General features: G+C 64.1%; 82 protein-coding genes and 1 tRNA gene (1 of these 83 only partly in view). 29 read left to right on the top strand and 54 right to left on the bottom strand.

Going from position 1 to position 84,645, the window contains the following annotated elements; all coding sequences use genetic code 11:
- The 4 genes from AAC645_RS04445 to AAC645_RS04430 all read left to right on the top strand — a co-directional run.
- Window positions 1-326, top strand: a 326-nt coding sequence (locus AAC645_RS04445; protein WP_340314145.1) for a hypothetical protein, incomplete at its 5' end; no start/stop codon positions are given.
- Between the two features lie 72 nt (window positions 327-398).
- On the top strand, window positions 399-1,673 hold the full coding sequence (locus AAC645_RS04440) for an efflux RND transporter periplasmic adaptor subunit (RefSeq protein WP_340314144.1): 1,275 nt from the start codon (window positions 399-401) through the stop codon (window positions 1,671-1,673).
- 90 nt (window positions 1,674-1,763) lie between these two features.
- Entirely contained in the window at window positions 1,764-4,952 is a 3,189-nt protein-coding gene (locus tag AAC645_RS04435) for an efflux RND transporter permease subunit (protein WP_340314142.1), read from the top strand.
- Window positions 4,953-4,963: 11 nt separating this feature from the next.
- Window positions 4,964-6,397 (top strand): efflux transporter outer membrane subunit, encoded by a 1,434-nt coding sequence (locus AAC645_RS04430; RefSeq protein ID WP_340314141.1) that lies wholly within the window; start codon window positions 4,964-4,966, stop codon window positions 6,395-6,397.
- Window positions 6,398-6,410: 13 nt separating this feature from the next.
- Here the strand turns inward: AAC645_RS04430 and AAC645_RS04425 are convergent, their stop codons facing one another.
- A complete protein-coding gene (locus AAC645_RS04425; protein ID WP_340314138.1) occupies window positions 6,411-7,445 on the bottom strand; it encodes an acyltransferase family protein in 1,035 nt (344 codons plus the stop codon).
- A 214-nt stretch (window positions 7,446-7,659) separates the two neighbouring features.
- Between AAC645_RS04425 and AAC645_RS04420 the strand changes: the two genes are divergently transcribed.
- The 4 genes from AAC645_RS04420 (at window position 7,660) to AAC645_RS04405 (ending at window position 12,507) form a co-directional block, all read left to right on the top strand.
- A complete protein-coding gene (locus AAC645_RS04420) occupies window positions 7,660-8,739 on the top strand; it encodes an acyltransferase family protein (RefSeq protein WP_340314137.1) in 1,080 nt (359 codons plus the stop codon).
- Complete coding sequence (locus AAC645_RS04415; RefSeq protein ID WP_340314135.1) at window positions 8,736-10,052, top strand: hypothetical protein; 1,317 nt, start codon at window positions 8,736-8,738, stop codon at window positions 10,050-10,052. The genes AAC645_RS04420 and AAC645_RS04415 overlap by 4 nt, the downstream gene beginning before the upstream one ends.
- Before the next feature lie 39 nt (window positions 10,053-10,091).
- Complete coding sequence (locus tag AAC645_RS04410; RefSeq protein ID WP_340314134.1) at window positions 10,092-10,958, top strand: glycosyltransferase family 2 protein; 867 nt, start codon at window positions 10,092-10,094, stop codon at window positions 10,956-10,958.
- Between the two features lie 130 nt (window positions 10,959-11,088).
- Window positions 11,089-12,507, top strand: a complete 1,419-nt coding sequence (locus AAC645_RS04405; protein WP_340314133.1) for an oligosaccharide flippase family protein — start codon at window positions 11,089-11,091, stop codon at window positions 12,505-12,507.
- 17 nt (window positions 12,508-12,524) lie between these two features.
- On the opposite strand, the gene AAC645_RS04400 is transcribed toward AAC645_RS04405, so the two are convergent.
- From AAC645_RS04400 to AAC645_RS04365, 8 genes are all read right to left on the bottom strand, one after another.
- Window positions 12,525-13,544, bottom strand: a complete 1,020-nt coding sequence (locus AAC645_RS04400) for a glycosyltransferase family 2 protein (protein ID WP_340314132.1) — start codon at window positions 13,542-13,544, stop codon at window positions 12,525-12,527.
- Window positions 13,511-14,443 (bottom strand): NAD-dependent epimerase/dehydratase family protein, encoded by a 933-nt coding sequence (locus AAC645_RS04395; protein ID WP_340314163.1) that lies wholly within the window; start codon window positions 14,441-14,443, stop codon window positions 13,511-13,513. Before AAC645_RS04395 ends, AAC645_RS04400 begins: the two co-directional genes overlap by 34 nt.
- 16 nt (window positions 14,444-14,459) lie before the next feature.
- Complete coding sequence (locus AAC645_RS04390) at window positions 14,460-15,677, bottom strand: DegT/DnrJ/EryC1/StrS family aminotransferase (RefSeq protein ID WP_340314131.1); 1,218 nt, start codon at window positions 15,675-15,677, stop codon at window positions 14,460-14,462.
- Complete coding sequence (rfbG, locus tag AAC645_RS04385) at window positions 15,668-16,801, bottom strand: CDP-glucose 4,6-dehydratase (RefSeq protein ID WP_340314130.1); 1,134 nt, start codon at window positions 16,799-16,801, stop codon at window positions 15,668-15,670. The genes AAC645_RS04390 and rfbG overlap by 10 nt, the downstream gene beginning before the upstream one ends.
- Window positions 16,794-17,603, bottom strand: a complete 810-nt coding sequence (gene rfbF / locus AAC645_RS04380) for a glucose-1-phosphate cytidylyltransferase (protein ID WP_340314128.1) — start codon at window positions 17,601-17,603, stop codon at window positions 16,794-16,796. The genes rfbG and rfbF overlap by 8 nt, the downstream gene beginning before the upstream one ends.
- A gap of 271 nt (window positions 17,604-17,874) precedes the next feature.
- Window positions 17,875-19,473: a hypothetical protein gene (locus AAC645_RS04375; protein WP_340314126.1), complete on the bottom strand. Its 1,599-nt coding sequence runs from the start codon at window positions 19,471-19,473 to the stop codon at window positions 17,875-17,877.
- Window positions 19,470-20,678: a glycosyltransferase family 4 protein gene (locus AAC645_RS04370; RefSeq protein WP_340314124.1), complete on the bottom strand. Its 1,209-nt coding sequence runs from the start codon at window positions 20,676-20,678 to the stop codon at window positions 19,470-19,472. The genes AAC645_RS04375 and AAC645_RS04370 overlap by 4 nt, the downstream gene beginning before the upstream one ends.
- Window positions 20,675-21,550 carry a hypothetical protein gene (locus tag AAC645_RS04365; RefSeq protein WP_340314123.1) on the bottom strand — a complete coding sequence of 292 codons (876 nt, stop codon included), beginning with the start codon at window positions 21,548-21,550 and terminating at the stop codon, window positions 20,675-20,677. Before AAC645_RS04365 ends, AAC645_RS04370 begins: the two co-directional genes overlap by 4 nt.
- A gap of 133 nt (window positions 21,551-21,683) precedes the next feature.
- On the opposite strand from AAC645_RS04365, the gene AAC645_RS04360 reads away from it, so the two are divergent.
- The gene (locus tag AAC645_RS04360) at window positions 21,684-23,084 is read left to right on the top strand and encodes a lipopolysaccharide biosynthesis protein (RefSeq protein WP_340314121.1); all 1,401 of its coding nucleotides are present in this window, start codon (window positions 21,684-21,686) and stop codon (window positions 23,082-23,084) included.
- Here AAC645_RS04360 and AAC645_RS04355 read toward each other — a convergent pair.
- The 6 genes from AAC645_RS04355 to AAC645_RS04330 form a co-directional block, all read right to left on the bottom strand.
- On the bottom strand, window positions 23,032-23,748 hold the full coding sequence (locus AAC645_RS04355) for a Crp/Fnr family transcriptional regulator (protein ID WP_340314119.1): 717 nt from the start codon (window positions 23,746-23,748) through the stop codon (window positions 23,032-23,034). The two genes, AAC645_RS04360 and AAC645_RS04355, sit on opposite strands and share 53 nt — an antisense overlap.
- Window positions 23,738-24,139, bottom strand: coding sequence for a DUF6894 family protein (locus tag AAC645_RS04350; protein WP_340314117.1), 402 nt, complete (start codon window positions 24,137-24,139; stop codon window positions 23,738-23,740). The genes AAC645_RS04355 and AAC645_RS04350 overlap by 11 nt, the downstream gene beginning before the upstream one ends.
- The gene (locus AAC645_RS04345) at window positions 24,136-25,590 is read right to left on the bottom strand and encodes a M48 family metalloprotease (RefSeq protein ID WP_340314115.1); all 1,455 of its coding nucleotides are present in this window, start codon (window positions 25,588-25,590) and stop codon (window positions 24,136-24,138) included. The genes AAC645_RS04350 and AAC645_RS04345 overlap by 4 nt, the downstream gene beginning before the upstream one ends.
- 168 nt (window positions 25,591-25,758) lie before the next feature.
- Window positions 25,759-26,526, bottom strand: coding sequence for a hypothetical protein (locus AAC645_RS04340; RefSeq protein WP_340314113.1), 768 nt, complete (start codon window positions 26,524-26,526; stop codon window positions 25,759-25,761).
- Window positions 26,510-26,920, bottom strand: a complete 411-nt coding sequence (locus AAC645_RS04335; RefSeq protein ID WP_340314112.1) for a GFA family protein — start codon at window positions 26,918-26,920, stop codon at window positions 26,510-26,512. The genes AAC645_RS04340 and AAC645_RS04335 overlap by 17 nt, the downstream gene beginning before the upstream one ends.
- Window positions 26,887-27,294 carry a DUF2177 family protein gene (locus AAC645_RS04330; RefSeq protein ID WP_340314111.1) on the bottom strand — a complete coding sequence of 136 codons (408 nt, stop codon included), beginning with the start codon at window positions 27,292-27,294 and terminating at the stop codon, window positions 26,887-26,889. Before AAC645_RS04330 ends, AAC645_RS04335 begins: the two co-directional genes overlap by 34 nt.
- 133 nt (window positions 27,295-27,427) lie before the next feature.
- Here AAC645_RS04330 and AAC645_RS04325 point away from each other — a divergent pair, with 133 nt between their 5' ends.
- Window positions 27,428-28,684, top strand: coding sequence for a TCR/Tet family MFS transporter (locus AAC645_RS04325; RefSeq protein WP_340314110.1), 1,257 nt, complete (start codon window positions 27,428-27,430; stop codon window positions 28,682-28,684).
- 45 nt (window positions 28,685-28,729) lie between these two features.
- On the opposite strand, the gene AAC645_RS04320 is transcribed toward AAC645_RS04325, so the two are convergent.
- Window positions 28,730-29,512 carry a competence/damage-inducible protein A gene (locus AAC645_RS04320; RefSeq protein ID WP_340314108.1) on the bottom strand — a complete coding sequence of 261 codons (783 nt, stop codon included), beginning with the start codon at window positions 29,510-29,512 and terminating at the stop codon, window positions 28,730-28,732.
- A 127-nt stretch (window positions 29,513-29,639) separates the two neighbouring features.
- On the opposite strand from AAC645_RS04320, the gene map reads away from it, so the two are divergent.
- From map to AAC645_RS04300, 4 genes are all read left to right on the top strand, one after another.
- The gene (gene map, locus AAC645_RS04315; protein ID WP_340314107.1) at window positions 29,640-30,470 is read left to right on the top strand and encodes a type I methionyl aminopeptidase; all 831 of its coding nucleotides are present in this window, start codon (window positions 29,640-29,642) and stop codon (window positions 30,468-30,470) included.
- A 205-nt stretch (window positions 30,471-30,675) separates the two neighbouring features.
- On the top strand, window positions 30,676-31,014 hold the full coding sequence (locus tag AAC645_RS04310) for a P-II family nitrogen regulator (RefSeq protein ID WP_012051005.1): 339 nt from the start codon (window positions 30,676-30,678) through the stop codon (window positions 31,012-31,014).
- Window positions 31,015-31,106: 92 nt separating this feature from the next.
- The gene (gene glnA / locus AAC645_RS04305; protein ID WP_340314103.1) at window positions 31,107-32,519 is read left to right on the top strand and encodes a type I glutamate--ammonia ligase; all 1,413 of its coding nucleotides are present in this window, start codon (window positions 31,107-31,109) and stop codon (window positions 32,517-32,519) included.
- A 109-nt stretch (window positions 32,520-32,628) separates the two neighbouring features.
- A complete protein-coding gene (locus tag AAC645_RS04300) occupies window positions 32,629-33,885 on the top strand; it encodes a multidrug effflux MFS transporter (protein ID WP_340314101.1) in 1,257 nt (418 codons plus the stop codon).
- 9 nt (window positions 33,886-33,894) lie between these two features.
- Here the strand turns inward: AAC645_RS04300 and AAC645_RS04295 are convergent, their stop codons facing one another.
- The 3 genes from AAC645_RS04295 to AAC645_RS04285 form a co-directional block, all read right to left on the bottom strand.
- Entirely contained in the window at window positions 33,895-38,073 is a 4,179-nt protein-coding gene (locus AAC645_RS04295) for a translocation/assembly module TamB domain-containing protein (RefSeq protein WP_340314099.1), read from the bottom strand.
- The gene (locus AAC645_RS04290) at window positions 38,073-40,124 is read right to left on the bottom strand and encodes an autotransporter assembly complex protein TamA (protein WP_340314097.1); all 2,052 of its coding nucleotides are present in this window, start codon (window positions 40,122-40,124) and stop codon (window positions 38,073-38,075) included. The genes AAC645_RS04295 and AAC645_RS04290 overlap by 1 nt, the downstream gene beginning before the upstream one ends.
- A 121-nt stretch (window positions 40,125-40,245) precedes the next feature.
- Window positions 40,246-40,458 (bottom strand): hypothetical protein, encoded by a 213-nt coding sequence (locus tag AAC645_RS04285; RefSeq protein WP_340314096.1) that lies wholly within the window; start codon window positions 40,456-40,458, stop codon window positions 40,246-40,248.
- 190 nt (window positions 40,459-40,648) lie between these two features.
- Here AAC645_RS04285 and AAC645_RS04280 point away from each other — a divergent pair, with 190 nt between their 5' ends.
- Window positions 40,649-40,828, top strand: a complete 180-nt coding sequence (locus AAC645_RS04280; RefSeq protein ID WP_340314094.1) for a hypothetical protein — start codon at window positions 40,649-40,651, stop codon at window positions 40,826-40,828.
- Between the two features lie 12 nt (window positions 40,829-40,840).
- On the opposite strand, the gene AAC645_RS04275 is transcribed toward AAC645_RS04280, so the two are convergent.
- The gene (locus AAC645_RS04275; protein ID WP_422785794.1) at window positions 40,841-41,488 is read right to left on the bottom strand and encodes a S24 family peptidase; all 648 of its coding nucleotides are present in this window, start codon (window positions 41,486-41,488) and stop codon (window positions 40,841-40,843) included.
- An 89-nt stretch (window positions 41,489-41,577) separates the two neighbouring features.
- Between AAC645_RS04275 and AAC645_RS04270 the strand changes: the two genes are divergently transcribed.
- Window positions 41,578-41,772 (top strand): hypothetical protein, encoded by a 195-nt coding sequence (locus tag AAC645_RS04270; protein WP_340314090.1) that lies wholly within the window; start codon window positions 41,578-41,580, stop codon window positions 41,770-41,772.
- Entirely contained in the window at window positions 41,769-42,077 is a 309-nt protein-coding gene (locus AAC645_RS04265) for a hypothetical protein (RefSeq protein ID WP_340314089.1), read from the top strand. Before AAC645_RS04270 ends, AAC645_RS04265 begins: the two co-directional genes overlap by 4 nt.
- Before the next feature lie 56 nt (window positions 42,078-42,133).
- Here the strand turns inward: AAC645_RS04265 and AAC645_RS04260 are convergent, their stop codons facing one another.
- Window positions 42,134-43,672 carry a hypothetical protein gene (locus AAC645_RS04260; protein WP_340314087.1) on the bottom strand — a complete coding sequence of 513 codons (1,539 nt, stop codon included), beginning with the start codon at window positions 43,670-43,672 and terminating at the stop codon, window positions 42,134-42,136.
- Between the two features lie 88 nt (window positions 43,673-43,760).
- Window positions 43,761-44,966, bottom strand: coding sequence for a TIGR04063 family PEP-CTERM/XrtA system glycosyltransferase (locus AAC645_RS04255; protein WP_340314160.1), 1,206 nt, complete (start codon window positions 44,964-44,966; stop codon window positions 43,761-43,763).
- Window positions 44,967-45,029: 63 nt separating this feature from the next.
- On the opposite strand from AAC645_RS04255, the gene AAC645_RS04250 reads away from it, so the two are divergent.
- The 3 genes from AAC645_RS04250 to AAC645_RS04240 are packed head-to-tail and all read left to right on the top strand — an operon-like array spanning window position 45,030 to window position 47,870.
- Entirely contained in the window at window positions 45,030-45,227 is a 198-nt protein-coding gene (locus AAC645_RS04250) for a hypothetical protein (protein WP_340314086.1), read from the top strand.
- On the top strand, window positions 45,220-46,680 hold the full coding sequence (locus tag AAC645_RS04245; protein WP_340314085.1) for a putative O-glycosylation ligase, exosortase A system-associated: 1,461 nt from the start codon (window positions 45,220-45,222) through the stop codon (window positions 46,678-46,680). Before AAC645_RS04250 ends, AAC645_RS04245 begins: the two co-directional genes overlap by 8 nt.
- Window positions 46,677-47,870, top strand: a complete 1,194-nt coding sequence (locus AAC645_RS04240; protein ID WP_340314083.1) for a mechanosensitive ion channel family protein — start codon at window positions 46,677-46,679, stop codon at window positions 47,868-47,870. Before AAC645_RS04245 ends, AAC645_RS04240 begins: the two co-directional genes overlap by 4 nt.
- Window positions 47,871-47,889: 19 nt before the next feature.
- Here AAC645_RS04240 and AAC645_RS04235 read toward each other — a convergent pair whose 3' ends face one another.
- From AAC645_RS04235 to AAC645_RS04200, 9 genes are all read right to left on the bottom strand, one after another.
- On the bottom strand, window positions 47,890-49,095 hold the full coding sequence (locus tag AAC645_RS04235) for a hypothetical protein (RefSeq protein ID WP_340314082.1): 1,206 nt from the start codon (window positions 49,093-49,095) through the stop codon (window positions 47,890-47,892).
- Window positions 49,095-50,702 (bottom strand): MBOAT family O-acyltransferase, encoded by a 1,608-nt coding sequence (locus AAC645_RS04230; RefSeq protein WP_340314080.1) that lies wholly within the window; start codon window positions 50,700-50,702, stop codon window positions 49,095-49,097. Before AAC645_RS04230 ends, AAC645_RS04235 begins: the two co-directional genes overlap by 1 nt.
- A gap of 23 nt (window positions 50,703-50,725) precedes the next feature.
- On the bottom strand, window positions 50,726-50,971 hold the full coding sequence (locus AAC645_RS04225) for an acyl carrier protein (RefSeq protein WP_340314078.1): 246 nt from the start codon (window positions 50,969-50,971) through the stop codon (window positions 50,726-50,728).
- A 5-nt stretch (window positions 50,972-50,976) separates the two neighbouring features.
- A complete protein-coding gene (locus AAC645_RS04220; RefSeq protein WP_340314077.1) occupies window positions 50,977-52,887 on the bottom strand; it encodes an HAD-IIIC family phosphatase in 1,911 nt (636 codons plus the stop codon).
- Window positions 52,888-53,285: 398 nt separating this feature from the next.
- On the bottom strand, window positions 53,286-53,561 hold the full coding sequence (locus AAC645_RS20395) for a DUF4880 domain-containing protein (RefSeq protein ID WP_422785793.1): 276 nt from the start codon (window positions 53,559-53,561) through the stop codon (window positions 53,286-53,288).
- The gene (locus tag AAC645_RS04215) at window positions 53,479-54,078 is read right to left on the bottom strand and encodes an RNA polymerase sigma factor (RefSeq protein WP_340314076.1); all 600 of its coding nucleotides are present in this window, start codon (window positions 54,076-54,078) and stop codon (window positions 53,479-53,481) included. The genes AAC645_RS20395 and AAC645_RS04215 overlap by 83 nt, the downstream gene beginning before the upstream one ends.
- 141 nt (window positions 54,079-54,219) lie before the next feature.
- Window positions 54,220-54,933 (bottom strand): extensin-like domain-containing protein, encoded by a 714-nt coding sequence (locus tag AAC645_RS04210; RefSeq protein ID WP_340314075.1) that lies wholly within the window; start codon window positions 54,931-54,933, stop codon window positions 54,220-54,222.
- Between the two features lie 175 nt (window positions 54,934-55,108).
- Window positions 55,109-55,387, bottom strand: coding sequence for a hypothetical protein (locus AAC645_RS04205; RefSeq protein ID WP_340314074.1), 279 nt, complete (start codon window positions 55,385-55,387; stop codon window positions 55,109-55,111).
- 276 nt (window positions 55,388-55,663) lie between these two features.
- Window positions 55,664-55,921, bottom strand: coding sequence for a DUF5818 domain-containing protein (locus AAC645_RS04200; protein ID WP_340314072.1), 258 nt, complete (start codon window positions 55,919-55,921; stop codon window positions 55,664-55,666).
- Between the two features lie 179 nt (window positions 55,922-56,100).
- On the opposite strand from AAC645_RS04200, the gene AAC645_RS04195 reads away from it, so the two are divergent.
- Window positions 56,101-58,566, top strand: a complete 2,466-nt coding sequence (locus tag AAC645_RS04195; protein WP_340314070.1) for a PAS domain-containing protein — start codon at window positions 56,101-56,103, stop codon at window positions 58,564-58,566.
- Window positions 58,567-58,581: 15 nt separating this feature from the next.
- Here the strand turns inward: AAC645_RS04195 and AAC645_RS04190 are convergent, their stop codons facing one another.
- A complete protein-coding gene (locus AAC645_RS04190) occupies window positions 58,582-59,523 on the bottom strand; it encodes a glycosyltransferase family 2 protein (protein WP_340314069.1) in 942 nt (313 codons plus the stop codon).
- A 590-nt stretch (window positions 59,524-60,113) separates the two neighbouring features.
- Between AAC645_RS04190 and AAC645_RS04185 the strand changes: the two genes are divergently transcribed.
- On the top strand, window positions 60,114-61,190 hold the full coding sequence (locus AAC645_RS04185; protein ID WP_340314068.1) for an acyltransferase family protein: 1,077 nt from the start codon (window positions 60,114-60,116) through the stop codon (window positions 61,188-61,190).
- Between the two features lie 48 nt (window positions 61,191-61,238).
- Complete coding sequence (locus AAC645_RS04180) at window positions 61,239-61,400, top strand: hypothetical protein (protein WP_340314067.1); 162 nt, start codon at window positions 61,239-61,241, stop codon at window positions 61,398-61,400.
- 4 nt (window positions 61,401-61,404) lie between these two features.
- Here AAC645_RS04180 and AAC645_RS04175 read toward each other — a convergent pair whose 3' ends face one another.
- On the bottom strand, window positions 61,405-61,740 hold the full coding sequence (locus AAC645_RS04175) for a response regulator (RefSeq protein ID WP_340314065.1): 336 nt from the start codon (window positions 61,738-61,740) through the stop codon (window positions 61,405-61,407).
- 443 nt (window positions 61,741-62,183) lie between these two features.
- Window positions 62,184-62,257 (bottom strand) — tRNA-Gln (locus AAC645_RS04170).
- Window positions 62,258-62,406: 149 nt separating this feature from the next.
- Here AAC645_RS04170 and AAC645_RS04165 point away from each other — a divergent pair.
- Both AAC645_RS04165 and AAC645_RS04160 read left to right on the top strand, forming a co-directional pair.
- A complete protein-coding gene (locus AAC645_RS04165; RefSeq protein ID WP_422785792.1) occupies window positions 62,407-63,459 on the top strand; it encodes a Ppx/GppA phosphatase family protein in 1,053 nt (350 codons plus the stop codon).
- Window positions 63,456-64,124, top strand: coding sequence for an RlmE family RNA methyltransferase (locus AAC645_RS04160; protein ID WP_340314062.1), 669 nt, complete (start codon window positions 63,456-63,458; stop codon window positions 64,122-64,124). Before AAC645_RS04165 ends, AAC645_RS04160 begins: the two co-directional genes overlap by 4 nt.
- Before the next feature lie 30 nt (window positions 64,125-64,154).
- Here the strand turns inward: AAC645_RS04160 and AAC645_RS04155 are convergent, their stop codons facing one another.
- From AAC645_RS04155 to leuC, 11 genes are all read right to left on the bottom strand, one after another.
- Complete coding sequence (locus AAC645_RS04155; protein WP_340314061.1) at window positions 64,155-64,856, bottom strand: ribonuclease T2 family protein; 702 nt, start codon at window positions 64,854-64,856, stop codon at window positions 64,155-64,157.
- A gap of 54 nt (window positions 64,857-64,910) precedes the next feature.
- Entirely contained in the window at window positions 64,911-65,759 is an 849-nt protein-coding gene (gene nadC / locus AAC645_RS04150) for a carboxylating nicotinate-nucleotide diphosphorylase (RefSeq protein WP_340314060.1), read from the bottom strand.
- 115 nt (window positions 65,760-65,874) lie between these two features.
- The gene (gene nadA / locus AAC645_RS04145) at window positions 65,875-66,864 is read right to left on the bottom strand and encodes a quinolinate synthase NadA (RefSeq protein ID WP_340314059.1); all 990 of its coding nucleotides are present in this window, start codon (window positions 66,862-66,864) and stop codon (window positions 65,875-65,877) included.
- Window positions 66,865-66,886: 22 nt separating this feature from the next.
- A complete protein-coding gene (locus tag AAC645_RS04140; RefSeq protein ID WP_340314058.1) occupies window positions 66,887-67,756 on the bottom strand; it encodes an MBL fold metallo-hydrolase in 870 nt (289 codons plus the stop codon).
- Between the two features lie 64 nt (window positions 67,757-67,820).
- A complete protein-coding gene (locus AAC645_RS04135; RefSeq protein WP_422785791.1) occupies window positions 67,821-68,834 on the bottom strand; it encodes a glycerophosphodiester phosphodiesterase in 1,014 nt (337 codons plus the stop codon).
- Between the two features lie 10 nt (window positions 68,835-68,844).
- A complete protein-coding gene (gene grxD / locus AAC645_RS04130; RefSeq protein WP_340314055.1) occupies window positions 68,845-69,174 on the bottom strand; it encodes a Grx4 family monothiol glutaredoxin in 330 nt (109 codons plus the stop codon).
- A gap of 9 nt (window positions 69,175-69,183) precedes the next feature.
- Complete coding sequence (locus tag AAC645_RS04125; RefSeq protein ID WP_340314054.1) at window positions 69,184-69,417, bottom strand: BolA family transcriptional regulator; 234 nt, start codon at window positions 69,415-69,417, stop codon at window positions 69,184-69,186.
- Window positions 69,418-69,420: 3 nt separating this feature from the next.
- Window positions 69,421-69,744, bottom strand: a complete 324-nt coding sequence (locus AAC645_RS04120; protein ID WP_340314053.1) for a DUF1476 domain-containing protein — start codon at window positions 69,742-69,744, stop codon at window positions 69,421-69,423.
- A gap of 87 nt (window positions 69,745-69,831) precedes the next feature.
- Window positions 69,832-70,410 carry a 3-isopropylmalate dehydratase small subunit gene (leuD, locus tag AAC645_RS04115; protein ID WP_340314158.1) on the bottom strand — a complete coding sequence of 193 codons (579 nt, stop codon included), beginning with the start codon at window positions 70,408-70,410 and terminating at the stop codon, window positions 69,832-69,834.
- A complete protein-coding gene (locus tag AAC645_RS04110) occupies window positions 70,410-71,231 on the bottom strand; it encodes an N-acyl homoserine lactonase family protein (protein ID WP_340314052.1) in 822 nt (273 codons plus the stop codon). The genes leuD and AAC645_RS04110 overlap by 1 nt, the downstream gene beginning before the upstream one ends.
- Entirely contained in the window at window positions 71,228-72,667 is a 1,440-nt protein-coding gene (leuC, locus tag AAC645_RS04105; RefSeq protein WP_340314051.1) for a 3-isopropylmalate dehydratase large subunit, read from the bottom strand. Before leuC ends, AAC645_RS04110 begins: the two co-directional genes overlap by 4 nt.
- Window positions 72,668-72,901: 234 nt before the next feature.
- Here leuC and AAC645_RS04100 point away from each other — a divergent pair, with 234 nt between their 5' ends.
- Entirely contained in the window at window positions 72,902-73,405 is a 504-nt protein-coding gene (locus tag AAC645_RS04100) for a hypothetical protein (RefSeq protein ID WP_340314050.1), read from the top strand.
- A 22-nt stretch (window positions 73,406-73,427) separates the two neighbouring features.
- Here AAC645_RS04100 and purU read toward each other — a convergent pair whose 3' ends face one another.
- Both purU and AAC645_RS04090 read right to left on the bottom strand, forming a co-directional pair.
- The gene (purU, locus tag AAC645_RS04095; RefSeq protein WP_340314049.1) at window positions 73,428-74,282 is read right to left on the bottom strand and encodes a formyltetrahydrofolate deformylase; all 855 of its coding nucleotides are present in this window, start codon (window positions 74,280-74,282) and stop codon (window positions 73,428-73,430) included.
- A gap of 73 nt (window positions 74,283-74,355) precedes the next feature.
- Window positions 74,356-75,009, bottom strand: a complete 654-nt coding sequence (locus tag AAC645_RS04090) for a response regulator (RefSeq protein ID WP_340314048.1) — start codon at window positions 75,007-75,009, stop codon at window positions 74,356-74,358.
- A gap of 144 nt (window positions 75,010-75,153) precedes the next feature.
- Between AAC645_RS04090 and AAC645_RS04085 the strand changes: the two genes are divergently transcribed.
- The 3 genes from AAC645_RS04085 to AAC645_RS04075 are packed head-to-tail and all read left to right on the top strand — an operon-like array spanning window position 75,154 to window position 78,640.
- Window positions 75,154-75,780: a response regulator transcription factor gene (locus AAC645_RS04085; protein WP_340314047.1), complete on the top strand. Its 627-nt coding sequence runs from the start codon at window positions 75,154-75,156 to the stop codon at window positions 75,778-75,780.
- A 26-nt stretch (window positions 75,781-75,806) separates the two neighbouring features.
- Entirely contained in the window at window positions 75,807-78,263 is a 2,457-nt protein-coding gene (locus AAC645_RS04080) for a CHASE3 domain-containing protein (RefSeq protein WP_340314046.1), read from the top strand.
- Window positions 78,260-78,640 (top strand): response regulator, encoded by a 381-nt coding sequence (locus tag AAC645_RS04075; RefSeq protein WP_340314045.1) that lies wholly within the window; start codon window positions 78,260-78,262, stop codon window positions 78,638-78,640. The genes AAC645_RS04080 and AAC645_RS04075 overlap by 4 nt, the downstream gene beginning before the upstream one ends.
- A 42-nt stretch (window positions 78,641-78,682) precedes the next feature.
- Here the strand turns inward: AAC645_RS04075 and AAC645_RS04070 are convergent, their stop codons facing one another.
- The 7 genes from AAC645_RS04070 to AAC645_RS04040 all read right to left on the bottom strand — a co-directional run.
- Entirely contained in the window at window positions 78,683-79,495 is an 813-nt protein-coding gene (locus tag AAC645_RS04070) for a SirB1 family protein (protein ID WP_340314043.1), read from the bottom strand.
- Between the two features lie 109 nt (window positions 79,496-79,604).
- Window positions 79,605-80,300 (bottom strand): glycosyltransferase family A protein, encoded by a 696-nt coding sequence (locus AAC645_RS04065; RefSeq protein WP_340314042.1) that lies wholly within the window; start codon window positions 80,298-80,300, stop codon window positions 79,605-79,607.
- 74 nt (window positions 80,301-80,374) lie between these two features.
- A complete protein-coding gene (locus AAC645_RS04060) occupies window positions 80,375-81,313 on the bottom strand; it encodes a glycosyltransferase family 2 protein (RefSeq protein WP_340314041.1) in 939 nt (312 codons plus the stop codon).
- 97 nt (window positions 81,314-81,410) lie between these two features.
- A complete protein-coding gene (locus tag AAC645_RS04055) occupies window positions 81,411-81,617 on the bottom strand; it encodes a dodecin (protein ID WP_340314039.1) in 207 nt (68 codons plus the stop codon).
- 176 nt (window positions 81,618-81,793) lie between these two features.
- Window positions 81,794-82,864: a type III polyketide synthase gene (locus tag AAC645_RS04050; RefSeq protein ID WP_340314038.1), complete on the bottom strand. Its 1,071-nt coding sequence runs from the start codon at window positions 82,862-82,864 to the stop codon at window positions 81,794-81,796.
- Window positions 82,861-84,096 carry a hypothetical protein gene (locus AAC645_RS04045; RefSeq protein WP_340314037.1) on the bottom strand — a complete coding sequence of 412 codons (1,236 nt, stop codon included), beginning with the start codon at window positions 84,094-84,096 and terminating at the stop codon, window positions 82,861-82,863. The genes AAC645_RS04050 and AAC645_RS04045 overlap by 4 nt, the downstream gene beginning before the upstream one ends.
- A gap of 57 nt (window positions 84,097-84,153) precedes the next feature.
- Window positions 84,154-84,645, bottom strand: the 3' portion of a protein-coding gene (locus tag AAC645_RS04040; protein ID WP_340314036.1) for a TorF family putative porin. 279 nt of this gene lie beyond the right edge of the window; the window shows 492 of its 771 coding nt (coding positions 280-771); its start codon lies off the right edge, out of view; its stop codon occupies window positions 84,154-84,156.

Raw genomic sequence — 84,645 nt, 5'->3', positions numbered from 1 at the left:
TCGCCCAGGAGGGCACTGTCGCGGGCCGCTGCGCCCCCGACATCGCGCCTGACTACTCGAACACCACCCGCGCCTTTGTGGCTTTGTTGGCGAATTACGGCTTCGGTTGGGTGGTGGCCGCCCGCGGCGGCCACGCTCCTCTTGTCGTCACCCCGGCGGAGGCCGCGGTCTCCAGAGGTAAAGGCGCGCGTCATTCTCCTGAGCTTCCGGCTTCCTCTCGAATGACGAACTGGCGGGCTCTGAGAAGACTTTCCTGTCAAAACCATAATCTTTTCGACCAGATAGTTATTTTGCATCCGTTCTTTTGTCCTTCGCACTTGCAATAGATGTGACAGATCGGTACCTCCAAATCAGGACGTACCGTTCTGTAACATTTTTGCAATGCAGGGACAGGCAGCATGTATCTATCCGAGCTGAAGGCAGATCCTGCCGCGCGCACCGCGGAGCCCTCGCCCGCACCGAAGCAGCGGCTATCGAAGAAGCGCGCGGCCTATGCCGCTCTGCCCATCGCAGGGCTGGTGCTGTTCGCGGGCTACGGCCTCGTCGGCCACGACCAGGCCCAGGCGGATAGCCAGGCCCTGCCCGTCGTCACGGTCGCCCAGCCGCTTCAGAAATCGATCGTCGAATGGAACGATTATGTCGGCCGCTTCGAAGCGAGCCAGGCGGTCGAGATCCGTCCCCGCGTGTCGGGCGCGCTCGAGTCGATCCACTTTCGCGATGGCGATATCGTCCGTAAGGGCCAGTTGCTGTTCACCATCGATCGCCGCCCCTTCGCTGCATCGCTGGCCGAAGCGCAGGCCAGGCTGGCAAGCGCTGCAACCGCGTTGACGCTGGCGCGCAGCGAACTGGCACGCGCCAATCGGCTCGTCGCCGACCAGGCGGTCAGCGCCGAGGAGGTCGACTCGCTCAGAGCCGCTGTCCAGTCGGCCGAGGCTGCGCTCGCCGCCGCCCGCGCTCAGGTCCAGGCGCGCCGACTGGATGTCGAGTTCACCCAGGTACGGGCACCGATCAGTGGTCGCGTCTCCGATCGCCGGGTCGATATCGGCAACCTGGTGTCAGGGGACTCGGCGGCGAACGCCACCATCCTGACCACCGTAAACGCGCTTGACCCGATCTACTTCGCCTTCGACGGCTCGGAAGCGCTGTACCTCAAGCAGCGCCGCCAGAAAGTCGGCAGCGATCATGTCGAAATCCGACTTCAGGACGAGGCCGACTACAAGTGGCGCGGCAAGGTCGACTTCACCGATAATGCGCTGAACGACGGCTCGGGCACGATCCGCGGACGGGCTGTGCTGGCCAATCCCGATTACTTCCTGACGCCGGGCATGTTCGGCAACATGCGGCTCTCATCGGGCGCCGCGCGCCCGGCATTGCTGGTGCCCGACGCCGCCGTGGTGACTGACCAGGCCCGCAAAGTGGTTTATGTGGTGACGGGCAAGGACGGCACCGTGACGGCGCAGCCGGTCGACGCCGGCCCCCTGATCAACGGGCTGCGAGTGATACGATCGGGGCTGAAGCCCCAGGACAGCATCGTGATCTCCGGACTGCAGTCCGCCGCGACAGCGCCGAAGGTCCAGGTGATCGCAGGCAGGATCGAGGCGGCGCCACCGATGCCGAAGCTTGCCGTCACCGCACCGGTCGCCTCTCAGGCCACGTTGGCCGCGGCCCGCTAAACCAAAGACTTATCGCCCGCGTGGCGGCGTGACGTCCTTCGGAAGAAGGGCGAACGGCCGGTCTTGCGCTGGCCAACAGGGACTAAGCTGATGCGCCTGAGCCATATCTTCATCCAGCGGCCGATTTTCGCGGGCGTGATCGCGGTGGTCATAACCATCGTCGGCGCGCTCGCCTATTTCGGATTGCCGATCTCGCAATATCCGGACGTGGTGCCTCCGACCGTGACGGTCAGCGCGACCTATCCGGGCGCCTCGGCCGAGACGCTGGCCGACACTGTCGCCTCGCCGCTGGAGCAGGAAATAAACGGCGTGGACGACATGCTTTATCTGTCCAGCCAGTCGACCAGCGATGGAAGACTGTTGATTACCGTGACGTTCAAGCAGGGCATCGACCTCGACAAGGCGCAGGTGCTCGTCCAGAATCGGGTGGCGCTGGCTGAACCGCGCCTGCCCGAGGAGGTGCGCCGGCAAGGCGTGGTGACGCGTAAGACCTCGCCCGATTTCATCCTCGTGGCGAACCTTATCTCGCCCGACAACTCACTCGATCGCGGCTATATCTCCAACTATGCGCTGAGCCAGATCCGCGACCGTCTCGCGCGGCTCGACGGCGTGGGCGAAGTCCGGCTGTTCGGGGCGCGCGACTATGCCATGCGGATCTGGATCGATCCCGGACGCGCCGCTGCGCGCGACATGACCGCGGGGGAGATCGTCGCGGCGCTTCGCGCCCAGAATGTCCAGGTCGCCGCCGGCTCGATCGGCAAGCCGCCCGAAGCTAATGGCGCGGCTTTCGAATTCAACGTCGAGGCGCAGGGCCGGCTGAACACGCCGGAGCAGTTCGCGGACGTGGTAATCAAGGCTGACGACGCGGGCCATCTTACCCGGCTGCGCGACGTCGCCCGAGTCGAGCTTGGCGCCGAGGACTATGGGATCAACATGTATCTCAGCGGCCAGCCATCGCTGGGAATCGGCGTCTTCCAGCGGCCCGGCTCCAACGCACTGGCAACTGCCGATGCGGTACTCGCCGAGCTCAAGGCGGCTTCAGCCCAATTCCCGAAAGGGCTGGAATATCGGGTGATCTACAACCCGACGAGCTTCATCCGCGAGTCGGTCAGCGCCGTGCAGCACACCCTGCTCGAAGCTGTGGTGCTGGTGGTGATCGTGATCCTCGTCTTCCTGCAAAGCTGGCGAGCGGCGATCATCCCGGTGATCGCAATACCGGTGTCGCTGATCGGCACCTTCGCGGTGCTGGCGGCCTTCGGCTATTCGCTCAACAACCTGTCGCTGTTTGGGCTGGTGCTCGCGATCGGCATCGTCGTCGACGATGCGATCGTCGTGGTGGAGAATGTCGAACGTAATCTCGAGCAGGGCCTCAGCCCGATGCAGGCCGCGTTTCGATCGATGGACGAGGTGTCGACCGCGCTCGTCGCAATCGTGTTGGTGCTGTGCGCGGTGTTCGTGCCGACGATGTTCCTGACGGGGCTAACCGGCGAGTTCTATCGGCAGTTCGCTGTCACCATCTCCTCGGCGACGATCATCTCGCTGCTGCTGTCGCTGTCGTTGTCGCCGGCGCTGGCCGCCCGGCTGCTCAAGCCGAAGGCGAAGGACGAACCCGACGGCCGCTGGGCGCGTATGGCCCATCGCGGCAGCAAGCGCTTCAATGCTGGTTTCGATCGCCTGAGTGCCTTTTATGCGAGCAGCACGCGCAAGCTGCTGGAGCGGCCGAAGCGCGTGCTGTTCTCCTATGCCGGCCTCGTTGCCCTTACCGCGCTGGTTTTCGGCGCGACGCCGGTCGGTTTCGTGCCTGCGCAGGACCAAGGCTATGTGCTGACGGCGATCTCCACGCCGCCGGGCACATCGCTCGCATCGACCGACGCGACGATGCAGGCGGTTACGAAGAAGATGCTCACCATACCCGGCGTGAAGGGCGCGGTGATGCTGGCGGGCTTCCACGGACCGACCGGTACCGCCGCTTCGAATGCCGCCGCCGCCTTCCTGGTGTTCGACAGCTTCGAGGAGCGCGCGAAGCACGGCCAGACCGAAGCCGCGATCTTCGCCCAGGCCCAGAAATATGCCCAGGGTTTCAACCAGGGTCGGATCTTCGTGCTCAAGCCGCCGCTGATCCGCGGCATCGGCACAAGCGGCGGCTTCAAGCTGGTGCTGCAGGACCGTTCGGGCATGGGGCTCGAAAAGCTCAACCAGGTGGCCTGGAAGATGATCGGCGAGGCGCACCAGGATCCTAACCTCGCAGGCGTGCACACCAAGTTCGAATATGGCGTGCCCCGCGCCTATGCGGATATCGATCGCGCCAAGGCCGACATGCTCGGCGTACCTCCGAGCCGCGTGTTCGAGGCGCTGCAGGTCTATCTCGGCTCAGCCTATATCAACGACTTCAACCTCATCGGCCGCACCTATCGGGTGACCGCGCAGGCCGACACGCAGTTCCGCGACGACGTGTCCGACATCCAGCAGCTCAAGACCCGCTCCAATAGCGGGGCGATGGTGCCGCTGGGCGCGGTCGCCACCATCGAGAACCGCGCCGGCGCCTATCGGGTGCTGCGCTATAACCTCTATCCATCGATCGATGTCGAGGGCGCAGCCGCGCCCGGCCGCTCGTCGGGCCAGGGGCTGGCGGCGATGGACAAGCTCGTTGCCAAGCTGCCAGCGGGCGTGTCGGCCGAATGGACCGAGATCGCCTATCAGCAGAAGCTGGCTGGCAGCGCCGCGATGATCGTCTTCGCCGCGGCCGTGCTGTTCGTCTTCCTGGTGCTGGCGGCGCAGTTCGAAAGCCTGATGCTGCCACTCGCCATCATCCTGATCGTGCCGATGACGCTGCTGGCAGCGATGACGGGCGTGAACCTGCGCGGCATGGACAACAACATCCTCACCCAGATCGGCCTGGTGGTTCTGATCGGATTAGCCGCGAAGAACGCGATCCTGATCGTCGAGTTCGCCAAGCAGGGCGAAGAGGAAGGCCTGTCGCCAGTCGAGGCTGCGATTCACGCGGCGCAGGCGCGGCTGCGGCCGATCCTGATGACCAGCTTCGCCTTCATCCTGGGCGTGGTGCCGCTGGTGATCGCGACCGGCCCGGGCGCCGAGCTGCGCCAGGCGCTCGGCACAGCGGTCTTCTCCGGCATGCTCGGCGTGACCTTCTTTGGGCTGGTGTTCACACCGACCTTCTACGTTGCCGCGCGCAGCCTTTCCGATCGCTTCGCCCGCCGTTTCGGACACAGGCTCGGCCCCGACGGCAGCGCCGAACCCGCGCTCCTTCCTGCAGAATGATGGAGGACATCATGACCGCCAAGATATTGCCCGCCGGCCTGCTGGGCCTCGCCAGTCTGCTGACCATCGCTGCCGCCGGACCAAATTATGTCCCGCCCGCCGCTCCGCCCAGCGCGACCCTACCGTTTCTCGGCGCACCCGCCGCACCGGTGACGGCCACCGAGCCCGAAGGCGCGTGGTGGAGGCTCTACCAGGATCCGGTGCTAGACCAGCTCGTGGCCGACGCACTTGCCGCCAACACCGACCTGCGGGTGGCGGTCGCGAATCTCGACAAGGCCCGCGCATCGCTGCGCGAAGCCCGGTCGGATCGGCTGCCGCAGACCGGTATCAATGCGGGCGCAACCTATGGCCGCAGCCCCCAGGGCCAGCGCAGCCCGGGCGCAAAGCGCGAGGACTGGTCCTACGACGCCGGCCTGAGCATCGGCTATGAGGTCGACCTGTTCGGCCGCGTCAGCCGCTCGGTCGAGGCGGCGCGCGGCGATACGCAGGCCGCCGAAGCCGCACGCGATGCCGTCAGGGTCGCGATCGTCGCCGAGACCGCCCGCGCCTATGCCGATGCCTCCTCCGCCGCCGAGCGCCTGACGGTCGCGCAACGCACCCTCGAGCTGCTCGATCGGACGGTGACGCTGACCGGCAAGCGCTTCGAGGCGGGCCGGACATCGAAGCTCGACGTGTCGCGCGCCTCGGCGCTGCGCGAGCAGCAGCGTGCCACCCTGCCCCCGTTGCGCGCGCAACGCGACGCCGCGCTGTTTCGGCTGGCAACGCTGACCGGCCGCACGCCGGCGGACCTTCCCGCCAAGGTGGGGCAGCGCCAGACGACCTTGCGGCTCGACCGGCCGATACCGGTTGGTGACGGCCGAGGGCTGCTCGCGCGCCGGCCCGACATTCGCGAAGCCGAGCGCCGCCTCGCCGCCGAGACCGCGCGGATCGGGATCGCCACCGCCGATCTTTACCCGCGCATCACATTGGGTGGCTCGATCGGCTCGACCGGACCATCGCTCGCCGATATGTTCGGCGGCGGACCGCTGCGCTGGCTGCTCGGGCCGCTGCTCAGCTGGAACTTCCCCAACCAGGAGGCTGGCCGTGCCCGCATCGCCCAGGCGCGCGCCTCGACCCAGGCCGCGCTCGCCGGCTTCGACGGCACGGTGTTGCGCGCGCTGCAGGAAACCGAGACGGCGCTGTCCGCCTACGCGCACGAACTCGAGCGCCAGCAGGCACTCCGCGAGGCTGCAAGCCAGGCGCTGACCGCCGCGACGATCAGCCGCGCCCAATTGCGCGAGGGCCGGGTCGATTTCCTGACGGTTCTCGATGCGGAGCGGACCTCGGCGGAAGCCGATGCCGACCTCGCCGAATCCGACGCTCGCGTGGCGGATGCACAGGTGGAGCTGTTCCGGGCACTCGGCGGCGGCTGGCAGGTGGAAGCGCCGAGGGTGGCCGCCCGCTGAGCCTCGGCAGCTTTCATGCCCGCCGTGGGCGCCCTTTCCCAAGGCCCAGCCAGGGCAGCGCGCCTGCCCGCTCGGCCACCACGTAGAACAGATAGGGCCCCGCCACCCCCGCGATCACACCGGCGGGAGCATAGAGCACCACCAGCTGCGGGACATGGAGCTTCATCAGCAGCAGCCGCGTGGCTGCCGTGAAGAACAGGTGGGTCACGTAGATCGCCATCGACGCCGCTCCAAGCCGAGCCATCCATGCGAGCGGGGCGCCGCGCAGGGACATGGAGATCAGCAATACCGTCGCGATCCCCGCTATCGCGGCAGGCAGCAGGAACACCGAATTGAAGTTCATGCCGGTCAGCGGCCCGACGATCCCGTCGGTGACGACGAGCAGGCAGATCGCGGCGCCGCTCCACGCCATCTTGTGCTCGCCCTGCCAAGCCTTAACCCATCCGGACAGATGGACACCGGCAACGAAATATAACGGAAAATGAAGGAGTTGGTGAATGATCGTATCATTCTGGTAGAACTCGCCCAGCGCGAACATCAGGGTCACCGGAATGAATATCACCATTCTGTTGCCCACGATTGCATAGCAGCAGGAAAAGACGAACAGCGCGTAGAGAAACCAGAACGGGCTGGGCGGCGAAAGTGCGAGATGGTGGACGATATCGGCGACGCCGAACGGCTGCCCTGCCCCGTTCACGAAATGCCATATGCAATAGGTCAAGCTGGCCCACAGCAGGTAGGGATAAGCCACTCCCTCGACGCGGCCGCGCAGGAAACTCTGCCGGCCGCGCGCCAGCGGTATGACGGCGTTCACGCCCGCCAGGAAAATGAACAGCGGCATGTGGAAGGAGTAGATGACGAAGTCGAACCACGCCCAATGATCGCCTATTCCCACCGCCGCCAGCCCGCGTTCGACATGCCCGGCGACCACCAGGATGATGCCGACGCCGCGCGCCGCGTCGAGCCATTCGAGCCGCCTGGAGCCATTCGTGGCTTGCGGCCGCGCGGTTGAAGTCGCGCCTGCAGCAGCGTCGATGCTGATCGTCATAAGTGCCGCCCCGGCAATCCAGCGAGAGAATCAAGGCGATACATCATGCCGACCCTCCGCGTGGCCCCTTCGGCCGGCTTCTCACTCATTGGCATCGGCGTGGAGTCTCCAGAAACGCAGGAACGGAACAGGCCGCAATCGGCGCGCAGGCGTCAAGTGGAACCAACGCGCCACCGTAATGTTTAGGGCAGATCCGTAAGCGCGAGGGTCTTGAGTGAAAGTGCGTTATCAGTTCCTCGACGCACTTCGCGGATATGCGGCGATAGGGGTGGTCCTTTTCCATATCGGTACGCGTTTCGGCGGCATCCACACCGCCGTGAACGGATATGTGGCCGTCGATTTCTTCTTCATCCTGAGCGGCTTCGTACTGGCAGGCGCTTATGAGGACCGGCTCGCCTCGAAGCTGGGCCTTGCCAAGTTCTTCATATTGCGTGCAATCCGGTTGATGCCGATGGCTGTCTTTAGCGTCGTGGCAGGCACTGGCTATCTGTTGCTGCGCTATCACTTCGCGCCCGAACTTTCCGATCCCGTCTCGGATATCATGGCGGCGTCACTGCTCAACCTGTTCCTGCTCCCGAAGCTGTGGCTGACGGCGGCGACCCGCGACGAGACCTTCCCGGCCAATGGTCCGCTCTGGTCGTTGAGCATGGAAGTCGCCGCGAACCTCATCTGGGCGCGGTTCCTGGTCGGCACCCGGTTGGCAACCCTTGTTGCGATCTGCGGTGCCGGAGGCGCGCTGATCGTCTTCATGTCGCTCTGGAAGGGCACCGGCGACCTTGGCTGGAACGCCTATACCTATCTCGGCGGCATAGGGCGCATCACCTTCGGCTTCACCCTCGGGGTCGTCCTGTTCCGGACGAAAGACCGGATCAGGCTCCGCTCGCCGATATGGCCCTATGTGGCATTGTTCCTGCTGACCGTATCTATCTTCCTGCCGATCCGGCACGTGGCGTGGTTCCTCGCATGCGTGTTGGTGCTGCTGCCTTTCACCGTGGTCTGCGGCATGAGCGCCGGAGAGCGACGTTTTTCGCCGTTCGACGATGTTCTGGGAAGAATCTCCTACCCGCTATACGCGATCCACTATCCGATCCTGATGATGGGTGCGGGGCTGGAGAAGAAGTTCGGCAACAGCGCCGGTGCGCCCATGCTGAGCCTGGCGATCTTCGCGTTCGTCATTGCGGCATCCTATCTGTTGATGCGCTGTTTCGACGAACCGGTCCGCAGATATCTGACTACGCTGTATCTGAACTGGCGCCCCTCCTTGACCCCAACGATCAGGGGACCTCTCCAATGATCCGACCGCACAGGAAGGTGGTTGCACAGCGAATCCGTCCCGTCACGAGGTTGCTCCGCGGACTGGCGCTTGCCGCCGCGCTGTTGTCCAGCGGCAGCCAGGCGGCGGAGATGAGCGTTGCGGACTTCCGCAACACGCTCGGGATCAACACCCACCTGAACTATACCGACGGCGACTATAACCACGCGAACAAGGTGATCGAGGCGCTTCGCTACCTGGGCATATTTCACATACGCGACGGCGCCCCGTTCAAGGGATCCCAGGGTCAGGGGGCGCTTGCCCGAGCGGCGAAGGCAGGCCTCAAGTTCAACTTCGTGTTTCAGGGCAACCGGCCGCCCGCGGCGACCATCGACGATCTGCTGGCCTTCAACGCAGCCAATCCCGGCTCGATCGCGTCGCTGGAAGCGCCCAACGAGGTGAACAACTGGCCCCTGTCCTATGGGCTTTTAAAGGATGCGCCTGCGACCAACGCCTATCCCGCGACGCGCGCGTTCGTGCGGGATCTGCGCCGGCTGCTCCGCGCCACCCCGCTGCGCAGGACGCCCTTGCTGGCGCCGAGCTGGGTGAGCGTACCGACTATTGATGCTGCCGATGCGGACATCGGCAACGCCCACCCCTACCCGCGCAACGGCGATCAGGCGTCCCGCCAGATGGCCATCGAGGTGGGGAAGCAGAAGGCGGCGATACCGGACAAGCCGGTCTTCATCACCGAAACCGGCTATAACGATGCCACGAACATAAAGGGGGAAGCGGTCGATCGGGACACGGCTGCAAAGCTGATCCTCAACCTCTACGCCGCCTATGCCGCCGCAGGGATAGAACGCACTTTTCCATACCAGCTGCTCGATGCCTATCCCGATCCAGGCGGCAAGGCGTGGGAAAAGCATTGGGGACTGTTCGATACGAGCTGGCAACCCAAGCCGGCGGCGCGCGCCATCCATAACCTGACGACGATCCTGAGCGATGGAACGGGAGCGCGCACGACCAATAGGAAGCTCCAGACCCGCGTCGAAAGCGGACCGCCGGACCTGAAGCTGCTCGAACTTGCGAGAGCGGATGGCGCGACGCTGATCCTGCTGTGGCGTGAAGCGGACCTCTGGGACCAGGCCAATCGCCGGCCACTCGCCGTTGAGCCCGCAACCGTCCGACTGAGCTTCACGCCCGGCTCGAACCTTGCGGTCTATAGCCCGGTGACGGGCACGGAACCGGTCAACCGATCGAGCGGCGCATCGCTGACGCTGCCGATGGGAGATTCGATGATGATCGTCGAGGCAAAGCCGCTCGACGACGCCGGGCGCGGCAGGGAGAGGTGAAACTGTGCGGAGACGCTATCCGCTTCTGGGGACTGACGAATGAAGATTTCGGTTGTCATAGCAACGATCGGGCGGCCGGAGCTGGTTCCGGCGATGCTGGCCGCACTGGGGCGGCAGACGCGCACACCCGATCTGGCGATCATATCGGCGGTGAAGGAAGGCGACGTGGAGCTGGTCGACACGGCCTTCGAGACGGTCGTGCTGTTCGGGCGGAAGGGCCTGACCCGGCAGCGGAATCGCGCGCTGGATGTAGCCGAGAGCCGGAGCGACGTCATCATCTTCTTCGATGACGATTTCGTCCCCGCCGACGACTGGATCGAAGAGCTCGAGGCAATTTTCGAAAGCGAGCCCGACGTCGCCTGTGTTACCGGCAGCCTTCTGGCTGACGGCATCAACGGGCCCGGTTTCTCCCTGGCAGAAGCGGCGAAGCTGCTGGACCGCGCACGCGGGAAGCCGCGCGTCAGGCGCCTGCGCAGCTATGGCGCCCCCTATGGCTGCAACATGGCCTATGCCGTGAAGTTCGGTCGCGGGGTCCGGTTCGACGACCGTCTGCCGCTCTACGGCTGGCAGGAAGACCTGGATTTCGGATCACTGCTCGCCCGGCACGGGCGGCTGGTCAAGGCCAGGCAATTGATCGGCGTCCACATGGGCATCAAGTCGGGGCGCGTGTCCGGCGTTCGGCTCGGGGCTTCCCAGATCATCAACAACATCTATCTCTACAAGAAGGGTACGATGCCGCTCGGCCGCGCCATGAAGTTCGCCGGCAGGAACATCGCCGCCAATTTCATCGGAGCTATAAGGCCTCCTGCCTACATAGACCGTCGCGGCCGGCTAAAGGGCAATTTTCTGGGCATCGCGCAGGTGCTACGCGGACGAATCGATCCTGAATATGTGGAACAGATTTGAGCGCCGCACGCTTCCACGAAGGCCGTCATGGCGGTGACAATCATTCCGACGACCACTTGACCGAACCATCTGGCGCGCATCGTCAGCGGTGCGCATCAAGAACGGGCGTGGACCTGGAAAGCGCCTGCTCATGAACTCGATCCTGTTGTTCGCGGCGCGCGGATGGTCGCAGCTCTCGGCGTTGGTCCTGATGCTGGTCGCCGGCCGCTACCTGGGGCTGAACGATTTCGGCGAGTTCACGCTCGCTGCGGCGGTAGCGCTGATGCTCAACCAGTTCATGGCTGTCGGCACCTTCGAATATGTCATCCGCCATAGCGAGGAGAGAGACGCACCCAACACGGCGTTCTGGGTGAACATGATGCTGGGCGCAGCCTACTGGCTGGGCGGGATGCTGATCGCCTTCGTCGCCGGCAGGGTGTTCCGGTCCGACACAGTAGCCCTGCTCGTATATCTGATGGTGCCGCTGTCGCTGCCGGCCGGCGCCCGCAGCACGGCGGAATCGATCCTGGTGCGCGACGGTCGGCTGGGCAGCATGGCCGTTACCAGCATTGTGGTGGAAACAGCGGCGCTCGCCGTGGGAATCGCCGGATTGCTGACCGGCTGGGGCGTCTATTCGCTCGTCGCCACCCGCTATGTACAGTCGGGCTTTGCGTCGCTGGTCTTCCTGGCGGTGGCACGATGGATGCCGTCCTTCAGCTACTCGCAAGCGCAAGCGTCCGGCATGATGCGGCTGTGGCGCTCGATGATCGTCGATCGTGGGCTGGGCTATTTCCAGAACTACGGCGCGGATCTGCTGCTAGGCTGGTTCATGAGCCCCGCTGCAGTCGCGATCTATCGGATGAGCTCGCGCATCATCGCGCTGGTCACGACCATCGTCTATGAACCGATGCGGACGATCAACTGGCGGATATTGTCGCGGATCCATTCGAACGGCGGCGAGATCGGACGCGCGACGGAGCTGATCATCGGATGCATCTATCTGCTCCTGCTCGGGCCCCTGTTGCTGCTCGGGATAACCGGTGGCGACGTGACCGTTTTCGCGCTGGGACCTCAGTGGCGGGGCACCGAACTGGTCATCATGCTCCTCTCGATCAGCGCGCTGTTCGGCCTGCCCAGCCAGCTCTCCGAACCCGGATTCGGCGTGGCGGGCGCGATCCGCCGGCTTCCGCTCCAGCGGATCATCACCATTTCGATCAGCATCTCCATGCTGTTCGTCTTCGCCCGCTATGGCCCGGTAGGCGCCGCCGCGTCCCAGACGATGGCCGCCGCGCTCGGCTTCCTCGTGACCGCCATCATCCAGAATCGCGTGCTCGGCGTTCGTCCGCGGCATTATCTGGTCAACGGCGGCTATGCCCTCGCCGCCGGACTGATGGCGGTCGGACTGGCGAAACTGTTCGAGGATTTCGCCCCAGGCATGCCGGGCATCGTCCGCCTGTCGGCGATGGTGCTGATCGATGTGGCGATCTATGCCGGACTGGTGGCGCTGTTCCGCCGCAAGCCGCTGCTCGACCTGTTGCGGCTGGCGTCGGGACGCGAAGTTCCCGCATAGCGCATCATTCGTCGGTGCTAATCCGAAATCTCGGTGATCGACGGCTCCCGATGCGGCTCCGGGCGATTCAGCATCGCCTCAACAAGCGGCGATGGAAGCCGTTTGGCCTGCATGAACAGCCGGCCCAGATATTCGCCGATGATGCCGAGGAAGATCGAATTGAGCGTGATCGACAGCAACAGCAGCAAGGTTGTGGTCGCGAAGCCCGCCGGCCAGGCGGAGCCGGTCGTCAATCGCCATAGCAGATAGACGAAGATCAGGACGAAGGTGATGCTGCCCACGAACAGCCCAACGGCCGAGGCAATCCGCAGTGGCAGCAGCGAATGGTTGAGCAGTCCGTCCACTGCCAGCGACACCATCGGCCTGATCGAGAATTTGCTGCGCCCGGCGATCCGGCTGCCGCGATCATATTCGATGCCGACCTGGGAGAATCCCATCGAGCTTATAAGCCCGCGCAGATAGGGCGAGGTATCCTGCACGACGCGCAGCTCACGCAATATGCGGCGGTCGACCAACCGGAACTCGCCGGCGTCGATTGGCAGATCGTCGTCGCTCATTGCGGCGATCAGCCTGTAGAAGCTTCGCCGCGCCCAGCGCGTGACCGGGCCGTCGCGCAGGCTTCGCCGCACGCCGTAAATGACATGATGCCCTTCGCGCCAGCGCTTCAGCATCTCCGGGATCAGCTCGGGCGGATCTTGCAGATCGCAGTCGAGCTGGATCGCGCACTCGCCCTCGGCGTGCTGGTAGCCGACCAGCAGCGAGCGCTGATAGCCATAGTTGCGCGAGAAGCGGATCACGCGGACCCGTCGGTCCTTCGCGGCGATATCGGAGAGGATCGCGAAGGTCCTGTCCGACGAATGATTATCGGTGAAGACGATCTCATACTCATAGGCCGGCAACTTCGCGAAGACGGACAGGATCGTCTCATAGCATCGCTCGACCGTCGCTTCCTCGTCAAAGGCCGGCACGATGATCGAGACCAGCGTGGGTATTGCGTGCATCTTCATGCCGCCGCCACTCTCGCGCCGCGCCGGCATTCGGCGATCAGTCCCTTGATCCCCGAGACGATGTCGATGCGCGGCCGCCAGCCCATCAGCTGCTCCGCGCGTTTGCTGGACAATTGCAGCGTCACGGGATCGCTCTGGGCGCTGCACTGGACCAGCTTCGAATCCGCTCCCGCCAGCGCGGCCACGATGGCGGCAAGCTCCGCGACTCCCACCGCCTCCCCCGAGCCGACATTGACGATCTCTCCGCCGGGCAGGCCGGCGGTGGCCATCCGGTAGAGGGCATCGACAGCGTCCGAGACATGGATGAGGTCGCGCCGGTCGAGCGGTCTGCCAAGCTTGATCGGCTGACCCGAAGTACAGGAGGCGACCAGCGACGGGACGAGGAAATCGGGAGCCTGGCCGGGTCCGTAGACCAGAGCCAGCCTTGCGGTGATCAACGGGAAAGGCAGTTGTGGGGCGAGCGCCTGGGCATAATAGGTCCCGGCGACGATGGCCGCGGCATAGCCGTTATCGGGATGTTCGCGCTGCCCTTCCCGGAATGGAACCCGCGCGACGCCATATTCCGCGATCGACCCCGTCCTCACGAAGCACCGGATACGGCTGGTCGCCCTGCCGGATTCCTGCGCGAGGGTCAGGAAGCCCGTCGCTTCCTCCAGCGCAGCCTGGGCGACGCCCGGCTCATGCCGGCGCTTGGTGGCCCCGACGAGGTAGAATATGTGGGTTGGGCGCGTCTCGGCGAGGCACTGACCGACCGCCGCCGCGTCTAGCAGCGACAGCCGGTGCAGCCCGATCGACGCCAAGACAGGCGTCAGCCGGGAAATGTCGCTGGATGGCCGGGCAACCACGTCGACATGGTGCCCCTCCGCGACGCACCGCCGGACGAGGTGCGACCCGACAAATCCCGCGCCGCCGACCACCAAGACGCGCATCGCCACGTCCCCGCTCCTATTCCGCCGCCGCTACGCGCGAGCTCTGGACCTGCCGGTCGGCGAACGCCGCGAAGGTGCCATGCATATGGTCGATCTGCGCGTCGTCGAGCCCGTGGTGGCAGGCCAGCAAGATCCCGCCCCGCATCACGCTGTCGGCCACCGGATAACCTTGCGGCGATTTCCGATGTACGACGGAGCGCATCGCCGGCTGGCGCAGGATATTACCGGTGAACACTGGCCGCGTCTGAATGTCGTGCGCTTCGAGCCAGATCTGCATCTCGCGCCGGGTGAAGGGCGCATCGTCGCGCAGGCTCAGCGGGAAGGAGAGCCACCCCGTCCGTGCATCGGGCAATTCCTGCGGCAGGATGAACCAGTCCTCGTAATCCGCAAAGAAGGCCCGCTGCCGCGCGAAATTCTCGATCCTGCGACGGATGTTATCCTCGAGCCGGTCGAGCTGGACCAATCCAAACGCGGCGCCGAGCTCGGATGGCTCCAGATTGTAGCCAAGCGCCTCGAACACGAACTTCGCATCATATTCGATACCGTCGACATCGACGTCGAACCGCGATTCCGCCGCCTCGGAGTCGACGAACAGCGACGATGTCCGCCCCCACGAGCGCAGCAACCGGGCGCTTCGAGCAAGTGTGTCGTCGTTGACGCACAGCATACCGCCATTGCCAGCCGCGTTGATGACATGCGAGCCATAGAAGCTGGTGGTGCTGATGTGGGACCGAAGGCCGGTGCTGCGGCCTCGCAGCGTCGCACCCAGCGTATCTGCACTATCTTCCACGACCATCAGCTTATGCCGGGTCGCGATTTCCCAGATCCGGTCCCAGTCGGGCAGATTGCCGATGAGCGACGGGATCATCATGGCCCGCGTATTAGGCCCGATCATGGCCTCGATGGCCTCGGCGTCGATATTGTACGTCCCTTCCTCGACATCGACGAAGGCGGGCACCAGCCCGTGGCGGGCGATCGGCGCCACCGTCGTTGCGAAGGTCAGCGCAGGCGTGATCACCTCGCTGCCGGCGGGCAGCCCCAGCAGCTCGACCGCGAGATAGTTGGCCGAGGATCCGGAGTTGACCATGATGCCGTGCGCCTTGGCGAACAGCGCCGCGACACCCGCTTCCATCGCGCGCACCTTCGCGCCCATCTGCGTGGACGCGCCGAGCACCTCGATCACGGCCGCGATCTCTGCCTCGCCGTGTACGCTCTGTCCGTAATTCACGCGCATATTGAAACACCTTCGGTCCGGAGGGAGGATCCAAGATCCAGATATGAGGCGAGTTGGTCTCGGCTGATGGCGCGCATGTCGGCAGCACCCCGAAGCGACGCGGCATACCATTCAGCGGTAAGCTTTATCGTCTGCTGCATCGACAGCCTGGGCTGCCAGCCGAGTCCTGCAAAAGCCTTGCTGCTATCGAGACGCAGCACTGCGGCTTCATGGAGCGCAGCGACCCCGGACGCGAACTCTACGGGAAGGTCGAGTTCCGGCGCCGCCTGCATGATGGCACGTGCTATCGTTTCCGCGTCAGCACCGCTGGTGTCCGCGGGACCGAAGTTCCACGGGCCCGAGCAAGCCGGTCCATCGTCACCGAGCAGGCGCGCCGCGAGTAGCAGATAGCCCGACAGCGGTTCGAGGACATGCTGCCACGGCCGGATGCTGCGTGGGTTCCGGATGACCATCGGCGAGCGGCTATGCGCGGCTCGGATGATATCCGGTATCAGCCTGTCCTCGGCCCAGTCGCCGCCGCCTATGACATTGCCTGCCCTGACCGTCGCGAGCTGCGGTCCGCCGGGGCTGGCGAACCAGTTGCGCCGGTAGCACTCGGCAACCAGCTCGGTACAGGCCTTCGAGGCGCTATAGGGGTCTGTTCCGCCGAGCCGATCGGTTTCCCGATAGGGCGTCGCCGATCCCCGATCGTCATAGCATTTGTCGCTCGTCACCACGATCGCGGCGCGCATCGACGGCATCGCCCTGGCGATATCCAGGACGTTCGCCGTGCCGGTGACGTTGATGTCGAAGGTTTCCGCGGGGTGGCGATGCGATCGACGTACGATCGGCTGTGCGGCAAGGTGAAACAGGATGTCGGCGTCGACGCCTTCGGCGGCGCGCTGCAGCGCCTTCACGTCACGGATATCGGCGATGCGGCTGTCGACCAGCCCGCCAATTCCCGCCGAATGGTAGAAGGAGGGAACCGTCGGCGGCGGCAGCGAGATACCGACGACTTCGGCGCCAAGGGACTCCAGCCAGAGACACAGCCACCCGCCCTTGAAGCCGCTATGCCCGGTGACCAGGACGCGGCGACCCGCCAGAGCCGTCGCAACCACCTCGTCGTTGGACGGCTGGTCAGGCATAAATCTTCGGCCGCACCGTCGCACCGGGCTCCCGGTCGAACTGCAGCCAGGGCGGCGTGCCGTCGACGCAGAGCTGCTCAAGCTGCTCGCGGTCCCGCACTGTGTCCATGGGGTGCCAGAAGCCTTTGTGCTTATAAGCGAACAGCTGGCCATCCCGTGCGAGCTGCGCTAGCGGCGCCTGTTCGAGCTGTTCCTTGTCGCCGCTCAGATAATCGAAGACACCCGGTTCGAAGACGAAATAGCCGCCGTTGATCCAGGTTTCGTAGCTGGTGACCTTTTCGGTGAACTCCGCCACGCGATCGCCCGACAGATCGAGGCTGCCGAACCGCGCAGGCGGCTGGACTGCGGTGACCGTCGCGAGGCCGCCATGCGACCGGTGGAACGCCAGAAGGGCGTCGATATCGACATTGCCGACACCGTCCGAATAGGTGACCATGAAGGTCTCGTCGCCGAGCCAGTCGCGCAGCCGGCGCAATCGGCCGCCGGTCATCGTGGTTTCTCCGGTGTCGACCACCGAAACGTTCCAGTTGACTTGGCGACACGGTTTGAGGTCCATGCGGCCGGTGCCGATCGTAACCGTGAAGTCGTTGTTCATCAGATGAAGATTGTTGAAAAAAGACTTCATCATCATGCATTTGTATCCGCATGCTATGATGAAATCATGCTGGCCCCAATGGTTGTAGATATCCATCACGTGGAGCATGATCGGCCGTCCGGCCACTTCCACCATCGGCTTCGGAATGCGAACCGTTTCCTCGGAGATGCGGGAACCAAGCCCGCCCGCTAGCAGCACCGTTTGCATATGCGTGCCCCCTTGATGTTCGGCCCTATCGGCCATGTGCTTGATATAGCCGCATCGGAGCGGAGCCGGCGCTGCGCAGGGGGATTAGTGGACGAACCTATCGGGCGGTCCTGCCCGGTTCCATCGGCACAACTCTCATCCTGAGGGGTTAGCCGGCGTACCTCGATCAAGCTTTCGCTTGGTGGCCGGGCGGAGCGCAGCCGGGGCTCGAGTGCCCTGCTCTACTGATGGGCAAACGCGGCGCCGGACCGCCGACGCAAAGCAGACGGAATCAGCGCGCCGGCGGATGCGCGGCGCGCACGAAGAGCTGCGGCTGCGGGCCGATATCGACCGGGACATAACGGCGCGAGCGGGCATAGTCGACGAACGCGCGATCGAGCTCGCCTTCTTGGCCAGTAACGATCGCAGCTGGCGGATTCGCGTCGAGAAACGCCGATAGACCGCGCGGCGAAGTCGTCACGAAGTGGCGACGCTGGGCCGGCGGCAGATAGTCGGCCACTCGATAGACGAAGGGTCCGGCGGCGAACTCGCGATAAATCGGCAGCCCCCCTTCCAGCGCTATGATCGGCGCGAGGGTGGCTACTCGCCCATCCACGCCCGCCTGTTCGAGAACCGTCCGAATCCGCGCGCCCTGAGCGTGAACGACATTGCCGGTCCAGCGGGCGGGCTGGCCCACGGCGGGAACAGCCGGCAGGACTCTCGGCAGGATGATGGCCAGCGCGATCGCGCCTGCCGTGCCGATCAGCGACTGCATCCGGCGCTGTGCCGGCACGTCGAGCTGCCGATAGCATAGTAGCGCAAGGATCAGCATGAACGGTACCGGAGGCTCGTAATATTGCGGAAAGGCGGGACTCGGCACGAAGCTCATGATCGCAGCGAGTGCCGTGATCGCTGCGACGAGCAGGATCGGCCAATCGGTGAGTCGCCGCCACCCGGATTGCGCCAGAGTCCATCCGCAGGTGCCTGCCAGCATCGCCGCGAGCAATCCCGATCCGGCGAACCAGATCCCGTCGGCCACCAGCATCTTCGCCGCTGCGCTCATCGCCTTGGGCGCCGTGGAATGCTGCCAATAGGCAAGGTGGCCGCCCGTGAAGTAGCTGACCGTGTGAGCGTAGAGGGTTTGCGGCCCGCTGATCAACGGCACCAGGCCTGGAAGCGCACCAAGAACGCCTCCCCCGACCAGTGGCCATATCACGCGGCGGAAGCGTTCGGCATTGGTCATGCCTAGCGGCGCCAGCAGCGCCGCAACCGCGATCGGCGGGACCAGGAAGACATAGCTGATCTTCAGGATAACGGCGAAACCTATGGCGAAGCCGGCCGCGAACAGCATCCAGGGCCGTATCGGCCGCTGATCCGGCGCGGCGGCGAACAGGTGGACACCGAGCATCGCGAACGGGATGGGCAGGAAATTATTGGTGACCAATGTTCCCGCGGGGCCGAGCAGCGTCCCCGCCATCAACACCAACACGAAGGCCGCGCCGACGGTTCGATGTCCGCCGGACGCGTGGCTGGCGATCATCCACATCACCGATGCGGCCGCGATCCAGCACAGGAAGATCAGCAGCCGCCCGGTCAGCAAGAGATGGTCGGCGCCGACCGCGGCGTAGAGCCCGCCAAGGAGAAGCGGCAGGCCCGGCAAGTGATTATAGCCCAGCGCACCGTAGAGCGGCTCCCGGAAGATGAGCTGTGCGGCCGCTATGTGGATCTGCTCGTCATGGCCCAGCGGCGTGACCATGATGCGGCCGAACAAACCCGCCAGAAGGATGGCGGCGCAGCACCAGAGCGCAAGGGGGATGCGTCCGGCCTTGTGTCGATCCAGCGCCGGAACCAGGATGGGAGCGACAACAGCCTCTCCCACCGCAACGCTCATCGCTTGCTCCCGACTGCCTGGGCCGAATTGTCGAAGTGCATCCTGGCGTGCGGCTGCCTGCCTCGCGGCACCATGCTCTCATAGACCGCCATGACCGCCTCGGCATGCTTTTCCTCGCCGAAGCGGTAGCGGGCATCGATGCGAGCGGTTGTCGCCAATCTAGCCGACCTCGCCGGATCCGCCAGCAGCGAAAGACATGCCGCGGAAAGGGCTTCCGGCCGCTCGGGTGTTACCAGCAAGCCTGTCGCACCATCGCGAATCGCCTCTATGTTGCCGCCCGACGCAGTGGCCACCACCGGCGTGCCCACGAGCATCGCCTCGATCAGGGTACGGCCGAAAGGCTCGTCGACGGCGGGGATCATCAAGAGATCACAACCTGCCAGCCAGAAGGAGCCCGGTGTGCGATAGCCGAGGACATGGACGATATCCTGCACGCCCAGCCGCACCGCGAGTTCCTTCACGCGCTCGGCCATGCCGTCCAGCGGCTCGCCGAACATGACGCCATGTACCTCGGAGCGCGGCGATGCCTGCCGCATCGCCGCGATTGCCTCGACGAACAGCAGCGGACGCTTGCGGTCGATCAGGGCGCCGGCATAGGCAACGACGCGTGCCCTGGAAGAAGCCGCGGGCAACAGGTCCAGCAGGGCCGATCGGGCGCCGGCCCTGTCGTGCACCATGTTGGTATCGAACGGGCTGTGGATAACATGGGCGCGCGGCGCCGCGGAATACCAGCCCGGCCGTGGCGCGGCGAAATGCGAAACCGCGATGACGCGATCCGCCAGAGCTGGCGCGACGAGGCGGAGACCGGCTGCATTGGGCGACCCCCGATGATGCCAGAGCAGCTTGGCGGTGGCGAGTTTGGCTGGAAGGCCCCACGTCGCCAGCGTCCGCCCGTCGTTGCAATGAACGATCTGTACATTCTGGCTGCGCAAGAACCGCGCGAGCCGCGGCGCCGCGGACAGCAGGCGAAGTGCAGCCCCGGCCGGCACTGGGCGCCCATGCTCGAGTTCAACTGTCTTCGGAGCGATTTCGAACCGGATATTCTCGCTGCGCAGCAGCTCGGCTATCGCACTCCGCTCATATTGCACCACGACGATGGGGTCATATTTCTCGCGGTCGAGATGCCGGATGAGAGCCGCCGACGAGATATGGCTCCCGCCAACCAGGCTCCCGACGAAGGGAAAGCATATTTTGACAGGCATCATGCAGCTCCATCCGAGGTAGGCATCTGCGTGTTGAGCACCAGGGATTCTATTTCCGAGCCGACTCCTACCCTCGCCATGATGATCAACCGGCTTCCATCCGGCGATACCCGGAACAAAGTGCCCGCCGTCTTCGCGCCTTCCGATCGGGCGACGAGCAGCCATGCCCCGGGGCCCGAGAGGTACCGGACGATATTACCAAGCGCTCGACGCAGATCGCCTTCACCGAAATAACCCCGATTCAGGATGTTGGCGGCCCTGATAAAATCGAATCGGCCTATGAATTTTTCGGTCAGCTGGAAGATGTCGTTGCGTTCCACAGTGATGCTGGGTTCGTCGCGCAACGCCCGGCTCAGCAGCCACAGCTTTCGCGTCGAACGCTCCCGATAGCGGAGGTGGCGGCGCACCGGCGCTTTCACCAGCATCCGGAGTAGCGCCAGAAGGATGGCGATGCCGGTCACATAGTCGGCACGACGGATCCATGCCCGAACCGCTCGGCCGAGCAGTTCATATTGCAGGGGTAATCCCTGTTCGTCGACCAGCACCCGGAGTCCGGGAAATATGTCGAGCAGATAGGCGCCCAGCGACAGATCGGTCCCGACGATCCGCGGGGTCTGGCCCGCCAGCGCCAGCCGCTTGCTGAGCGCAAGCGTCGTGGTTCCCGACGAAATGCCGACATCCAGGACGTGCGAAAGCTGAACGTTCGCACTGGTGAACATTTCGGCACATCTATCGTCGAGTCGCTTGAAGCGATCGTTCGCCGTCCGCTTGAACGTGTTGTTGCCGGTCTTCAGGCCCGCAAAGAAACGATCTTCGGCCTCGGGCGTGATTGCAGCGGCGTCATCCGAAAAATATTGCGTAGCGGTAATGGACATGAGGGCCTCCGGGACTCTTCTTAGCGCTTGCAGCGACGCCGCAGGGCGACGATTCCGGATTAAGCCAGCTTATAAGCTGCACTCTTGCACGGGACGGGTCATCGGATTCCCAACGACCTTGTGGGGAGCCGGCATGACCGAACGCGAGAGCAAGAGATGGGCGCGCCTGGTGACGGCAATAGGCGCGTTGAACAATCGACGCGTTCGCGCCGTCGGACATCTGCTGACCGGCACCTCGGCCACCGTCGTCCTGAGCCTGCTGTCGATAACCTTCGCCGCGCGTGCGCTGGGGCCGACGCAATACGGCGTACTCGCGCTGATTCTCACGCTCGGCCAGGCCTGCGAAAGACTCCTCAGCTTTCAGTCGTGGCAGCCGCTGATCCGCTATGGCGCGACGCTCGACCCGGTGCGCGATCGCGACGATCTGCGATCACTGTTCAAGTTCGGCCTGATGCTGGATGCGATTGGCAGCGTCGCGGCATGGGCGGTCGCCAGCCTGCTTGCCATCGCGGGGCATTTTCTCTTCGGCATTCCGTGGGCGACGGTGGGGGTCGCCCTGATTTTCCTGCTTTCGCTGCTTTTCAACATGAATGGCACCGCCACCGCGGCATTCCGCTTGTCCGGGCGGTTTCGCATGGTCGCCTATCTTCAGGTGGCGGTGGCGATTGTCCGGCTCAGCGCGACGCTGTTCGCGTTCGCGACAGGGGCCGGCCTGATCGGTTTCGTGATCGTCTGGGGTTCGACACAGGCGCTCGGCGCCCTGCTCAACATCGCTTGCGCCATGCGCCTGCAGGCGAGCCTCGGCGTGACCAGCGTGCTCACAGCCAGCCTCTCTGGAATGGCCCAGCGTTTCCCCAATGTCTGGGGATTCACCTGGGGGGCCAACATATCGCTCACCATCTGGTCCAGCGCGCAGCAGGTCGATACGCTGATCGTCGGTTGGCTGGCGGATCCTGCCGCGGCGGGCATGTTTCATATCGCCAAGCGCGTCAGCCGGGTAGTCCAGCAGGTCGGCAGCAATGTCGAAGCGGTGGTGTATCCCGACCTGAGCCGCCTCTGGGGGGATGGCAAGAAAACGGCGTTCGTCCGGCTGCTGATCGAAACCGAAGTCATATTGGCACTGTTCGGGGCGACCTGTTTCGTAGTGGCCTTGCTGTTGTCCAGAATAGTGCTCGAGGCGACCGCCGGGCCGAGCTTCGGTGCGGCAGCGCCGCTGCTCAGCATCCAGATCCTGGCGGTCGGACTGACGATCAGCGGCGCAGCCAGTCGCGCCGGCCTGCTCGCGATGGGTCACCAGCCGGCCGTCCTGCGCACGGTCCTCGCGGCGGCGGCGATTTTCTATTGTTCGGTCGTCCCGCTCATCGGGATCTTCGGCGCAATGGGCGCGAACGTCGCGCATGTCCTGTTCGGCACGGTCTGGCTCGGCGGGCTCGGCTGGTCGCTGCGCCAGGGGCTGCGTTCATCGCAACCCGGGGCTGTGGTCAACGAGGCCGCAGATGGAGGTAGGACGGGTCGAACTGCGCGAAGTTCTTGAGTTGCTCGGGATCGTTGAGAGACAGCATACCGTGCCTGAGTTTCACTGCGCCGGTGTCCTCCAGTAATTTCAGCGTGCGATTGGCCTGAACGGTGGTCATGCCCAGCGCAGCCGACAGATCCGCGTGGCTGACCGGAAAGCTGAGGCTGCCGTTCGAAGCCGCACCGGCGGCGCGCGCGCGCCAGAACAGCTCGCAAAACAGATGCGCCATGCGCACCTCGGCTACCATCTGGCTGTTTCGCATAAGCCACGTCCGGAACATGCTCGCCTGCACCAGCGTCTCTCGCCATAAGAGATCGCGGACGTTGGGGCGCCGGTCCAACACCGCAAGAATCTCCGCGTGCTCGACCAGAAGGATCCGGCTCGGTACGGTGGCGCTTATCGCTGTGTCCATGACCGGCATGTGCAGCGTTTCGGCGGAAGGCACGTCGGTCGGCAGATAGAAGGCGTGGATCTGGCGTTCGCCGTCGTCGGTAACGGTGAACCGGTGCAGAAGGCCGGTGACGATCCCCACGACGTGCGACGGACGATCGCCCACGCTGATGAGTTGCGCGCCCCTGCCGACATCGCGGAGCTCTCCCCGTATGGCGCGAAGCGCATGCCGATCGTCATCGTCGAGATGGCCGATAAGCTCCAGCCGGCTTATGAAAGTCTCACCCGGCATCGCCAGGTCCGATCTCGTCGCTTCCAAAAAGCAATCCGTCGATAATCTCGACCGCGTCGCCGAAGGGGAGTACGATCACCGTCGATCCGCTCGCGTCCATCACATCTATCCAGCCGCGCAGGTCCACTCGGCCGCGCTGCAGTTCGTCGCACATGATCGATCGAGCGGCAGCAACTGCATATTGCCTGGCAGCCTCCGGGCCCGGCAGGGTCACGCCCTCATAGTCTTCGATGAAGCCAACCGAATTATACAGGTGGAAGCGATAATGCGGCATCGTTTCCTTCATCCGAACAGGGTGCAGTTGTATCAGCGGCTTGTTACGAGCGTCGCAATATACGTTACTGCCAGGCCGCGGCACAGCGGCTGGTTCGCCGCCGCCGATCGCGATCATGAACCTGCGCTACCCTTTCCCGCAAGCGTCACGATCTTCACACGCGCACCTGGACGAACGGCGCCCGGCCCGTTCAGCGCGGTCAGCAGCGCCAGACCATGCGGATCGGCGACCCGCCTCGCCAGGCTCTGCACTGTCTCGCCTGGCACGACCGTGACCACCCGGACCACTCGCGGCCGAAGCCGTGCGACCTCCTCCGGCGCCAGCAGGTGAAACGAGGCGAACAATCGCTGGATGGCCGCCGCGCTCTCGTCCGATGGAGGCGACACGATGGCGAAGTGGTAGGCATGGCCGCCGCCTGCGTCATAGGCCGCCACTGCGAGTGGGAGCGAGCCCTCGCGAGTCAGGATGCGTACCGGCACGATGATCGTGGGCAACCCGTTGACGATGGTGGCCTGCGCTATGCCGATCTCAGCCTGCACATCGCCCAGCAACTGCGGCAGCATCGCCTCAACATAGGCCGGTAAGCCTCCCGGCGGGATCGGTCCGCCGGCGAACTCACCGCGTACGCCGGCGGGGCCCGATAGCGTGATAGCCTGTGGGCTGTTGGTCAGCGTGAAGCCCTCCGGCGCCTCGAAACCGATCCGCATGATCGGATGCGCAAAACGGCGGCCGAGCACGAAGCCCTGCTCGGGATCGTCACCGTATAGCAGGCCGTCGACGGCGGCGAGATAGGCGGGGGCATTCTCGGAGAGGGCGTCGTCCATGAGGCCCGTCTCCTCGGCAAGATGATGAGCCCGCTCCACCCGCTTTCCGGTCAGCGGATGGCTAAGCGCCCATTCGGGAACCCCTCTGGCCGCATCGCGGCCGCCGCTGTCGGTGAGAAAAGCCTCCTGACGACCGAGAGCGTCGAGCATGTCCGCGGCGGCATAAGGATCATAGCCCGCACGACGAAGAAACCGGATGCCGAGCTCGTCCGCCTCATATTCCTGGCTGCGCGAGTATCGTAGCGTGAACATCTCCGCCGCGGCGCCCGCGAGGCGCGTAAGCCGTTCCGATCCGGTCAGGCTCACCACGATAACCCCTAACATGCTCCACAGGGATCGGCTTTGCTGGCGCTGGCTATGCCGCGCGACGATGTGGCCGACTTCATGGCCCAGCACAGAGGCCAACTCGGCTTCGCTGGATACGATCGCCATCAGCCCGCGCGTAACGTAGATATAGCAGCCCGGCACGGCGAAGGCGTTGACCACGTCGCTGTTGACGAGGGTGAAGGTGCATCGGCCGCCCAGCCCCGCTGCGTCGGAGACGGTGGCACCGAGCCGCTGGACATAGTCCTCCTGCGGCCCCCGATATTCGCCGCCGAACTGGGCGAGAAGCTGCGGATGCTGCTGCGCGCCGAAATCGCGGTCTTCCTGGCTGACGCTCGCCGCATATTCGGGCGCGGGGCGGTCGCACCCAGCAAGGATGAGCGAAAGCGAGAAGCCGAGAGCGGAGATCCGCCGGATCATCGAGCGATGCCCATGGGTATCAGCGTCGCGTCGCGACGGCGGAGAGAAGCCGCGGACCGAGCCATCCCAAACGCGGGGAGAACAGGAAGAGCATCGACATCCTTCGGATTGCAGGCGTGGATACCGCCTAAATGCGCAGCGCTACGTTCCGTGCCCTGGCGCAAACGGCTAGACCGCTGCCGCCTCCAGCGCCTGCAGCATCGCCTCCCCGAAATAGTGGTTGCCATGCGTCGCATCCCTCGCATGGGACGGCCTGAGCAAGCCCGCCTCACCCCGCAGGCGACGAGGCACTTCCAAATAGGAGCAGCCCAGTTGCTCGCACGCCTCGCGGATCATCCGGCTCGCCAGCAGCCAGGTACGGTAGCGGACTCCTGCAGGTGCTACTCCAAGCGAATGGAAGTCCGGCTGGTCGATGAAATAGGATTCGGCATGGGCGATGATCCAGTCCGCCCGGCGCACCGGCGGCGGCGATTCCAGCTGCCAAAACGGGCCGATCAGCGCGTGCAGCAGGCGCAGGCGCTGGACCTCCGGCTGCAATATATCGGCGAGGATGGCGCGCATCTCTTCCTCCGACCTTATCGGTACGCTGTCGTCGATCGGCAGCGTTTCGCCACCCTCGATCCTGAAATCGAACCGCTCGCGCGGGATCAGCACATAGGCGCTGTGAGCGTTGCCCCCCATCACCGACGCAACGATCGGGTGGTGCCGCTCGATCTGGTCGAGAATGACGCGCTTCACGCCGGACGAAAAATCGTTGCCGTCCATCTCGGGTGCGAATGCCGGATCGAGCAGATGGATTGTCCTCGCTCGCGGCCGATCGGGATCCGCCTCCCGCCGGATGATGGCGGCCTGGCGGATCGGGCCGACGTGACTATGACCGATGATCAGCAGGTTGCGGCCGGCGGTCGAGGCTTCTCCGCTAAGTTCCGGGGACATTTTCGCCCTTGCCCCAGTCACGCCCCTCGAAAGCCGTGATCCGTACGTCCAGATCCTGCCAGCCATCGATGCAGCGCAGCGAAATACTGATCCCATCGGGATGCGAGCGCGGACGATAGAAGCTCTTGATGCCGCATTGCGAGCAGAAGATGTGCCGCGCCTTGCCGCTGCCGAAGCGGTACGTGGTGGTGTCGCGCTGTCCCTCGAGCAGGCGGAAGCTGCTATCGGGCACGATCAGGTGGAGAAAGCCCGTCATCGAACAGATGGAGCAGTTGCAATCGAGGATCGCAAGCGGGGGCTCGCCCACCTCCGCCTCGAACCGCACCAGTCCGCAATGACAACCGCCTTCGACCTTCACCTTCAGCCTTTCGCGATATAGCGCGTTATCAGGCATCCGCCTGCCGATCCCACGCCCGATACGAAACTGCCCCATGCCATGTCGAGCACGGTGATGCGGCTGCTCCACACTATCAGCGTGGCCTGGTTGGTCAGGTCGTAGGTTGCATAGGCGAAGAAACCGAACAGCGCGCCCTTGAGCAGCGCACTCTGCCAGCCGGCTCCGGCGTTACCGGGCAACACCGCGAAATAGACCAGTCCCGCGATATAGAGCGCGTAGAACAGGATCGCCGGGGCCATCCGGGGCTCGGGCGCCAGGATGGAGCCGATCAGCGGCTGGTACAGCGACGGTCCCACCTGGGTGAGCCAGACGAAGTCCAGTGCGGCGAAAACAACCAGGGTCGCCACATAGGCGACGATGACGCGGGTCATGTGATCCTCCCCCCTAAATCCTGCCCTTCATGGACGAGTTGGCCATTGCCGTCATCCTTGTCTTTTCGGCGACGAGCGACGATGAAGCGGCACGGCGTCATCCTCCTCGGGGTCGCCGGGATTCGGGGAAAGCATGTCGGTTCCAGATCGCGGCCCGGGTTCCGCGACCATCTTCATCGTTGCGACCATCCTCATCGACGCTATCGGATTCGGCATCGTCATCCCGGTGCTACCGCGGCTCGTGATGGACCTTGGCCGGCTCGACCTCGCACAGGCGACCTGGATGGGCGGATGGCTCGCCGTGACCTATGCACTGACCCAGTTCCTCTGCGGCCCGCTGGCCGGCAATCTCGGCGATCGCTTCGGCCGGCGGCCGGTGCTGCTGCTCGCGCTGGCTGGGCTGTCCATCGACTATATGCTGCTCGGATTCGCGCCCAGCCTCGGCTGGCTGTTTGCAGGGCGCCTGATAGCGGGTATCTTCGGCGCGTCCTTCGGCCCGGCAACCGCTGCCTTGGCCGACATAACAGTGCCCGAAGAGCGGGCGAAGCGTTTTGGGCTGGTCGGGGCGGCGTTCGGCATCGGCTTTATCGTCGGGCCCGCGATCGGCGGCCTGCTGGGCGATTTCAGCCCCCGCGCGCCCTTCTGGGCCGCAGCGGGGCTTGCAGCGGCCAATTTCACCTTCGGCTACTTCAGGTTCCCGGAAACCTTGCCCGTGGATCGACGGCGTCCGTTCGATCTTGCCCGCGCCAATCCGGTCGGCGCACTCATCGCGGCCCGCAAGCTTCGCGGTGTGCTGGGGCTTGCCGGCATATTGCTCCTCTGGAACGTGGCTTCGATGGTCTACCCGGCGACCTGGGCCTATTTCGCGATTGCAGAATATGGCTGGTCCAGCGGCATGATCGGCGCGTCGCTCGCTCTGGCGGGAATATCGATGACGGTCGTGCAGGTCCTCATCCTTGGCCGCGTCGTCAAGCGGCTGCGCGAACGGCGAGCGGCCATGATCGGCACCGGCGTGGCAGCGATATGCTATCTGCTGTATGCGCTCGTTCCCGATGCCCGCTTCGGCCTCGTTCTCGTCGTCGTCTCGTCGTTAGCGGCTCTAGTCCAGCCGTCGGTCACCGCCTTGATGTCGCAGCGCGCTCCCGCCGAGGCCCAAGGCGAGATGCAGGGCTTCATCGGCAGTTTGAATGCCGTCGGCGCGATCGCAGGGCCACTGCTTCTCAACCCGGCCCTCGCCTGGTTCACCGGGCCGACCGCGCCAGTGCATTTTCCCGGCGCGGCATTCGTGATCGCCTCTGCCTTCGGTTTGCTGGCTTTCCTGGCGCTGATGCGCACACGGCGCGTGCGTGACCATGAGGCACTGGCTCAGACCTTGACGACAGCGGGCTAACGCTATCGGTGGGGAGCGCAAAGCGCTTCCACCTCAAGCGCGGCTCTAGATTCCGTCGGCGACCGGAGCGTAGCCGAGCCGCACGAGCCCGGCGCCGATCGCGGTAAGGCAGCTCTCGATGGTCACGGCGTCAATCGAGCGAACGACGAAGTTGGCACCGACCCTGCCCTCGCGGAAAAAGGGATAGCTGCCGATCTGCGATCCCGGATGCGCCTTTTCGGTCTCGCGCAGCAGTTCGGCCACCTCACTTTCGGCCACCCAGCAGCCGATCGTGCGCGACAGCATCGGCCGGCCCCCTCGGAGCTGGTTCGACAGGGCTTCGAGCATCATCCCCGCAATGTGGGGGACGCCGGCCAGGATGAAGATATTGCCGATGCGAATACCCGGCGCGCCTGACATGCAATTCTCGATCAACTCCGCACCATCGGGCACCCGGGCCATCCGAAGCCGTGCGTCGTTCAGCCCGCCGCGGCTTGCATAATATTCCTCGAGGATGGCACGCGCCTTGGGATGGATCACCACCGGCACGTCCAGGGCCGCGGCAATCGCGTCGACAGTGATGTCATCATGCGTCGGACCTATGCCGCCGGTGGTAAACAGATAGTCGTTGCGCGCCTTGAGCTGGACCACCGCCTCGCCGATCAGCGCCATGTCATCGGCTACGATCCGCACCTCGGACAACCGGATGCCCTGGATGTTCAACCATAATGCGACCTGGGATACGTTCTTGTCCTGAGTCCTCCCCGACAGGATTTCGTCGCCAATGACGAGCAGGGCCGCGGTCCAGATTCGCTCTTCTTGGTTCTGCGGGGTCATTGGCAAAGCCATAGTGCCGGATCCACGCTAGTGGAAGCGCGATGCGGCACCCATACTCGTCGCGTCTGCAGAAAGACGGGAGGGCCGGGCAGCGCAACGACGCTCGCAATGAGCCCGCACTTCGCTTATGATCGGTGCCATGACAACATATGTGACCGCGGACGAGAGAGTCGCCGCCAATCCGCGCAGCGGCGCGATCAAGCTCCATGGCTCTGCCGGCTTCGCGGGGATGCGCGCAGCAGGACGGCTGGCGGCAGATATCCTCGACGCGCTGGTGCCCCATGTCGTACCCGGCGTGGAGACCCAGGCACTGGACCGCATCGTCTACGATATGACGATCGCGGGTGGGGCGGTGCCGGCCACCATGAACTATCGAGGCTACACGCATAGCTGCTGCATCAGCATCAATCATGTCGTCTGCCATGGCATCCCCGGCGGCAAGACGCTGAAGGATGGGGACATCGTTAATATCGACGTGACCCCCCTGCTCGATGGCTGGCATGGCGACAGCAGCCGCATGTATCTGGTCGGCGATGTCGGCATCAAGGCACGGCGGCTGGTCGACGTTACTCATGAATGCCTGATGCTCGGAATTGAGCAGGCAAAGCCCGGCAACCGGTTGGGCGACATCAGCAGCGCAATCCAGCGGCATGCCGAAAAGCATCGCTATGGAGTGGTCCGCGATTTCTGCGGTCACGGTCTCGGGCGCATCTTCCATGATTCGCCCGAGGTGGTCCATGTCGGCCGCCCGGGCACCGGCCCCGAACTGCGGCCCGGCATGTTCTTCACGATAGAACCGATGATCAACATAGGCCGACCGGACGTGAAAATGCTCGAAGACGGCTGGACGGCCGTCACTCGCGACCGCTCTCTTTCGGCGCAGTTCGAACACTCGATCGGCATCACCGAAGACGGCTGCGAAATATTCACGCTCAGCCCGACGGGGCGGCACAAGCCTCCCTATCTCTGAGCCCGGTCTCTTGAGCGGACAGTTGCGGCGCGGAGGTTAATAGCAAGGCAAAGACCTGCCCATTTTTCGAGCAGGCTGATGATATATGCCGAGTTTTGCGGCAATGCGGCGGAATATCGATCCGATATCTCCTAGCCTGCTTGCGACTCGCATTATCGCACGCTTATTGGTGGCCTGCAAAGAGCGCTGGCCGGGGAGGGCTCAGATGAAGAAAATCGAAGCGATCATCAAGCCGTTCAAGCTCGATGAAGTCAAGGAAGCCCTCCACGAAGTGGGCGTTTCCGGTATCACGGTAACCGAGGCCAAAGGCTTTGGTCGCCAGAAGGGTCACACCGAGCTGTATCGCGGCGCGGAATATGTTGTCGATTTCCTGCCCAAGGTGAAGCTGGAGGTTGTCGTCGACGACAGCCTGGCCGATCGCGTGGTCGAGGCGATCGCATCGGCAGCCCAGACGGGCCGCATCGGTGACGGCAAGATCTTCATCCTGCCGGTAGAGGGCGCGGTCCGCATCCGGACTGGAGAGAGAGACGCGGACGCGATCTGATCGGGTCCAGCGGCAGCGAAGGCAGGGCGCAACGATCGCCCGAAAACATCCACGAATTTCTCACATGAATTTCTCACGGGGAAGGCAAGCATATGGCGAACAAGCCCGCTGACGTTCTGAAAATGATCAAGGACAAGGAGATCGAGTGGGTCGATCTTCGTTTCACCGACCCCAAGGGCAAGTGGCAGCACCTGACCATGTGCGCGGTCGCGGTCGGCGAGGATGAGCTGTCCGACGGCTTCATGTTCGACGGCTCGTCGATCGATGGCTGGAAGGCCATCAATGAGTCCGACATGATTCTGAAGCCCGATCTCGATGCCGTATGGATCGATCCCTTCTCGGCGACGCCGATGATGATCCTGGTCTGCGACATCGTCGAGCCTTCGACCGGCGAACTGTACGCCCGCGACCCGCGTTCGACCGCGAAGCGGGCCGAAGCGTACGTCAAGTCGATGGGAATCGGCGACACCGTCTATGTCGGCCCCGAGGCCGAGTTCTTCATGTTCGACGACGTGCAGTTCGATACGACCTACAACTCGTCCTATTACAAGCTCGACGACATCGAGCTGCCGACCAATACCGGAAAGGCGCTCGAGGGCGGCAATCTCGGTCACCGGCCGCGCGCCAAGGGCGGCTACTTTCCCGTCGCACCCGTCGACAGCGCGGTCGATATCCGCGCCGAGATGGTATCGACCATGCTGGAAATGGGCCTGCCCTGCGACAAGCATCACCATGAGGTCGCCTCGGCGCAGCATGAGCTGGGCCTGACTTTCGGCACGCTCGTCACCACGGCCGACCGCATGCAGATCTACAAGTACGTCTGCTGGCAGGTGGCCGCCGCCTACGGCAAGACCGTCACCTTCATGCCGAAGCCGATCAAGGAAGATAACGGTTCGGGCATGCACACCCACATTTCGATCTGGGGCGAAGGCAAGCCGCTGTTCGCCGGTAACGGCTATGCGGGCCTGTCGGAAATGTGCCTCTACTTCATCGGTGGCGTGATCAAGCACGCGAAGGCGCTCAACGCTTTCACCAACCCCACCACCAACAGCTACAAGCGGCTGGTGCCGGGCTATGAAGCGCCGGTACTGCTCGCCTATTCGGCGCGCAACCGTTCGGCTTCGTGCCGCATTCCCTACGGCGCCGGCGCCAAGGCGAAGCGGGTCGAGTTCCGCTTCCCCGATGCGATGGCCAATCCCTATCTCTGCTATTCGGCGCTGCTGATGGCGGGGCTCGACGGGATCGAAAACAAGATCCACCCCGGCGAGGCGATGGACAAGAACCTGTACGACCTTCCCCCGGAAGAGCTCGCCGAGGTTCCGACCGTCTGCGCATCGCTGCGCGAAGCGCTCAACAGCCTGTCGGCCGACCATGCCTTCCTCACCAAGGGCGGCGTGTTCACCGAAGACCAGATCGAATCCTACATCGAGCTGAAATGGCCGGAAGTCGCCCGTTGGGAAATGACCCCGAGCCCTGTCGAGTTCGATATGTACTATTCGAACTGATCGCGCGATCTGAGCTTCAGGGGGCTCCGGGGCGACCGCTCCGGGGCCCCTTCTCTTTGTTGTCATTGCGTACAGCCGTGTCTATCTGCCGTCACCCAAGGGACTCTCGATGAACGCGCCGCAGAGCATCACGATCGAAAGGGCTGCACATGGCATGCGGCTCGGCGAATTCGTCGCGCTAATGGCGGCGCTGATGGCCGTCAACGCGCTCGGCATCGATACTATGCTTCCGGCACTCACCATGATCGCGAAGGAACTGGGCGTCACGGTCGAGAACCATGAGCAGCTCGTCGTCCTGGTGTATATCGGTTGTTTTGGCGTGGGGCAGCTCTTCTGGGGGCCTCTCGCGGATCGCTACGGCCGCCGCAACATGCTGGTCGGGGCAATGGTCGTCTATGCCGGGATGAGCTTCATCGCCGCCCATGCTGCCAGCTTCGAACTGCTTCTGGCCGCACGAGCGACCCAAGGACTGGCTGCGGCGTCCAGTCGCGTGCTCGCGCTCTCGATCATCCGCGATTGCTATGAAGGCCGGCGGATGGCCAAGGTGACCTCCATGACCTACATGGCGTTTCTCGCGGTGCCGATCTTCGCGCCCTCGATCGGCCAGCTGATCCTGCTGGTCGCGCCCTGGCAATGGATTTTCTATTTCCTCGGCGCCTTTAGCCTGATGGTCGCGCTATGGGCATCGATCCGCCTCCCCGAGACGCTGGACCCAGCCAATCAGCGGGCGATCAGCTTGGTCGTCGTCGGCGATGCCGTGCGCCAGATCCTCACGAACCGCTACTCGATCGGCTACACCACGGCGATGGCCGCCGTATATGGCGGGCTGGTCGGCTTCATAAACAGTTCCCAGCAGATCTTCCTGCATACCTTCCATGCACCCGAATTGTTCGCCATCTGCTTTGCTTTCATGGGCGGCTTCATGGCTGTTGCAGCGCTCATCAACGCACATTTCGTCGAGCGCTTCGGGATGCGGATGATTTCGCATTGCGCCCTGCTTGCGATGGTCCTGCTGTGCCTGGTGCGGCTTGGGGTCGTCGCTGGCGGTCACGAAACCCTGTTGCTCTTCACCCTGCTCAACGGCCTGACCTTTTTCTTTTACGGCCTGACCGGAGCGAATTTCGGTGCGATGGCCATGGCGCCGATGGCGCACCTCGCGGGTACGGCCTCGTCGGTGCAGGGCTTCATCCAGACCTCCATAGCCACGCTGGCCGGTCTTGTGATCGGCCAGTCCTTCGCGGGAACCACCCTCCCCCTCACGCTGGGTTGGGAGCTGATGGCGCTGGCCGCGCTGGCTATCGTCCTGATCGCCGAACGCGGCCGGCTTTTCAGGCCGCAAAATCCGCAGCCGTCGCCGCTCCGCTGACCTCTCGGCTCAATAGTCCTTGGATATCTTCACGCTGGCGCTCTGCCGGCCGATCGTCGAAATGCTCGACAGCAGCGACAGCCAGCGCGTGATCTGAAACTCGACGCGCGTGGCCGAATAACCCTGCCCGTCGCTGATGACCTCCACATAGGTGCGCCGACCGATATATTTTCCGGCGGCGACCGCAGTGCCGGCGCCGATCGTCGGATCTGCCGGCAGTATGCGCAGCCGATCGAGACCGGCGGCACGCCGCACCGCATTGATCGGGTTGAGCCCCCCACCCCCGCCCCGCAGCGATCCAACTGCCGCAGCAAGTTGCAGCGCCTCGGGCGCAGAGAGATTGGTGATCGACGTCCCGAACAGCAGCCGCGAGAGCAACTCGTCTTCCGGCAGCGCCGGGATGCTCGAAAAATTGATCTCCGGCCGCTGGCCCGTGCCTGATACGGTGATGGTCGCGCTGACGCCGTTGAGGTTCGCCTTGGCGGTTATGTCGAGCAAAGGATCGGGAGGCGTTTCGCCGAGGAAGCGGATCGAGCCGCGATCGAGATCGAAGCGCCGGCCGGCGAACTCATAGCCGCCGCGCACCAGATCGACCCTACCGTTGATCGCCGGATTGTCGATGGTGCCGCCGAGATCGAGCTTGCCACGCCATTCGCTGTCGAGACCAAGCCCGGTCACCGCCAGTTGGTTGCGGGCGTCGAGCTTGATCGCCAGCCGCCAAGGTGCCCGCCGGACGATCATACCATCGTCGTCCGGCTGGTTCAGTTCGATAGTCTCGAACTGCGGGATCGTCGCTACCGCCGCAGCGCGGCCCAGCTGGAATCGGCCGCGCACCAGCCGAACGTCGCCGGCAATCGTGCCGCCATTGCCGTCGGACCTGATCGTCAGCGGGCCGGTGATCGAGGCGCCGATGTCGTCGCGGTTGAGCAGCTGGGCATTTTGCGCATCGATCGCGACATCCATGCCGATACCCTTGCCGCCAGCGAAATCGAATGCCGCCCGGCCGCTGATCGTGCCGCCGCCTTTCGTCTGGCCACCGAGCTTGTCGATCAGCAGCCGTGATCCGTCGAACCGCCCCGAAGCAGTGATATTGCTGATCACGGTTCCCGTAATGGCGCTTTCGAGACGCGCCTGGCTCGACTGCAGCGAACCGCGGATCAGCGGATTTGCACCCGTGCCGCTGATGTCCGCGCCCATGGCGACCGGCCCGGATATGTCGATCGTCTCGATCCCGATCAGCCGCCACAGCGTGTCGGCCGGCCCGCCATAGCGGATCTGCGCAAACAAATTGCCGCTGCGCAGCCGTTCCGGCAGCGTGCCGGTGGCCGGCAAACCCGCGATCCGAGCCTGGCCCCGTCCAATCACCTTGCCGCCGCTCGACACCACCGCCCGGGCCGCGGCCACGCTATCGGTCAGCACCGCGGCTACCGCGACATCGGCAGGGCGCGAGGTCAGCACCAGCCCCGATCGCGACAGGCCGGCGACCTTCAGATTGGCGCGACCGGTCGGATGGCGGGCGCCGCGCTCGATCCGATAATCGATGTCTCCCGTGGCGACGCCGGACAGGCCGAGCTGCGGGAAAAAGATATCGAGCACCGACAAAGGCATGGACTGGACGCCGGCTTTCAATTCGTTGGCGGCGCCACCGAACCGGCCGGCAATCGTCGCCTTCCCGCCGGCAAAGCTCAACATTGCCGGATCGAGCCGCCAACCATCGCCATCGCGCCGAAAGGCCGCAGGCGTTTCGATGCGGATCGGGCGGCGGTCGATGGCGCCCTCAGCTGTCAACAAAAGGCTATCCGGAGTGAAGCGGGCGACGGTGGTGAGCTGGAAACCGCGCCCCCGTGATCCCGCCAGGTTGGCGGTCACGCTGCCGCTGCCGCCGGTCATGCTGATATCGGCCCGGCCCCGCCCCAGCGTAATTCCATTCATCGTCGCGCCGAGCACGCCGGCCGTGCCTTTGGCCTGGATGCCTGCCGGATCGAGCAGCATCGTGCCGTCGAGCCGTCCTCGCCCGACGGTGAACGGCATCGGGCCGGCAAAGCTGGCGCGCTGCGCCCGGAGATGCGCCTCGATCTTCTGCAGGCCGCGTTCTACCGAAAACAGCAGCGGACCGGTGACGCTGCCACCGGCGAGATCGATCCGGCCGGTAAACCCGCCCGGATCCGACCGCAGGCCGCCGCTCCCCCTGGCGCCGCTGACAGCGACTTCGGCCACGGCAATCGTAGCAGCCTGGCCCGACGGCAGCAGGATCGAGCCATTGCTCCCCCACACGCCCAGCCGCGAGCCGCCAGAGGCGGTGTAAGCGAAGCCCTGCGGCGTCGGCATCAGCTTGACCGACACGTCCGCAAGGCCGAGCGCCGATAGCGGTGATGCGAGCAGCAGGTCGATCTTCGGCCGGCTGATATTACCATCCAAGGTCAGTTGAAGTGGACCGTAGCGCGCCTGGCTGCCGCTGCCCTTGAAGTAGAATGTCCCGTCGCGGCGTCGATAGCCATTGCCCGAGATCCGGATTTCGGGACCGGTCAGCACCAGCCGGTCGAAGTGTAGCACACCATCGGGGCCGCGTCGCAGCCGGGTATCGATGCTCGGCAGGCCCCCGGCCATCGATCGCAGGAAACCATTGTCGAACCGACGCACCCATGCACGCCCGCGCCCTGCCACCATCGTTCCGCGGCCGCCAGCGCCGGGCACGACCTTCAGTTCCGAATTGACATCCACAATGCCGATACCGGGGATGAAGTAGCGCAGCAATTTCCCTGCCAGGGCAACATCATACTGCCCAGTCCTCAGATCGAGATTGACCGAGAGATTCCCTCCGAGCTTATCCGAACTCAGCTTCAGTCCGTCGCCGCTGACCTTGGTCGCGGTGACGAGCAACACGCCATCGACTTTGAGGTTGCCGAGGATACCGCCAGCGACATCGCCGATCCCGGTCACGCGCCGCGCAGACAGCTTCACCGGCAGCTTGACCGGAGAAGCCGACAAATGGCCTTTGCCGTCCGCCCGCACCCCATCAAATCCGGTCGTGTCGAACGCGACATGATCCGCGGTGAGCGCATAGCCGAAGGCAGCGGTACCGAAGGGGCCATCAAGAGTGGCGTGGAGCCGCACGTCGCGTCCGGTCATGTTCGGGAACAGAGCTGGCGGCTTGAGCAGACGGGCATCGATCACCACGTCTTCGAAGGCGCTGTTCGCCAGGTCGAGCGTGCCCGAGCTCACAATCTCGAGCGACGGAGTCTTGACGGCCAACGATCCCGCCATGCGGCGGTCCGCGAGCGTCGCCGCGCCATCGATCCGCATCGTGGGGGCGCTCAGCCGCTGGAGTTTTCCCTTGAGGAAGCTGCTCGGCGCCAGGGTGCCGTCGAGCGCGTATTTCCCGCTGTTCGCAGTAAGCCTTAGCTCCACGAGCCTGATATCGCCGACATCCAGCGTGGCCCGCCCCTTCCAGCTCGCCCAACGCCCCGTCCCGGATATCACCCCATCTATGGGCCGTTTCCAGCCCGTCGCGCCCGCCATTACGCCGTCGGCCGGACCGATCAGCTTCGCATCGATGTCGAAACGATCATTATCCGGTTCCGAGTCGAGTTGAAGAGCCAGCCGGTCGCCGGCATTGGACGATGAGTTCAGCTTCAGCAGCGCGCGGCCTTTGGCGATATCCGCGCTGGCATCGATCCGCGCGGTCAACCGGCGGCCCGCAACCGGGGACTCGAGACGCAGGCGCTCGATTCTCAGCCGCCCGACATGGATGTCGAAACCCGGCAACAGCGGGCCTTTCTTGGGCGAAGGCTTGAGCTTCGGCAGCCTATGCAGGATCAGCAGGTCGGATTCGGCGCTGCGTATCCACAATTTGTTCGCAACCCAGGCCGCCGGCCTCCAGTCCAGGTCGATCTCCGGCGCTTCCAGGAACAGGCCGGCGCTGTCGTACAGGCGCAGATCGCGCAGCGTCGCCTTGTTCCAGATCGAGCCATCGATCCGCCCAATCCGGATGCGCAGTCCGGATGACGGCCTTAGCGCACTGATCCGGTCGATGATAAGCCTGTGCCCCGGCCCGCTGTCGAGCATCCACACCGCGGTCGAAATCAGCAGCAGGATAGACAGCAGCCCGATCGCGACCGCCCGCAGGATGGGATGCCGCCCCCGCCAGGCGACCACCCGCTGCTCCATGGTGGTGACATCCTGCGCCATCAGAAGGCTTGGCCAAGCGAGACATAGACCGCGATCCGGGAGTCGCCGCTCCGCCGATTGATCGGCGTACCGACATCGACCCGGATCGGCCCGAAACTGGTATAGTAGCGAACGCCCAGGCCGGTGCCGTAACGCATATTCCGAAAGGTCGGCAGGCGCGCGGCGTACAGGTTGCCGCCGTCGAGGAACGGCACCACGCCGAAATCCCCGAATCGGATCCGCGCCTCGATCGAGAATTCGGCGAGGCTGCGGCCGCCGGCGGGATCGCCGTTGACGTCGATCGGGCCAATCTTCTGATAGCCATAGCCACGCACCGATCCGCCACCGCCGGCATAGAAGCGCCGGGTCGGCGCGATCCGTTCCGCCGACGCCCCGATGATCGAGCCGAACCGCACCCGGCCGGCAATAACGGTGCGACCGCCGATCGGCAGATAGCTGCTGCCATCGATCTGCGCCTTGACATAGCCGAAGGCGCCGCCTTGCAGCGACAGCTCGGGCGACACGCGCGCGGCGAGACGATAGCCGCGGCTCGGGTTGAGCAGATCGTCCGACCCATCATAGGACAGGCTGGTGGGCAGCGCACCGGTCAGGAATTTCCGCCGCCGCGGCGCGCCCGTCGCCTTTACGGTGTCATCCTCCTTCGACGCCGTGATCTCGCCGCCGTAGGACCATGTCCATTTCTTCTGCCAGATGATGTTGGTCTGCCGCTCCAGACCAGCGCCGAGCGTAATGCTGCGCGCCTCGAACGCGTTTTCGTCGAGATGGCTGAACAGTAGCTGGCCGGTGAGCACCCGGTCGCGTGCCTTGTAGTTGTTGCGCCGCAGGATCGCCCCGAACGACTGTTCCTGGGTGCCGAGCACTCCGCGGAATGTGACGGCCCCTTCTGGCCGGATCAGGTTGCGATGCTGCCAGCTCGCTTCGAGCCGGTAGCCCTCGCCGGTGCCATAGCCGATCGCCCCCGATATCGTGCGCGGTGGGGCCGGCTCGAGCTTCACCGACACGTCGACGACATGTGGGTCGGCGGTAGCAATCGGCTTGATCGTGACCGACGAAACAAGGCTCGTCTGGATCAGAGCGCGGCGGAAGTCCTCCATCTTTGTAGTATCGTAGACATCGCCCGGGCGGAAGCGCGCGATCCGGCTGAGGTGCTTCGCGCTGAACAGCCGCTTGCCCTCTATGGCGATGTGGCCGATCCGTTGGGCAAAGCCCGGCTCCACCGGCATTGCGAGCGCCACGCCATGTTCGTCATGATCGACCGTCATCCGGGGATCGCCGACCTTCGCGAATACGAAGCCCTCGCGACCGAGTTCGGCCTTCAGCGCCGCCTGTCCCGCCGAGATCTTGTCCGAATCCGCCGGTTGCCCGATCTTCAGGGCGAAGGCGTCGCGCAGATGTTCGGCCCTGTCACCGGCCTGATCGAGTCCCGGCAGATCGATAGCCGAGAGCGTATAGAGCGCACCCGGCTCAACGAGCAGCGTAACGAGCAGCCGTCCGCCATTCTCCTCCTCGATGCGCGTATTGATGTCCGCATCATAATAGCCGGCCGCGCGCATCAACTGGATCAGCAGCGCCTCGTCCTGCCGCGCACGCCGGTCGATCTGGGCAGTATTGCCGCTGCCTTTGCCTTCCTCGAGCGCAGACAGCGGCTTGAAACGACTGCGGATCGCCGCCTCGCTCTCGACCGCGATGCCCTCCGGTCCCGAGAGTCCGTCGATCGCGACACGATAGCGTCGCTCGGTCGGCGCATCGCTTACCGGCGCCTCGACGGGGCTGGCGCCAGGAACGTTCGCAACGGGCAGCGGCGGCGCCTGATCGGGCTCCGGCCATTCGACCTCTATGTCCGGCATCGGCGCCATCTCCGTCGACGGATCGAGCGCAGGCAGCACCGTTTCGCTGCCGACGGCCGGTGACGGTGCCGGCTCTAGCTGTGGCGGTGGCGGGTTCCCCTGCTCCAACCGCGACTGAGCACACGTCGATGTCGGCGCCGACACGCACAGGATTGCACCTAATATGATCGAAGGAGCACGGAGCGGCGTGCGGGCGGCACTCATCCGCCAACCCTAGCGACAGGGCGCACCGCCCGCCAGAGGCTAGTGACATGCAGCGTCCACGCGAAGCTCAGGCGCGACCAGCAGCGGCCAGCCGACCCTGGCTCCGATCAGGCGCTTCGATTCAGTGAACGGTACCCACCGGCACATCCTGGCTTAGCAGCACCAGGAAGCGCTCGATCTGCCGCCACTCGCAGAACCGAATCGCGTTTCCGAGCTCGCGGTAATGCCGGCTGCGAGCCGCTGCTTCGTCCATGGCCAGCATGCCATATTGCTGGAGTAGGTCCTGCGCCTGGTCGATGCTGTTGCGATTTGCGATATAGAATAATTCTTCCAAGCGATCGGCCTCCGGTGATAGTTGGCCTCACCACTCAAGCTGCGTGCCACAAAATGGGAAATCCCGCAGAAGCTGGGCTTTGATGGTCGACAGAAGCTTTACCAAGTCCCGCCACGGGACGATCGGTACCATCGCGGTACAGGCGGGACGCGCGCTGGCGCAAAGCTGACCGGCATGGCATGGGGCAGCGATGGAACAACATAGCGGCAAGGCTTCGCGCGCAGGCGGGGCAATCATCGCCTTTTCGGTTCTCGCCGGCGCAATCGGCGGCGCGAGCATGGGCCAACCCTCGCTGGGGACCGTGATCGGTACGGTCGTCGGGACGGCGATCGCCGTGGCGCTGTATCTGGCGGATCGCCGCGGTAGCTAGAGGCTGGCTGGTCTAGGCAACGCGCCGCCCGCACCACAGCACACGACCGATTACCCGCACCGTTGCCGGATGATAGTCCTCGATATCGGCATGGGCGGAATTGTCGCTGCGGATGACGAAGGGCAGTTCGCGGCCAGCTTCCTTGACGAGGCGTTTGACCATCAACATATCGTCTAGCCGCAGCACATAGATCGCACCCGATTGGACGGCCGTTGCCGACCGGTCGACCAATATGTCATCCCCATCGCGCAGCGTCGGTTCCATGGAGTCTCCTGCGACACGGATGATCGACAGCATCTCGGGCCGGCGTACGCCGAAGCCTCGGAGCAGTGCTTCGTCGAACCCTATGGGAGCGCCGCTCTCCTCGATCTCGGCAATACCGCCGGGGCCCGCCGACGCGCCGATCTCGATCCGCGGCACCGCCACCAGATTGGCGGCCGGTGTCGCCCGCCCCGGGCGGCCGCCGAGCCTTTCCTCTGGTACACGGAAATAGGCAGCGAGCCTGAGACGGTCCTCTTCGGCCAGTTTGCGCGGCGTGCCGCGCTTGATGAACTGCTGGATATAGGCGGGATTGCGGCCAAGCAGACGCGATATGGCGCTGTAATCCTCACCGCTGTCGCGGATCAGATCGTCAAGCGCGGTGCGGATGTCATCGGCCATAGCCTCCATTATCGATAGGATTTTTCCTAGACAAGTAGGAAATCAATGAGAACATAGAGCGAACGAATGAGTCGCGAGGAATCCTGATTATGCATCTGCTGTCGACGATCGAACGCTATCTACGCGAAAGCGGCGTTCCCGCCTCGCGTTTCGGCCGGGAGGCGATGGGCGATCCCGGTTTCGTTGCGTCGCTCCGCCGCGGCCGCGAGCCGCGTGACGGGACGATCCGACGTGTCGGCGCCTATCTGGCTTCCGCCAGGCAGCGGCTGAACGGTGCGCGATGAGCGATCCCGTCAAGGCCATCACCAGCCGAATCGACCGCCGGTGCGGAGCCCTAGCGACTACCGTGCTGGGACGGAGCGAAAGCGATCCATGGCAAAGCCTCACCTTCGACGGTGGCCGGCATCAGATCGAACTGAGATTTAGCGGGCTTCGCATCGACGATGCGCTTGACGCCTTGCGCGAGGAGATCGGTGGCCCGGACTTCGCGATACCCGGGCATATGATTGCGGAAATCCGGATCTCGGGCATCGAGCGCAGCGACGGAGAGGCCTTGGTCAGGCTCGATGCGATGACCATCGCCAATTAGGTTCGGACCGGTATTTTATGAGTCGCAAATAAAAGGGCCTGGACCCTGGACTAAGATCAGCGCTTCACCATGCTGCGCAGCAGCTCGAGCGTGACGTGCAGGGGTTGGTCGAGCAGTTCGTCTCGGCTCCCCCCAAAGGGTCGAGGCGCGGGCGTCGCTTCTGGCTGCGGTGAAGGCGCGGCGGCATAGGCATGAAGCAGCGGCTGTAGCTGCGAATGAGCGGGCAGCACTCCATGGACCTCCGCGGGAGGCGGCGCTACCGGCCGCGGCGCGGCATAGCCGGCCGGCAGGGCGGCGCGCGGCGTAGCAGCCGGCGCCTGCAAGGCCGGTGCAGCCAATGAACGGCGATTCTGGAGACCACGCTCGAGCCTCGCCAGCAGATCCTCCAGTCTCGCTCGATCGAACCCCGGCTCGGACGATGCGCGAACCGCCGGCAGCTGTACAGGACTGCCCTGCACAGGCGGCGGCTCATCAACCTGCTGCTGCGGAACAGCTCGCCGGGCCGGCTGAGTGAGGAAGGCCTCGGGCGCAACAGAAGAGGCCGAAGGCGCCGGCACCGGCGTGGGTACTGACGCCGACCATTGAATCGGCGGCACCGGCTGCACGGCAGCAACTGGCTCCGGCAAAACGGGTTCTACCTGGGCGGCGTATGGTTCGGGCAGGATCGATGCCGCCGGGGACACGGACTGCTCGGCCGGCGGCTCGGGATCGGGTCGAAGCCCCGGGGCCGGCAGCCAGCTCGGCAGCCCGGCAATCGGCGGGCCCGCCATCGGCAGCCCCTCCGCTGGTTGCGAGGGCGAGACCAAGTCCTGCCGAGCGGCATGTGCGTCGGGTAGATCGAGTTGCGGCCAGGAGCCCGGAAGCCGACCATCGGCGTCCCTGCTCTCCGGTGCCCCCCACAGCCCCACGCCCTGCGCCTGCGGTGTCGGAGGCTTCGGGCTGCCTGCAGGCGGGGTCGGGAACAATGGCGGCGGCACGGTCGACTGCAGCGGCGGTGGTTGCAGCGACGGCGCATGGAACGGCGGCGGCGCAGCGGCGGCTGAGCCCATAGCACCGGGAAGTATGAGGTTGATCGGCGGGATCTGCTGATCGATGCCAGGGCGCGCCACCGGAGTTTCGCCGAACACCATGCCGAGCCGCGGCGGATCGCCGATGTCCGTTCGTGCCGACAGAGGACGTCGCGCATCGCCGAATGCGGGCGGATTCCAGTCACCTGTGGGCAGCGAGACTGGGGTCACGAGGTCGAGCGGATCGGTGGGCCGGAAGGCATCGCCCTCCTCGTCCTCATAATCGTCCTCACGCTCCCGGATCAGCGTCCGCATTCCCGCGCGGCCGAACAGCAGCCAATCCACCAGCACCCAGCCGATACCCGTGGTAAGAATGCCGGCCAGCACCGCGAGCAGCATCCGGTCATTGGGCGATATCGGCGGCTCGGCCTGGACCATGAGCCTGGACAGCCGGGTTGTCGTCGTCACCGCCTCGAGCATGTGGATCGGCACGGCGAACACGAAAAATGCCGCGGCCATTCCCAACAGCAGCGCCAACAGCGCCCCCATGACGAGGCTGGATCGTCGACGCGTCTGCTTCTGAACCATCGGAACGCCCATATGCAAAGTCTTATCGCTTACTATTACGGCGAAATTGGGATTCACTTGCTGCCGAAACAGATGGGCGCATATTATTTCAGCGTGCCTGGCCGGCGGTCAAGCGTTGGTAGACCGGCCGATAGCGCGCGACATTCACGCTCCAGTTACGCTCGCGCTCCACGAAGGCGCGGGCGATATCGCGCCGCTCGTTCCAGCCGCTCCGATTATCGAGCAGCCTCGCAAGCGCCTCGGCAATCGCCACCGGATCGTCCGGCCGGAACAATGTGCCGGTCACCCCATCCTCGATCAGTTCGCGGTGGCCGCCTACGTTCGATGCCGCGACCAGCCGGCGCTGCGCCATCGCTTCCAGCGGCTTGAGCGGCGTGACCAGATCGGTGAGCCGCATCGCCTTGCGCGGATAGGCTAATATGTCGGTAAGGCTGTAATAGCGCTCCACCTCCTGGTGTGGCACCCGCCCGACGAAGCGGATCCGGTCCGCAACCGGCGACGCGGCAGCCTGGGCGCGCAGCGCCACCTCCATCGGCCCGCCGCCGACAAGCAGCAGCACCGCCTGCGGACGTCGCGCGACCAGCATCGGCATCGCCGCGATCAGGTCATCGAGCCCCTCATAGTCGTAGAAGGAACCGATAAAGCCGATCACGTCGGCGCCACCCAGCCCGAGTTGCGCCGCAAGCGCCGCATCCGGCGGCGGGGGATCGCCGAACAGATCAAGGTCGACGCCGTTGGGCGACACCATGATCTTGTCCGCCACAATGCCACGCCGCACCAGATCCGACCGCAAGCCCTCGCAGATGACGGACACCGCATCCGCCCGCCGAACGACATGCGTCTCCAACATGCGGGTCAGGCGGTACATCGCCGAACCTTCGCGGCCTGTACCGTTGCCCACCGCGGCATCTTCCCAGAAGGCCCGGATCTCATACAGGAACGGAATCTTCAGCCGGCGAGCGGCGCGCAGACCGGCCAGGCCGATCATCGCCGGCGAATGAGCGTGGATGATGTCGGGCCGCCACTCGGCAGCCACTTCGACGGCCCGCTTGGCCAACGCGCCGATTTCGCGCAACTCACCGACCGGCGATCGTCCGGGCCGGGCCGGTGGCGTCCGCCGGAAGCTCAGGCCCTCCTCCTCGTCCGGATCGGGCAGCGGCGCATTATAGCGCGGCCCGGTGACGCCGAGCACGTCCCAGCCCATTGCCATCTGCGCCTTGAGGATCGCCCGCGTACGAAAAGTATAGCCGCTGTGGATGGGCAGGCTATGATCTAAGATATGGAGAACCTTCATCTGCGACGGAACGCGCATGAAGAGGCTTTCATTGTCAACCGGAATCGGGTCGGGACACCGTTCATGATCGACACATTGTCGCTATTGCTGGCCCATTTCCTGCTCGGCTTCGTCGCGCTCAAGATGCTCGTCCACCCCCACCTCAACGAGGAGCCGAACGAGACGGGGCGGCATTTCAAGCCGGTCCTCCCCAAGAAGCAGACGCCAAGGCGTGCGGGCGTGGAAACCGGCGAAACCAGGCCCGGCTCGAACCGTGCGTGACCTTTTCCTGATCGGCTTCCTCGTCGGGATCATGATCCTCGGATTTCGGCGGCCGTTCCTGTTTTTATGCACCTATATCTATGTCGATATCGTATCGCCGCAGCGGCTGTCCTATTATCTGCTGAGTTCGGTCCCGATATCGCTTATGGTCTTCGTGGCGTCCTTCGCCGGCTGGGCGATCAACGACGATAAGAGCCTGAGCAAGCCGACCCCGCGCCAGATATTGCTGATCGTCCTGCTGCTGCTGTGCGCCTATACGACGGCTACTGCAGACTATCCGGACGCGGCGTTGCAGAAATGGGACTGGGTGTGGAAGGCGATGGTGTTCGCCATCTTCGTGCCGGTCACACTGTACACGCGAGTTCGCATCGAAGGCATCCTGCTGTTCATGCTGCTGTCGATCTCGTCGATCGCGATCGTCGGCGGCGTGAAGACGCTGGCCGGCGGCGGCGGCTATGGCACCCTCAATCTCATGGTCGCCAACAACAGCGGCATGTACGAAAGCAGCACGATCTCGGCCTTCGCAATCGCGTCGATCCCGCTGATCCTGTACATGGCGAAATATTCGACGATCGTGGTCCCGACGATCTTCTCGAAACTCTATTGGTATGCCTTCGCCTTCGCCTGCCTGCTGATCCCAATCGGCACTCAAACCCGCACCGGGCTGCTGTGCATCGTGCTGATGGCTGTGCTGGAGCTTCGCGCGGCGCGGCGGCGGATGACCTATCTGGGCATCATGGCTGCCATCGTCATCGCCGGCATTCCCTTCCTGCCCAAAAGCTACACCCAGCGGATGGACACGATCCAGGGCTATCACGCCGATGCCTCGGCTTCGACCCGGCTGGCAGTGTGGAAGTGGACGATCGACTATGCGAAGGACCACCCGTTCGGCGGCGGCTTCAATTGCTTTCTCGGCAACAAGCTCGAGATCGACATGAGCTATACGACCGCCGACGGCACGGTGGTCAAGATGATCGGCTACGATGCCGGCCGCGCCTTCCACAACGCCTATTTCGAAATGCTCGGCGAACAGGGCTATCCGGGGCTGGCGATCTTCCTGATTGTGCATCTGATCGGTATCGTCCGGATGGAGGTCGTCCGACGAACCTACCGCAAGCACCAGGGTGAGAATGCCTGGGTTTCCCCGCTGGCGGCAGCACTCCAGAACGGCCACCTGATCTACATGCTGGGCGGCTCGTTCGTGGGAATCGCCTTCCAGCCGTTCATCTATCTCATGATCGCGGTGGAGATTGGCTTTGACCGCTATGTGCAGACCCATATCAAGAAGCGGGCCTGGAACCCGTTCCGCAAGCGCCGGCGCGAGATCGAAACCGAAGAACAGGCACAGGTCGAGCAGGAAGCGGAACCTCATCCCGAAGCTCCCACGCCCCAACCGACGATGGCGGAACGGCGGCGGACGCAGCCTCGTTGGGGAACAATGAGCGAAAAATGACGGGTGTTCGAATGCAAGTGAACGGCAATTTCGCCAGCAGCGCCGTGGGTGGTCCCCTGATACAGTCGACCGCGGATCTGCAGCAGCTGTGGATCCAGATCATAGAGTGGCCCAAAAGCCATTATCTGAGCATCGCCTTGGCGGGGCTGGCGGGCGCGATAATCGTGGCCGGCCTGTTCGGGCTCCGCATGCTCGGTACGAGGATGTGCCGGCGCAGGCATATCGGCCATTGGCCGCGCATCCTCGGCCGGGCCGTCGCGCGCACCAACCTGTTCTTCATCATCATGCTCGCGGCCAGGATCGTCAGCGGCTATGCGATGCCGCCGGCGATGGTCGCGGATACGATCCGCTTCCTGTTCATCGTCGCGACCTCGATCCAGGCGGCGCTGTGGGCGCGCGAGATATTGATCGGCATCGCCGAACATCGGGCGGGCGAGGACGAGAGTAATTCCTCGACGCTCGGATCGGCGATCGGCCTCATCCGGGTGCTGGTGACGGCGGTGTGCTTCATCGTCGCGACCCTGCTGATCCTCGACAATGTCGGGGTCAACATCACCGGTCTGGTCGCCAGCCTCGGCATCGGCGGCATCGCCATCGGCCTCGCCGCCCAGGGGATCTTCTCGGACCTGTTCGCATCGCTGGCGATAATCTTCGACAAGCCATTCCGCCGCGGCGACACGGTCAAGTGGGACCAGACCATCGGCACCGTCGAAGCAATCGGCCTGAAGACCACGCGGGTGCGCGCTGCGACCGGCGAGGAGGTGGTCATCTCCAACACCAACCTGCTCAACAAGGAATTGCACAATCTGGCTCACACCGCGCGTCGACGCGCGACGCTGATGCTCGGCGTGACCTATCAGACCCCGCCGGAAGTGCTGCGCCGGCTCCCCGATCTGGTGAAGGGGATCGTGACGCGGCAGGACAAGAGCGCCTTCCTGCACTGCCAGATGACCGCCTTCGGCGCGTCGAGCCTCGATTTCGAACTGGTCTTCGACGTGATCGACGAGGACGGCGAGGTGTTTAACCATGTCCGTCACGAAATCTGCATTACGATCCTGGAGGCTTTTGCGCGCGAAGGCATCGAGTTCGCCTATCCAACGCAGACGACCTTCACCGCAGCCCCGGATGGCACCATGATCATGCCCTACGCCGTGCCGGAATCGGCGAATGCGCCTCGAAAGGTCGGGTGACGAACGAGCCGGGCAGTGCTTACTGGCTGGCGCGAATCAGCCGGTCCAGGCCCGCCCTGTCTTCTGCCCGATGGCCGCGCCTTGCCTGCCGTTCGGCCAGCAATCGCGCTTCGACGTTGCCGGGCGTCAGCGGCACGCCATAGTCTTGCCCGCCGCGGTAGATGGTGGCGAGGATCTTCTCCCCCAACGGCTGCTTGAAGTGGCTCGGTTCCCAGAACCAGCGGGTCGCGCTCACCCGGTCGATCGGTGCGGGGATCGGCTCGGTGGAGAAGCGGTCATATCCGAGGAAATCCCAGAGTGGCACCCGGCCCTGCCCACTGTCCGCCACCAGCGCCGCCAGGGCGCGCTTAGCCTGCTCATAGCGCGGCCACAGGCCGGCGCGATCCAGCGCGTCGAGATAATCCGAGTGAAAAGGCGCGATGGCGATGTCGAGCTTTATACCGTGGCGCCGACACACCACGATCAGTTCGTCCAAGGCGGAGAGCCGCGCGAGCGGCGCATCGGGGTTGGCCTTCAGCCTTGCCGTCATATCGGCGAAGCTGGCGATCAGCATCCTGTCCTTCTGCAGGAACAACGCATCGGAACCGTCCGACGCAGCGCTCTTGCGGAAGCCACCCTCGCTCATCGTACCAGCCGGCGACAGATCGATGACGTTCGGATCCTGTTGCGACAGCAGCGTGGTCGCGCTCGCCAGCAAGGCATCGGTCGACAATGTGGCCAGCAGTTTGTCACCGGCCGCCTTGCGAAAAGCCTCCAACCGCGCGGGAGTCGGGCTGGCCTGCGGCAACGCAGCTCCGCTGGCTGCCTCCGGCCGCATATATTCCTCGAGCTCGATCAGGATCAGGACGCGGCGCACCTCGTGCTGCGCTATCGTGCGGCGCAGATTGGCGAGGGCGTCATGGATGCCGCTGCCGGGTACACCATAGTTGAAGGCCGGCCGGGCATCCGCCGGCCATGAGGCGCTGGCAGGGTCGAGGCCGACTTCGACCTTGGAGCTGCCGAGCATCAGCCCGCGCGCGGGGATGCGTTGGACAAGATAATCCTTGGCGAGTTGCGTGTGGCTGATCGTCACCGGCTTCGCGGCGTTCAGTCCCGCGATCCGTGGCGCGCCCATCACGAGATAGGGATCGACCAGAGCGTTGATCAGCCCTGCCAATGCGATCAGCAGCAACAGGGTCGCCGACCAGCGTCTGCAATATCCCAGCGCCTGCGAGCCGTTCGCCATCAGAAATGCCAATACAGGAAATCACTGACGCGGTTCAGCGACAGCAGCCCCAGCGCAGTGACTCCTGACAGACCGATGGCCCAGCGCGCAGACGGCGCCCAGGTCATGCGTTCGAGCAATCTGGTCTGGCCCGACGGGCGGGTCTTGAAGCCGAGCGCGGGTGCGTGATCGGCAAGCATTTCATAGCTGTTGGGCAAGGCAAGGACGACGAATAGCGCGATTGCGATCAGTCCCCATAGCTGGACGAACTCGACCCCGCTCTCGAAGGCGGCGGCGACCGGCAGTCCGGGAGCCAACCGTGCGGCGATCGCGGCCGGAAGGGTGAAGCCGTTGCCGCCAGCCATGCCACGAAGGATTTCAATGCCGGCGGCGACCGACGAGGCCCTGAAGAACACCTCGACTGCGATCACGAACATGAAGGTCAGCGCCCATGACCCCGGCGTCGTGATCGTCGCACTCCTGTTTCCGGTCGGCCACCAGAGCGGTCGGCGGAGCCGCCAGCCATGGTTGATCACCAGCGCGATACCGTGCAGCGCACCGAACAGGAGAAACTGGTACCCCGCGCCATGCCACACTCCGGCCAGCACCATCGTCGCCATCGTTGGAAAGGCGAGCAGCACGAGAAACGCCTTCAAGGTGGTGCGGCGGCCCGCCATGCCCGGCAGCCGCTTCGCAGCGCGCTTGCGGGTGAGCGCAAGGCTGATCGGGCTGAAGACATAGGCCGTCAGGAAGCGGGTCAGCGTCACGTGCCAGCGCGACCAGTAATCGATGATGCTGGTGGCCTTGAGCGGTGAATCGAAATTGTAGGGCAGCTTGATGCCGAACAGCCGCGCCGCACCGATCGCCATGTCCGAATAGCCCGAAAAATCGAAATAGAGCTGGAGCATGTAACCGAGCGCCGCGCCCCAGGCCTGCGCCAGCCCAGGGTGACCGCCCGCCGCCACCGACGCCCAGCTTGGCGCGATCAGCGCCGCAATCGGATCGGCGATCATCACCTTCTTGAAAAGGCCGGTGAAGAACAGCGTCAGCCCGACCGCGAAGTCCTCGCTCCGCACCTGTCCGTCGGCGGCCGCGAATTGCGGCATGAGCTCGCGATAATGGACGATCGGCCCTGCGATCAGCTGCGGGAAGAACAGCACGAACAAGGCGTAGTCGCGCAGGTTCACCTTGGCGACCCGCCCTGCCCGCACGTCGACGAGCAGTGCGATCTTCTGGAAGGTGATGAACGATATGCCCAGCGGCAGGATCAGATCATCGAGCGAGAAGGAGCTGCCTGCAACATCGTTGACCGCGGTGAAGAAGAAATTGCGATATTTGAAATAGCCGAGGAAGGCGAGATTGAACGCGATTCCGGCCCAGAACAGCGCCGTCGCCAGCCGCGGCCTGCGATCGTCGAGGCGTAACAGCAGAGTGACGAGAAGATAATTGATCGCGATCGACGGCGCGATCAGCACGACGTTGAACGGGCGCCACCACGCATAGAAGAGCAGCGAGGTGAAGACGAGCCACAGCAGCGCCGCCGAGCGCCGCTGCGGCCCGAATGCGTAATAGATCGCCACGACGATCGGAACGAACGCCAGGATGAACTCGTAGGAATTGAACAGCATGGCCCCCGCCCCGCGCTATCGGTCTATTTCGACCGCTTCTCCAGGATCATGGCGATCATGTCCCCCACGTTGCGCATCTCCTCGATCTCGGCGGTCTTGAACTTGATGCCGAAGCGGCTCTCGACCTCGACGACGAAAGTGATGTTGGTCATCGAATCCCAGTGCGCGACATCTGCCGCGCTCGTCTCAGGCGTCAGCACGAGATCGGGAGCATCGAGCACCTCGCCCAATATCTCCGATAATTGCGCCACTATCTGCGCCTGATCCATGCCGTTCAGCCCCCTACGCTGTTGATGAAAGTCGGTTTCGGCGCGAAGTCGTCGAGCGGAAGAACCCAGCGGGTGACCCCTTCTCCGCTCTCCTCCAGCAGCGCGAATCCGAGCTTCGCATAATGATCCCGCACCATGGCGTTTTTCGCGCTCGGAATATACTCGCCGATCAGCCGCACCGCTCCGAGCCGCCGCGCCTCGGCCGCGACGAGGTTGAGGGTAGCCTCTTCCACCTGGCGGCCGAGCACCCGGCAGCTCATCAGCCAGGTGTCGATGCAGATGTCGCCCGGCTGGCGTTCGCGGCCCGCAACGATCGCGATCACGCCATTGTCGCCGAACTGGTCGGTGAGCCGGATCTGCAGGGTCAGTGCGCGATCGTCGGCGATCAGCGCCGACACCTCCTCGTCGGCGCAGCGGCGCGTGGTGAGGTTGAACTGGTTGGTCTTGTTGATGAGTTGGACGATGCGGGACTTGCCGAGGGTGTCGAAGCGCCCCCAGCGCATCTCCATATCGAGGCTTCGCAGATAGGATTCGAGATCGGTGGTCGAGCCGCGCAGCGTCTCGCGCTGGGCGTTCGCCTGATATTGGCGGGTGCGTTCGAGGTCCTCCTCGGTCGGCTGGCTGTTTTCGAAATAGCCGGCGTCGGCGATGCACTCCGCATATAGAGCAGGGTCTTCCGGTAGTTCGGGCACCGCCACCATTGGCAGATCGCGCCGGACCAGATTGCGCTCGAACGGATTGTCGTCGGCGAACACCAGCGCGTCTAGGCCGATATTCAGGCGTTCGGCGATCTGGCGGATATTGGCGACCTTGTCGGACCAGTTGATCGCGAAGCAGGCGATATCGGATCGCCGCAGCAGCATCTCGGGATGCTTGTCGAACGGCTCGAGCCCGTTCGCCTCGTCGTTCTTCGAACAGAGTGCAAGAATCACCCCGCGCTTCGACAGGTCGAGCACATAGCGCTGGAACGCCGTATAGGCTTCCCCCAGTGCGCTGCCCTGGCCCAGGACGATCCCGTCCAGCCCGTCGTCGCCGATCACCCCACCCCACAGAGTGTTGTCGAGATCGAGCACCAGGCATTTGAACGAACGGCCCTGCTGCGCCGCAAGCAGGCGGGACACCATGTCGCCATATAGCGGCGCGGCCAGCGGATGCACTTCCTGCTTGGCACGGTGCCACAGCATCGGATCGTGCCACGCGCGGATGCCATCCTGCGCAGCCCTGCTGTCCAACGCGACGATGTCCACTCCGTCCTGGTCGGCGCGGGTGCGCAGCCGCTCGTTCAGAGCGCCGATCGCCGCGGCGGGTGAACCGGCCAGCCGATGCTCATTATTGCCCATCAGCATGGGGAAAAGCGGGAGTGCGGTCTGCTGCAGCACGGCACAGCCGAACGATGACCGCGCCGCCCGCCACAAGGAGGCTAGGTCGTCGATCAGCCGTTCGACCCGCCCTTCGGCGGCGGCACCCTCGCCGACGCGGAAGCTCCCGGCGAGATGATGTGCATCGAGGGCGAACAATATGGCCGAGGGCCGGAAAGCATGGAGCGCGGAGCCGGGATCGAGCAGTTCGCGCCGATACTGGCCATAGTCGCAGACATATATGATCAGCCACAGGCCACGGCGCAACGCAGCGATGCGCAGGGCCGGCAACAGGTGATCCACGGTCGAGGAGGCAAGCACCGCAAGGCGCACCGGCTTCGTTGCAAGATCGGGTGGAGGCTCGTCGCCGAACAGGCGCTGTAGCCGGCGATCAAGCCGAACCGTCGCCAAGCCGCCGAGGCGATAACCGGCAAGACTCTTCAGATGCGACCAGCTTTCCTCGGGTGCCAGATCGACAGCAAGGCCGGCGCCCCATGTCGATGGCGGCTCAGGCAACCAGGAAAGCTCGGGGTGGGCCTGCGCCGGCCGGTCACTCACCCGGTGCTCCGATCAGGGCAGTGGCTTCGCTCGTATGTCGAGGCATGGGCAAGGTGCTGGCGGTAGTCATCTGTGCCTTTACGACGATATATCGACATCAAAGGCAATGGTCTTGCCCATCCGTACGAGCGGCACCGGCACGCCGCCTGGGCGCAACCGCGCGGATATGCTCTACAACCTCCTAGCCGCAGGCGGCGTAGAGCGGCACGCCGACAGCGTCGCGGCCATGTCGACGCGCCGGAAGCCCGCGGCCCATGCCGCCTCTTCGCGCAGGCGGAGGATAGCTTTGCCGACGCCACCGCGCACGAAGCGGGAATCGGTGTCCATGGGGCGGATGCGCGCCGCGTCGCACGCCGGATCGCGCCGGCCGCTGGCGTGGGGCCAAAACCGCCCAGCGGCTATTGCTGGCTATGGCCTCGCGCAGGGGTTTCCACCGTGGAGGGCGGATTGGGGTCATGATCGGGCGCCGGCGCGACGGATTGGAGCATAGCGGCTCGATCCCAGGCAGCATCGATCCGCGCGAACGCCACGGCGTTGCGGAGGTCCTCGTTCAGCCAATGGTCGAACTCGGCCTGCAGGGCAGCCGAGCGGTCATCGAGCAGCCTGACGAAAAAGCGCGCTGCGCTCTCCTGCCGCCGCTCCTGGTCGCTCTCCGGCCGATCCGCCCCGTTCAAAGGTACCCTCCTCCATCTCGGCTATGGCGCGGCTGAGCAACTGCACCGCCTTGCCGAGATGCTTCTCGACGGTGGAAACGGACAACTCCATCTCCGCCGCTATCTCCGCGATGGAACGCTCATGCACCCGGCGCAGAATGAATACACGCCTGCATTGGGGCGGCATAGCCTCGATCGCGCGTTGTACCTGGCGCAACTCGTCGCGCGCGGAGATTCCGGTTTCAGTGCGGCTGTCGGCCTGGGTGTCGTCCAGATCAGCGACGCTATCGAAGGACAGGATCGCATTGCGCCGGGCATCGTCGATCAGGACATTGCGGGCGATCCGAAAAAGATACTGTCGGCCATTGGCGATGTTCGCCCAATCTTCGGCGCCATAGGCCCTGACCAGCGCCTCCGAAACCAGGTCGTCGAGATCGGCCTCCGATGCCAATGCCCGGCGCAGACGCGCCCGCAGCGCTCCCTGATGGGGCAGTATGCTCCCCTTAAACCAGTCGATACGCTCGACGAGACCCGTCACGGCAGTTCCTTTGATACTGTCGACCCGATCCGCTCCCGCATGTCACTATCGCGCCACGACACCATCTTTGAGATCGCATGTCCAGTACCGATCTCGCTTCTGCAGCATCATTGTAAGGCAACTCTGTTAACTGATGAGAAATCAGCGACAGAAGCTCCAACCGCCCCGCATTGCCTGGTCCAGATGAAGATGATCGCGGTGCAGGCGGTTGTAGTCCGGCGACAATGCGGTGGAAAACATACTGCACGCCCCCGTCCGCACCTCGCGCAGAAAGGCCGCCTCTCGCTGCCCGCCCGTCCAGTCGGTGGCGATGCCGATCCTCCTGCCGCCGGCAAGCCGGAACCCGGCGATGTCGATCGCATTGGCCCGCGCATGTTCGCTCCAGCGCCGCTCGCCAATGCCACGAACCGGGCGGCAGGCATAGCTGCCGAACGTCTCGATCCGCTTCACTGGCCGCCCAAAATACCGCAGCGCAGCAGGCTGGACCACCTGCCTTTCCCATAGGAACAATCCAATTGCCATCGGACAGGAGACCTCCGCGCGCGGCACATAGGACAAGTCGGGGGACGACTCGAGCCGCACCCGATCGGAATAGCTGCACGCGCCGCGGCCGCGCAGTGGCGGCAGCACGCGATAGTCTTCGCTCGCCTGGTCCAGCAGCCGGCGACAGGCGGGAAAATCGTTCCGCAGCCGCGCGATCTTCAGGTTGGTGAATCGCCCGACCGGATCGGCCAGAGACAGCGGAGTCCAGGGAATGTCCTGCGGATGTCCCTTCACCCAGTTGAGCACGGCAAGCCCCACCACGCTCCCGAGCATGAGCAGAAACAGGGAATAACCGAGCCGGGCCATGCGCATGCAACGCACTACCCGCCTGGGCCGCCCCGGATTTCTCGAGGAGATCCTCCCGCTCGGGTTCAGCGATGCCGCGACCGGCATTGCGAAGAGCTGCAGTTACTCCACGAGTTGCCGACCGGACGGCACTGCGCGCCTGCTGCGGCGAGCAGCAGAACATCAACTTCCGAATCCCTTCCTAGCGGCGGGTGCCTCCCGCAACCGCCGACCAGCCGGCGACGGCGAGCAGGAACACCAGATCGGCGCCGAGAATACCCATTGCTACCGACTCGGTCGCGCGCGCCGCGACATAGCCGGGGATTGCGAGCAGCAGGAGAATGACGAAGGCCGCAGCGATCCACGTCGGCACCTTCGAACGAGCCCGCCGCGTTGACGGCTTTGCCGTGGCGGGACGCACCGTGCTGCGAGATCCGGCAGGTGCGGTCGAGGGCGGCACTTCCAATTGCAGATATGCCATAACAGGTCTCCACGACAGGGCCGGCGCCATGCCCGTCCCACTGTTGCCAGCCATTTTAGCGAGAAAGCGTACCGATGGGTACGCCAGACCCGGCAACACAGCGTTCACATATTTTTACGGTTCGCGCAGTGACGGTGCTCACAGCTGCGCATATTTTCCGCTGCATCGGGAGCGCGTAGCGTGACGCTGGTCCAGCCGTGCCTTGACGCGACGCCAAGCATCACGTCATCTTCGCAGGCTTGAGAGGGGAACGGGGCTTGCCTGAAATTCAGCGCCTTAGGGCATCACCGGCGACGGCAAGGGAGTCATTAGCGCCGGATCGAGCGCGGGGCCGATCCCCTCGACGGCGATCAGGGTCTTGCCGAACATGATGCCGTCGATGTCGACGCGCTGGTCTATTAGATGATGCGGAATGCGATCCATTTCGAGCCAGAACTCGCCACCGTCCTCGCACCGCAGCGCGAAGCAGTTGCTCTTGGCGATGAGCCGCCCGGTCTGGCGGCAGCGTGCATGACCGGCATTCGTGTCTTGCATCGACATGCTCCCTACCCACTGGAAGCATCCTCTCCGCCCGTGAGACTACGTACTTTATCGCACCGCGCAAGAGCGATAATCGCGATGCTGGGACCCACTGCCACCATTGCCGCTGAGCCGCCGCGGCCTAGAAGCGTTCCTGCGGCGCCTGCATCTGTTCGGAGGACATGGTCGTCGCCATGACATCAGATCCTCGCGACGAGGCGGAAATCGCCCGATATTTCGGCGCGTCGACCCGTGCCGCGGCGCTCATGGCCCAGATCGACTGGCGCAGCCATCCGCTGGGACCGCCCGACGGCTGGCCCGATGTGCTCCGGATCACGCTCCGCAACATGCTCGCATCGCCGGAATCGCTCTTCCTGGTCTGGGGAGAAAGCCGGTCCCTGTTATTCAACGATGCTTATATCCCGATCCTGGCCCAACGCACTGATGATGCCGCCATCGGCGCTTGCTTCGACGATGTCTGGTCAAACAGAAGGCCGTCCGTCGCCGATGTATATGGCGATGCACTGGGTGGCAGAGCGGCCCGGCTGGTTGACGAACGGATGGACATCGGACCGGCCGGCGCCACCCAGCCGCGCTGGTGGACATTTTCCTTTGCCCCGATCTTTGACGACGACGGCGCGGTTGCAGGGGTACAGGGGCTGATCAGCGAGACGACCGACATCGTCATGCGCGCGGAGTCCGAACGGCTAACCGCGGTAGCGCTCGCCGCATCCGAGCATCGCCTGCATCGTGCGCAGGAAGCTGGCAAGGTCGGAATATTCACGATCGACCGTGCGACCAAGGAACTGGTCGGCACGGCCGAATTCTTCCGTATCTTCGGCCTCCCGCGGCGCCCCGTGATACCCGTCTCGGAGATCGAGGAGATGGTATTGCCGGAGGACCGGCACAGCATATTACGTCGGGAGGGGCATCGATCCGAAACGATGGATCCGCACGTGGAATATCGCATAAGGCGCCCCGACAATGGCGAGATCCGCTGCATCGAACGGCGCGCGGAGTTCGAGCGCGACGAACATGGCCGAGCTGTTCGCGTGGTGGGCGTGGTCCAGGACGTGACCGAAAGGCACGCAGCGCGTGCTGCACTGGCAGAGAGCAATGCGACACTCGAAGCGAGAGTCAGGGAGCGCACCGCCGAACGCAACCTTCTGGCCACCATTGTCGAGGAGACCGACAGCCTGGTGTTCGTGGCCGACTGCGATTACCGCTGGCTGGCCGTGAACCGCGCAGGCGCAGCCGAGTTCGAGCGCATCTACGGAAAGAGACCCAGGATCGGCGAACGTATTCCCGACACCATGGGCGCCATGCCCGATCATCGCGCTCTGCTGGACGCGAGTTGGGGACGGGCCCTCGCCGGCGAGGAGTTCACGATCGTCCGCGAAGTCGGCTATCCGGATCGCAGTGATTTGCGCATCTACGAAATGAAATTCAACGTGTTGCGCAATGAGGAAGGCGCCCAGATCGGCGCCTTCCAGATGGTGTGGGACATCACCGAGCGAGTTCGTGCCGAAGCGGCCTATCGGCAGATGCAGGAAACGTTGCGCCAGAGTCAGAAAATGGAAGCGATGGGGCAACTCACCGGCGGCGTCGCCCATGATTTCAACAATCTCCTGACCCCGATCATCGGCAGCCTCGATCTTCTCCAGCGCCGCGGCAGCCTTTCCGAGCGCGAAGCGAGGCTGGTCGACGGCGCGCTCCAGTCTGCCGAGCGGGCCAAGACCCTGGTCCAGCGTCTGCTGGCCTTCGCACGGCGCCAGCCGCTTCAGCCCGGTCCCGTCGAGATGATAAAGCTCGTCGAAGGCATGGCGGAACTCGTCGCCAGCACATCCGGGCCGCGCATCAAGATCCATGTCGACGTTCCGGATACGTTGCCGCCGGCCCTGGCCGATCACAACCAGCTCGAGATGGCTGTCCTGAACCTGTGCGTCAACGCGCGCGACGCCATGCCTGATGGCGGCACCATCACCATCGCCGCCCGTCTCGAAAATGCACCTTCCCCGGGGGCTGAGCGCCTCGTGCCCGGCGCCTATGTCCGGCTTGCCGTGATCGATACGGGCACCGGCATGGACAAGGATACGCTGCGGCGGGCTGTGGAGCCCTTCTATTCGACCAAGGGTGTCGGAAAGGGTACCGGCCTCGGCCTGTCGATGGTCGACGGCCTGGCTTCGCAGCTCGGCGGCACGATGACGATTGCGAGCCGGCCTGGACTCGGCACCCGCATCGACCTGTGGCTGCCGGTATGCGATGCAGCCGGCACCCAGTCACGGATCGCCGATGAAGCGGCACCGCCAGCGCAATTCCGCGGCCGCGCCATGGTCGTGGACGACGAGCCGCTGGTGCGGATCACGACGGCCGACATGCTCCAGGGGATGGGCTACGAGACCGAGGAGTTCGAGAGCGCTCACGAAGCGGAACGATTGCTGCGCGCGGGACGGCGCTTCGACCTCGTGGTAACCGACCACCTGATGCCGGGCATGTCGGGCGCGGAGCTTGCTCGGAGCATAAGGCGGCACTGGCCCGAGTTGCCGGTTCTGATCGTGTCGGGCTATGCCGACGCGGAGACGCTCGCACCCGACATGCCGCGATTGACCAAGCCTTTTCGTGAGACCGAGCTGATGAAGGCGATTGCCGAACTGGGCTAGAAAGCGAACCGGATGCTATAAATCGAGAATGCGGCGGGGGTGGAGCCTGCCGACCATCCCGTCATATAACGCCAGCAGGTTGCCGCGAAATCGCCCGCGGTAATCAAACAGCCGCGGCTTCAGCAGACTGCGTACTCCGTTCCCCACGATCGCACGCGCCGTAAAACGCGCCGCCCGTTTATAAGGGCAGGTCCCCTTCTTATACAGATAGATCGGGTTCGCGATCTGCGAATAGCCAAATCGGAACCCGCTTGTGCGACCCGACTTCACCCCCAGGTGCACACCCTGGCACTCCGGTGTGTAAAGCACCTTGCCCAGCTTCGCCACCCGACTGGTGATGTCCAGGTCCTCCTGCCAGGAATAGAGAGGCAGATTTTCATCGAACCGGATGTCCGACAGGACCGACGCGCGGAAGGCCATGTTGCACCCGTACACGGACCCTACTTCGCGCTCCTCACCCGCAGCCCAATGCGCCATCGGCGGAGCGTCGCCCGCCAGCAGCTTCCTTGCGTACAGCTCATCGATGGCTTCGCCATTCACCCCATCGCCGAGGATGTGGCCTGTCAGCGCGCTGACATCCGGCCGGTGGGAGAGCACGCCCACTGCACGTTCGAGCCAGTCACCGGCAGGGCGAAAGTCGTCATCGAAAAATACGATGATGTCCTGGGCGAGATCGGGCTGCTCGTGGTTCATGACATAGGCGATGCCCTCGTTCCTCTGGATCGCCGCGCCAGCCTCCCTGGCCAGCAGGCAGCGCATCCAATCCGTATCGCCGTTCGCAACGTCTTCGATGTCCCCCGCTTCGCTACCGACCACAATCAGCCTGCCGATGAGATCGCGCTGCGCCCGCAGGAGATCGCGCAATATGCAGACTTCCCGCGGCCTCCCCTTCGAAGCGACGATGACAAAGACCTTTGCCCGGCGAGATTTCTCGGTCGTGGTGGTCAACGAGGGCATGGCTGATGATCCTCCGAATGGCCGACTAACGCGTCGCAGACGGTGTGCAATATCAAATGTTACGAAAGAGCCCTTCGCTCCAGTACACGTCCCGCAATGCCAATATGATGTGGCATATTCCGCCAAACAGGAATTCGTTCACCTACGATCCCAGGAACAATTCCGCACATCATAGATCAGATATATTTTATGCGATTTCCCGCACGCGCCCGACAGGAGCGCATGCTTTGCAGCTTCTTCCGCGCCGCATCAGCAGGATCATTCCAAATGTGCACTTTCTAAGGTGCCGCCTGACACAAAATCAAGATGTGGCACCAGCTGCGGATCGGTTTTCGAGGTGGGTTGGTGCTGAATCGCGTCAAAAACGATCACAGGAGGCAAAATAGGAATGTCCAGACGTAGTTTATTTCCGTGTCGTAACATCATGATCCGAAATGACTTCCCTTCAATACTCCCTTTGCTTATGTCGACATACCACATTTCGGTCTTTATCTTGCATAATATGCATAATCATATGCATAACGCGCCAAACGCCGGCTCAAGGTGAAACGAATGCTGCTCCTTCTCAGCCGATCAGTCGGCACTGATCGATGACGAACGCCACCGCCACGGAAGGCGGTCAACATTTCCTGGTGCTGGACGCAATGAGGGGCGTGGCAGCCCTCATGATCGGTTGCCTTCATGCCGGACAGTTGATCCTGGATCAGCCAACTTTCGGCCACGCCTACCTCGCAGTAGACTTCTTTTTCTGCCTTAGCGGCTTTGTTGTTGCCTATGCCTATCAGAGTAGGCTGCTGAGCGGCATGAGCATCGCCGACTTTGTTGTGCGGCGCATGATCCGCCTCTGGCCACTAATCATCCTTGGAGCAGGCCTCGGCACGATGGTGATGATCGGCGGAGATCCGCTGAGGCTGCCCATCGTCAGCGAAACGCTCTTTCTCGGCGTGCTGACCACCCTGCTGCTTCCCGGCGGGCTTCTCATCGGCGTCCAGGCCTATCCCCCAAACAACCCTGTTTGGTCGCTCTTTTTCGAAGTTGTCGCAAACATCGTCTACGGGGTTACGACTAAGCTGCGAAGAAAGGTCCTGTTGCATCTCTCGCTGATCTTCAGCCTTGTGGCGCTGGTGCTTATAGCGCTTGTCTTCGACGGTCTGCAGCATGTCGGCTATGACGACCCAGCATCTTTTCTGGCCGGCTTCGCACGCGTTGGCTATCCATTCATTGCGGGTGTCGCGATATACAGCCTCCAACTCTATAGCCTGAGATGGCGGGTTAGCGCAGTTGCCATCCTGGCCGTTCTGACCATCCTTCTCGTCTGGCCTTATCACATGAACGCATCTTATGATCTTGTGTGTATCGTGATGTTATTCCCGATCTTGATAATATTGGGTTCGACGTCGAAGCCGACGCGATTCCTGGCCCTTTATGTGTTTCTCGGCGAGATCAGCTATCCCTTCTACCTGCTGCATCAACCCATCCTGCGCATGATGAAACATGTGCCGCACTCCCTCGAAGCAGATGCGCTGTCGCACTATATTCTTCCATCCGCAGGTATTTTGATCGCAGTGTTCTGCTCGATGCTCGCCTTGCGGCTATATGACATGCCCTTGCGCCGATGGCTGACCAGCAACAGGACCCAGGGCGTCCGCCTGGTTCCTATAAGGTGACCGATGCGCATGGCGAGGTGGTCAGCGTCTCCGTTATAGGAAGTTGAAATGGTTCAGATTGTCTTCGCAGGCGATTACGCGTTTCACATCGATGAGTTGGACCTCCAGGATCTGACTTCCGGCACCTATCTGTCGCACTCATCAACGAGCTTCGAACTCGATTCCGGCGGTGGCTATACCACGGAGTTCCGGGGTTTCGATCTCAGCTAATGGCCTAAGATTGCAGAAGCACGCGTCGCAAAAGTTCACGGAGCTCCTGCATCTTAACGGGCTTTTGACACAGCGAAATGTCAGCAAAACGTGCCGGAATTGCTGACCGGTCGTATCCGCTGACGAAGATAATGGGCGTAGATCGCCGCCGCAGCCTCTCAACCAGGGGATAAACCAGCTGACCGCGGAGGTTGATGTCCATGATAGCGCAATCGATCCGCGCGGCGCGGCGGATGATCTCCAGCCCTTCGTCGAGAGATGCTGCCGGGCCTATCGGGCAACCTTGCTCACCGCGAACCAAATCCGCGAGCTCCGACGCCTGCAGATAGTCGTCCTCCATGATAAGTATGCTGCGGCCCGGAAACGCAATCTGGTAAGCCACACCCGCGGGACAGTGGTACATATTCACCTCCTACGCACATCTCGCCGATCGACGACCTGATAGCCGATCACCAGATAACAGGAATCCCCTCTCCTTATGTGATAAGGACGTGCATTTATCCGACCATTATGACTCTATTATCTCGGTGTGAACAGAACACATTGCTCATAGAAGTTAACAATTGTTTTGGCTTTTGCGCAACTTCATCCGATTTGGATATAAAGGTGAACCATTCTCGGAGCTCTCACCCGGCGTTTCGATTGATCAATTCGGCTTTCGGGCAGCAGCAACCGGGTTCGCGCTTCCGACACTACGATCCGGCTGTCGGCCGCGTTGTCGGCGGACGACGACGGCGAGGCGCACCGCATCGCAGCGGCCTGATCTCTATTTTCAAGGGTGCCTGGATGCCCCGTGAGGATTCGAACCTCAATTAACGGAGTCAGAGTCCGTAGTCTTACCTTTAGACGACGGGGCAACAAGCAGAGCGGGCGACATAAGGAGGGCTGCCGGGCGTGTCAACGGCTCTGGGAAGCCGCCCTTGCCGTTCATCGCGCCAGCCATTACTCTTTGTCCCAAGTTCCATGCGGATTTCCGCTGCATGGTGATAAGGTGAGACCGAAGATCATGACGCACGGCCCCAATCCGGCCGCGCCGCGTCCGCCGCGCGACGGGGGGCGACGGGCGCAATCCCCATCGAACCCTCCCATGCCGCGGCACAGCTATGCCGCGCTGGATCTCGGCACCAATAACTGCCGATTGCTGATCGCACGGCCGGCCGCCGAAGGTTTCGTAGTCGTCGATGCCTTCTCTCGAATCGTCCGCCTCGGCGAGGGTCTCGCTGCGACTGGAAAACTATCCGATGCGGCGATGGACCGGGCGGTGAGCGCACTGTCCGTCTGCGCCGACAAGCTGCGCCGCAGGCGCGTGTCGCTAGTCCGCTCGGTCGCCACCGAAGCCTGCCGCCGCGCCACCAATGGCCGCGAGTTCGTTCAGCGCGTCTATCGCGAAACCGGCATCGCGCTCGAGATCATCACCCCCGAGCAGGAGGCGCGCCTGGCGGTACTGGGCTGCCATGCGCTTCTCGAGCCGGGCGAAGGAAGCGCGCTGGTGTTCGACATCGGCGGTGGCTCTACCGAATTGATCCTGATCGATGCCGACAACAGCCCGCCGCGGGTGATCGACTGGTTCTCAGCGCCATGGGGCGTGGTGTCGCTGTCGGAGACCGAGCCGCATGTCGGCGAGGACCGCAACGGCCTGCTGGCCAGCTATGCGCGGATGCGCGCCCGCGTCGCCCAAAGCTTTGCCGACTTCGCCGCTAAGCTGGTACCCGGCGCAAATCCGGGGCGTCTGCTCGGCACCAGCGGAACCGTAACCACACTGGCCAGCGTCCATCTCGACCTGCCCAGCTACGACCGGCGGCAGATTGATGGGCTGATCGTTCCCGTGCCGGCGATGCGCGAGATCAGCGCGCGCCTGGCCGGCATGACCGTTGCCGAGCGCGCCGAACTGCCCTGCATTGGTCAGGAGCGCGCAGACCTGGTGGTCGCTGGCTGCGCAATCCTCGACGCGATTCTCGACATCTGGCCTTCCCAGCGCCTAGGGGTCGCCGACCGCGGCATCCGCGAAGGTATTCTTCGCTCGCTGATGGCGCGCGACAAGGCAAGGATCGCTCAATGAGCCGCGGCGGCACCGGTGGACGGCAGCGGGTCAAGACCGCGAAGGGCCGCAGCGCGAGCTCGATCAGTTGGCTCTCGCGCCAGCTGAACGATCCCTATGTCCGCCGTGCCAAGGCCGAGGGCTATCGTTCGCGCGCGGCCTACAAACTGATCGAACTCGACGAGCGCTTCCGCTTCCTTCGCGGCGCCAAGCGGGTGATCGACCTAGGCATCGCGCCAGGCGGCTGGACGCAGGTCGTGCGAAAACTCTGTCCCCAAGCTGTCATCGTCGGCATCGATCTGCTCGAAACCGATCCGATCGAAGGCGCGACCATCCTTCAGATGGACTTCATGGACGAAGACGCCCCGGCCAAGCTTGCCGAGGCGCTCGGCGGCCCCGCCGACATCGTCCTGTCGGACATGGCCGCCAACACCGTCGGCCATCCCCAGACCGATCATCTGCGCACGATGGCGCTGGTCGAGGCCGGCTGTCTATTTGCCAGCGAGGTGCTGCGGCCCGGCGGCTGCTATGTCGCCAAGGTGCTGGCCGGCGGTGCCGACAACAATCTGGTCGCAGAGCTCAAGCGGCTGTTCACGACGGTGAAGCACGCCAAGCCGCCGGCGAGCCGCAAGGACTCGTCCGAATGGTATGTGATCGCGCAGGGGTTCAAGGGCAATCCTTCGTAGTTCCGCTCCCGAAGGGAAGCCGGAATGATATCACCTGATCCTGACGATGCTCTGCGGAGCCGCGCCGTCCTGCCCCGCCGGGCAACTCCGCCGCGCGAAGCGCTTGTTAAGGCAGATCCGCACCTCTTCGAGCCAACCATCCTTGGTAACGCCCAAGCGCATCTGATCGGCGCGCATGCCCTCGTTGGCCTCGGCGAAGCTCTTCTGGAAATCGGCGACTGTCATCGTCCTGCCGTGCAGCTCGGCCATGTCGGGGAACGACAGGGCGCGATACAGTGCGCCGCTCCTGTCGAAATATTCGGCCGGAGTCTTCACCATGCAGGTGCCGTGCTTCTCCCACTCATGCTGGATCAACTGCGGCGATGGTGTGCTGCACAGACTCTCCCGGATCAGCTTCTCGGACACCAGACGGGTCGCCCGGCAATATTGCGGCCATTGCACACCTTTGCCGTCAGGCCACAGACCATGAAGCGTGAAGCCGAAGTGGCCGACCGTGCCACCGCACTGGATACGGTCCTGCGGGCTTGTCGACCGGCTCGCGCAATATTGCGGGGACCAGCTGAGCGCCAGCGTATAGCCGACGATCGGCAGCACCCGCCGGGGCTGATCGATGGTCGGCCCCTCCAGCATCGGGCGCGGAAGATCGGCGGGGACAGTGCAGGACGGCACCTGCTTCCCGCAAGCAGGTGCCACCAGCAGCGCCGCCAGCGCGGGGAGGAGTGCGAATCTCATGGGGTGAGCCTAGAGCCTCCTCGATGAGGCGTCACCCCGACCGCCGCAGGCGGCTCAACGGGCGGGGCGAAAATCCAGCCCGATGTCCGCCGCCGGTGCCGATTGGGTCAACCGACCGACCGAGATATAGGTCACGCCGGTCTGAGCGATGGCCTTGATCGTGTCGAGCCGAACGCCGCCGGACGCCTCCGTCGGCACCCGTCCACCGACCAGCGTCACTGCGCCGCGCAAGGTTGGCGGGTCCATATTGTCAAGCAGCAGGTGGGTCGCACCTGCGGCCAGCGCAGGCTCGATCTGGTCGACGCGGTCCACCTCGACGATGATGCGAGCGATCCCCGCCGCGACAGCCCGACGCACCGCTTCACCGATATCGCCGGCGACGGCGACATGGTTGTCCTTGATCATCGCGGCATCGTCGAGCCGCATCCGGTGGTTGGTGCCGCCGCCCATCCTCACCGCATATTTCTCCAGTACACGCAGCCCGGGAATGGTCTTGCGGGTATCGAGCAGTGTGGCTCCGGTGCCGCGGATCGCGTCGACATAGCTGCCGGTCAGCGTGGCGACGCCCGACAGATGCTGGACCGTGTTGAGCGCCGAGCGTTCGGCGGTGAGCAGGGCCCGCGCCTTGCCCCGCAACCGCATCAACACGCCGCCCTTCGGCACGCGCGCGCCGTCCTGCACCAGCGTCTCGATCGCGACCTCCGGATCGAGCGCCCGGAAGAACGCCTCGGCCAGCGGCAATCCGGCGACGCTGATCGCGTCGCGGCTCGCCATCTCGCCCTCGAACAACGCGTCCGCGGGGATGGTCGCTGCGGAGGTGACGTCGCCGCCCTTCCCCATGTCCTCGGCAAGCGTGGCGCGGACGAAGTCGTCGAGGCTGAAATCGGGGAGGCTGAAGGTCATGTTTTATCCCTTGGCGTCACCCCAGCGAAGGCTGGGTCTATGTCTCTCGCCAATCCAGATGCCGCCCTGTGAAGGCCAAAGTCATGGATGCCAGCCTCCGCTGGCATGACGGTGGTCAGAGCTTCGGCCGCCCCACGTCCGGCCCGGACAACCCGCCGGTCATTTCCAGCATCCGGTCAAGCGAACGCTTCGCAGCGATCCGCGTGGGCTCATCGACCTCGATCCGCGGCGTGAGATCGCGCAGCGCCAGATAGAGCTTCTCGAGCGTGTTCAGCGCCATATAGGGGCACATGTTGCAGTTGCAGTTGCCGTCGGCGCCAGGCGCGCCGATGAAACGCTTATGCGGCGCCGCCTTCTCCATCTGGTGGATGATGTGCGGCTCGGTTGCGACGATGAAGGTGTCGGCATCCTTGTTCAGCACATAGTCGAGGATGCCGCGGGTCGAACCCACATAATCGGCATGGTCGAGGATGTGTACCGGGCATTCCGGATGCGCTGCGACCGGAGCGCCCGGATGCTGCGCCTTCAGCTTGAGCAGTTCGGTTTCGGAGAAAGCCTCATGGACGATGCAGCTACCTTCCCACAGCAGCATGTCGCGACCGGTTTTTCGCGCGAAATAGCCGCCGAGGTGGCGATCGGGGGCGAAGATGATCTTCTGGTCGGCCGGCAGCTGCGACAGGATCGTCTCCGCCGAGGACGACGTGACGATGATGTCGCTGTGCGCCTTCACTGCCGCCGAGCAGTTGATGTAGGTCAGCGCCAGATGATCGGGATGCGCGGCGCGGAAGCGCGCGAACTCCTCCGGTGGGCAGCTGTCCTCGAGGCTACAGCCGGCGTCCATGTCCGGCAGGATCACGGTTTTTTCCGGCGACAGGATCTTGGCGACCTCGGCCATGAAGCGCACGCCGCAGAAGGCGATGACCTCCGCATCAGTCGCCGCGGCCTTGCGCGACAGATCGAGGCTGTCGCCGACGAAATCGGCCAGGTCCTGGATCTCGGGCGTCTGGTAATAATGGGCGAGAATGACGGCCTTGCGCTCCTTGCGCAGCCGATCGATCTCGGCGCGCAGGTCGAGGCCGGCGAGGCTTGTCACGGGGGCGTTCATAGCATGCTTCTCCAGGGGCGGCTCAGGCCGCCAGGCTCCATATTGTATCCTCGCGGCGGACGAGGCCACGCATCTCCAGATCGATCAGATGCGCGAGCACCGACAGGCCTGCGGCTGCGTGCAGGCGCACATCGACACCGGCATACATTTCCTTCACCATGTCCGGCACTCCAAGCACCTGCTTGGCAAGCAGCCGCATGATCTGACCCTCGCGCTGCTTGCGATGGCCGATCAGCCCGCGCACGAAGCGGTGCGGCCGGTCGATCGGATCGCCATGCGCGGAGTAATAGATTTCGTCCTGTCCGCGGCTCATCAGCCGTTCGAGGCTTTCAAGGTAACGCGCCATATTGCCGTCCGGCGGCGAGACCACGGTGGTCGACCAGCCCATCACATGATCGCCGCTGAACAGCGCCTTCGCCTCGCGCAGCGCATAGCAGACATGGTTGGATGTGTGCCCGGGCGTGTGCAGGGCTTCCAGCGTCCAGCCCTCGCCTTGGATCAGCGCACCGTCCCCCAGTGCATCATCGGGAACATAGCTGTGATCGAAAGGGGCATCGGCACGCGGGCCGCTGTCGTCGATAATCACCGGCGCACAGCCGATGATCGGCGCCCCAGTGCGCGCCTTCAACTCCGCCGCGGCCGGGCTGTGATCGCGGTGGGTGTGGGTGCAGACGATCGCACGGACCGGCGCTCCATCGATCGCCGCCATGATCGCATCGACCTGGCCAGGCAGATCCGGCCCCGGATCGATCACGGCGACGTCGCGCGTGCCGACCAGATAGGTCTGCGTACCGGTATAGGTAAACGGCCCCGGATTGGCCGCGAGAAGGCGGCGCACCAGGGGGTGCTGCGTCTGGGCAATGCCGGCGACCTGTTCGCTCATGCCCGCCATGTGGCACCGCCCGCCGCCAATGTGAAGGGGACGCTCGACGGCTCCATTCAATTCCTCCGCCCCGTCAGGCGCGCAGCGCCTGTTCGGCCGCCCGCGCCGCCACGGCTTCCGCCGGGAAATCGCTGAACAGGCCATCGACGCCATAGCCAAGGAAGCGCCGATATTCAGCGGCCGCATCACCGCGCGCGCTCTGGTCCTGCCCATGCCGGTCGCCCGCGGCGAGAAAGATGTTCTCGCTGCGGAAGGTCCAGGGATGGACGAGCAGACCAGCGGCATGGGCGTCGGCGACGAGGGTAGTCGGCGCCAGCGCCTGGCCGGCCGCATCGCGAGGTTCGATCAGCAGCTTTGCGGGGCCGATCGCATCGGCATAGGCGGCGATGACCTTCAGGCCGGCCGGTGTGGTCATCGCAGCGACCGTTAGGCCGCTGTGGGCCTCGACCTGGTCGTAAGGGGGCTTTTCAGCATCGATCAGCTGGACGAGGCGCAGCTTCGTCACCCTCCGCAAAGCCTTGAGGTTGCTCACCTCGAAAGACTGGATGAACACGGGGTCACTCGCCCTGGCGAACCCTGCCCTCGCCAGCACTTCCAACAGCGGCCGCTCCATCGGCTTGCCGATCGAAGCGAAGTAAGTCGGATGCTTGGTCTCGGGATAAATGCCGACCGGACGCTTCGCGGCATGGACCAGCGCCAGCACCTCGTCCAACGTCGCGATCGGCTCGTCGGCCCACCCGCTGTTGGCGGGGCGCAACTGCGGCAATCTCTCCCGAGTCCGCAGCGTCTTCAGTTCGGCGAGGGTAAAATCCTCGGTGAACCAGCCCGTGACGAGATCACCATCGATCGCCTTGCTCATCCGCCTGTTGGCGAACTCCGGATGATCGGCGACATTCGTCGTCGTAGAAATCTCGTTTTCATGGCGGATAACGAGGACGTCGTCCTTCGTCACCACCAGATCGGGCTCGATGTAATCGGCGCCCTGCGCGATAGCGAGGCGGTAAGCCGCGAGCGTATGCTCCGGCCGCAGACCCGAAGCGCCACGATGAGCTATGACGATCGGCCGGACAGAGCCGACCGAAGCCATCGGCATCGGCTCAGGCGTGGGCGATGCCCTTTTCCTCGAGCAGATCGGCGAGTTCGCCGGCTTCGTACATCTCCATCATGATGTCCGAGCCACCAACGAATTCCCCCTTCACATAGAGCTGCGGGATCGTCGGCCAGTCGGAATATTCCTTGATGCCCTGGCGGATGCCCTGATCCTGCAGCACGTCGATCGTCGCATATTCGACGCCGAGATGCTCGAGGATCGCAATCGCCCGGCTGGAGAAGCCGCATTGCGGGAAGAGCGGGGTGCCCTTCATGAACAGGAGAATGTCGGCCGAATTGACTGCCGTCGCGATACGGGCCTGAACGTCGTCACTCATGATATACTCCTAGTCGGGGATAGCCGTGCTGAGCTGAAGCGCGTGGAGCACCCCGCCCATCCGGCCGCCCAAAGCTTCATAGACACGCTGGTGTTGCCGCACGCGCGGCAAGCCGCGAAAACTCTCGCTCACCACGCGCGCCGCATAGTGATCGCCGTCGCCAGCAAGATCGGTGATCTCCACCAGCGCATCGGGCAGTGCCGCCTTGATCATCGCCTCGATCTCGCCCGCAGCCATCGCCATCGTCTATTTGCCTTCCATCAGCTGGCGGCGCGCTTCCACAGTCTTGTTCTCGAGCGCGGCGCGGATTCGCGCATCGTCGATATCCACGCCAGCCGAGGTGATGTCGCCAAGCAGCTTGCGAATGACGTCCTCGTCACCCGCTTCCTCGAAATCCGCCTGGACCACCGACTTGGCGTAGCTGTCGGTTTCCTCGGCGGTGAGCTGCATCAACCCTGCCGCCCAATGGCCGAGCAGCCGGTTGCGCCGCGCGGTGATGCGGAACGCCATTTCCTGGTCGTGGGCGAATTTGCTCTCGAAAGCCTGCTCGCGGTCATCGAAGGTTGTCATCACGTCCCCTGCTCACCGATGGTTCGAATTCAGATAGGCATGGCGCGACCCGCGTGCAACTGCGCAAATCCTTGCGAAGCCGCTATGCTAGAGCCAAGGGCGGTCGGCAGTCATCTGCGTCTCGAAGGCGGAGATCGCCACATCCCGCGCCAGGGTCATACCCACCTCATCGAGGCCGTTAAGCAGGCAATGCTTACGGAACGGGTCGATCTCGAAGGTGAAGCGGTCCTGGAACGGTGTCGTCACCGTCTGATGCTCGAGGTCGACGCTGATCGGATGGGTCTTGGCAACCTCGATCAGGCGATCGACCGCGGCCTGCGGCAACACGACGGTGAGTATGCCGTTCTTGAAGGCGTTGCTGGAGAAGATGTCCGAGAAGCTCGGTGCGATGACCGCATCGACGCCCATGTCGTTCAGCGCCCAGGCGGCATGTTCGCGGCTCGATCCACAGCCGAAATTATCGCCCGCGATCAGGATGTTCGCGCCCGCATATTCGGGATCGTCGAAGATGTTGCCGGGCTGCGCGCGAATCGTTTCGAACGCGCCGCGGCCGAGGCCCTGGCGGGTGATCGTCTTGAGATAATGCGCCGGAATGATCACGTCCGTGTCGCAGTTTTTAAGGCCAAGCGGAAAGGCCCGGCCCTCGATTTCGCAGATCGGCTTCATCATTCGGCTCCCTGCGGAAAGGCTGGCAGCTTGGCAACGTCCCGCGGATCATGCTGGATGATCGCCACCGCGTTCAATTCCTTGGCCATCGTGCGGAAACGCGCCATCGCCGCGATCGACGCCGTGCGGTCGGTGTTGAACGGCGGCACGCCATTGCTGTCGAGATTCTCGCGGAAATGCGCGACATCGCCGGACAATAGCACGGCACCGGTCTTCGGTAGCTTGACCAGCAGCCCATGATGGCCGGGCGTATGCCCGGGCAGGCCGACCATGATCACGCTGCCGTCGCCGAACAGGTCCTTGTCGCCCTCGACGCCTTCGACCTTGGCGCCCTCTCCGAGCCAGGGCGCCAGCGGCTTACCGACATCGTCCTTGGCGCGCGCGATGGCGAGATCGCCTGCACCGATCACCAGCTTGGCCTTGGGGAAATCCGCCGCCTGCCCGGTATGATCGGAATGGTAATGGCTGATCCCGATCAACCCGATCTGCTCCGGCTTCAGGCCGAGTTCCGCAAGCTGCTCGACGATAGTCCTGGTCAGGGTCGGGCTTATTGGCTGCGACGAATCGTTCGGCTTGTTACGCGTGCTGGCCGGCAAGCCGGTGTCCCAAAGCATGTACGCGTCGCCGTCCTTGATCAGATAGCAGCTCACGACCAGATCGCGATGCTGGCCGGGATAGGCATTGCTGTCCGAAAAGGCGTTGAGCTGGTTGACGTGCGCCATCCCGCAGTCGAGCCGCCACAGCTTGTCGACGGTCCCGGGGACCTTGCCCGCCTCTGCGGCACCCGCGATCAGCAGCACAGCCATCAGCAGCCGCTTCATTCGACCGGCTCCAGCGCGCGAACATCTGCGAGATGGCCGGCCACTGCGGCCGCGGCTGCCATCGCGGGCGAGACGAGGTGCGTGCGCGATCCCGGGCCCTGCCGGCCGACGAAGTTACGGTTGGACGTGGACGCACAACGTTCGCCTGGTGGCACCTTGTCGGGATTCATCGCCAGGCACATCGAACAGCCCGGCTCGCGCCATTCGAAGCCCGCGTCGAGGAATATCCGATCCAGCCCCTCCGCCTCCGCCTGGCGCTTGACCAGGCCGGAGCCCGGCACGACCAGTGCCTGGCGAATATTCGCCGCGACGTGCCGGCCGCGCAACACCGAGGCTGCGGCCCGCAGATCCTCGATCCGGCTGTTGGTGCAGCTGCCGATGAAGATATGCTCGACCGGCACGTCCTCCATCCGCGTTCCCGGCGTCAGCCCCATATAATCGAGCGACTTCTGCGCCGCGACCTGTTTGGACGGATCGGCGAAGCTGGCCGGGTCGGGCACGACGCCGGTGATAGCCACGACGTCCTCGGGGCTCGTGCCCCAGGTCAGGCAGGGAGCGATATCGGCGGCGTCGATCACCACCGTCTTGTCATATGTCGCGCCCGGATCGGTGGCGAGGCTGCGCCACCAGGCAACCGCCTTGTCCCAATCCGCTCCCTTTGGTGCCATCGGGCGATCCTTGAGATAGGCGAAGGTGACGTCGTCGGGTGCGATCAGGCCGGCGCGCGCGCCGCCCTCGATCGCCATGTTGCAGACGGTGATCCGCCCCTCGATCGACATCTCGCGAAAGACATTGCCGGTATATTCGATGACATGGCCGGTCCCCCCGGCCGCACCAATCGTGCCGGTTATGTGGAGAATCACGTCCTTCGGGGTGACGCCCCGGCCCAGAACGCCCTCAACGCGAACTTCCATCGACCGGGACCGGGCGAGCAGCAGCGTCTGCGTCGCCATGACATGCTCGATCTCGGACGTGCCGATGCCGAAGGCCAGCGCGCCGAGCCCTCCATGCGCTGCGGTGTGGCTGTCGCCGCAGACGATCGTGGTTCCAGGCAGCGAGAAGCCCTGTTCGGGACCGACGACGTGGACGATGCCCTGCTCGGGCGCGACCGCGTCGATATAGGGCACGGCGAAATCGGCGACATTGCGCTCGAGCGCAGCAAGCTGCCCTGCCGACTCGATATCGGCGATGGGCAGCCGCTGCCCGGCCGCATCGACGCGCGGCGTGGTCGGCAGATTATGATCCGGCACCGCAAGGGTAAGATCGGGCCGACGCAGCTTGCGGCCTGCGACGCGCAGCGCCTCGAAGGCCTGCGGGCTGGTGACCTCATGGACGAGGTGGCGGTCGATATAGATCAGGCAGGTGCCGTCGTCGCGACGCTCCACGACGTGCGCGTCCCAGATCTTCTCGTAAAGGGTGCGGGGCTTGCTAGACATGGGCGCCGATCTAGCCATCGCGGTGACAATGTCAAAGCAGAGAGGCGATGGCCGATGGAAGTTGGACTATCGCCTCCCGCCGGCGCACCGCTGCCGGACGCGCGCAAGCGCGCCGGGCAGACCCATTCAGGTATACGATCCTGTAATGAAGCGTATCGCTGGCGTGATGCGGGGCGATCGTCTATCGAATCGGCCGGCCCTGTCGAACAGGCTTCCCGATGGGATTTGGCGGCGATGAGCAGATTCGCGATCCTCTGGCCGCTGATGGCGCTGGTCGCAGGCGGCTGCGGCGATCGTCCGTCGCAAGCTCCGGCCGAACCCGCCATCGTTCCGGCCGCTATGTTCGAAGGCCTTCCACTGTCCGGCAACCTCGCGACCGCGCTAGCGGCCGGCTTCGGCAACTGCATCGACGGCACCCGTGGCCTGCGCTGCCGGAAGGAGGGAGTCGCCCTGATGGGCGTCGGTCCGCTCTCTGCCGCGATCGACCTCGATGCCGCGCCAGAAGGAGCGCCCGCCCGTTTCGATCATGTGACGCTGTGGCATGCCAAGGATCAGGGCGCAGTGCTCGACCTGGTCCCGCCGCTGACAAAGGCCGGGTGGCAGTCCTGCCTCACGCCCGACGCCGAGCGGTTCTGGCATCCGCCTTCGCCGCTCAGGATCGCGATCGATACCAACTACTGGGGCAGCCGCCGCCTCGTGATCAGCGCGCCCCCGCCAAGCGGGACGCCATATTGTTGAGCCTGCGTCTTCGGCTTCGGTTTTAGCTGAACACGACCGTCGTCGTGCCGTTCATCAGCACGCGATCCTCCAGGACTGCACGCACCGCGCTGGCAAGCACGCGGCGTTCGATGTCGCGACCTTTCCGGACAAGATCGTCCGGGGTGTCGCGATGACTCACATGTTCGGTATCCTGCTCGATGATCGGACCCTCGTCCAGATCCGTCGTCACGAAATGCGCGGTCGCGCCGATCAGCTTCACCCCGCGGGCATGGGCCTGGTGGTAGGGTTTCGCGCCCTTGAAGCCGGGCAGGAAGCTATGGTGGATATTGATGCAGCGGCCGCTCAGGAAGCGCGCCAGGTCATCGGACAATATCTGCATATAGCGGGCGAGCACCACCAGTTCGGCGCGGCTCTCGACCGCGATCGCCTTGATTCGTGCCTCCTGCGCCGGCTTGTCGGCCCTGCCCACCGGAAGGAAGTGAAATGGGACATCGCCGAAGTCGAGATGCGCATAGGTTTCGCGCGGATGATTGGCGATGATCCCGACCGGCTCCATCGCCAGTTCGCCGATCTTCCAACGATAGAGCAGATCGGCGAGACAGTGGTCGAATTTGCTGGCCAGCAGCAGCACCCTTTTGCGCGCCGCCGAAGCGCGGAAGCGATGATCGAGGCCGTGATCGGCCGCGACGGGCGCGAAGCCCGCCTCGAGCTGTGCGATCGTCGCCCCTCCGACAAGCGCGAACTCGACCCGCATGAAGAAGCGGCCGGTGAGCAGATCGTCGAATTGCTGCGCTTCCAGGATGTTCGCACCGTGCCGAGCCAGCGACGTCGATACCGCGGCAACGATGCCGGGATGGTCGACGCAAGATAGCGTCAGGATATAGGTCTCGGCCACACCAGCTCCCTTTGCAGCCCCTTCGCCGCGCGGAGCCGCTTGGCCGCGTGCACCGGCACCGTCAAGCGGCATGCTATTGCCGTTGCCCGGCAAGCGCCTCCATCGTCAGCGTGCGAACGGTGGGCCAGGCCGCATAATCCCCCTCCTGAAGCGTGAGCCATGCAGCGCTAAGCACGGGCAAACCCAGTGAGCCGGCGAGCCCGCCTAGGCTGTGGCCATAGATACGAGCTTCGGCGCCGGCGTCGATCATCCCCACGGCTTCGGACAGCCCGGCGTACAGCCGTGCGATCATCGCTTCTGCCTCGTGCGCGCCAATTAGCCCGGCCAGTCCGGCCTGCGGCGGGACCGAAGCAATGCGCTCGGGACCGAGCCAGTGCCCGACGAGGCCAGCAAGTTCGGCCACCCGAAAGTCCCGGCACAGGGCTCCATCAAAACCTCTCCGGGCAAGGACGGGGGGAAGATCGGGCAAGCGATCGCGGGTGAACGCGATGATCGGCACGCGCGGCTCGCATCCGGCCGCCGCGCGAAGTTCCGCCACGGGCGGCTCGTCATCGCTGACAGTCCGCTCGTCGAGCAGGATCATGTCGTATCGCCGCGCCCGCACAGCTTCGATCGCAGCTCCCTGTGTCGAGGCGCGGTCCACCTTGCCTTGGGATGCGATGACGGCGGCGATTATTCGCTGATGGGCAGCCGATTCGTCGATCAGGAGAATACTGTAGTTTTGCATGCTGTACCGCCGGCCTAAGACAATAGTAGAAGGAGCATTAACACAGATCGTTAATTATTAACTCCTCCGCGCATTGCAAAATGGAAGAGGCAAGAAGGAAGCCCGGAAAGTTCCGGGGTGAGGATCACCGGGGGTGTCGGAAGAATGATCGGGAGAATCTTGATTGCGGATGATCATCCGCTGATCCAGGAAGCGGTTCAACTTGCGCTGCGTGCACGGCATCCGGACCTTTCCTTCGATGGCGCGGGTTCGATCGCGGAAGCCGTTGCGATCATCGCGCAACATTCCGATTACCGCCTGCTGCTACTCGACTATGAACTGCCCGATTCGAATGGGTTCGGCGGCTTCTTCCAGCTCCAGCATCTGCTCGGCAGAACGCCGATCGCGATCCTCTCGGCGCATGACGGCGCGCAGATGGTGTCGACCGCGCAAGCTGTTGGAGCGGCCGGCTTCCTCTCGAAGCGGCAACCGCTCGAAGCAACCATCGCCGGGATCGATCTGATCCTCAACGGTGGCAGGATATTCCCTTCCTCGCCGGGCCCGGACGAGCATGTGGACATGCTCCGCAAGCGGCTCGACAGCTTGTCGGTCGCGCAGCGGCGTGTGCTGCTCGCCCTGGCCGGTGGAGATCTCAACAAGCAGATCGCTGCCGACCTCGGCATCTCCGAAGCCACCATCAAAGCCCACCTGTCCGCCATCTTCCGGAAACTGGGCGTGAACAACCGCACCCAGGCGATCCTTTTGATGCGCCCCCTGCTACAGCCTTCGTGATCGTGGCAAGGCCAAAGCGACCGCAGGTGCGGCCCAGCTGGGGGCAGATTGCCGTGCTCGCCGCGCTGGGACCGATGTTGCTCGCGGCCGTTGCGCTGTGGCTGGGGGGCGAAATCCGGCGCGGCGAGCAAGCCACCCGCGCGACCCAGCAGTCGTTCGAATATCGGCACGAAGTTGAACTGCTGTTTTCGTTGCTCAAAGATGGAGAAAGCGGGCAGCGCGGCTATTTGATCAGCGGTGATCCGGCATTTCGTGAGCCTTACGAGCGAGCGCGCCGCAATCTGAAGGGACAATGGACCCGGGTTGCACGCCTGACGCCGGCCCAAGGCGCGGACGCAGCCGACCTACGGCGCCTGAGACCCCTGGTTGACGCCAAGTTCCGCGAGATGCAACTGCTGATCGATGTGCGCGACCGTGCCGGACTGGAGCGGGCAGCCGCACGATTGCGGGAAGGTGCGGGCAAGCGGCTGATGGATTCGATCCGCAGCGTGGTCGCAGGAATGGAGCAACGCGGAAGCCGGCAACTGGCTGCTCTGCAACAGCACGAAAAGAGCCGCGCGGCCCGCAATCGCCTAATATTGTGGGCGAGTATCGCCGCAGTCGCGCTGATAGCAGCGATCCTCGGCCTTCTGATTGGCCGGGGCATGCGGCTCCATCATGTCCTGTCGCTCCAGAACGCAGAGGCGGCCACCCGCCGGCGCGCGATCTTCGAAAGTGCCACCGATGCGATCATCATCATCAATCCGAGCGGCAGCATCGAGAAGATGAATCCTGCGGCAGAGCGGATGTTCGGCTATCGCGCCGCAGAGCTGCTGAGCCGCGACATATCCGTCCTGGTGGACCTTGCCCCTGGCGAGGGCCCCTTCCTCGATCGGATCGGCTTCGACAAGGGTGTCTTGCGGCGTACCGAGCTTATCGACGTTTCGGGTCATGACAGCCAGGGAGAGCTGGTGTCCGCTGACATAACCCTGGGCGTGATGCAGCTTGCCGATGGCGTCCACATCGTGGCGGTGCTGCGTGATGCCGCGAGCCGAAAGGAAATCGACCGGCTCAAGGACGACTTCATCTCCACCGTCAGCCACGAACTGCGCACGCCGCTGACCTCCGTCGTCGGTTCGCTCGGGCTGCTGCGCAGCGGCGCCGCCGGCGAATTGCCCGCGCAGGCGCAGCGGCTGGCCGAGATCGCCGAGACCAACAGCCAGCGGCTGATCCGCCTGATCAACGATATCCTCGACATCGACCAGATTCGCAAAGGCCGGATGGCGTTCGACTATACCGTCATCGATCTTCGCGAGGTGATGACCAAGACGGTGCAGGCGATGCAGGGCCTGGCCGAGCGCCGCGACATTCGGATCGAGCTTCGCATGCCCGATGAGCCGGTGAAAGCTTGCGCCGATACCGACCGACTTGTGCAGGTGGCAGGCAATCTCCTGTCGAACGCGATCAAATTCTCCGGCGTGGGGTCGACTGTGATCTTTGAACTGATCGAGGGCTGCGACGATCATATCGTCCAGGTGACCGACAGCGGCCCCGGCATCGATCCAGATTTTGCAAAACATATCTTCAATCGCTTCGCGCAAGGGTCGCGTCCCGACAAGCAGATGATCGCCGGCACCGGCCTCGGACTCGCCATATCGCGTGAGATCGTCCGCAGCCATGGTGGCGAGATATCCTTCGAGAACCGCAGTGAAGGCGGCGCTCGCTTTGCCTTCAGCGTGCCGCGCGACAGCGCCCATGTGGCCGATGGCGACCGCTCCACGCGGCTGCTGATCTGCGAGGACGACGCCGATGCCGGCTATACGATACAATCGATCCTGAGCGCCCACGGCTATGCAAGCGATCTCGTCACCACCGTACGGGACGGCATCGCCCATGCGCGATCGCAACCCTATAGCGCGGTGCTGCTCGACCTGACGCTGGCCGATTCCGACGGCATGGACGTGATGCGGGCGCTGAGCGCAGACAAGGACACGCGGCGCTTGCCGGTCATCATCATCTCCGGCATGCCGGCGCAGCACGATATCGACGCCGAGGCCTATGTCGGCTGGCTGCAGAAGCCGTTCGATCCGCCGCGCCTGATCCAGCTTATCCAGCGCGCCGTTCGTCGCTCGGGCGAGCGCAAGGCGGTGATCCTCCACGTCGATGATGACGACGATACCCGCGAACTATTCTCGGCTGCACTCGCCGGACGCGGTGCGCTGCTGGGCGCCTCAACGCTCGCCGCTGCCCGCTCGATCCTCGATACGCGCCGTCCCCACGCAATCGTGCTCGACCTCGGCCTGCCCGACGGTTCGGGCCGGGAGCTTCTCGAAGATATCAGGAAAACCGATCCGGCGCTCTCGATCATCGTCTATTCCGCGCAGGAGGTGGATGCCGCGACGCGATCGCTGGCGGATGCCGTCCTCGTCAAGTCACGCCGCGCTCTGCCCCGGCTCGCATCCACGGTGCTAGACATGATCGATCGACAGGCTGCCGCCGAATGAGGGACGCACTCTCCATCCTCTATGTCGATGACGAGCCTGACATCCGCCTGATCGTCGAGATGTCGCTGAAGCTGAGGCCCGATATCGAGGTGCGCACCGCCGACTCGGGCGAGCAGGCGATCGCGATGCTGCAAGGCGGCGACTGGCGTCCGAATCTGGTAATGGTCGATGTGATGATGCCCGGGATGACGGGCCCGGATTTCCTGGCCATGTTGCGCAATGATCCCGATACGGCAGAGCTGCCCGTCATCTTCGTGACGGCCCGCGCTCGCCAGCAGGACATCGCCGAATATATCAAGCTCGGGGCCAAGGGCGTGATCACGAAGCCGTTCGACCCCATCCGGCTCGCCGATCAGGTGATCGCACTCGCGCATTGAGCATCGTTGCGGCCAGGTCGAGCCCGCCGGCATATGCGCTCTTCACCGCCCTGCAAGAGCCGCCAGCGCCGCCGAGATGTGGGCACGGCTGTCGCTGTCCCGTGTAATTTCAAGCATTGCGCTCAGGCTGCTGCGCGCGTCCTCGATCCGTCTCTTCGATAGCTGGAGCCGGGCAAGATCCCACCAGCCCTGCCCGTTCGATGGGGCTACCTCTACCATCCGCCGGTAGATGACGAGCGCCCGCCGGGTGTCGCCGTCCCGCTCCGCGCGGGTCGCCTGGTTGAGCAGCAGCCGCACCAGTACGTCGCGGTTCGTCATCGGCGCGAGATGCGTTTGATCCACGCCCGCCTCCGGGCCGAGCATGCGCTGGATCATGTTCGCCAGCGCAACCGGCGTCACCGTCGCGCCTCGATGAAAAGGATCGATGACGACCGAATCCTCCGGAGCACCGATCCGGATCAGGACATGGCCCGGCGTGTTCAGCGCGTCCGCATTCCATCCAAGCCGCCGCGCCATCGCGACGTAGAGGATCGACAAGCTGACAGGCAGGCCTCTTCGGCGATCGAGCACGCGAATCATGTCTGCATTGAGCGGCGCATCGTAGGTCTGGCTGTCGCCGCAAAGGTCATGCCTCCCGCCGAGTACACCGGCAAGGATCTCCGCCTGCTCGACACCTCTCGCGCTGTTCTGGCGTGCGGCGATATCGCGCAAGTCCGTCTCGATGGCAGCGAGCATCGTTACATAGGGCTCCAGATCGACGCCGATATGGTCGAGCGCACTCAATTCGAGCGCAGCGATGTCGAGCAGGATGTCCTCGTCGTCGAGCAGGCCTAGATGGGCGATGGAGGCGATCATGTCTTCGGATTAGCCTTCCGCGCAGTGGATGGACAGGCGTTGGCTGCACTCAGTGTCTCATACGCAGGCCGAACTCGCGTCGGCGTCCGTCGTTCCCACAAGGAGGAACTTACCCGTCTTGCCCGAAGCGATAGGCGAATTGACGCGTCAGCCTATGCCCCCGATGGCGGACGGCCTGGGTGACTTCCCGCCGCCAGGAAGCGAACGGCCCCTGCACTTCCGAGTGATTCTGGCCCGTTCCCACAAGATAGACACCGCTCGTGGCCAGGCGCGCGAGCGGGATTCCCTCGGCTTCGGCGCGCTCGATCCACTCATGATGGGAACCGAGCACCAAATGCGGGTCGAGGCGACATGGCTCGTCGCTCGCGGCCACGATCCTGCCGATAGTGCTGGAGCCGCACAGGCCGTGAAAGGGGCCGTCGAACACGCCATCGATCGGGAACGGCAAGATGCGGCGGCTGGCGTGGTCGAGCGCGAAGCCTTCTCCGACTACCGCGCCGACATGCTCCCGCCGCATAGCCGAACGCGCAGTGGCAACCAGATCGCACGCCACCCAGTCGTCTGCGTCGAGGAACATGAGCAATCCGCCACCCAAGCGCCGCACCGCCTGCTTGACCAGCCACTTCTTGCGCCCACCATCGTCGTTGGTCGCGGTGGGCGGCTCGGGCGTCCAAGCGGCACGGACGATCTCGAAGCGCGGGTCGGAAGCCACTACCGACCAGGCATCCGGGATATCATGTGTCGCCAGGATCGCGCGAAAATCTCCGTCCGATTGGGCCAGCAACGATCGGAGGGTGAGGCTCAACAGTCGATCGACAGTGGCCCAGTCCGAAGCCACTGCGCGCGCGATCAGCGGGATGCCGAAGATGAAGGGCTCGCTCAGGCGGCAACCCCCTGCGCAAGGCGGGCGATATGCCCGCCGTAGAATATGAGGCAATCTTCGTAGCGCCGCTGCACCGACGGTATCGACAGGATCTCCGAAACGGAGTGGTCGAGCGCGGTCCGGTGGCGCTGGATGGTCAGATCGAGCTCTTCATTGCGATTGAACGCCGCCCAGTTTGAGTCGCGATCCCAGCGCTCGGGACCAAGCCCGCCGCCGCGATGATGCTTGGCGAGATAGTCCTCCCAGGATCGCGTGTTATAATGGTTCACCTGGGCGAGCGACCAGGTGACGGCATCGGGATCGGACTGCAGAAACTCTTCGGCGCAGGCGAAGCGAGAGGGAAGCGGCGTGCCGGCGCCATCGACGGCATGCAGTTCCCCGAGCCGGTCCGCCTTCGCATGGCCCGGCCCGTGGGGCAGCAGCGGGCAGTGATAGGCATCGGCGCGGGTGAACAGCGTCTTGAACGAGCGGTTGACGCCGTGGCTGAGCGGCGCGGCACGGAGAAAGCGGCGGGTGACCGGATCGGCAGACCAGCTTCTATGACCCGAGCTTCCAAATATTCGCCAGTTGATGAGGACCGAAGTGGCCTCGGGAACCGCACCGAGAAGGTCAATGACGCCGCCATCGCCAACATGGATGTTCAGGAACTCGTCGGCGTCGAGAACCATGAGCACGTCAGCCCACTGGCCACCGAGCTCGGCTTCTGCCGTGCGATAGGCGAACAGCTGCGCCTGCTCATCGGGCGCCGGATAGCAGCGGAGATGGTGGAGCAGACCTTGTTCCTGCAGCGCGTCGAGCAGGTCGGGAGATCCATCGTCGCAGTCGTTGGTGCAGACGAGGATATCGGTGAAGCCGATCAGCCGGTGATAGGCTACCCACTCGATCAGAAAGGGCCCCTCGTTCCGCATCGTCGCGATGAGCATGATCCTCGGCACAGTCCCTCCTTGATTGACCGCGCGATGAGGGACAACCGCCAACCCGCCGATCCGATCCGGTCAAGCGCTCATGGCTGCGGGAGGACGGAGAGCCGGGCTAGTCGTTCAGGCCGAAGGCTACCTTGAGGATGACCTGATAGCGCTCGATCTTCTGATTGACGATGCTGCCGCGCGTCTCGACGACTTCGAACCACTGGAGATTCTCCAGCGTCTCTGCTGCGCGCTCGATGGCACCATTGATCGCATCTTCGATGCTGACATCGGAGGTGCCGACAAGGTCGATCACCTTGGCAATGTTGTTCATATCGCTCTCCTGTTATGTCGCGGGTCAACGACAAGGAGAAGAGAACGGTTCCAGCTCGTGTCGCTCAATTGAACCCAAAATTCTCTCGAAACCGGCGGAGTTCCCGCAGCTAGCCTCGGAACAGTTCGCTCCAGCATGTCTGCTGTACCGCCTTGTCCGTTGTCCGCGATCCTCGATTAGTGAACCCGCGCGAAGCGGAAGCCTTCGGCGGCGAGCCCTGGACCGAAAGCCAGCGCGACTCCCGTGCCTTGCCTCCGCTGTTCGAGCAGTTCCGCCAGAATGAACATCAGCGTTGCCGACGACATATTACCATAGCGCGCGAGTATGCTGCGCGATGGAGCAAGCGCCTCCACATCCAGCTCCATCCCATGCTGCACGGCGTCCAGTATCGATCGCCCGCCCGCATGAACCGCCCAGTTATCGATGGTCGACGGGTCGGCTGTGCCGCAGATTCGCCATCGTGTGCCGCAGTCCTTCAATGCTGCCTGAATGCGGCCCGGCACTTCACCCGCCAGATGCATGAGAAAGCCTGTGTCGCCGATCTCCCAGCGGATCAACTCGGCGGACTCTGGCAGATTAAGCGCGAATGGCGTGTCGATGTCGAAGCCTTCGCCTCCGGCGGTGACCAGCGCGGCCGCTGCTCCATCGCCAAACTGCAACATCATCAGCAATTGCTCGAGTTGCTGCTCGGCCTGAAGATGCAGCGAGGAGAGCTCGACAGTGACGACCAGCACTCGCGCCTTCGGCTCCGACCGGACGATGTGGCGGGCGGTGCGCAGCGCAGCGACTGCGGCGTAGCACCCCATGAAACCGATGAGCGTCCGCTCCACCTCCGCCACGCCCAGCGCGTTGGCGATGATCTGGTCGACGCCGGGCGCAACGAAGCCCGTGCAGCTTGCGACCACCAGATGACTGATCCCCTCGAGCGACGCCTTCACCCGAAGGCCGTCTATCGCGCGCAGGGAAAGCGCTGGGGCAAGGCGACGGTACAGCGCCATGCGACTGGATGTCGGCGGCATGGCGTCGGCATAGAAGCCCCCTGCATCAACCGGCGATCCGCCTCCGGGGGCAGGAGGCAGGACCGACCAGCGGTGGTCGATGCCGCTTCGGCCGGCCATGCGCGTAAACAGGCTGCGCGCGCGGCCATCGTTCAATTGGCGTTCCGCCCAATCGATGAAGGCGTGATGCACATCCTGTTCCGGCACGGCACAGCCAATGGCGTTGATGCAGGCTCTTCTATCCTTCATCGTCTTCCATTCGACCGCAGTTCAGGCCGTGACGCGGCATCGCCCGGATCATGGGGGATCCGCGGCTCTCCTAATCCTGTCCAAAGCGCCCGCGCCATCACCGCATCGCCGCGCGCGTCAGGATGGGAGTCCCGCACAAGCCGCCAACTCTGATCGAGCGGAACAACGAGATGAGGAACCGCCAAACCATCGAACACCATCCTCCGCAGGGCGCGTTCGCGACGTTGTTCCGGTTGGAAAACGGGAACCAGGATGAGCGGCTCAGCACCACGCGCGCGCGCCATCGCCGCTTCCGCCTTCAACACGCGGCGGTCGCTTGCCACCGCCTCTGCAATTGCGGCGGTGCTGTGATAGGGGAACAGCACCCGGCCGAGATGGCCAAGCGCCCAGGTCGGCGACGCGCGATGCCAGCGCCCGCCGCTGTCGATCCAGGGGCGGTTCCGATCGAGATCGCGCACCATCAGGCTCGGCGCAAAAAGAATGACGATCGCCACCGGCTGGCGGAATTTCGGCAATTCGCGTTGCAGATGCAGAAATCCCTGACTGAGGGAATAGGCATTGACCGCCAGATTGGCGCTCTGGATGCCGCTGAGCGCCTGCACATGCGCTGCGACCGTATCGTGCCAGTTCAGGCCTTTGCCGAACATGATGGATTCCCCGACGAACAGGACTGAGGGAGCCGCCAGATCAAGCGCAACGCCATCGGCCGCAACGCGATATCCATGGCTGTCGACGAAATAGGATGGTCGCCATGCATATTCATTATCGGCCACACCGCGCGAAGGAATGTAGGTCCAGCCGATCAGCGGGTCGGCCATGCGCAGCGGTTTATCGGTGGGATTCCATGCCTGGCCCCGCCGACCTGAAGCGAGCTGCATGAACAGTTCGCTCGCCGGCAGAGCGAGCAGCACAGCCATGCCGATGACGAGCCCTCGCCAGACGGCCGCGCCGCGCCGCGCCCTGATCCGGTGAACCGCCAGCAACAATGCGATGGCGATAGTGATTAGAATGAATCGTTCGATCTGCACGATCGTTACCAGCCAGTTGCTCGGCACGAGAATGTCGGGAAGCAGATGATGGTCGGTCCATCGGCGGTTCATGCCGATGGCCAGCGCGAACAAAAACAGTGCCATCCCGCCGATGAAGAGCTGCGCCGCCCAGCAGAGGGCGTCGGCGGGGCGGATCGATCGAAGGCGCCGGTCCGCTCTCGGATTGGCGGTGGTGAGAGGCATGACGCGGCACCGGACCAAGCAGGAACAGGCCTTTGTGCCGCCAGACGCCCCTTTGGTTCAAAAAGCGAAGGCCAAAGCGATCACCAGCGCTCCGTCCTGCCCGTCCCGCCCGCCATAACGAGCTCGATCCACCACATAGCCGGTCCAGGCGGCATCGAGATCGACCGGCCCCAGGCGGCGGCGTAGTCCGATCCGCCAGTCGGTCGCGTCTCCGTCGCGCCCGTCGGGACGGCTCCGCAGGCGTGTCAGCCGACCGGCATGGGCGAACAGTGACCAGTCGGGGGCAAGATCGAAATGGCCGTTCAATTCGGCATAAAGCGTTGGCTCGTCCTTCTGGAAATAGCCGGGTGACATGAAGAGCCGTGCCGAAAGATGTCGGCCGGTGATGCCGACATAGGCCTCCGTATAGCTGCCGCCGCCAGCGATGGCCGAATATTCGGTATAGCCATTGTGAACAATGCCCACGTCGATCGCCGTTGCCGATGATAGGCGCTGGGCGAACCCGGCATATTGCCTGAACGACAGAGCCTGGAGGCCATCCTCACGCGT

It is taken from the genome of Rhizorhabdus argentea (genome assembly GCF_037861105.1).
GTDB classification, from domain to species: domain Bacteria; phylum Pseudomonadota; class Alphaproteobacteria; order Sphingomonadales; family Sphingomonadaceae; genus Rhizorhabdus; species Rhizorhabdus argentea.
Note: the sequence above shows the minus strand (reverse complement) of the source record. Positions and strands in the feature narration are given on the sequence as shown.

Coding starts and splice junctions, on each gene's coding strand:
- AAC645_RS04335 (WP_340314112.1), bottom strand. CDS start 26,920: ATGCCTGATAACGCGCTATATCGCGAAAGGCTGAAGGTGAAGGTCGAA.
- AAC645_RS04110 (WP_340314052.1), bottom strand. CDS start 71,231: ATGAAGCGGCTGCTGATGGCTGTGCTGCTGATCGCGGGTGCCGCAGAG.
- AAC645_RS04365 (WP_340314123.1), bottom strand. CDS start 21,550: ATGTCCATTACCGCTACGCAATATTTTTCGGATGACGCCGCTGCAATC.
- leuD (WP_340314158.1), bottom strand. CDS start 70,410: ATGAAGCCGATCTGCGAAATCGAGGGCCGGGCCTTTCCGCTTGGCCTT.
- AAC645_RS04425 (WP_340314138.1), bottom strand. CDS start 7,445: ATGACGATCAGCATCGACGCTGCTGCAGGCGCGACTTCAACCGCGCGG.
- AAC645_RS04280 (WP_340314094.1), top strand. CDS start 40,649: ATGGAACAACATAGCGGCAAGGCTTCGCGCGCAGGCGGGGCAATCATC.
- AAC645_RS04250 (WP_340314086.1), top strand. CDS start 45,030: ATGATCGACACATTGTCGCTATTGCTGGCCCATTTCCTGCTCGGCTTC.
- AAC645_RS04055 (WP_340314039.1), bottom strand. CDS start 81,617: ATGAACAACATTGCCAAGGTGATCGACCTTGTCGGCACCTCCGATGTC.
- AAC645_RS04255 (WP_340314160.1), bottom strand. CDS start 44,966: ATGAAGGTTCTCCATATCTTAGATCATAGCCTGCCCATCCACAGCGGC.
- glnA (WP_340314103.1), top strand. CDS start 31,107: ATGGCGAACAAGCCCGCTGACGTTCTGAAAATGATCAAGGACAAGGAG.
- AAC645_RS04175 (WP_340314065.1), bottom strand. CDS start 61,740: ATGGAGGACGACTATCTGCAGGCGTCGGAGCTCGCGGATTTGGTTCGC.
- leuC (WP_340314051.1), bottom strand. CDS start 72,667: ATGTCTAGCAAGCCCCGCACCCTTTACGAGAAGATCTGGGACGCGCAC.
- AAC645_RS04400 (WP_340314132.1), bottom strand. CDS start 13,544: ATGCCGGCGCGGCGCGAGAGTGGCGGCGGCATGAAGATGCACGCAATA.
- AAC645_RS04375 (WP_340314126.1), bottom strand. CDS start 19,473: ATGAGCGTTGCGGTGGGAGAGGCTGTTGTCGCTCCCATCCTGGTTCCG.
- nadC (WP_340314060.1), bottom strand. CDS start 65,759: ATGACCTTCAGCCTCCCCGATTTCAGCCTCGACGACTTCGTCCGCGCC.
- AAC645_RS04045 (WP_340314037.1), bottom strand. CDS start 84,096: ATGCCTCTCACCACCGCCAATCCGAGAGCGGACCGGCGCCTTCGATCG.
- AAC645_RS04435 (WP_340314142.1), top strand. CDS start 1,764: ATGCGCCTGAGCCATATCTTCATCCAGCGGCCGATTTTCGCGGGCGTG.
- AAC645_RS04415 (WP_340314135.1), top strand. CDS start 8,736: ATGATCCGACCGCACAGGAAGGTGGTTGCACAGCGAATCCGTCCCGTC.
- AAC645_RS04100 (WP_340314050.1), top strand. CDS start 72,902: ATGAGCAGATTCGCGATCCTCTGGCCGCTGATGGCGCTGGTCGCAGGC.
- AAC645_RS04155 (WP_340314061.1), bottom strand. CDS start 64,856: ATGAGATTCGCACTCCTCCCCGCGCTGGCGGCGCTGCTGGTGGCACCT.
- AAC645_RS04160 (WP_340314062.1), top strand. CDS start 63,456: ATGAGCCGCGGCGGCACCGGTGGACGGCAGCGGGTCAAGACCGCGAAG.
- AAC645_RS04300 (WP_340314101.1), top strand. CDS start 32,629: ATGAACGCGCCGCAGAGCATCACGATCGAAAGGGCTGCACATGGCATG.
- AAC645_RS04295 (WP_340314099.1), bottom strand. CDS start 38,073: ATGGCGCAGGATGTCACCACCATGGAGCAGCGGGTGGTCGCCTGGCGG.
- AAC645_RS04085 (WP_340314047.1), top strand. CDS start 75,154: ATGATCGGGAGAATCTTGATTGCGGATGATCATCCGCTGATCCAGGAA.
- AAC645_RS04275 (WP_422785794.1), bottom strand. CDS start 41,488: ATGGCCGATGACATCCGCACCGCGCTTGACGATCTGATCCGCGACAGC.
- AAC645_RS04090 (WP_340314048.1), bottom strand. CDS start 75,009: ATGCAAAACTACAGTATTCTCCTGATCGACGAATCGGCTGCCCATCAG.
- AAC645_RS04140 (WP_340314058.1), bottom strand. CDS start 67,756: ATGGCGGGCATGAGCGAACAGGTCGCCGGCATTGCCCAGACGCAGCAC.
- rfbG (WP_340314130.1), bottom strand. CDS start 16,801: ATGCCTGACCAGCCGTCCAACGACGAGGTGGTTGCGACGGCTCTGGCG.
- AAC645_RS04120 (WP_340314053.1), bottom strand. CDS start 69,744: ATGACAACCTTCGATGACCGCGAGCAGGCTTTCGAGAGCAAATTCGCC.
- AAC645_RS04405 (WP_340314133.1), top strand. CDS start 11,089: ATGAACTCGATCCTGTTGTTCGCGGCGCGCGGATGGTCGCAGCTCTCG.
- AAC645_RS04390 (WP_340314131.1), bottom strand. CDS start 15,677: ATGCGCGTGAATTACGGACAGAGCGTACACGGCGAGGCAGAGATCGCG.
- AAC645_RS04290 (WP_340314097.1), bottom strand. CDS start 40,124: ATGAGTGCCGCCCGCACGCCGCTCCGTGCTCCTTCGATCATATTAGGT.
- AAC645_RS04440 (WP_340314144.1), top strand. CDS start 399: ATGTATCTATCCGAGCTGAAGGCAGATCCTGCCGCGCGCACCGCGGAG.
- AAC645_RS04345 (WP_340314115.1), bottom strand. CDS start 25,590: ATGATCCGGCGGATCTCCGCTCTCGGCTTCTCGCTTTCGCTCATCCTT.
- AAC645_RS04355 (WP_340314119.1), bottom strand. CDS start 23,748: ATGCCGGGTGAGACTTTCATAAGCCGGCTGGAGCTTATCGGCCATCTC.
- rfbF (WP_340314128.1), bottom strand. CDS start 17,603: ATGCAAACGGTGCTGCTAGCGGGCGGGCTTGGTTCCCGCATCTCCGAG.
- AAC645_RS04265 (WP_340314089.1), top strand. CDS start 41,769: ATGAGCGATCCCGTCAAGGCCATCACCAGCCGAATCGACCGCCGGTGC.
- AAC645_RS04370 (WP_340314124.1), bottom strand. CDS start 20,678: ATGATGCCTGTCAAAATATGCTTTCCCTTCGTCGGGAGCCTGGTTGGC.
- AAC645_RS04125 (WP_340314054.1), bottom strand. CDS start 69,417: ATGGCGATGGCTGCGGGCGAGATCGAGGCGATGATCAAGGCGGCACTG.
- AAC645_RS04070 (WP_340314043.1), bottom strand. CDS start 79,495: ATGATCGCCTCCATCGCCCATCTAGGCCTGCTCGACGACGAGGACATC.
- nadA (WP_340314059.1), bottom strand. CDS start 66,864: ATGAACGCCCCCGTGACAAGCCTCGCCGGCCTCGACCTGCGCGCCGAG.
- AAC645_RS04135 (WP_422785791.1), bottom strand. CDS start 68,834: ATGGCTTCGGTCGGCTCTGTCCGGCCGATCGTCATAGCTCATCGTGGC.
- AAC645_RS04340 (WP_340314113.1), bottom strand. CDS start 26,526: ATGTCCCCGGAACTTAGCGGAGAAGCCTCGACCGCCGGCCGCAACCTG.
- AAC645_RS04430 (WP_340314141.1), top strand. CDS start 4,964: ATGACCGCCAAGATATTGCCCGCCGGCCTGCTGGGCCTCGCCAGTCTG.
- AAC645_RS04205 (WP_340314074.1), bottom strand. CDS start 55,387: ATGGCATATCTGCAATTGGAAGTGCCGCCCTCGACCGCACCTGCCGGA.
- AAC645_RS04200 (WP_340314072.1), bottom strand. CDS start 55,921: ATGCAAGACACGAATGCCGGTCATGCACGCTGCCGCCAGACCGGGCGG.
- AAC645_RS04230 (WP_340314080.1), bottom strand. CDS start 50,702: ATGCTGTTCAATTCCTACGAGTTCATCCTGGCGTTCGTTCCGATCGTC.
- AAC645_RS04320 (WP_340314108.1), bottom strand. CDS start 29,512: ATGGCTTTGCCAATGACCCCGCAGAACCAAGAAGAGCGAATCTGGACC.
- AAC645_RS04210 (WP_340314075.1), bottom strand. CDS start 54,933: ATGCGCATGGCCCGGCTCGGTTATTCCCTGTTTCTGCTCATGCTCGGG.
- AAC645_RS04190 (WP_340314069.1), bottom strand. CDS start 59,523: ATGCCCTCGTTGACCACCACGACCGAGAAATCTCGCCGGGCAAAGGTC.
- grxD (WP_340314055.1), bottom strand. CDS start 69,174: ATGAGTGACGACGTTCAGGCCCGTATCGCGACGGCAGTCAATTCGGCC.
- AAC645_RS04350 (WP_340314117.1), bottom strand. CDS start 24,139: ATGATCGCGATCGGCGGCGGCGAACCAGCCGCTGTGCCGCGGCCTGGC.
- AAC645_RS04075 (WP_340314045.1), top strand. CDS start 78,260: ATGAGGGACGCACTCTCCATCCTCTATGTCGATGACGAGCCTGACATC.
- AAC645_RS04395 (WP_340314163.1), bottom strand. CDS start 14,443: ATGCGCGTCTTGGTGGTCGGCGGCGCGGGATTTGTCGGGTCGCACCTC.
- AAC645_RS04165 (WP_422785792.1), top strand. CDS start 62,407: ATGACGCACGGCCCCAATCCGGCCGCGCCGCGTCCGCCGCGCGACGGG.
- AAC645_RS04235 (WP_340314082.1), bottom strand. CDS start 49,095: ATGGCGAACGGCTCGCAGGCGCTGGGATATTGCAGACGCTGGTCGGCG.
- AAC645_RS04410 (WP_340314134.1), top strand. CDS start 10,092: ATGAAGATTTCGGTTGTCATAGCAACGATCGGGCGGCCGGAGCTGGTT.
- AAC645_RS04325 (WP_340314110.1), top strand. CDS start 27,428: ATGTCGGTTCCAGATCGCGGCCCGGGTTCCGCGACCATCTTCATCGTT.
- AAC645_RS04330 (WP_340314111.1), bottom strand. CDS start 27,294: ATGACCCGCGTCATCGTCGCCTATGTGGCGACCCTGGTTGTTTTCGCC.
- AAC645_RS04260 (WP_340314087.1), bottom strand. CDS start 43,672: ATGGTTCAGAAGCAGACGCGTCGACGATCCAGCCTCGTCATGGGGGCG.
- AAC645_RS04180 (WP_340314067.1), top strand. CDS start 61,239: ATGGTTCAGATTGTCTTCGCAGGCGATTACGCGTTTCACATCGATGAG.
- AAC645_RS04225 (WP_340314078.1), bottom strand. CDS start 50,971: ATGGATCAGGCGCAGATAGTGGCGCAATTATCGGAGATATTGGGCGAG.
- AAC645_RS04240 (WP_340314083.1), top strand. CDS start 46,677: ATGACGGGTGTTCGAATGCAAGTGAACGGCAATTTCGCCAGCAGCGCC.
- map (WP_340314107.1), top strand. CDS start 29,640: ATGACAACATATGTGACCGCGGACGAGAGAGTCGCCGCCAATCCGCGC.
- AAC645_RS04195 (WP_340314070.1), top strand. CDS start 56,101: ATGACATCAGATCCTCGCGACGAGGCGGAAATCGCCCGATATTTCGGC.
- AAC645_RS04270 (WP_340314090.1), top strand. CDS start 41,578: ATGCATCTGCTGTCGACGATCGAACGCTATCTACGCGAAAGCGGCGTT.
- AAC645_RS04050 (WP_340314038.1), bottom strand. CDS start 82,864: ATGAAGGATAGAAGAGCCTGCATCAACGCCATTGGCTGTGCCGTGCCG.
- AAC645_RS04360 (WP_340314121.1), top strand. CDS start 21,684: ATGACCGAACGCGAGAGCAAGAGATGGGCGCGCCTGGTGACGGCAATA.
- AAC645_RS04185 (WP_340314068.1), top strand. CDS start 60,114: ATGACGAACGCCACCGCCACGGAAGGCGGTCAACATTTCCTGGTGCTG.
- AAC645_RS04310 (WP_012051005.1), top strand. CDS start 30,676: ATGAAGAAAATCGAAGCGATCATCAAGCCGTTCAAGCTCGATGAAGTC.